Annotated in this window: 117 protein-coding genes and 1 tRNA gene (2 of these 118 only partly in view); 31 read left to right on the top strand and 87 right to left on the bottom strand. The window is 50.6% G+C overall.

What is annotated here, in order from left to right:
* Positions 1-330: the 5' end (the start) of an IMP dehydrogenase gene (gene guaB / locus EOE65_RS12120; protein ID WP_127694578.1), read on the bottom strand. 1,140 nt of this gene lie to the left of the window's left edge; the window shows 330 of its 1,470 coding nt (coding positions 1-330); it begins with the start codon at positions 328-330; its stop codon lies off the left edge, out of view.
* Positions 331-474: 144 nt separating this feature from the next.
* Here guaB and xseA point away from each other — a divergent pair, with 144 nt between their 5' ends.
* The 3 genes from xseA (at position 475) to EOE65_RS12105 (ending at position 3,332) form a co-directional block, all read left to right on the top strand.
* Positions 475-1,812 (top strand): exodeoxyribonuclease VII large subunit, encoded by a 1,338-nt coding sequence (gene xseA, locus EOE65_RS12115; RefSeq protein WP_206052678.1) that lies wholly within the window; start codon positions 475-477, stop codon positions 1,810-1,812.
* A gap of 64 nt (positions 1,813-1,876) precedes the next feature.
* Entirely contained in the window at positions 1,877-2,503 is a 627-nt protein-coding gene (locus EOE65_RS12110; RefSeq protein ID WP_127694576.1) for a BamJ family beta-barrel-assembly machinery protein, read from the top strand.
* Positions 2,504-2,570: 67 nt separating this feature from the next.
* Positions 2,571-3,332, top strand: coding sequence for an alpha/beta fold hydrolase (locus EOE65_RS12105; RefSeq protein ID WP_127694575.1), 762 nt, complete (start codon positions 2,571-2,573; stop codon positions 3,330-3,332).
* On the opposite strand, the gene EOE65_RS12100 is transcribed toward EOE65_RS12105, so the two are convergent.
* The gene (locus EOE65_RS12100; RefSeq protein WP_127694574.1) at positions 3,329-4,234 is read right to left on the bottom strand and encodes a DMT family transporter; all 906 of its coding nucleotides are present in this window, start codon (positions 4,232-4,234) and stop codon (positions 3,329-3,331) included. The genes EOE65_RS12105 and EOE65_RS12100 overlap by 4 nt on opposite strands.
* Positions 4,235-4,398: 164 nt before the next feature.
* Between EOE65_RS12100 and EOE65_RS12095 the strand changes: the two genes are divergently transcribed.
* Positions 4,399-5,295, top strand: coding sequence for a helix-turn-helix domain-containing protein (locus EOE65_RS12095; RefSeq protein ID WP_164847100.1), 897 nt, complete (start codon positions 4,399-4,401; stop codon positions 5,293-5,295).
* Here the strand turns inward: EOE65_RS12095 and EOE65_RS12090 are convergent.
* The 7 genes from EOE65_RS12090 to bioB all read right to left on the bottom strand — a co-directional run bounded on the left by EOE65_RS12090 (position 5,276) and on the right by bioB (position 10,967).
* Positions 5,276-6,115 carry a putative metalloprotease CJM1_0395 family protein gene (locus tag EOE65_RS12090; protein WP_127694572.1) on the bottom strand — a complete coding sequence of 280 codons (840 nt, stop codon included), beginning with the start codon at positions 6,113-6,115 and terminating at the stop codon, positions 5,276-5,278. The two genes, EOE65_RS12095 and EOE65_RS12090, sit on opposite strands and share 20 nt — an antisense overlap.
* A gap of 35 nt (positions 6,116-6,150) precedes the next feature.
* A complete protein-coding gene (locus tag EOE65_RS12085; RefSeq protein WP_127694571.1) occupies positions 6,151-6,396 on the bottom strand; it encodes a hypothetical protein in 246 nt (81 codons plus the stop codon).
* Between the two features lie 92 nt (positions 6,397-6,488).
* A complete protein-coding gene (gene bioD / locus EOE65_RS12080) occupies positions 6,489-7,181 on the bottom strand; it encodes a dethiobiotin synthase (RefSeq protein ID WP_127694570.1) in 693 nt (230 codons plus the stop codon).
* Positions 7,174-7,974, bottom strand: coding sequence for a malonyl-ACP O-methyltransferase BioC (gene bioC / locus EOE65_RS12075; protein ID WP_127694569.1), 801 nt, complete (start codon positions 7,972-7,974; stop codon positions 7,174-7,176). The genes bioD and bioC overlap by 8 nt, the downstream gene beginning before the upstream one ends.
* A complete protein-coding gene (gene bioH, locus EOE65_RS12070; protein WP_127694568.1) occupies positions 7,965-8,747 on the bottom strand; it encodes a pimeloyl-ACP methyl ester esterase BioH in 783 nt (260 codons plus the stop codon). Before bioH ends, bioC begins: the two co-directional genes overlap by 10 nt.
* Complete coding sequence (bioF, locus tag EOE65_RS12065; RefSeq protein ID WP_127694567.1) at positions 8,744-9,898, bottom strand: 8-amino-7-oxononanoate synthase; 1,155 nt, start codon at positions 9,896-9,898, stop codon at positions 8,744-8,746. The genes bioH and bioF overlap by 4 nt, the downstream gene beginning before the upstream one ends.
* 25 nt (positions 9,899-9,923) lie before the next feature.
* Complete coding sequence (bioB, locus tag EOE65_RS12060) at positions 9,924-10,967, bottom strand: biotin synthase BioB (RefSeq protein ID WP_127694566.1); 1,044 nt, start codon at positions 10,965-10,967, stop codon at positions 9,924-9,926.
* A gap of 90 nt (positions 10,968-11,057) precedes the next feature.
* Between bioB and EOE65_RS12055 the strand changes: the two genes are divergently transcribed.
* The 6 genes from EOE65_RS12055 (at position 11,058) to bioA (ending at position 17,308) form a co-directional block, all read left to right on the top strand.
* Complete coding sequence (locus EOE65_RS12055) at positions 11,058-11,762, top strand: ComF family protein (protein WP_127694565.1); 705 nt, start codon at positions 11,058-11,060, stop codon at positions 11,760-11,762.
* A 53-nt stretch (positions 11,763-11,815) separates the two neighbouring features.
* Positions 11,816-13,435 (top strand): Na/Pi cotransporter family protein, encoded by a 1,620-nt coding sequence (locus EOE65_RS12050; protein ID WP_127694564.1) that lies wholly within the window; start codon positions 11,816-11,818, stop codon positions 13,433-13,435.
* A gap of 14 nt (positions 13,436-13,449) precedes the next feature.
* Complete coding sequence (locus EOE65_RS12045) at positions 13,450-14,193, top strand: sulfite exporter TauE/SafE family protein (protein WP_127694563.1); 744 nt, start codon at positions 13,450-13,452, stop codon at positions 14,191-14,193.
* Between the two features lie 12 nt (positions 14,194-14,205).
* Positions 14,206-14,889, top strand: coding sequence for a tRNA (N6-threonylcarbamoyladenosine(37)-N6)-methyltransferase TrmO (tsaA, locus tag EOE65_RS12040; protein WP_127694562.1), 684 nt, complete (start codon positions 14,206-14,208; stop codon positions 14,887-14,889).
* Between the two features lie 69 nt (positions 14,890-14,958).
* Positions 14,959-15,942, top strand: coding sequence for an SLAC1 anion channel family protein (locus EOE65_RS12035; protein WP_127694561.1), 984 nt, complete (start codon positions 14,959-14,961; stop codon positions 15,940-15,942).
* Positions 15,943-16,006: 64 nt separating this feature from the next.
* A complete protein-coding gene (gene bioA, locus EOE65_RS12030; protein ID WP_127694560.1) occupies positions 16,007-17,308 on the top strand; it encodes an adenosylmethionine--8-amino-7-oxononanoate transaminase in 1,302 nt (433 codons plus the stop codon).
* On the opposite strand, the gene EOE65_RS12025 is transcribed toward bioA, so the two are convergent.
* The gene (locus EOE65_RS12025) at positions 17,305-17,937 is read right to left on the bottom strand and encodes a class I SAM-dependent methyltransferase (RefSeq protein WP_127694559.1); all 633 of its coding nucleotides are present in this window, start codon (positions 17,935-17,937) and stop codon (positions 17,305-17,307) included. The two genes, bioA and EOE65_RS12025, sit on opposite strands and share 4 nt — an antisense overlap.
* 51 nt (positions 17,938-17,988) lie before the next feature.
* Here EOE65_RS12025 and EOE65_RS12020 point away from each other — a divergent pair, with 51 nt between their 5' ends.
* Positions 17,989-18,420: an acyl-CoA thioesterase gene (locus EOE65_RS12020; RefSeq protein WP_127694558.1), complete on the top strand. Its 432-nt coding sequence runs from the start codon at positions 17,989-17,991 to the stop codon at positions 18,418-18,420.
* 43 nt (positions 18,421-18,463) lie between these two features.
* Here EOE65_RS12020 and dnaB read toward each other — a convergent pair whose 3' ends face one another.
* The 6 genes from dnaB to upp all read right to left on the bottom strand — a co-directional run bounded on the left by dnaB (position 18,464) and on the right by upp (position 23,283).
* Positions 18,464-19,846, bottom strand: a complete 1,383-nt coding sequence (dnaB, locus tag EOE65_RS12015) for a replicative DNA helicase (RefSeq protein ID WP_127694697.1) — start codon at positions 19,844-19,846, stop codon at positions 18,464-18,466.
* A gap of 108 nt (positions 19,847-19,954) precedes the next feature.
* Entirely contained in the window at positions 19,955-20,404 is a 450-nt protein-coding gene (rplI, locus tag EOE65_RS12010) for a 50S ribosomal protein L9 (protein ID WP_127694557.1), read from the bottom strand.
* A 117-nt stretch (positions 20,405-20,521) separates the two neighbouring features.
* A complete protein-coding gene (gene rpsR / locus EOE65_RS12005) occupies positions 20,522-20,749 on the bottom strand; it encodes a 30S ribosomal protein S18 (protein WP_127694556.1) in 228 nt (75 codons plus the stop codon).
* Positions 20,750-20,771: 22 nt separating this feature from the next.
* Positions 20,772-21,188: a 30S ribosomal protein S6 gene (rpsF, locus tag EOE65_RS12000; RefSeq protein WP_127694555.1), complete on the bottom strand. Its 417-nt coding sequence runs from the start codon at positions 21,186-21,188 to the stop codon at positions 20,772-20,774.
* 167 nt (positions 21,189-21,355) lie between these two features.
* A complete protein-coding gene (locus EOE65_RS11995) occupies positions 21,356-22,642 on the bottom strand; it encodes a uracil-xanthine permease family protein (protein ID WP_127694554.1) in 1,287 nt (428 codons plus the stop codon).
* A gap of 14 nt (positions 22,643-22,656) precedes the next feature.
* Positions 22,657-23,283, bottom strand: coding sequence for a uracil phosphoribosyltransferase (gene upp / locus EOE65_RS11990; protein WP_127694553.1), 627 nt, complete (start codon positions 23,281-23,283; stop codon positions 22,657-22,659).
* A 212-nt stretch (positions 23,284-23,495) separates the two neighbouring features.
* Here upp and EOE65_RS11985 point away from each other — a divergent pair, with 212 nt between their 5' ends.
* Entirely contained in the window at positions 23,496-24,056 is a 561-nt protein-coding gene (locus EOE65_RS11985) for a hypoxanthine-guanine phosphoribosyltransferase (protein ID WP_127694552.1), read from the top strand.
* A gap of 270 nt (positions 24,057-24,326) precedes the next feature.
* Here the strand turns inward: EOE65_RS11985 and EOE65_RS11980 are convergent, their stop codons facing one another.
* Positions 24,327-25,244, bottom strand: coding sequence for a DMT family transporter (locus EOE65_RS11980; protein WP_127694551.1), 918 nt, complete (start codon positions 25,242-25,244; stop codon positions 24,327-24,329).
* Positions 25,245-25,480: 236 nt separating this feature from the next.
* Here EOE65_RS11980 and EOE65_RS11975 point away from each other — a divergent pair, with 236 nt between their 5' ends.
* Entirely contained in the window at positions 25,481-26,524 is a 1,044-nt protein-coding gene (locus EOE65_RS11975) for a bifunctional transcriptional activator/DNA repair enzyme AdaA (RefSeq protein WP_240656983.1), read from the top strand.
* Positions 26,525-26,731: 207 nt separating this feature from the next.
* On the opposite strand, the gene EOE65_RS11970 is transcribed toward EOE65_RS11975, so the two are convergent.
* Both EOE65_RS11970 and rpe read right to left on the bottom strand, forming a co-directional pair.
* A complete protein-coding gene (locus EOE65_RS11970) occupies positions 26,732-27,394 on the bottom strand; it encodes a phosphoglycolate phosphatase (RefSeq protein ID WP_127694549.1) in 663 nt (220 codons plus the stop codon).
* Positions 27,391-28,065, bottom strand: a complete 675-nt coding sequence (gene rpe / locus EOE65_RS11965) for a ribulose-phosphate 3-epimerase (RefSeq protein WP_127694548.1) — start codon at positions 28,063-28,065, stop codon at positions 27,391-27,393. Before rpe ends, EOE65_RS11970 begins: the two co-directional genes overlap by 4 nt.
* Positions 28,066-28,175: 110 nt before the next feature.
* On the opposite strand from rpe, the gene EOE65_RS11960 reads away from it, so the two are divergent.
* On the top strand, positions 28,176-29,330 hold the full coding sequence (locus tag EOE65_RS11960) for a DUF3530 family protein (RefSeq protein ID WP_127694547.1): 1,155 nt from the start codon (positions 28,176-28,178) through the stop codon (positions 29,328-29,330).
* 24 nt (positions 29,331-29,354) lie between these two features.
* On the opposite strand, the gene djlA is transcribed toward EOE65_RS11960, so the two are convergent.
* From djlA to EOE65_RS11945, 3 genes are read right to left on the bottom strand one after another with little or no spacing between them, the layout of a single operon-like run.
* A complete protein-coding gene (gene djlA, locus EOE65_RS11955; protein WP_127694546.1) occupies positions 29,355-30,200 on the bottom strand; it encodes a co-chaperone DjlA in 846 nt (281 codons plus the stop codon).
* Positions 30,190-30,879, bottom strand: a complete 690-nt coding sequence (gene murU, locus EOE65_RS11950; RefSeq protein ID WP_127694545.1) for an N-acetylmuramate alpha-1-phosphate uridylyltransferase MurU — start codon at positions 30,877-30,879, stop codon at positions 30,190-30,192. Before murU ends, djlA begins: the two co-directional genes overlap by 11 nt.
* The gene (locus EOE65_RS11945; RefSeq protein ID WP_127694544.1) at positions 30,876-31,904 is read right to left on the bottom strand and encodes an aminoglycoside phosphotransferase family protein; all 1,029 of its coding nucleotides are present in this window, start codon (positions 31,902-31,904) and stop codon (positions 30,876-30,878) included. The genes murU and EOE65_RS11945 overlap by 4 nt, the downstream gene beginning before the upstream one ends.
* A 115-nt stretch (positions 31,905-32,019) precedes the next feature.
* On the opposite strand from EOE65_RS11945, the gene EOE65_RS11940 reads away from it, so the two are divergent.
* The 8 genes from EOE65_RS11940 to EOE65_RS11905 are packed head-to-tail and all read left to right on the top strand — an operon-like array spanning position 32,020 to position 40,316.
* Complete coding sequence (locus EOE65_RS11940; protein WP_164847099.1) at positions 32,020-34,533, top strand: LPS-assembly protein LptD; 2,514 nt, start codon at positions 32,020-32,022, stop codon at positions 34,531-34,533.
* Positions 34,520-35,815 (top strand): peptidylprolyl isomerase, encoded by a 1,296-nt coding sequence (locus EOE65_RS11935; protein WP_127694542.1) that lies wholly within the window; start codon positions 34,520-34,522, stop codon positions 35,813-35,815. The genes EOE65_RS11940 and EOE65_RS11935 overlap by 14 nt, the downstream gene beginning before the upstream one ends.
* On the top strand, positions 35,815-36,834 hold the full coding sequence (pdxA, locus tag EOE65_RS11930; protein WP_127694541.1) for a 4-hydroxythreonine-4-phosphate dehydrogenase PdxA: 1,020 nt from the start codon (positions 35,815-35,817) through the stop codon (positions 36,832-36,834). Before EOE65_RS11935 ends, pdxA begins: the two co-directional genes overlap by 1 nt.
* Entirely contained in the window at positions 36,812-37,621 is an 810-nt protein-coding gene (gene rsmA / locus EOE65_RS11925) for a 16S rRNA (adenine(1518)-N(6)/adenine(1519)-N(6))-dimethyltransferase RsmA (RefSeq protein WP_127694540.1), read from the top strand. The genes pdxA and rsmA overlap by 23 nt, the downstream gene beginning before the upstream one ends.
* Positions 37,622-37,630: 9 nt before the next feature.
* Complete coding sequence (gene apaG, locus EOE65_RS11920) at positions 37,631-38,017, top strand: Co2+/Mg2+ efflux protein ApaG (protein ID WP_127694539.1); 387 nt, start codon at positions 37,631-37,633, stop codon at positions 38,015-38,017.
* 25 nt (positions 38,018-38,042) lie between these two features.
* Positions 38,043-38,858 (top strand): symmetrical bis(5'-nucleosyl)-tetraphosphatase, encoded by an 816-nt coding sequence (locus tag EOE65_RS11915; RefSeq protein ID WP_127694538.1) that lies wholly within the window; start codon positions 38,043-38,045, stop codon positions 38,856-38,858.
* 29 nt (positions 38,859-38,887) lie between these two features.
* Entirely contained in the window at positions 38,888-39,205 is a 318-nt protein-coding gene (gene glpE, locus EOE65_RS11910) for a thiosulfate sulfurtransferase GlpE (RefSeq protein ID WP_127694537.1), read from the top strand.
* 4 nt (positions 39,206-39,209) lie between these two features.
* Positions 39,210-40,316 carry a tRNA nucleotidyltransferase/poly(A) polymerase-related protein gene (locus tag EOE65_RS11905; protein ID WP_127694536.1) on the top strand — a complete coding sequence of 369 codons (1,107 nt, stop codon included), beginning with the start codon at positions 39,210-39,212 and terminating at the stop codon, positions 40,314-40,316.
* Between the two features lie 9 nt (positions 40,317-40,325).
* On the opposite strand, the gene folK is transcribed toward EOE65_RS11905, so the two are convergent.
* The 3 genes from folK to tsaD are packed head-to-tail and all read right to left on the bottom strand — an operon-like array spanning position 40,326 to position 42,240.
* Positions 40,326-40,847, bottom strand: a complete 522-nt coding sequence (gene folK, locus EOE65_RS11900) for a 2-amino-4-hydroxy-6-hydroxymethyldihydropteridine diphosphokinase (protein ID WP_127694535.1) — start codon at positions 40,845-40,847, stop codon at positions 40,326-40,328.
* Positions 40,847-41,203 (bottom strand): dihydroneopterin aldolase, encoded by a 357-nt coding sequence (folB, locus tag EOE65_RS11895; protein ID WP_127694534.1) that lies wholly within the window; start codon positions 41,201-41,203, stop codon positions 40,847-40,849. The genes folK and folB overlap by 1 nt, the downstream gene beginning before the upstream one ends.
* On the bottom strand, positions 41,203-42,240 hold the full coding sequence (gene tsaD / locus EOE65_RS11890; RefSeq protein ID WP_127694533.1) for a tRNA (adenosine(37)-N6)-threonylcarbamoyltransferase complex transferase subunit TsaD: 1,038 nt from the start codon (positions 42,238-42,240) through the stop codon (positions 41,203-41,205). Before tsaD ends, folB begins: the two co-directional genes overlap by 1 nt.
* A gap of 179 nt (positions 42,241-42,419) precedes the next feature.
* Here tsaD and rpsU point away from each other — a divergent pair, with 179 nt between their 5' ends.
* The 5 genes from rpsU to EOE65_RS11865 all read left to right on the top strand — a co-directional run bounded on the left by rpsU (position 42,420) and on the right by EOE65_RS11865 (position 47,143).
* The gene (gene rpsU / locus EOE65_RS11885) at positions 42,420-42,635 is read left to right on the top strand and encodes a 30S ribosomal protein S21 (protein ID WP_127694532.1); all 216 of its coding nucleotides are present in this window, start codon (positions 42,420-42,422) and stop codon (positions 42,633-42,635) included.
* A gap of 74 nt (positions 42,636-42,709) precedes the next feature.
* Positions 42,710-43,159, top strand: coding sequence for a GatB/YqeY domain-containing protein (locus tag EOE65_RS11880; protein WP_127694531.1), 450 nt, complete (start codon positions 42,710-42,712; stop codon positions 43,157-43,159).
* Positions 43,160-43,189: 30 nt separating this feature from the next.
* The gene (gene dnaG / locus EOE65_RS11875) at positions 43,190-44,998 is read left to right on the top strand and encodes a DNA primase (protein ID WP_127694530.1); all 1,809 of its coding nucleotides are present in this window, start codon (positions 43,190-43,192) and stop codon (positions 44,996-44,998) included.
* 165 nt (positions 44,999-45,163) lie between these two features.
* Positions 45,164-46,999: an RNA polymerase sigma factor RpoD gene (gene rpoD / locus EOE65_RS11870; protein WP_127694529.1), complete on the top strand. Its 1,836-nt coding sequence runs from the start codon at positions 45,164-45,166 to the stop codon at positions 46,997-46,999.
* A gap of 67 nt (positions 47,000-47,066) precedes the next feature.
* Positions 47,067-47,143 (top strand) — tRNA-Ile (locus tag EOE65_RS11865).
* A gap of 68 nt (positions 47,144-47,211) precedes the next feature.
* Here the strand turns inward: EOE65_RS11865 and EOE65_RS11860 are convergent.
* The 9 genes from EOE65_RS11860 to EOE65_RS11820 all read right to left on the bottom strand — a co-directional run bounded on the left by EOE65_RS11860 (position 47,212) and on the right by EOE65_RS11820 (position 57,209).
* The gene (locus EOE65_RS11860; RefSeq protein ID WP_127694528.1) at positions 47,212-47,967 is read right to left on the bottom strand and encodes a substrate-binding periplasmic protein; all 756 of its coding nucleotides are present in this window, start codon (positions 47,965-47,967) and stop codon (positions 47,212-47,214) included.
* Between the two features lie 365 nt (positions 47,968-48,332).
* Positions 48,333-49,736: a mannose-1-phosphate guanylyltransferase/mannose-6-phosphate isomerase gene (locus EOE65_RS11855; protein ID WP_127694527.1), complete on the bottom strand. Its 1,404-nt coding sequence runs from the start codon at positions 49,734-49,736 to the stop codon at positions 48,333-48,335.
* Between the two features lie 146 nt (positions 49,737-49,882).
* Entirely contained in the window at positions 49,883-50,428 is a 546-nt protein-coding gene (rfbC, locus tag EOE65_RS11850; RefSeq protein WP_127694526.1) for a dTDP-4-dehydrorhamnose 3,5-epimerase, read from the bottom strand.
* A gap of 9 nt (positions 50,429-50,437) precedes the next feature.
* Positions 50,438-51,316: a glucose-1-phosphate thymidylyltransferase RfbA gene (gene rfbA / locus EOE65_RS11845; RefSeq protein ID WP_127694525.1), complete on the bottom strand. Its 879-nt coding sequence runs from the start codon at positions 51,314-51,316 to the stop codon at positions 50,438-50,440.
* 11 nt (positions 51,317-51,327) lie between these two features.
* A complete protein-coding gene (rfbD, locus tag EOE65_RS11840) occupies positions 51,328-52,221 on the bottom strand; it encodes a dTDP-4-dehydrorhamnose reductase (RefSeq protein WP_127694524.1) in 894 nt (297 codons plus the stop codon).
* Positions 52,218-53,309, bottom strand: coding sequence for a dTDP-glucose 4,6-dehydratase (rfbB, locus tag EOE65_RS11835; RefSeq protein ID WP_127694523.1), 1,092 nt, complete (start codon positions 53,307-53,309; stop codon positions 52,218-52,220). Before rfbB ends, rfbD begins: the two co-directional genes overlap by 4 nt.
* A 31-nt stretch (positions 53,310-53,340) precedes the next feature.
* Positions 53,341-55,233 carry a polysaccharide biosynthesis protein gene (locus EOE65_RS11830; protein WP_206052677.1) on the bottom strand — a complete coding sequence of 631 codons (1,893 nt, stop codon included), beginning with the start codon at positions 55,231-55,233 and terminating at the stop codon, positions 53,341-53,343.
* A complete protein-coding gene (locus EOE65_RS11825; RefSeq protein ID WP_240656986.1) occupies positions 55,227-56,243 on the bottom strand; it encodes an MraY family glycosyltransferase in 1,017 nt (338 codons plus the stop codon). Before EOE65_RS11825 ends, EOE65_RS11830 begins: the two co-directional genes overlap by 7 nt.
* 15 nt (positions 56,244-56,258) lie before the next feature.
* Positions 56,259-57,209, bottom strand: a complete 951-nt coding sequence (locus EOE65_RS11820; protein WP_164847098.1) for an NAD-dependent epimerase/dehydratase family protein — start codon at positions 57,207-57,209, stop codon at positions 56,259-56,261.
* Positions 57,210-57,284: 75 nt separating this feature from the next.
* Between EOE65_RS11820 and mnmC the strand changes: the two genes are divergently transcribed.
* A complete protein-coding gene (gene mnmC / locus EOE65_RS11815) occupies positions 57,285-59,240 on the top strand; it encodes a bifunctional tRNA (5-methylaminomethyl-2-thiouridine)(34)-methyltransferase MnmC2/FAD-dependent 5-carboxymethylaminomethyl-2-thiouridine(34) oxidoreductase MnmC1 (RefSeq protein ID WP_127694521.1) in 1,956 nt (651 codons plus the stop codon).
* A gap of 1 nt (position 59,241) precedes the next feature.
* On the opposite strand, the gene EOE65_RS11810 is transcribed toward mnmC, so the two are convergent.
* From EOE65_RS11810 to EOE65_RS11695, 24 genes are all read right to left on the bottom strand, one after another.
* Positions 59,242-60,165 (bottom strand): glycosyltransferase, encoded by a 924-nt coding sequence (locus EOE65_RS11810; protein ID WP_164847097.1) that lies wholly within the window; start codon positions 60,163-60,165, stop codon positions 59,242-59,244.
* Complete coding sequence (locus EOE65_RS11805) at positions 60,155-61,291, bottom strand: glycosyltransferase WbsX family protein (RefSeq protein WP_127694519.1); 1,137 nt, start codon at positions 61,289-61,291, stop codon at positions 60,155-60,157. Before EOE65_RS11805 ends, EOE65_RS11810 begins: the two co-directional genes overlap by 11 nt.
* Complete coding sequence (locus EOE65_RS11800) at positions 61,288-63,465, bottom strand: glycosyltransferase family 4 protein (RefSeq protein WP_127694518.1); 2,178 nt, start codon at positions 63,463-63,465, stop codon at positions 61,288-61,290. Before EOE65_RS11800 ends, EOE65_RS11805 begins: the two co-directional genes overlap by 4 nt.
* Positions 63,466-63,487: 22 nt before the next feature.
* Entirely contained in the window at positions 63,488-64,705 is a 1,218-nt protein-coding gene (locus EOE65_RS11795; protein WP_127694517.1) for a glycosyltransferase family protein, read from the bottom strand.
* A complete protein-coding gene (locus tag EOE65_RS11790) occupies positions 64,702-66,018 on the bottom strand; it encodes a glycosyltransferase family 2 protein (protein ID WP_164847096.1) in 1,317 nt (438 codons plus the stop codon). Before EOE65_RS11790 ends, EOE65_RS11795 begins: the two co-directional genes overlap by 4 nt.
* Positions 66,012-67,409 (bottom strand): class I SAM-dependent methyltransferase, encoded by a 1,398-nt coding sequence (locus tag EOE65_RS11785; RefSeq protein ID WP_127694515.1) that lies wholly within the window; start codon positions 67,407-67,409, stop codon positions 66,012-66,014. The genes EOE65_RS11790 and EOE65_RS11785 overlap by 7 nt, the downstream gene beginning before the upstream one ends.
* Complete coding sequence (locus EOE65_RS11780; RefSeq protein ID WP_127694514.1) at positions 67,399-68,205, bottom strand: ABC transporter permease; 807 nt, start codon at positions 68,203-68,205, stop codon at positions 67,399-67,401. Before EOE65_RS11780 ends, EOE65_RS11785 begins: the two co-directional genes overlap by 11 nt.
* Positions 68,206-68,233: 28 nt before the next feature.
* The gene (locus tag EOE65_RS11775) at positions 68,234-69,559 is read right to left on the bottom strand and encodes an ABC transporter ATP-binding protein (RefSeq protein WP_127694513.1); all 1,326 of its coding nucleotides are present in this window, start codon (positions 69,557-69,559) and stop codon (positions 68,234-68,236) included.
* 21 nt (positions 69,560-69,580) lie between these two features.
* The gene (locus tag EOE65_RS11770) at positions 69,581-70,489 is read right to left on the bottom strand and encodes a peptidylprolyl isomerase (protein WP_127694512.1); all 909 of its coding nucleotides are present in this window, start codon (positions 70,487-70,489) and stop codon (positions 69,581-69,583) included.
* 67 nt (positions 70,490-70,556) lie between these two features.
* On the bottom strand, positions 70,557-71,747 hold the full coding sequence (locus EOE65_RS11765) for an Ig-like domain-containing protein (protein WP_127694511.1): 1,191 nt from the start codon (positions 71,745-71,747) through the stop codon (positions 70,557-70,559).
* 180 nt (positions 71,748-71,927) lie between these two features.
* Positions 71,928-73,367, bottom strand: coding sequence for a hypothetical protein (locus EOE65_RS11760; protein ID WP_127694510.1), 1,440 nt, complete (start codon positions 73,365-73,367; stop codon positions 71,928-71,930).
* A gap of 266 nt (positions 73,368-73,633) precedes the next feature.
* Positions 73,634-74,068: a hypothetical protein gene (locus EOE65_RS11755; protein WP_127694509.1), complete on the bottom strand. Its 435-nt coding sequence runs from the start codon at positions 74,066-74,068 to the stop codon at positions 73,634-73,636.
* A 50-nt stretch (positions 74,069-74,118) separates the two neighbouring features.
* The gene (gspD, locus tag EOE65_RS11750) at positions 74,119-76,227 is read right to left on the bottom strand and encodes a type II secretion system secretin GspD (RefSeq protein WP_164847095.1); all 2,109 of its coding nucleotides are present in this window, start codon (positions 76,225-76,227) and stop codon (positions 74,119-74,121) included.
* Positions 76,228-76,289: 62 nt separating this feature from the next.
* Entirely contained in the window at positions 76,290-76,859 is a 570-nt protein-coding gene (locus EOE65_RS11745) for a hypothetical protein (RefSeq protein WP_127694507.1), read from the bottom strand.
* A 2-nt stretch (positions 76,860-76,861) separates the two neighbouring features.
* Positions 76,862-77,419, bottom strand: coding sequence for a type II secretion system protein GspM (gspM, locus tag EOE65_RS11740; RefSeq protein WP_127694506.1), 558 nt, complete (start codon positions 77,417-77,419; stop codon positions 76,862-76,864).
* Positions 77,419-78,438, bottom strand: a complete 1,020-nt coding sequence (locus EOE65_RS11735) for a PilN domain-containing protein (protein WP_127694505.1) — start codon at positions 78,436-78,438, stop codon at positions 77,419-77,421. Before EOE65_RS11735 ends, gspM begins: the two co-directional genes overlap by 1 nt.
* The gene (locus EOE65_RS11730; RefSeq protein WP_127694504.1) at positions 78,438-79,316 is read right to left on the bottom strand and encodes a type II secretion system minor pseudopilin; all 879 of its coding nucleotides are present in this window, start codon (positions 79,314-79,316) and stop codon (positions 78,438-78,440) included. Before EOE65_RS11730 ends, EOE65_RS11735 begins: the two co-directional genes overlap by 1 nt.
* The gene (locus EOE65_RS11725; protein WP_127694503.1) at positions 79,313-79,912 is read right to left on the bottom strand and encodes a prepilin-type N-terminal cleavage/methylation domain-containing protein; all 600 of its coding nucleotides are present in this window, start codon (positions 79,910-79,912) and stop codon (positions 79,313-79,315) included. The genes EOE65_RS11730 and EOE65_RS11725 overlap by 4 nt, the downstream gene beginning before the upstream one ends.
* Positions 79,909-80,307 carry a type IV pilus modification PilV family protein gene (locus EOE65_RS11720; RefSeq protein WP_127694502.1) on the bottom strand — a complete coding sequence of 133 codons (399 nt, stop codon included), beginning with the start codon at positions 80,305-80,307 and terminating at the stop codon, positions 79,909-79,911. The genes EOE65_RS11725 and EOE65_RS11720 overlap by 4 nt, the downstream gene beginning before the upstream one ends.
* Positions 80,304-80,762 (bottom strand): pilus assembly FimT family protein, encoded by a 459-nt coding sequence (locus EOE65_RS11715; RefSeq protein ID WP_127694501.1) that lies wholly within the window; start codon positions 80,760-80,762, stop codon positions 80,304-80,306. The genes EOE65_RS11720 and EOE65_RS11715 overlap by 4 nt, the downstream gene beginning before the upstream one ends.
* Positions 80,763-80,770: 8 nt before the next feature.
* A complete protein-coding gene (gene gspG / locus EOE65_RS11710) occupies positions 80,771-81,199 on the bottom strand; it encodes a type II secretion system major pseudopilin GspG (protein WP_240656980.1) in 429 nt (142 codons plus the stop codon).
* Between the two features lie 59 nt (positions 81,200-81,258).
* The gene (locus EOE65_RS11705) at positions 81,259-82,467 is read right to left on the bottom strand and encodes a type II secretion system F family protein (RefSeq protein ID WP_127694500.1); all 1,209 of its coding nucleotides are present in this window, start codon (positions 82,465-82,467) and stop codon (positions 81,259-81,261) included.
* A gap of 6 nt (positions 82,468-82,473) precedes the next feature.
* The gene (locus tag EOE65_RS11700) at positions 82,474-84,174 is read right to left on the bottom strand and encodes a GspE/PulE family protein (protein WP_127694499.1); all 1,701 of its coding nucleotides are present in this window, start codon (positions 84,172-84,174) and stop codon (positions 82,474-82,476) included.
* 4 nt (positions 84,175-84,178) lie between these two features.
* Positions 84,179-84,817 (bottom strand): CmcI family methyltransferase, encoded by a 639-nt coding sequence (locus EOE65_RS11695; protein WP_127694498.1) that lies wholly within the window; start codon positions 84,815-84,817, stop codon positions 84,179-84,181.
* A gap of 144 nt (positions 84,818-84,961) precedes the next feature.
* Between EOE65_RS11695 and EOE65_RS11690 the strand changes: the two genes are divergently transcribed.
* Positions 84,962-85,573 carry a CBS domain-containing protein gene (locus EOE65_RS11690; RefSeq protein ID WP_127694497.1) on the top strand — a complete coding sequence of 204 codons (612 nt, stop codon included), beginning with the start codon at positions 84,962-84,964 and terminating at the stop codon, positions 85,571-85,573.
* 6 nt (positions 85,574-85,579) lie between these two features.
* Here the strand turns inward: EOE65_RS11690 and EOE65_RS11685 are convergent, their stop codons facing one another.
* The 14 genes from EOE65_RS11685 to EOE65_RS18230 all read right to left on the bottom strand — a co-directional run bounded on the left by EOE65_RS11685 (position 85,580) and on the right by EOE65_RS18230 (position 97,777).
* Entirely contained in the window at positions 85,580-85,792 is a 213-nt protein-coding gene (locus tag EOE65_RS11685) for a YheU family protein (protein WP_127694496.1), read from the bottom strand.
* Complete coding sequence (gene ligA, locus EOE65_RS11680) at positions 85,789-88,125, bottom strand: NAD-dependent DNA ligase LigA (RefSeq protein WP_127694495.1); 2,337 nt, start codon at positions 88,123-88,125, stop codon at positions 85,789-85,791. The genes EOE65_RS11685 and ligA overlap by 4 nt, the downstream gene beginning before the upstream one ends.
* Positions 88,126-88,155: 30 nt before the next feature.
* Positions 88,156-89,637, bottom strand: coding sequence for a cell division protein ZipA (gene zipA / locus EOE65_RS18145; protein ID WP_206052676.1), 1,482 nt, complete (start codon positions 89,635-89,637; stop codon positions 88,156-88,158).
* A gap of 72 nt (positions 89,638-89,709) precedes the next feature.
* Positions 89,710-90,945, bottom strand: a complete 1,236-nt coding sequence (gene ccmI / locus EOE65_RS11665) for a c-type cytochrome biogenesis protein CcmI (protein ID WP_127694492.1) — start codon at positions 90,943-90,945, stop codon at positions 89,710-89,712.
* Positions 90,942-91,421 (bottom strand): cytochrome c-type biogenesis protein, encoded by a 480-nt coding sequence (locus EOE65_RS11660; RefSeq protein WP_127694491.1) that lies wholly within the window; start codon positions 91,419-91,421, stop codon positions 90,942-90,944. Before EOE65_RS11660 ends, ccmI begins: the two co-directional genes overlap by 4 nt.
* Entirely contained in the window at positions 91,418-91,945 is a 528-nt protein-coding gene (locus tag EOE65_RS11655; RefSeq protein ID WP_127694490.1) for a DsbE family thiol:disulfide interchange protein, read from the bottom strand. Before EOE65_RS11655 ends, EOE65_RS11660 begins: the two co-directional genes overlap by 4 nt.
* Positions 91,946-91,957: 12 nt before the next feature.
* On the bottom strand, positions 91,958-93,925 hold the full coding sequence (locus tag EOE65_RS11650; protein WP_127694489.1) for a heme lyase CcmF/NrfE family subunit: 1,968 nt from the start codon (positions 93,923-93,925) through the stop codon (positions 91,958-91,960).
* A complete protein-coding gene (gene ccmE, locus EOE65_RS11645; protein ID WP_127694488.1) occupies positions 93,922-94,383 on the bottom strand; it encodes a cytochrome c maturation protein CcmE in 462 nt (153 codons plus the stop codon). The genes EOE65_RS11650 and ccmE overlap by 4 nt, the downstream gene beginning before the upstream one ends.
* Entirely contained in the window at positions 94,380-94,526 is a 147-nt protein-coding gene (gene ccmD / locus EOE65_RS18400; RefSeq protein WP_420846529.1) for a heme exporter protein CcmD, read from the bottom strand. Before ccmD ends, ccmE begins: the two co-directional genes overlap by 4 nt.
* 40 nt (positions 94,527-94,566) lie before the next feature.
* Positions 94,567-95,322 carry a heme ABC transporter permease gene (locus tag EOE65_RS11635; RefSeq protein ID WP_127694486.1) on the bottom strand — a complete coding sequence of 252 codons (756 nt, stop codon included), beginning with the start codon at positions 95,320-95,322 and terminating at the stop codon, positions 94,567-94,569.
* Positions 95,323-95,336: 14 nt separating this feature from the next.
* The gene (gene ccmB / locus EOE65_RS11630) at positions 95,337-96,008 is read right to left on the bottom strand and encodes a heme exporter protein CcmB (protein ID WP_127694693.1); all 672 of its coding nucleotides are present in this window, start codon (positions 96,006-96,008) and stop codon (positions 95,337-95,339) included.
* Positions 96,009-96,052: 44 nt separating this feature from the next.
* Positions 96,053-96,679: a cytochrome c biogenesis heme-transporting ATPase CcmA gene (ccmA, locus tag EOE65_RS11625; protein WP_127694485.1), complete on the bottom strand. Its 627-nt coding sequence runs from the start codon at positions 96,677-96,679 to the stop codon at positions 96,053-96,055.
* A 199-nt stretch (positions 96,680-96,878) separates the two neighbouring features.
* Positions 96,879-97,214, bottom strand: a complete 336-nt coding sequence (locus tag EOE65_RS11620; protein WP_127694484.1) for a hypothetical protein — start codon at positions 97,212-97,214, stop codon at positions 96,879-96,881.
* Positions 97,215-97,366: 152 nt separating this feature from the next.
* Positions 97,367-97,777, bottom strand: a complete 411-nt coding sequence (locus EOE65_RS18230) for a hypothetical protein (protein WP_240656979.1) — start codon at positions 97,775-97,777, stop codon at positions 97,367-97,369.
* Positions 97,778-97,941: 164 nt separating this feature from the next.
* Here EOE65_RS18230 and EOE65_RS11615 point away from each other — a divergent pair, with 164 nt between their 5' ends.
* Both EOE65_RS11615 and EOE65_RS11610 read left to right on the top strand, forming a co-directional pair.
* The gene (locus EOE65_RS11615; RefSeq protein ID WP_164847094.1) at positions 97,942-98,736 is read left to right on the top strand and encodes a flagellar hook-length control protein FliK; all 795 of its coding nucleotides are present in this window, start codon (positions 97,942-97,944) and stop codon (positions 98,734-98,736) included.
* Positions 98,733-99,002: an EscU/YscU/HrcU family type III secretion system export apparatus switch protein gene (locus EOE65_RS11610; protein ID WP_127694482.1), complete on the top strand. Its 270-nt coding sequence runs from the start codon at positions 98,733-98,735 to the stop codon at positions 99,000-99,002. Before EOE65_RS11615 ends, EOE65_RS11610 begins: the two co-directional genes overlap by 4 nt.
* Here EOE65_RS11610 and EOE65_RS11605 read toward each other — a convergent pair whose 3' ends face one another.
* The 15 genes from EOE65_RS11605 to fliP all read right to left on the bottom strand — a co-directional run.
* Positions 99,003-99,419: a DUF2802 domain-containing protein gene (locus EOE65_RS11605; protein WP_240656978.1), complete on the bottom strand. Its 417-nt coding sequence runs from the start codon at positions 99,417-99,419 to the stop codon at positions 99,003-99,005.
* A 23-nt stretch (positions 99,420-99,442) separates the two neighbouring features.
* Positions 99,443-100,246 carry a chemotaxis protein CheW gene (locus EOE65_RS18135; protein WP_206052675.1) on the bottom strand — a complete coding sequence of 268 codons (804 nt, stop codon included), beginning with the start codon at positions 100,244-100,246 and terminating at the stop codon, positions 99,443-99,445.
* Positions 100,247-100,250: 4 nt separating this feature from the next.
* Positions 100,251-101,024 carry a ParA family protein gene (locus tag EOE65_RS11590; protein ID WP_127694480.1) on the bottom strand — a complete coding sequence of 258 codons (774 nt, stop codon included), beginning with the start codon at positions 101,022-101,024 and terminating at the stop codon, positions 100,251-100,253.
* 83 nt (positions 101,025-101,107) lie between these two features.
* Positions 101,108-102,268, bottom strand: a complete 1,161-nt coding sequence (locus tag EOE65_RS11585; protein WP_127694479.1) for a protein-glutamate methylesterase/protein-glutamine glutaminase — start codon at positions 102,266-102,268, stop codon at positions 101,108-101,110.
* Between the two features lie 23 nt (positions 102,269-102,291).
* Complete coding sequence (locus EOE65_RS11580) at positions 102,292-104,364, bottom strand: chemotaxis protein CheA (protein ID WP_127694478.1); 2,073 nt, start codon at positions 104,362-104,364, stop codon at positions 102,292-102,294.
* A 12-nt stretch (positions 104,365-104,376) separates the two neighbouring features.
* Positions 104,377-105,198 carry a protein phosphatase CheZ gene (locus tag EOE65_RS11575; RefSeq protein ID WP_127694477.1) on the bottom strand — a complete coding sequence of 274 codons (822 nt, stop codon included), beginning with the start codon at positions 105,196-105,198 and terminating at the stop codon, positions 104,377-104,379.
* 23 nt (positions 105,199-105,221) lie between these two features.
* A complete protein-coding gene (cheY, locus tag EOE65_RS11570) occupies positions 105,222-105,608 on the bottom strand; it encodes a chemotaxis response regulator CheY (RefSeq protein ID WP_206052674.1) in 387 nt (128 codons plus the stop codon).
* Between the two features lie 111 nt (positions 105,609-105,719).
* Positions 105,720-106,430 carry an RNA polymerase sigma factor FliA gene (locus EOE65_RS11565; RefSeq protein ID WP_127694476.1) on the bottom strand — a complete coding sequence of 237 codons (711 nt, stop codon included), beginning with the start codon at positions 106,428-106,430 and terminating at the stop codon, positions 105,720-105,722.
* Between the two features lie 24 nt (positions 106,431-106,454).
* A complete protein-coding gene (locus EOE65_RS11560; protein WP_127694475.1) occupies positions 106,455-107,270 on the bottom strand; it encodes a MinD/ParA family protein in 816 nt (271 codons plus the stop codon).
* A gap of 14 nt (positions 107,271-107,284) precedes the next feature.
* Positions 107,285-108,778: a flagellar biosynthesis GTPase FlhF gene (gene flhF, locus EOE65_RS11555; protein ID WP_127694474.1), complete on the bottom strand. Its 1,494-nt coding sequence runs from the start codon at positions 108,776-108,778 to the stop codon at positions 107,285-107,287.
* A gap of 36 nt (positions 108,779-108,814) precedes the next feature.
* The gene (gene flhA, locus EOE65_RS11550) at positions 108,815-110,929 is read right to left on the bottom strand and encodes a flagellar biosynthesis protein FlhA (RefSeq protein WP_127694473.1); all 2,115 of its coding nucleotides are present in this window, start codon (positions 110,927-110,929) and stop codon (positions 108,815-108,817) included.
* 120 nt (positions 110,930-111,049) lie between these two features.
* Entirely contained in the window at positions 111,050-112,195 is a 1,146-nt protein-coding gene (gene flhB / locus EOE65_RS11545; RefSeq protein WP_127694472.1) for a flagellar biosynthesis protein FlhB, read from the bottom strand.
* Positions 112,196-112,975 (bottom strand): flagellar biosynthetic protein FliR, encoded by a 780-nt coding sequence (gene fliR / locus EOE65_RS11540; RefSeq protein ID WP_127694471.1) that lies wholly within the window; start codon positions 112,973-112,975, stop codon positions 112,196-112,198.
* Positions 112,976-112,978: 3 nt separating this feature from the next.
* Positions 112,979-113,248 carry a flagellar biosynthesis protein FliQ gene (gene fliQ / locus EOE65_RS11535; protein ID WP_127694470.1) on the bottom strand — a complete coding sequence of 90 codons (270 nt, stop codon included), beginning with the start codon at positions 113,246-113,248 and terminating at the stop codon, positions 112,979-112,981.
* 8 nt (positions 113,249-113,256) lie between these two features.
* A protein-coding gene (gene fliP, locus EOE65_RS11530) for a flagellar type III secretion system pore protein FliP (RefSeq protein ID WP_127694469.1) crosses the window boundary here: on the bottom strand, positions 113,257-113,820 show its 3' portion. 171 nt of this gene lie beyond the right edge of the window; the window shows 564 of its 735 coding nt (coding positions 172-735); its start codon lies off the right edge, out of view — the gene reads right to left on this strand; its stop codon occupies positions 113,257-113,259.

Here is a 113,820-nt window from a genome sequence, read left to right as displayed (position 1 = left end):
ACGAAGCTCACCCACCGTCATATCTGAAGAACAGGTGATAGGATCGCTCACAACGCCAGCTTCGTATTTTTTAACTTTACGAACCTCTTCAGCTTGCTCTTCGACCGTCAGGTTTTTGTGTACGATACCGATGCCACCTTCCTGAGCCATCGCGATAGCAAGGCGCGACTCGGTAACGGTGTCCATTGCGGCAGACACGAGAGGGATGTTAAGTTGGATGCCTTTCGTCAGGCGGGTCTGCAGAGACACCTCTTTTGGAAGCACTTCTGAATAGCCTGGAACCAGCAACACGTCGTCGAAAGTCAATGCTTCTTCAGCGATTCGCAACATTGTTTAATAGCCCGTGATTGGTGGAAAAATTAAACACCCCATTATACAGATGACGCTTTAGTCTAACAATGCGTTTACGCCGCAAAGCCCCCTATTTTCTATAGCTACTGCCCATCCGAATCGAGTTTAGATAGTATGGCGGTTATGCAAAATTTATCAGTTTCCAAACACCATGCGCTCTCGGTGAGTGAACTTAACCGTCAGGTCAAAAATTTACTCGAAGCATCCTTTATCGAAATTCGTGTTAGCGGCGAGATATCGAATTTCGCGCGACCAAGCTCAGGCCACTGGTACTTCACGCTAAAAGACCACAAAGCCCAAGTACGCTGTGCTATGTTCCGCAACGCCAATCAGCGGGTCGGCTTCACCCCCAAAGAGGGAGACCAAGTGGTGTTAAGTGCCAACGTCAGCCTCTATGAAGGACGCGGGGACTTCCAGCTCATCGGGCGCATGCTCGAAAAAGATGGCGTTGGCCAACTGCAACAAGCCTTCGAGCGATTAAAAGCGCAACTTTCTCAGGAAGGCTTATTCGATGCGCATCACAAACAGGCTATACCCACGCTGCCTGCACATCTTGGTGTCATTACATCACCCAGCGGCGCAGCCATTCACGATATTCTCTCGGTGCTAAAGCGCCGTTATCCGGGGCTGCCTGTCACAATCTACCCCGCAGCAGTACAAGGAGAAGATGCTCCGGCACAACTGCGCAGAGCATTGCGCCAAGCGCAGCAGCACGCTGTGGCAGACTTGTTGATTATCGGGCGCGGCGGCGGCTCACTGGAAGATCTGTGGGCATTCAATGATGAAGCACTGGCACGCGATATTTTTAACTGCCAACTCCCTATCATTAGCGCTGTGGGGCACGAGGTGGACTTCTCCATCTCTGACTGGGTTGCAGACGTGCGCGCACCCACACCTTCAGCAGCAGCTGAGCTGATCAGCCCCGATCAAGACGCGTTACGAATGCAGCTTGACCGCCATGAGATGGCATTGAAACGTCTCCTGCGCCAGCAGTTACAGCAGCAGCGCGAGCGGATCTTGCAGTTAAAACGACGGCTGCGCCATCCAGGCGAGCGCCTGCGGGAGCAACGCCGACATCTCACCAGCTTAGAATCGCGCTTAAAACGTAGTATGGAGCACCGTTTACTCGCGGCGCGCAGCCGTGTAGATAGAACACAAGGGCGCTTAATCACGCCTAAAGCTAGGCTAACCATGGCCCAAGCCCAGCTCACCGCATTGGATCAACGGCTACAGCGCGGCATGCGAGCGAAACAAGAGCAGCACCACTACCAGCTCGCCAACCTGGCGGCACGCCTGAACAGCATCAGCCCACTCGCAACACTCGAACGGGGCTACGCTATTGTCAAAAACGCACAAGGAGAAGTGGTCACAGACGCTGCCCAATTACACAGCGGCGATCAGATCAGCGCAACGCTAAACCGAGGGACTGTAACGGCCCGTGTCGAGTCGGTCGAGAACTAGCGTACACCGCGCATCTACAGGGAAAATATGCTAGCCTTGCGGCTCAATTTACAAGGTGAAAGACATGTCTGAACAGAAGTACACAACGCTAGAACAGCACGCAAGTTACGGTATTGGCCGTCAAATGGGCGACCAATTGGCACAAAACGGTTTTGAGGGTATCGACCTTGATGCTGTTGCTCAGGGCCTAAAAGACTCTTACGAAGGCAAAGAGTTAGCGGTACCGGTAGCTGATATCCAAACAGCATTTAACGAAATCAACCGCCGCATCCAAGAGGCACGCGAAGCCGCAGCAAAAGAAGCTGCAGCAGCGGGTGAAGCTTACCTTGCTGAAAACGCGAAAAAAGATGGCGTTGTGGTTTTGGATTCAGGACTACAATACGAAGTTGTGGAAGCGGGTGATAGCAGTGCTGCAAAACCAAGCGCTGACTCAACCGTTCGTGTTCACTACCATGGCACATTCACAGACGGTAATGTCTTCGATAGCTCTTACAACCGCGGCGAACCGGCTGAGTTCCCAGTCGGTGGCGTTATTGCAGGCTGGACAGAGGCCCTGCAACTGATGAACCCAGGTGCAAAATGGCGCCTAACGATTCCGTACCAGCTGGCGTACGGTGCACAAGGCTCACCAGGCGGAATTCCTCCGTATGCCACACTGGTGTTTGATGTAGAGCTGCTCGACATCGTATAAAACGCAGCGGCCTGCAGAGTTTCAACTGGCAGGCCGTTTCTTTCTTTTGAGCCAACAGATCCACACTATGCAACTGCACTACTCCATCCAAGGCCAAGGTGAGCCGCTCGTTATTCTGCACGGGCTTTTCGGTACGCTCGAAAACTGGGGCGCACAAATCAAAACGCTAGCTGAGCAATTCACCGTGATCGCGGTTGATATGCGTAATCATGGTCGTAGTCCTCACGATAGCGAGATGACCTACCCCTTGATGGCTGATGATGTGATCGAACTGCTCGACCACTTAGGGCTCGATACGGTCAATTTAATGGGCCATTCAATGGGCGGTAAAGCAGCGATGCAGTTGGTACTTAATTGCCCAGAGCGTGTAAAACGCTTAATCGTTGTGGATATTGCACCCGTTGAATACGAGCATCACCATGTGGATGTTTTCAAAGGGCTTCGCGCCGTTGATACCAAACAGCTCACCTCGCGTGGTAGCGCTGATCAGCAGCTGCAGGCATACGTCCCTGAGCTCAGTGTGCGCGCATTTTTATTGAAGAACCTCTACCGCAATGCGGAAAAGCGCTTTGCTTGGCGCATGAACCTTGATGCACTCGAGCACCAATATCAGCACATTAGCCAAGCGCCTACAGGCACCCCTTTTGACCAACCCACGCTCTTTATCAAAGGTGCTAACTCCAACTATTTGCTGCCGGAGCACCGCGACACCATTCTGAGCCTATTTCCACAGGCCACCTATAAACTAATCCAAGGCGCAGGCCACTGGCCTCATGCCGAGAAGCCGGCACTTTTCAGCAAGATAGTGCAAACATTCCTGAGCGCTTAGACGCGCCTTAACTGCCAGCGGCTAAGTGAATGCCATACCGCTGGCGGCGTAAAGATCACAGCATTACCTAACAGCACCAAACCCAACCCGGCAAACGCCTCAAGCGACCACTGGTATCCCTCATAAAAGGTTGAAAGCGACAGCGCCACCACGGGGAATAGCACTGTTGCATAGGCTGCTTTCTCAGAGCCTATGCGGCCCACCAGCATTAAATACACGGTAAATCCGATAACGGTTCCCGGAACAGCCAGATATAGTAAGGCAGCCCAATATATCCAGTCATCGGTCAACTGATAGGTGACATCATTGAATTCAACCAGCATCAGCAACAATAAAACACCATAAAACATCGCCCATGCATTAGACGAAGCCGGGCGTATCTGCTGCGCTTGCAACATCTTGGATAGCATATTGCCACAAGAAAAAAACGCGACACCCAGCAAACACCACGCCACACCAACCAGCATCATACTGCCGCCTGTGGATATTTCGGGCAGAAACAGCAGCGCCACACCTAAAGCACCGATCACAGCACCGAGCAAGACCACCGCCGATGGCCGCTGTTTAAACCATAACCAGCTATTAAATGCGTTAAAGACCGTTGCCAACGAGAAGATCACCGACACCAAGCCGCTCGTCACAAAACCGGTTGCGGTGTAAAACGCATAGAAGTTGAAGCAGAACAAACAACTTCCTTGCACAAAGCAAAGTACATGTTGGCGCCTCGTCAGCACCTGCAATCGGCGACTGATGAGCAACATCGCGAACATAATCATGCCCGCCAGCACGAAGCGATAAAGTATCGATAACTCCACCGGCACATCCCCTACTTGCAGCTTTATCGCTAGCCACGTAGAGCCCCAAACCAACACAACAACGACATACAACAGCACATTGACCATAACAACCTCGCATTTTGCCAATGCAGCTATTATTCCAATGCGGATAACACAGAGCTGGCAAAAAGATGCGGCTTTGGTAAAAACTTGCGCTTTTTTGTCACTTGATAGAGTTTTTTAGCGACAACTTTCATATTATGAGACGGAGTCACGTACAGAACACAACCATGAACGGTATCGATCAGCTCCTAGTCTACAAACGCTTAGCGGAATCCAATGCCCAGTTGCACAAGCATCAGCAGCTGGGGGATAACTATGGCTTGGCGATCTGGAGTAACCACCATGACCACACCAGCTATCAGGCGCCCGGCCACCACACCTTGAGTTGCTATATCGAAGGAGGCTTCGATACTGTACGCCGCTCAGGGCGGCAACGCTTAACCGGTGGAGCACCCGGCAAGATCTGCTTGATGCCTGCCGATCATCAATCTGATTGGGAGATAGAGGGCCATCTGAGCTTTGTCCACCTCTACTTCAACGATGCCAAAATCGACGAGCTGGCCGAGCAAGTTCACGACAGCAGCTTTAGCGGCGGCTTACCCGATCTGACATGGGTTGATAACAGCTGGATCATGACCTTTTGCCAGCAGATACTTCTCAATATCCCTTGGCACGAACAGAGCCAACAAACAGCCCTCTCACAAGCAGGGAACATGCTCATTTTGCACCTACTCAGTGAATATGGAGGTGCTAAAAAGCTCCCTGCTGTAAAGGGTGGTTTGGCTCCCGCAACCCAGCGGTTTTTAATCGATTATATCGAAGCGAATTTAGGCAGTGCGCTAACCATCGAGCAGCTTGCGGCGCAAGTGCAGCTGAGCCCTTATCATTTCGCACGCATGTTCAAACAAAGCTTTGCACAGACGCCCCACCACTACATTACCGAGCGGCGTTTGCAGGCGGCATATCAGGCAATACGCCAAGAAGATGTGTCATTGAGTGATTTGGCAGCAGGGTTTGGCTTCTCTGATCAAAGCCATTTTGGTAAGGCGTTTAAAAAGCGTTTCAAGCAAACACCGAATCAATATCGGCGCGCTTGCTCAAGCGCTATACATTCCTATCGATAACCGACCCTTCAGGGAACAACTTTTCGGCAACGCCCGCATCAATAAGGCGCTGATTGACTTGGCGCATCGTCTCGTTGATCGCGTTTAAACGCTCATTAAACGCCTCAAGGGACTCCTGAGTACGGCGCTTATTCTCTTGACGCAGCTGATCTGACTGCTGAGTATTCTCTTTCGCTTGCTCCGTTTGGTCGGTGGAGCTTTGCTCATCCTCACGCGCTTGGGTCGCCTCTTCTGCACGCGCAAGCTCCGCCTCTTGGTTCGCTTTAGCGATCTCGGCTCGCGCCTCGGCAGCCATAGATCTAGCTTCAGCAGCTACCCGCCGGTCAGCATCGGATGGTTCCGACACTGATAGCGCCGCTCGCATGATCGTTTCTGCTTTTTCCAACGTGGCTTGGGGATCATTTGCGACCGGCGATGTATCAATTCGGACCTCACCATCGACCGCATATAAACGCCCATCGGGGCCTTTTTGATAGGTGTAACTGGGCGCAGAGGTATGTTCGCCACCAATCGCAGCGTGCGCTCTTTCGTGGGCTTTTACCTCACGGTCGCGCTGGGCGAGCTCTCGTACTTGGACAAGCTCAGCCTGCTCTTGAGCACGCTCAGAAGCTAGATTCGTGGTAGCTTCGCTACCCGCTACTCTCTGGTCGGCTGTTGTGACATCACCGCTGCGCTCTTGCCCAACTGGCGCGTTCGTAGACGCTACCGAGGTGGTTGCAGTTGTCGCACGCTCGCTGTCAGGACGAGCGCTCCCCGAGCTAGTCAGTCCTAACTCTTGCCCTGCAGAGCGGGGAAGCTGTGATGAGAGCTGATTGATCATAGCTCGGCCACTAAACGGTGGGGAAGGTTACGCGCTTACGCCCGCACGTCGATATTGGTGCCAAGCACTTCGCTGGCATCCGAGACAACCTTCGTTGTTGGCGCTTGCGCATTTGGGTCCACAGTTGTTTGTTGGACCGCATTATCGATAGGCCGACCCGAAGCGATCTCTGCTACTTCCGGTTTACCTGTACCGTTATTGTCGCCCGCCACTTTGGGTGTGTTATCTGCGACACGGTTGGTGCTGTAAGCACCTGAGTACAACGCACCTGTAATATTCATGGTTTCACCTAGAGCCTTAGTTGATAGATTTCCGTACTCCAAGTATAGACCAGAGAAAGATTGCTGTTCAATTTTTAGCCACTAAAATTTCTTCAGTGATCGTTGATCAACGGAGCTAACGATAGGTGCTCAGCAACCTGTTCGATGGTAAGCGCTTCAAGCCACGGCACCACCCCCAAACAAGGCGCAGGGATCATGCGCTGCAGTGTAGCTAAGTTCTCATCCGGGCAGCTCATATCGGGATCAATCGAGTTAGCCACCCAACCGGCAAGCGCCAAGCCATCACGCTGTATCGCCTCCACTGTCAGTAACGCATGACTCAAGCAACCAAGCTTCATGCCTACCACCAAAATAACCGGCAACGAGAGCTGCTTGGGAACCTCCGCTAAAGTTTCACGATGGTTGAGCGGCACACGCCACCCACCAGCGCCTTCAACAATAACAAAGTCAGCTGGGTTCATCATTGCACCGCGGCTGAAGGCGACAATGCGATCGGCACTGAGCTGGCGCTCTTGTTGTGCTGCGGCAATATGGGGGGCAATCGGAGGCTCAAACGCGATCGGGTTTACCTCGGCATAGCTGATCGAAACACTGGAATGCTCCATCAAGGTCAGGGCGTCTTCATTGCGCAGCTCTCCCTCTTCGATGTGGCAACCTGCTGCAACCGGTTTAAGGCCGAGCGAGCGCAGACCTTGCTGCTTAGCTAGTGCAAGCAGCGCTGCGGAGACACGCGTTTTACCCACATCAGTATCGGTACCTGCTACAAAGAAACGCTGTTTAGCCATGATGCTCTTTTCTCAGAATTAGATAGTAAACTTGGTAGGTGGCTGGCAGCTTGCCATCATCAGCTCGCAACGCCTCATACGCCGCTCGAAACTGTTTTACACGCTGAGGACCGGTTAAGCCCTTCGCCTCACCCGCGTTCATATTGTGCGCACCCAACTGCTTTAGCTCGGTTGTTAACTCCCGTAACTGAGCGTAACGTAGCGTGCGATTCTCTTGCTTGACCAGTAACGGCGTTAAACCGCTGGGAAGCTGCGCTGTCAGTGTATCCAAATCAACAAAGTGATTCACATGTTGATAGTTATCCACCTGAGCCCAAGCCTGTTTAAGCTCGTGCAGAGTGTTGGGCCCCAGCGTTGCAACGGCTGCAATACCGCCTGGCGCAAGCACACGGCTAATTTCAGCAAACACCCGTTGCGGTGACTCACACCACTGAATCGCCAAGCTGGTATAGAGTTGATCAACGGCACCGCTGCACAACGGCAGCGCTTCTGCATCACCTCCACAGAGCTGAATATCACTCGGGAGCTGTATTCTAGCCTGTTGCAACATTCCGTGAGCAAGATCGATCGCTATATGTTGCTGAGCATCAATGCGCTGATGCAACTGCCCTGACACAAAACCGGTACCACAGCCAAGATCTATCACACAGCGCGGCTCAGCACTCTGGTAGGGCTGGACACTATCGAGCAACGCCAGTGCCACATCACGCTGTAACCCTGCAACGCTGTCATAGGTGGCTGCTGCGCGACTGAAAGAGTCTGCTATACGCTTTTTATCAATGGCTAGCTGCATGATGTGTCCCCTTGCGGGCTCATTAGAGCGCGTACGGCGTTATAAAACGCCTCAGGTTGAGACAAAAACGGGACATGGCCAGCACCCTCTACACGCTGTGCTTGGTGCTCTGGCCAGCGCTCGGCATAATGCTCTGCCAGTGCAGCAGGCACCAGTTGATCCTCACCTCCTAATAGATGCAACACTGGCACTTGAACATCATCAAGCGCCTGACGGCCATCCTCCTCAAGCAACTGCAACGTAGCAGCCAGTTGCGGCGCAGTATTTTGTTCGATCACCTGCTGCAATGTGCGCAGCAGTGATTTACTCTGAGCCTCACCTTGCAGCTGTAACAAGCAGAAGCGCTTCAGCGTTTTATCGGGATAGGCGCTGATCGCTGTTTTGAACTGCTGATAGATCACCGCACGCATACCCGGCCAATCGGCACGTTCAACAAAACAGGGGTTCGACGCGACCAGCATCAGCGCTTGAGCCTGCACAGTAGCGCGGCGCGCTAGCTCAGTAGCGACAAGACCACCCAGAGACCAACCAACGATTAAGGCACCTTTGGGTACCAAAGGCTCAACCCTGTTAGCCATGGCAGCAATCGACTCTGGCACAGCCAGATCCGCAGACCGCCCAAGCCCCGGAAGGTCGACCAGTGTGACGCTACCGAGCGGCAGCAGCGCATCAACGACAGGATGCCAAACACTGGCGTTCATACCCCAGCCATGCAGCAGCACTATATGCTGCGTGCCCTGACCGACGTGAAACTCCTGATACAACTCACTCATCGCACCGACTCCAACGCCGCTAGTAAACGGTCAACCTGTGCCTCGGTGTGCGCGGCACTCAAGGTGACTCGCAATCGCGCACTCCCAGCAGGCACCGTGGGTGGCCGGATCGCACTGATATAGATACCTTGCGCTTTCAGTTGCTCGCTCATCTTCAAGGCCTTATCGGCATCTCCCACGACAATGGGCTGAATCGGCGTTTGTGAGTCCATCAAGGTAAAACCTAGCTGCTGCGCACCTGCACGAAAGCGCTCAATCAGCGCATTCAAATGCTCCCGGCGCCAGCTCTCTTTTTGCAGCAGCTCCAAACTTTTACAGGTAGCCGCAGCAACCGCAGGCGGCATACTGGTGGTGTAGATATAGGTACGTGCAAACTGGATGAGCGTCTCGATCAGTACTTCACTGCCAGCGACAAACGCACCTGCCGTGCCAAAACCTTTGCCTAGCGTTCCCACGAGTACCGGAACCTGCTCTTCGGTGAGTTGAAAGTGCTCGGCCACACCACCGCCGCTTTGTCCCAAACACCCAAAGCCATGGGCATCATCTACCATCACCCATGCTTGCGCCTCTTGAGCTGCATGGCATAGCGCTGGCAAGGGTGCTACATCACCATCCATGCTGAAAACACCGTCGGTCACGACCAGCTTGCGGCGGGCATCACTACGCGCCAAACGCGCGGCCAGTTGGGCAACATCGTTGTGTTGATAGCGTTGAAAACGTGCGCCACTAAGTAGCCCCGCATCGAGCAGCGAAGCGTGATTTAGACGATCTTGAAATACGGCATCGCGCTTATCCAACAGCGCATTCACCACACCCAAATTTGCCATATATCCGGTTGAAAATAGCAATACTCGGGGCCTACCGGTAAACTCAGCTAGCGCCTCTTCAAGCGCATGGTGATGGTGGCTATGGCCATTCACAAGGTGAGATGCACCACCGCCAACACCAAATTCGTTGGCCGCTCGTTGCAACGCATCGACCACATCAGGGTGGTTGGCAAGCCCTAGATAGTCGTTGGAGCAAAACGCTAAAAAGGGCTTACCGTCCAATACCACTTCTGGCTGCTGCGGCGATGCCAGCACGCTGCGTTGACGATACAGTGACTGCTGCTTACGCAACGTCAACTCTTGGGCTAGATCAGAAAAAGACATCAGTTCACCTGCACGCAAGCGCGAGTTAAGCTTCGTAGAAGTGCGCGTCGTCTTGCTGCTTCTGAATCTGGCCGCGAATCACCGCTTCTTGGGTCGCATCATTCTCTTCGATGCGCTGCTCCATATTGATACCTAAGCGCTTAAACAGCAGCAGATCACGGTGAGTTTCTGGGTTTGGTGTTGTCAGTAAGCACTCACCATAAAAGATCGAGTTGGCTCCAGCAAAGAAGGTCATCGCCTGCATCTCATCGCTCATGCTTTCACGGCCAGCGGATAAACGCACATGTGATGCTGGCATCATAATACGCGCTACTGCGATAGTGCGGATAAAATCTAGGTGATCTAGATCTTCGGCATTCTCCAAAGGAGTCCCTTTAACTTTTACCAGCATATTGATAGGCACGCTTTCTGGTTGCACTGGCATGTTGGCTAACTGGCGCAATAGGCCGATCCGGTCATTCGCCGTTTCACCCATCCCAAGGATACCGCCACTGCAGATCTTCATACCGGAGTTGCGCACGTGCTGAAGGGTATCCAAGCGATCTTGGAAACTACGCGTGGTGATAATTTTGTCGTAATACTCAGGGGAGGTATCGAGGTTATGGTTGTAGTAATCAAGACCTGCATCCGCAAGGCGGTCTGCTTTATCTTGATCTAACATGCCAAGCGTCATACAGGTTTCAAGACCCAGTTCTTTTACTTGGCGAACCATATCAACAACATACGGCATATCACGCTCATGCGGGTGTTTCCAAGCCGCACCCATACAGAAACGAGTCGAGCCAGTCGCTTTGGCTTGCTTGGCTTTCTCAACCACGCGTTCCACTTCCATCAGGCGCTCTTTCTCAAGACCTGTGCTGTAGTGCGCACTTTGTGGGCAGTATTTGCAGTCTTCTGGGCACGCACCAGTTTTGATAGACAACAACGTGCTGACCTGCACCTCGTTGGGGTCGAAGTTCTGACGATGCACGGTGTGCGCTTTAAACAGTAAGTCGTTAAAAGGCAGATCAAAAAGCGCTTGTACCTCTTTTACTGTCCAGTCGTGGCGAATGTTCGCGTTCTCGTGCATGGTGCTCTCCGGTGTTCAGCTACAGCTCTGTCAAAAAGGGTCATTGTTCTAATCAGGATATGATATGGCCAAGGACAGGACTGTCAACCAATGGAAAGCAAAAAGAAAAACAGATGGTTTATTTTTAACCAATCTTGCGTGATTTGCCAGCGCCACAGCCCAGATAGTGTGTGCCATCACTGCCAACAAGAGTTACCGTGGAGTGGACCTAGCTGTTACCGCTGTGCGATTGGGCTCGATATCACCGTACCACGGAGCCTGTGCCAAGATTGCCGTGCTCTGCCACCGCACTTTGATCACTGCCACGCCGCATTTGAGTACCGCTTCCCAGTGAACCAGCTATTAAAGCGTGCCAAACATCTTGCGGGCGCCAATGTGCTGCGCACGTTAGCCCGCTGTTTAGCGAGCAGCTTGTTAGAACAGCCACAAAACTGGCCGGACGCGCTGGTGCCTGTACCATTGCACCAAGCGAGGCAGCTAAAACGCGGTTTCAATCAAGCAGAATTGATTGCCAAACAGTTATCGACTCAACTTGGCATTCCACTCTTAGCGGAGCGTTTGGTACGCCAAACACCCACCTTTTCGCAAGCGAAGCTAAGTGCACGCGCCCGTCGCGCTAACTTACACAGTAGCTTTTCATTGCAGCGTGCCCTGCCACGCCATATCGCACTTATTGATGATGTGATGACAACCGGATCCACTGCTAACACCATCAGTGAGTATTTGAAATCAACCGGTGTCGAGCGGGTCGATGTGTGGGTCATTGCACGCACACCAACGCCACGCCAGATGTAGTAGACAAGCAACACCTCGCCTCCTACTCTTAGAAAGAACGAACAGGGGGCGGTATGGATATAGCAACGATCGGCAATGTAGCTGGCGGTATCGGATTGTTTTTGCTGGGGATGCACCTGATGACGCAGGGTTTACAGCAAGCCGCCGGACGTTCGTTAAAGTCTGCATTGAACTATGCAACGCAAAGCCGTTGGAAAGGCTTGCTATCGGGCAGCTTGATTACCGCACTCGTGCAATCCTCAAGTGCTGTCACCGTGGCGACCATCGGTTTTGTTAATGCTGGCCTTTTAAGCCTTGGCCAATCCGTTGCGGTGATCTACGGCTGTAATATCGGCACCACCATGACAGGCTGGCTCGTGGCCTTGATCGGCTTCAAAATTAAAATATCCGCATTTGCATTGCCACTCATCGCATTAGGGATGGGTTTATACACCGCCGCCCAACGAGACAAGCTCAAGCACCTCGGCTTAGCACTGGCAGGGTTTGGTATCTTCTTTGTCGGTTTAGACTTTCTCAAAGACAGCTTCACAGGCCTTGAAGATAGCTTGGATTTGGCCAGTTTCAGCGCGCTGCCATTAAGCTATCTTCTCTTTGTGCTAGCGGGGTTTGTGCTGACTTTTTTGATGCAATCGTCGTCCGCGGCCATTGCGATTACATTATCGCTTTCTGCTAGCGGTGCGATCGACCTCACCTCTGCCGCTGCACTGGTCATTGGTGCTAACCTTGGCACAACGTCGACTGCATTACTGGCCGTTATTGGCGCAACCGCCAACGCAAAACGTATTGCAGCCGCCCACGTTGCGTTTAATCTGATTACCGGAGCTGTGGGGCTTGTGCTGTTATCGATCTTTGCGCAGCAAATCAACCAGCTCAACTCTGTACTTGATAAAGTCACGCTACTGGCGCTGTTCCACACCGTGTTCAATCTGCTTGGCGTTGTGCTGATCTGGCCACTCACCGACCGACTTGTGAGGGTGCTTGGACGCATGTTTCGCAAACAATCGAGTGATACCGCACGGCCACGGTACCTAGATGATACCGTTCTAGAAACACCGCTGCTTGCCATCGAAGCGATGCGCCACGAACTAGCGCGCGTCAGCCGCCTGAGTACCATGATGGGACACGACGCACTCAATAGCGGTTCACATCCTACGATCGCCGCCGACCTAGCCTGCGTAAATGAGCTGGTCGATGCCATCGTACAGTTCAACCAAAAAGTCGCACAGCGCAATCTCGACCCCGAGATCGCCCTGCTCTTACCCAGTTCTTTGCGGATCGGGCGCTACCTAAGTGAGGTAGCAAAGCTTGCCGAGCGTCTCGCACAGCAACAGCAGCAGTTAACAGGGCTCCCACCGAAGCTGCAACACCAAGTAGATGAATTGAAATCGTCAGCAGCGCTACTGCTTATACAAAGCCGTGTCGATGAGATGAGTGAGCAGAGCAGCCAACCGGCGCGCGAAGAGATGAAACGTATTCAACATACATACCACGGCCTGAAAGCTGATATCCTTGCCGCAACAACAAGCGGCCAGATTTCGGCTCACGATAGCTCCGCCTTGTTGGATGTACTCAGCCAACTGCGACGCATGGCTGAGCAAGCGGAAAAAGCTGCGTCAAGCTGGAGCACTCTATCGCCTATTGAACACCGCGATGCCGTTGCAGCGAGCGCCTAATATTCGACGCATTCATGATTACTGATCCTCTTTTCTACGTTGCTGCCGTACCTGCCGTGCTGATCACCGCCATCTCAAAAGGTGGGTTTGGCGGCGGGCTGGGCATGTTAGGTGTACCGATGATGGCTTTGGTCATCGCACCGCAACAGGCGGCGGCCATTTTACTGCCCATTTTGTGTTTGATGGATGCCGTCGGACTATGGAAGTTTCGCGCCCGTGGTGACTTACACAGCCTAACAACCCTGCTACCCGCTGCTGCGGTGGGTATCGCACTCGGTGCTCTAACGTTCCAGTATTTTTCGGCCGACCATATTCGGATACTGGTTGGCACGATCGCGATCGTATTTTCAGTCAACTACTGGCTAAAGCCCGCCGACACAGCGCCGAAGCCCCGTAGTAGAGTGCGCGGCAGCTTTTGGGGAGCGCTGGCTGGATTCACCAGCTTTAGCGTACATGCTGGCGGCCCACCGCTAAGCGCCTATCTACTGCCATTAAAGCTGCCACGTTGGGACTTCGCTGCCACCAGCATCATCTTTTTCGCTGCCATCAACGCGATAAAAGTGGTCCCTTACGCGCTAATCGGCCAGTTTACATGGGATAACTTATCCACATCAGCAGCGCTCGCTATTCTCGCGCCGATCGGTGTGCTAATCGGCACCGCTCTGCACAACCGCATTAACGATATGTGGTTTTATCGGGTGAGCTACGCCATGCTTTTCATGATGGGGCTCAAGCTCCTTTACGATGCGTTTTTCTAACCGAGGTAGCCCATGCAGATATCACCGATTGCAACCATCCAATCCCCTTTTAAAGAGAAGTTTGGTATTCCACGCCAACCGGGGCTTGCTACTTCAGTCACAGCGACAGTGGAGCTTTTGCCTCCATTTAATACGCCAGAAGCGGTTAAGGGCTTAGAGAACTACAGCCATATTTGGCTACTGTTTATATTTAGCGAATGTGTCGATAAAGGCTGGAAGGCATCGGTTAGGCCACCACGGTTGGGCGGAAACGAGAAGATGGGCGTATTCGCGACCCGGTCGCCTTTTCGGCCGAATAACATCGGGATGTCTGTGGTCCGGCTCGACCAGATCAACACGCACGCTGGCACAGTATCACTCACTGTGAGTGGCGCTGATCTCCTTGATGGCACCCCGATCGTCGATATCAAACCCTATGTGCCCTATTCCGATGCTATAACCGATGCCAATACAACCGTCGCCACACCCGTTCAGTTGCTGGAACTGCCCGTAGTGTTCTCGGCACAAGCGCAGGCCGTGCTCGATAAACACGATGCAACGCTGCAGCGCACGCTGTGCGAGGTACTGCGGTGCGATCCACGCCCTGCGTATCAGCGCGACCCAAAACGAGAGTATGGACTACGCTATGATCACTACAATATCCGCTGGTCGATTCGTGAGGATTGCATTGAGGTTCTCGCGATAGACTCAATGTAGCGCTTGGCGCGCCGACGGAAAAAATATAATATTAGATACATCTAATTAATACATTATCATGAGGCTAGTATGACCACCTCGACTGACACTGGGTCAACTCAAACTGCACGTTTACAGCACTTTCCTGCCGCTTTCTTTGCGATGGTTATGGGCACACTGGGGCTCACACTTGCTTGGCAAAAGTCAGCTCATGTTCTCGGCTTGCCCATCGAAATTGCACAAGGCCTACTAATCATCTCTGCTTGTGTGTTTGTGACGATTGTCATCAGCTACCTGTTTAAAATATTCAAGTATCCACAGGCCGTGATTGCCGAGTTCAATCACCCTATCAAAATGAGTTTCTTCCCGGCGTTTTCCATCGGCATTATCTTAATGAGCGTGGCGACGTTAGAGGTCTCTCAAGAGCTATCCCGCTTTTTGTGGATCTTGGGAAGCTCCCTCCAACTGATCTTTACACTCAACGTGTTAACCCGCTGGATACACCACCCGCACTTTAAGATTGCACACAGCACACCCGCTTGGTTCATCCCGGTTGTGGGCAACATTCTGGTACCTATCGCAGGTGTCGAGCACGGTTTTTACGAGGTATCTTGGTTCTTCTTCAGTATCGGATTAATCTACTGGCTAGTGCTGAAAACACTGATCTTTAATCGCGTGATTTTCCATGACCCACTACCAGAGAAGCTACTACCCACGCTGTTTATCTTAATCGCGCCACCTGCGGTTGGATTTATCTCTTATATGAAGTTGAACAACGAGGTGCTCGACAGCTTCGCGCGCATCCTCTTCTATGCGGCTGCCTTCGTGGTGCTGCTGCTTATCACCCAGTTTGCTCGCTTCTCCCGTATCGGCTTCTTTATGTCGTGGTGGGCCTACTCGTTCCCGCTGGCGGCTTTCACTATCGCTACTCAGATCATGTATGTACGCACCGGTGCGCCAGTGTTCTCAGCGCTTAGCTACATCATGCTCGCGGTTGTGAGCGCTGTTGTGATTCTGCTGCTTGTTAAAACAGCACGCGCGGTACTTAGCGGTAACGTTTTTCAACCCGATTAGCGCGCTTGCGCGATACTAAAGAAAGGGCTCTAATGGGGGCCCTTTTCTGTTTCTGGGCAAAAGCATGACCGCACTAACCGATGACCAACTGCGCTTTGATCGCGAACATATCTGGCACCCCTACTCTTCGATGATCAGCCCACCACCGGTCTACCCGGTCACCTCGGCAGCGGGCGTGCGGCTAACCCTCGCTGATGGCCGAGAGCTGATCGACGGTATGGCATCTTGGTGGTCTGTTATCCACGGCTACAACCACCCTGAACTCAATGCCGCAGCACATGCCCAAATTGATCAGATGTCTCATGTGATGTTTGGCGGCCTAACCCATGAGCCCGCTATTGAGCTCAGCCGCAAGCTGGTTGAGATGACGCCCGGCTCGCTCGACAAAGTATTTATCGCCGACTCAGGCTCCGTTGCTGTTGAAGTGGCACTGAAGATGGCCATTCAGTACTGGCATGCAGCGGGTAAGCCCGAGAAACACAAGATGGTCACCATCCGCAACGGTTATCATGGCGATACCTTTGGTGCGATGGCTGTCTGTGATCCGGTGACCGGTATGCACGAAATATTCAGCCATGTACTCCCGCAACACCTGTTTGCGGAGCGCCCCAACACCCGCTTTGGTGACACATGGCAGACCGATGATATCGCCCCACTGCAAGCTATTATTGAGCAACAGCATGCCAACATCGCGGCTCTGATCTTAGAGCCCGTTGTGCAAGGCGCTGGGGGGATGTATTTCTATTCTCCAGAGTACCTACGCGCTGCTAAGGCGCTCTGCGAGCAGCATGATATCCTGCTAATCGCAGACGAAATTGCGACAGGCTTTGGTCGCACCGGCGAGCTTTTCGCGTGTAATCACGCTGGGGTGACACCCGATATACTGTGTGTCGGCAAAGCGTTAACTGGGGGGTATATGACCCTGGCTGCTACACTCACTACCACGCAGATCGCAGAAACAATCTCAGCAGGCGGTGCTGGCTGCTTTATGCATGGACCAACGTTCATGGGTAACCCGCTAGCTTGCGCTGTCGCTAACCGCTCCCTTGAACTGTTAATCAACAGTGATTGGCGCAGTAATATTCAACGTATCGAGACACAATTAGAGAGCGGCCTAGCGCCAGCTCGTGCGCTCGTAGGGGTGGCAAATGTGCGGGTGTTGGGTGCAATCGGTGTGATTGAGCTGGACAGTCCCGTGCAGAGTGCAGCAATCCAGAGCCTTTTTGTGGACGAAGGTATTTGGGTGCGGCCGTTTGGCAAGCTGGTATACATTATGCCGCCTTATGTCATCTCCTCTGAGGATCTTGCCACCTTGGCGCACAGCATGGTTAATGTGGTGGAGCGCTATTTGTCATTGGCTGACTAGGACTTCTCAGGCTTAATAGCCAGCCCCTCTAAAAAGGTGCCCACTAAGGCGGGATAGCTTGAATGCCGATAACGCTTCAGCTTATCGGTACAAAATCCCGCCTCACGAATACGCTGCTCGGTTTGACGCTCCAGCTGGCAACCACATGCAAGTGGACGCCAAAGCGGATTCAACCAACGCTGTGCTCGGTGGGTCAATTGATGGGCAGCGGCAACATGCTCAAACACCACCAGCGCACCGCCAGGCTTTAACACCCGATACGCTTCAGCTAAGACCTGAGCTGGATCGGCAACAGAGCACAATACTAAGCAGCAAAATACCTGATCAAACTGTGCATCTTTAAAGGGTAGCTGGTGACCATCACCTTGCAAAAGCAGACACTCATTCGCCAAATGAGCCGGCAGCCGCTGTGGCTGCTGATAACCCAACAGCTGATCGTCATATTCCAACGAAACCACACGCTTAACCGCAGCGGGATAGAAAGAGAAACTCTCGCCGGTACCCGACCCCAGCTCCAACACATCACCTTGCAATAGCGCAGCCAAGCGCTGTCTATCTTCAGTAAAGCGCTTAGACACATCGGCCAGTAGCCGAGGAAAAATATGTCGCTGGTAAAGGTTCATTATCATAATAGGGGTTTGCTACTATGGCTGAAACAGCTGTAAAAAGAAGGAATTACTATGGCACGCATTAAGATCGATATGCCCGACCATTACGCATTTAGTACCGAGATTCCCGTCCGCATTAGTGATGTTAACTACGGTGGGCACCTTGGTAACGATGCCGTCCTTTCAATGGTACATGAGGCGCGCATTCGATATCTAAGTTACTACCATTATACCGAGCTGGATGTCGAAGGCGCAGGCATCATTATGACTGACTCAGCAATCGTTTATCTCGCTGAAGGCTTCCATGGTGATATTGTGCAAATCGACATCGCACTGGGCGACTTCAACAAGTATGGCTGCGATATCTACTATCTGCTATCCAACAAAAAGACGGGAAAAGAGATCGCGCACGCGAAAACAGGGATCGTCTTCTTCAACTATGACGAGCGTAAGGTCATTCCAGTACCCGAAAAGTTCAAGGCTGTGATTCAAAAAGAGGCCTAAACAAAAGGGCTGCACCTAGGCAGCCCTTAACTCGCTCTTGCTATTACTCGTCAAACTCGTAGCTGCCACGTGCGAGTCCCTCGAAGCGCGTGTACTTGCCAAGAAATGCCAGCTTGATCGAACCAATTGGGCCGTTACGCTGCTTACCAATAATGATCTCTGCAATGCCTTTATCGCTCGAGTCTTCGTTATAGACCTCGTCACGATAGATAAACATGATAACGTCGGCATCCTGCTCAATCGCACCTGATTCACGCAAATCAGAGTTTACCGGGCGCTTATTGGGGCGGTTCTCCAAGCTCCGGTTAAGCTGTGATAGAGCAACCACGGGGCAGTTCATCTCCTTGGCTAACGCTTTAAGAGAGCGCGAGATTTCGGAAATTTCCTCGGCACGGCTACTCGCCTTACCTGTCTTTATCTGCATCAATTGCAGATAGTCGACCATAATCATCCCGATCTCACCATGCTCTCGCACAATCCGGCGGGCACGTGTCCGCATCTCATTCGGACTGATACCCGAGGTATCATCGATAAAGAGCGGCTTATCACGCAACATGTTCACCGCAGTGGTTAGCTTTGGCCAATCCTCCTCTTCGAGCTGACCGGTACGTACTTTCGTTTGATCGATTCGCCCAAGGGAGGAGAGCATCCGCGAAACTAGCTGATCGGCAGGCATCTCAAGGCTAAACACCAACACGGGTTTTTCATCCGCCATGAGTGCATTTTCCACCAAGTTCATCGCAAAGGTGGTTTTACCCATCGAGGGACGCGCCGCCACGATGATGAGATCAGATGGCTGCATTCCGGCGGTGCGGTCATCAAGATCATCAAACCCCGTCGTTACACCGGTCAATTCACTGCTGTTGTTAAACAGAAAGTCGATGCGCTCGACCGCTTTCTTCAGCAGTGGATTGACGGACTCGGGACCACCTTGGTTCGGACGGTTTTCAGCAATTTGGAAGATACGCTGTTCGGCATCGTTGAGAATCTCATCCGATGCACGCCCTTCTGGATAAAAGGCGTTTTCTGAGATCTCATGTGCCACAGAGATCATCTGGCGCAGCAATGCGCGGTCACGAACAATCTCGGCGTAGGCACGAATATTAGCAGCACTCGGTGTGTTTTTAGCGAGTTCAACGAGATAATCAAGGCCGCCAGCCCGGTCCAAATCACCGGTCCGATCCAGCTCCTCCGACAGTGTCACCACATCCAGCGGGCTCTGGTTGTTAACCAGCTTCTGCATAACACGGTAGATAAGGCGGTGATCGTGACGATAAAAGTGATCTTCAATCAGAATTTCAGCGGCAGTATCCCAGGCGTTGTTATCAAGCATCAGCCCCCCTAGGACCGACTGCTCCGCCTCAATGGAGTGAGGTACGGTTTTGACATCAGCAACTTCCTGATCATGTAACTCAGCTAACTCCATCACATCCTCTCGTATCATCTTTCAGGCAGGAAAATCATAACCTATAAAAACAAAAAAGCACCGCACAGATCGCTCCGTGCAGTGCTTTTTTAGTTGTTGAATCGGCTATTAAGCTTCGCCAACAACGTTTAGTGTAACGTTAACTGTTACTTCTGGGTGCAGTTGCAGTGCTACTTCGAACTCACCAGTGTGACGCAGTGCGCCTTCTGGCAAGCGAACTTCGCTCTTGCATACTTCTTGACCCGCTGCAGTGAATGCTTCAGCGATGTCACGTGTACCGATAGAACCGAACAGCTTACCTTCGTCGCCTGCTTTAGACGCGATAGTTACTGCTTGGCCTTCCAGTGCTTCACCACGTGCTTGAGCAGCTGTCAGCTTATCTGCTGCTGCTTTCTCAAGTTCAGCACGACGCTCTTCGAACTTAGCAACATTTGCTTCTGTCGCTGGTACAGCTTTGCCCTGAGGGATCAGGTAGTTACGACCGAAGCCAGCTTTAACTGAAACTTTATCGCCCAGTGCACCTAGCTTACCAATTTTCTCGAGTAGGATAACTTCCATCTCGTAAACCTCGTTATGTTCTGCGGCTCAAAGACCCCAGTACTTAATTTCCACTGATGTTAGTGCCATCAGTACCGTAATCACAGCTGGCGTCTATTTCGTACGCCAGCCTTCTAATCACTGATGGTTGTCAGTGTAAGGTAGTAGCGCGATGAAACGAGCGCGCTTAATAGCAGTTGCCAGCTGACGCTGGTAACGAGCTTTAGTACCTGTGATACGGCTTGGTACGATTTTACCAGTTTCAGTGATGTAACCTTTCAATGTGTCCAGATCTTTGTAATCGATCTCTTGAACACCTTCAGCCGTGAAACGGCAGAACTTACGACGACGGAAAAAACGAGCCATCTTAATATCTCCTCAAATTCTATTATTCAGCAGCTTCTTCAGAAGCGTTTTCTGCAGTTTCAGCTGCAGGTGCTGGTTTAGCTGCTTCTTCGTGACGACGAGGCTTACGCTCTTCGCGTGCTTCAGCCGCTTTGATTGGAGAAACTTCAGTGATAGCTTCTTTACGACGGATAGTCAGGTTACGCAGAACTGCATCGTTGTAGCGGAACATGTTTTCCAGCTCATCCAACGTCTCTTGGCCACATTCGATGTTCATAAGAATGTAGTGTGCTTTGTGAGCGTTGTTGATTGGGTAAGCCAGTTGGCGACGGCCCCAGTCTTCTAGACGGTGAACTGTACCTTCAGCGCTTTCGATAGCGTTAGTGTAACGCTCAACCATTGCTGGTACTTGTTCGCTCTGGTTCGGGTGAACCATGAATACGATTTCGTAATGACGCATTGTAGCTCCTTACGGTTTGTAGCCTTTGGACCTTAAAAAAGAGTACCAAAAGCAAGGAGGTTGATAGTATTTCTCAAAAAAGAGGCCGGGATTATACACAAACCCCGGCCTCTAAAACAAGTTAAGTCACACATTAGGGACCACTTATCGTCGTCCCAGCTATTTGCTTACTTACTGTGCTTCAAAATATCGTCTACTAAATCTTGCTCTTCATGCAGATCATCAGCTTCCGGTGCAGATACCGGTAGGATCAAATTCAATACAATCGCTACCAAACCACACAGGCTGATACCTTGCAGGCTGAAATCATTACCGCCCACAACCATGCCACCGATACCGAATACCAATACGGTCGCAACGATCACTAGATTACGCTGCTCGCCAAGGTCAACACGCGCTTTAATTAACGTGTTCAAACCCACGGCAGCAATTGATCCGAATAGCAAAATTAGGATGCCACCCATGACAGGCGTTGGAATCGTTTGCAGGAAGATGCCGAACTTCGCAACCAAAGCCATGATCACTGCAAACACAGCTGCCCAGATCATTACCTTTGGATTAAACGCTTTGGTCAGCATCACCGCACCGGTGACTTCGGAGTAAGTGGTATTTGGCGGACCACCTAGCAAAGCCGCTGCAGATGTCGCGACACCATCACCGAAGATCGTGCGATGCAGCCCCGGTTTTTTCACATAGTCTTTACCGGTCACATTGCTGATCGCCAAGATATCGCCGACATGCTCGATAGCCGGGGCAATCGCAACAGGTATCATGAAGAGTATTGCCTGCCAATTTAACGTTGGGAAGGTGAAGTTAGGCACAGCAAACAACGGCGCAGCTGCAACTTTATCAAAGCTCACCATTCCCATGCTCAGTGCAACGATGTAGCCAGCAGCCACACCGAACAAAATAGGCACTAGACGGAACATGCCTTTGGCATAGGACGCCACTAACAACGTTGTTACCAGCGATACCATCGAGACGATCATCGCATCTTGGTACGGAAACAGCTCAGCAGCGCCATCTCCTGTTTTACCCATCGCCATGTTAACGGCAACAGGTGCAAGACCAAGGCCGATCACCATAATAACCGGGCCGGTCACCACGGGAGGCATTAAGCGGTGCAGAAACCCGACACCTTTGAGCTTCACCAACGTACCTAACACCATGTAAACGATACCAGCGGCTAGCAAACCACCTAACGTATCGGATACACCCCATGTCTGTACGCTATAAAGGATAGGCGCGATAAATGCGAACGAGGATGCCAGGAAAATTGGCACCATACGTTTCGTGATAAATTGAAACAGCAGCGTACCAATACCTGCGGTAAAGAGCGCAACGCTTGGGTCAAGGCCAGTCAATAAAGGCATTAGCACGAGCGCCCCGAATGCTACAAAGAGCATTTGGGCACCGGCTAATGCCGTTTTAAATGTTGAGTCTTCCGTATTCATGATGTGGGGCTCTCTTACTTGGTGCCAAAGATTTTGTCGCCAGCATCCCCCAAACCAGGAATGATATAGCCCGCTTCGTTCAGATGGCTATCAATCGAGGCGGTGAACAACTCAACATCAGGATGTGCTTCTTGTACCTTTGCAATACCTTCAGGCGCTGCTACCAGCACCAGCGCACGGATACTCGTACAACCGGCATTTTTCAACATATCGATCGTTGATATCATAGAGCCACCCGTCGCAAGCATCGGGTCAACAATCAAAGCCATACGCTCTTCGATATCGTGCGCAAGCTTCTCAAAGTAAGGAACAGGCTCTAGCGTCTCTTCATCACGGTACAGACCCACCACACTGATCTTCGCACTTGGCACAAGATCAAGTACACCGTCTAGCATACCGATACCGGCACGCAGGATAGGCACTACAGTAAACTTCTTACCCTTAATGCGCTCCCCTTTGATAGGACCACACCAACCTTCGAGGTCATACTCTTCCAGTTCTAGGTCTTTGGTTGCTTCGTAAGTTAGCAGCGCACCCACCTCGGCTGCCAGTTGTCGGAAGCTACGTGTGCTTTTATCGCCTTCGCGCATTAAGCTCAGCTTGTGACGTACTAATGGGTGTTTAATTTCTTGGACGCTCATTCTCAATCTCTTTTGGCCTGCGATGCGATTCCCGGCACCATTTTTTCCAAACAATCCTCAGGGCGAAATAGTAAAGAAACCTGACTCAGATGTCATGATTCCTTGTTTAGATCTTGCCCTTTTTTCGCAGGATGAGTAGAGTTTCGCCGATTAAACCTCCTGTTTTAATCACATGGTTGCCTTGGTAGCCAAAACATAGCGGTACAGACACAATGCCGAAAACCGATATTGACCATATCAAACAAGTTTACTCAGACGCCGATTTGCTATTCAGCGAGGCGGAGATTGAAGCCTCAATTAACACAATGGCGGCTGAAATTACGGCATCATGGAAAGATAAAAACCCGGTTATTTTCAGCATCATGAACGGCGGCCTCGTAATCGGTGGCAAGCTCCTCACCAAATTGGATTTCCCACTAGAAGCGGGTTATATGCACGCCACGCGCTATCGCAACACTACGTCTGGGCATGAGCTAGAGTGGAAAGTTCCGCCGATGATCGACTTTACCGGACGCCCAGTGCTTATCGTTGACGATATTCTTGACGAAGGCCATACGCTGGTTGAGATCATCAACTACTGCCAAGCCAAAGGTGCGAGTGAGGTGAAAACTGCGGTACTCGTAGACAAACTACATGATCGTAAAGCGACTCCGGGCCTAAAGCCTGATTTTGCCGCACTTGAGGTCGAAGACCGTTACATCTTCGGCTACGGCATGGACTACCACGGGTACTGGCGTAACGCACCCGGCATTTATGCGGTTAAAGGGCTGTAATTCACACCTACCCCAAAAAGATACCACCTATGGTGCGCTCACAAGGCAGTGGTATCCGCTTGATCTGATGTATCCAGTGACTGAATAGATATTGCCTAAGGAGGTAGCTAAAACCTACCTCCTCAAAGCCGAAGCTTTTAGAACTGCTCACCCGATAGACTCTCATTTCAAGCCTCCGATATACCCTAACGAAATACACGTCTAGGAAAAGACGCACTAGCCGATACCGTGAAGCTGACCGTGCATCCCAGAGAGTACTAACAGACTTCGTTAAGCGTTAGTTTTTCGCATCCATATACGTCCATCAACTACTGATAGGCCAAGCGCGATCAAACCCATACCGAAAAAATGTTCCATCGCTAACGTTTCATCAAGAAACAACCAGCCGAGAAATATCGCAGACACTGGGATCAAAAGAGTAACAAGCAACAGATTTGTTGCTCCTGAGGACTCGAGTATCCTGAAGTACAACACATAGGCAATAGCCGTAGAGAATACAGCCAACCCAGCAATCGCCAACCATACTTCGGCGCTGATACGGTCAAACTCAGCCCCAGTTTCAACGAGCATACAGATGGGGAGAATCACGAAAAAAGATGCTGTTACTTGTCCTGCAGCCGTGATTATTGGGTGTATTGACATCGCTTTAAAGCGTCTTCCATAGACACCAGCAAAAGCATAGGATAACGCCGCGGCGATAATGGCTAGTTGCGCCAAAAAGCTATTTTCATCGTTAGCATTTGGTATACCCAAAACCATCACAACACCTAAAAAACCAATGATTACACCTAGAAGTTTTAAAAGCGTTGCCCTCTCGTCGCTTAGCACTACTCCAGCTACAACCACGGTAAATATTGGTGTTGAAGCATTGAGAATTGATGCCACCCCTGACGCAATTTGAGTCTGTCCCCATACAATGAGCGTGAAGGGAATAACATTATTCAGAATACCCATGCATAAGAACGCGCCGAGCAACTTTAGATCAACAACGGGAAATAACTTCATAAAAAAAACTATTGCCCACAGGACACTCGCTGCGATACCTAACCTTAATGCCACAATCGTCAACGGCTGAAGCTCTAGCACAGCGACACCGATAAAGAAAAACGACCCTCCCCAAAGTAGTGAAAGAGTCAAAAGCATTAACCACTCACGAACCCCCATGAGTGTATTAACCGGTGAAACCATGACTATCTCCTTTATCAATATTTCAGGTTTTAGCCAGACTATTACTCAACAATGCCGGATAACATCCGTTTCTTGCACTGTGCCACCATACGCCCTAGGCAATGACGAACAACCCCGCACAGAGCTTCGAGTTTTAGCGCAATAATCGGATATTCATTTCGTGTGATAAATGGTTACATGCCTGAATACTGAGGAACTACGAAGGTCACATCATGACATTGCCACCGGATCGCGTTATGAAAGAAGCGATATCATCTAAGGACCCATCCCGCGATGGCCAGTTTTTTTATGGGATGGTCGGTACAGGTATTTTTTGCAAGCCGTCATGCACATCAAACCAAATCGATTTAGAGAAGCTTGAGTTTTTTCGGACGATTAAAGACGCCACACAAGCCGGCTACCAGCCTTGCAAGGCTTGTCTGCTCAACCCTGACTGGGCAGGAAGCATAAGCTTGATCAAAATCGCCCGCTATATCGAAGACCATGCCGATGAAAAACTGACGCTATCGAGCCTGTCAGGTATGGCAGGAGTGTCACCATCAAGATTGCAACGTGCCTTCAAGAAGGCGTTTGGTGTTTCACCAAAGTCCTACCAAGATGCCATTCGTATTCAGATGTTTAAGTACTTTCTAAGAAAAAAGAGCGGCAGTATAACCGAGGCCATTTATGATTCTGGCTTTGGTTCCATCAGCCGTGTATACGGTGAAGAGTCGCGCAGCCTTGGTATGCAACCAAAATCATACAAAGCGGGGGGAGCGGGAGAGGTTATCTTCTACGCCTGTCGTGACACCACATACGGTTTGGTTCTTATGGCTGCAACCGGTAAAGGGGTATGTTTCCTTCAATTTGGACAGCAAAAGCAATCTTTGCTCACTGCACTTTCAACAGAATTTCCCAAAGCTGAGTTGATCTGCTCGCCCGCTCAAGAAGCACCGGAGCTAGACAATTGGATAGATGCTGTGAACTTACATTTGAGCAATGGTGCGCCAAAGCCCGACCTACCACTTGATATGCAAGGTACAGCCTTCCAAATCAAAGTTTGGAAGTTCCTTTTGAGCATCAAAGAGGGGGATACACTAAGCTATGGTGAGGTAGCTAATCAAATCGGTAGGCCCACGGCCTTCCGCTCCGTCGCTACTGCTTGCGCGAAAAATCGTATCGCGGTTTTAATTCCTTGCCACAGAGTATTGAGAGGTGACGGCAGCCTTGGAGGTTATAGATGGGGCTCCGAACGTAAACAAGCACTATTGGATATGGAAAAACAACGTCAGAGAGACTAACAACCTTATCCTCATACCATGAAGACCTATCTCGTAACGTTATGCCAATAGAATTTAGACAGTACCTTTGCGCTAGGGTCTTCATCCGGCTTAATTCACCCCATTAAAGCCACCTATATGGTTTCCTAATAAAAAATACCTAACACATGGCTAGGTATTTTTTAAGAGATGATAGAAGACGAGAGCTTTAGCAATAAGCGCCCTTATTCAAAGTAACTCATCAAGGCGATCAACGATTTTATCAGGCCCTGTCGCTTCTATCGGCTCCCCATGGTTATAACCATAGGTAACCGCCACAACCTTACAACCCGCTGCGCGAGCAGCTGCAACATCATTAATCGAATCCCCCACCATGAGGGTTCTGTCCGCAGAGACTTGATGAGTTTCCATCACATTGAGTAATGGCATCGGCGCCGGCTTTTTCTGAGCAAAACTATCGCCGCCAACAACAGCACTGAAGTAATGATCGATCTTAAGCGCAGCCAACAAAGGGTGAGTCAGAGCAATCGGTTTATTAGTGACCACAGCCATCGGTACTCCTAGCTGCTTAAGCCCCGATAACAATGGCTCCACCCCCTTATAAAGGTAACTCGCGCCAGCTAAATTCCCCTCATAATGATGCAGAAAGCACGCCAGCGCATCAGCCACGCTAACTTCGCTTAAATCCGCCCAGCTCAGAGCACGCTCGACTAGCGTTTGCGCGCCATTCCCGACCCATGTCTCGACACGCTGCTGACCCGCCACATCACTACCGAACTGCGCCAGCATCGCATCCACAGCAGCGGCAAGATCCGGAACGCTATCTACCAAGGTGCCATCTAAATCAAACAGCACTAGATCCGGCCACTGGCCATCAAACAGTGTTTTCATCGTGTGACTTTGGCAAGCTCGGCGCGCATCGCATCGATCGTGCTTTGATAGTCATCGGTATTAAAAATGGCAGATCCAGCAACAAAAGTATCTGCGCCGGCTTGTGCGATCTCAGCAATATTGCCAACACCCACGCCACCATCAACTTCCAAGCGAATATCATACCCACTAGCGTCGATTAGCTCACGCGCTTGGCGCAGCTTGTCTAGTGTTCCTGGGATAAACTTCTGCCCCCCAAACCCTGGGTTAACGGACATCAGCAAGATCATGTCGACCTTATCCATAACATGGTCAAGGTAATGCAGTGGCGTTGCGGGGTTGAATACCAAACCCGACTTACATCCGCCATCACGGATCATCTGCAAGGAGCGATCAATATGCTCAGACGCTTCTGGGTGGAAGGTGATGTAACTTGCACCCGCTTCAATAAAGTCGCCAATCATGCGATCAACCGGTTTTACCATCAGATGTACATCAATCGGCGCTGTCACGCCATGATTGCGCAACGCCTTACACACCATCGGCCCAATCGTTAAGTTAGGCACATAGTGATTATCCATCACATCAAAGTGCACAATATCCGCGCCTGCAGCGAGAACGTTATCAACTTCTTCCCCTAATCGAGCGAAGTCCGCAGAAAGGATAGAGGGTGCGATCAGAAAATCGGTCATAATAGAGCGAGCCTTGAGAGTCTGTGGATTTAAGGCCACTATTGTACCCAAGCTCGCTCAGTTGAGGGAGTCATTTGCCCATAGATTTAAGAGATTAACGACACACGATCATGAAACAACGCGGCGTTCTGACCTCATCTTTTCTGTTTCTATTATGCTCGCTCGCAAGCGTCGTATCGTTCGCAGAGACTCCCGTCGCAGATGATGACGCCACTGCAGAGGTCACAGAGGAAGCCAGCACGCCCGCGACACCGCCGCCACCCAGAACAGAACCAACCCCTTTCACCTCGCTTCAAGCTGACTTAGAGCGGCAACTGGCCGACCCACTCAGCGAAGTCATTGTGATTGAGCAGAATGACGAGCGCTTTCCAGCCTTCTACCGAGACCGTGAAACAACCGAGGCCAAAGGTGCTCTACTTATCATGGCGGATGACACTCAGCACCAGCGCTGGCCCTTGATTGCTGAGGCGCTACGTTCACAACTACCGGCATATGGCTGGGCGACGCTAGCACTACCGCTGCCCCGCCCAATAGAACCCGCTATCCCCGAGCGCACGTTACCGGTTCTCAAGCTTATCAAACGTCAACCCGCAGACGCGCCCAGCGAAGAAGCAGAAGCAACAGAAGAGCCGACACCTAGCACCGACGAAGCGCCGAGTGCGCCTAACGCAGCGACCACATCAGAACCTAACGAGAGTGAAGAGAAACCAGCACAAACATCAGATCGCGCTGAAAAAATTCTCGCTTTAACCAATAGTGCCTTGGATGAACTCTTTAAGCGCGAGGCTCAACGCGTGGTAATTGTAGGTATCGGTTCGGGGGCTACATGGGCGGCAGGTATTGCAGAGGCCATTCAAGGTGAGAAAAATATCCGTTTAATGCTGATCAACCCGATGGCGTCAGCTGATATCAGCGCTCCCAACTTACAAGCAGTCATTCCAAAGTTAAAGCTCACCACCATTGAGCTCTACAGCGCAACACCACCAAGCAATCGACTCGCGCCTAATACATTCGACGCAAAGCAGCGTTTAATTGCAGCAAAGCGTAACGAGCTCAACAACTACCACCAGATACGGCTACCTAAAGTGACGACAACCTCACAAGGTGAAGCATGGCTGGTACGCTACACCCGTGGTGTTTTAGAGAAACATATCGTTGCCGCTGAGCGCGACAAAAAGAAAGTGACCCGCAAAGCCGATCCAGCACCAACAACGGAGCTACGCCCTGGCAGCGCGGCTCCGCCAACTAAAGACGACGCCATTTAACATCATCTTCAGTGGCTCAAAACATCAAGCGGCTTTGCGTGCCGTTTTAATACGATCGTATGCGGCTTGGATCTCTTGCGTTTTTTCCTTGGCAAGATCCATCATTTCCGGCGGCAGCCCCTTGGCAACCAACTTATCCGGATGGTGCTGGCTCATCAGCTTACGATACGCTTGTTTCACCTCTTTATCGCTGGCAGCTTCCGCTACTCCGAGCACCCCATAGGCCTCTTTCAGCAGTTCAGCGGGTGAAACACCGGGCTGATAGTGGCCATGGTAACTTTGCTGATGAAATGCTTGCTGCGCCTGCATACGCGCGAGCAGTGCCGCCATCTCAGGACCAGACATCTTCAACAAAGCACAGACCTGTTGCAGTACTGCTTGTTCGGCTTGGGAGATCTCACCATCAGCCATAGCTGCCTGTAGTTGGATCTCTAGGAACATGATTTTGATCTCAGGGCGTGCCTGCACTAAACGCGAAAGCGGCGTGAGCACCTGGGCAATATCAAACTGCTCATCCTTACCTTCGGTGAAGCAGTCGATGGCTTCTTTCCGCTTTTCGGGGCTGAGATTCATCCGCGCCATCACATCTTTCGCGTATTGGATCTCTGTTTCGCTGACCCGACCATCCGCCTTAGCGATCTTTCCCATCACGCAGAAGGTTGCTTTAAAGAAGATCGCCTGCGGAGAATAGCCGCCTGTCAAAAAGCTCACTAACGCTTTCGCCAGCAATGCAGCCACGGCTGCGCCGATAAAGAGGCCGGGCAAACCACCCGAAATAAGACCGATGAGGCCACCAACGATCAGGCTCCCTCGGTACTTACGCACCACCTCGCCCGCTTGCTGGCCCAGTGCTTGTGGATCAAAACTCATACTTTTCCTCATTTACCATCATCGTTGCCTGAGATAACCGCTCAGGTGTACCGACATCTATCCACGCTCCTTTATGATGCTCACCGCTTACCTCACCCCGTGTAATCGCCGCCCGCAGTAGCGGACCTAACGGAAATGCTCCGCCTTGTTGACCGGAAAAAAGCGTGGGATTTAGTACGCTCACACCCGAGAATGTTAGCAAAGGCTCACGATCCATGACTCGACCGACCGAGCTCAACCCAAAATCGCCGCCTAGATGATGCTCAGGGTTATCGACCAACACCAAATGAGCAGACGCATCATAACGCGTTGCGTGCTCGCACACTGCGTTAAAATCGATATCCGTCAGTACATCACCATTGATCACAAGAAAGGACTCGCCGCTTGGTGACAGCCAACTCAGCGCTTTAAAGATACCGCCACCTGTTTCTAAGGGCTCACCTTCTCTTGAGTAAGTAATATTGAGCTCCCAGCGGCTACCATCACCCAACGCGCTTTCAAGCTTGTCGCCAAGCCACGCGTGATTGATCAAGACCTCACAAAAGCCCGCTTTCGCGAGCTTTTCTAAGTGATACTCGATAAGCGGCTTATCAGCGACAGGAACAAGAGGCTTTGGTGTGTGCAGAGTGAACGGACGCAGCCGAGTACCTAATCCGGCAGCGAGGATCATTGCTCTCATAGATAGGGATCCACCGACAGGTCTTTGTCCGACATCGCGGGTAGAATACGGGTAGTCAGAAGCTCGGCAAACGGATGCAGCGTTTCGTAGCGTTTGACTACTTTAACCACATATCCCATCGTGCGCGGAATATCTTGCAAATAGCCGTGTTTGTTATCACGGATGCTTAAGCGTGCAAAGATGCCAATCGCTTTCAGGTGGCGCTGTGTACCCATCAAATCAAACCACTGAGCAAACACCCCCGCCGGTACATCTTTGATCAAAGCTGCACTCTGCGCCTGCAGGCGGTAACTTTCCACCCAACTGTAAACATATTCATCCGGCCAGCAAACGTAGCAGTCACGTAGTAAAGAAACGAGATCGTAGGTGATCGGGCCATACACGGCATCTTGGAAATCGATCACACCAAAACTGTCATCTTCTTTCAGCATGAGATTGCGCGAATGATAATCCCGGTGTACCACTACAGCCGGTTGCTCTAACGCACTTTCCTGCAAGGCGTGGAAAGCCGCTGCAATGCAGTCATGTTCAGCTTGAGTCAGATTTAACGCGAGGAACTCCTCAACAAACCATGTGCTAAACAGCAGCATTTCCCGCTGCAATAGAACGGCATCATAAGGAGGAAGATCACCTCGCTCGAGTGTCTGAATCTTTAATAGTTCTGCCATTGCTGAGCGATAGAGGGCATCAACCGAATCGTTCGTGAGCGCTGGCAGCAGCAGACGATCACCGAAATCTTCCAACAGCATATAACCCTGTTCAAGGTCAGCCGCGATCACCTCCGGCACTGATATGCCCGCCTCACGCCAGCTATTGGCGATCTGTACAAAAATATCACTCGCCTCTTTTTCTGGCGGTGCGTCAACAGCAATCCAATTACCAGAGCCACTGCTTACACGAAAGTAACGTCTAAAACTCGCATCACCAGATACAGGCTTAACATCCCAGCCGCCTTGAATCGGCAGACGGTTCTCTGCTTCTAACTTTTCAACCCATGCTAACAAGCCTGATAAACGCTGCCCCATCCTGTGGTTTCCTCTAGCACAACTAACTATGAATGTTTATTATTCCAGACTCTATAACTTACTCAACCGAAGAATAAAGAGTTTCCTGCTCTTTACCCAGCTATTGGAACATTGGATGCCGTTTCAGAAAGTCCGCGCTCATAAGCTAACGCTCGCGATTACTGCTGCTCTTTTATCTCAATCAGAACTTGCTACCGCAGCCAACGCTGGTTGGGACTGCGAGGCGGTCGATGGTAGCTGGAGTTGCGCTGAAAAGTCCTCCCAAGCACTGGGTGCTCCCAGACAAACCACAGCGGCACCGGCTCAAGCACCGGCGAACCCCACCAGCACTAACGGCCAATCAGCGGTTGCAGCACCAGCTGTATCAAGCGCCGCTAAACCAACGGTACAGCCAGCAGCAACACAGACAGCGCCAGCAACATCGCGCCAAGGCCGCTATTCGTATCTCGATTGGTACCCACAGCGCCGCGGAGATGGCCAACTCTGTGCAGGTCAATATATTCAGCCCGATCTACCTGAGGGCGATGGTACGCCGTTCTCCGAGCAACCCGTTGTTATTGATGCAGATAAAGGCATCGCTCAGCTAGGATTGGGTACAGAGTTGACCGGAAGTGTAAAAATCGTCCAAGGTCAGCGTAGCCTTTATAGCTCGTCAGCACTGATCGATCAGGAAACGGGGCAAATCACGTTGAGTGGCGGAGCAACCTATCGAGAACCCGGTATGCTCCTAACGGGTAAGCGTGCAGAGTCTAATACCAACACCGCGACCACCACGTTATACGATGCCGAGTACGTTCTACATGAGCAACGCATCCGCGGCTCCGTTGCGAAGGTATCTCGCAACGAAGACCGCACCATCACGATCACCGACGGCACCTATACACAGTGCCCGCCGGGGGTTGAATCATGGCAGGTAGCGGCGTCTGAAATTCAACTCGATCAAGCAAGTGGCTTTGGTCGTGCCGAGAACGCAACACTGCGCCTTGGTAATGTGCCGGTGCTTTATGTGCCGATATTTTATTTCCCGATCGATGATAAACGCCTATCAGGCTTTTTATACCCTTCGATCCGCTACACCAGTAGCGAGGGTTTGGAGCTATCCACCCCTTACTACTTCAATATCGCCCCTCATATGGACGATACCCTGACACCACGTTACTTCGAGAAGCGCGGCTTGATGCTTGAAAACGAGTTCCGTTACATGAACGAGTACTCACTCAACACTTTAAGCACCGCCGTTTTGCCGGATGATCGACGCTACGGAGATACACGGTGGCTGCTAGGCCTTGAACATGATGGCAAGCAAGGCGCGCACTGGCGTAGCAAAATCGACTACCTCGCGGTTAGCGACAACGACTATTTCGATGATGTGGGGTCCGGCCTAGACATCACCGAGCAAAGCCACCTGAATCGTTATGCGCGACTCTCCTATATAGAAAGCCAATGGCAAGCGCATATTGCATTGCAAAGCTACCAAACCATTGATGACACCTTGGCGCCCTATCGCCGTTTGCCCCAAATCAGCTTTATCGGCACACCCAATACAGGTAAATCTTGGCTGGATGCGCGCTACCTGATCGACTTCAACCGCTTTGATCGTGATCTCGATGGCTTAACCGGCGCAGACCGCATTATCGGCGACCGAATCCATTTCGAGCCTACGCTGACCGCCAGCTTCCGAAACCAATGGGGCTATGTGAAACCTTCGGCTAAGTTCTGGTATACACAGTACTCACTCGATAACCAACTAGCCGGTCTTGATGATACGCCATCCGTTGCAGTGCCTGTGCTGAGTATTGACTCCGGTGTTGTATTCGAGCGCGATACGCATATTATCGGTAACGATTATATGCAAACGCTCGAGCCACGCTTATTTGGCTTATACGTCCCAGAGAAAGACCAGTCACACATTCCTGACTTTGACTCAGCCGCCTACGACTTTAGCTACCGTTCGCTGTTTCGCTACAACCGTTTTAGTGGACAAGACCGCATTGGTGATGCTCAGCAGATATCCATGGGGGTTACCACTCGCTTAATTGATGACCAAGGCCGCGAAGCCGTCAGCGCGAGTGTTGGCCAAGCGTACTTCTTCGAGAAGCCGAGCGTAAAACTCAACGAAGAGGATGCGCACCTTATCGATGATAAGTTCAGCGATATCGCCACAACCGTCAACTGGCGACCAAACCAACGCGTCATTGCAACTTTTGATGCAAACTTCGATCACACCCAATTCCAGAACACGGAAAATAACTTTTCGGTGCGTTACGAAGAAGATATCAACCGTATCGCGAGCTTTAGCTACCGCTTTAAAGAGGATGTGCGTGAACAGAGTACCGCCTCTTTCATCTGGCCAGTTAATAACCGCTGGTCAACATTGGGCGTCTGGCAGTATGACTGGTTGAACGAAGACGATATCGACACAGCTTTCGGGGTTGAATATGAAAGCTGCTGCTGGCGTACACGCGTTATCGCGCGCCGCTGGTTGAAGGACAATGACGAGAAAGACAACTCTATCTACATCCAGTTTATGCTGAAGGGATTGGGCAACTTCGGAACCAGTGGTGGGTCCACCTTCTTAGAGAAGATCACAGGATTTGAACAGCGTGAAGAGAACAATGAGTATTATTAAGCAACTGCGCCGCTACAGCCTTGTCGCGATCACGTCGGCATTCATCGCCAGCCCTGCGGCCTATGCCGAGCGGATCGCCCTCGATGGCGTTGCTGCGATCGTAAATAACGACATCATCCTTGAGTCTGAGTTTACACAGCGCCTCGCTTTGGTGACTCAGCGCGTACAAGCGCGAGGGCAGCTTGTCCCCAATCCGCAAGTACTGCGCTCACAGGTGATGGATCGTCTCGTGCTTGATAGCTTGCTGAAACAGCTTGCAGAGCGCCAAGGTATCCGTATCTCGGATCGTCAGCTCAACCAAGCCGTTGAGTCGATCGCTTCACGCAACGGCATGACCGTGCCGCAGTTTCGCCAAGCACTCATTGCTGAAGGGCAGAATTACGAAGCCGCACGCGAACAGATCCGCAACGAAATGCTTGTGACCCAAGTCCAGCAAAGTAACGTCAACCGCCGTATTCGTGTTTCTGACCAAGAGATCCGCAACTATCTCAAGCAGAACTCGAATGCCAACCAACAGGTTGAAGTTCTATTGAGCATCATCCTTGCGGCTCTGCCGCAAGAGGCATCGCCGCAAGCGATTCAAGACGCGAAAACTCGCATTGACGAGATCGCTACAGAGTTACGTGCAGGCGCCGATTTTGCGGATGTTGCGATTGCATCCTCCGATGCCCCGAACGCACTCAACGGCGGTGATATGGGCTGGAGACGCCTGAATGAACTCCCAGAGCCCTTGGCTGAAGCGGTGGCCGACCTGAATAGCGGTGAGATCAGCACCCCGATTCGTGCGCCAAGCGGATTTTATATCGCACAAGTACGCGACACGCGCGGTGGCGCGGTAGAACTAGTTAATCAAACCAAAGTGCGCCACATTTTGATTAAGCCGAGCGAAATCCGCTCACCTGCGCAGGCTAAGCGCTTGATCGACCGTATCTACAACCGTCTACAACAAGGTGAGCCGTTTGATGAAATTGCCCGCGAACTGAGCGATGACAAAGGTAGCGGCTCTGAAGGCGGTGCGTTGGGCTGGGCGTCTCCAGGCCAAATGGTACCGGAGTTTGAACAGGTTATGACACGCTCTGAACCCGGCCAAATTAGTGAACCTTTCCAATCGCGTTTCGGTTGGCACATCCTCGAAGTTGAAGACCGCCGTACCAAAAACATGGGCGATGAGATGCAAGAGTCACAGGCCAAAGCCGCCATCAGTAAGCGTAAGTTTGATGAAGAACTTGCGAACTGGCTGCGCGAGCTGCGCTCACAAGCCTATGTTGAGATTAAGAACTGATGAGTCAATGTAAACGCATCGCTATTACCGTCGGAGAGCCGGCGGGCATCGGTCCAGACTTGGTTATCATGATTGCGCAACAGGCATATTCAGATGAGCTGATCGCCATTTGTGACCCAGAACTGCTGATCACAAGAGCACGCCAGCTCAACTTACCGATTGCGATAGAGCGCTGCACATTTGATACCGAACCGACGCCGCATATCCCTCGCACTATCAAGGTTTATCCGGTTGAACTGAAACGCCCTGCCGTTGCCGGTGAGCTTAACCCTGATAATGCAGCCTACGTCGTCGAGACATTGCGCATCGCGGCTGAAGAGAGCCTAGCTGGGCGCTTCGATGCCATCGTTACAGCACCGGTACACAAGGGTGTTATCAACGAGGGCGGTATTGCATTTACCGGGCATACTGAGTACTTCGAGGCGATCACACAAACACCTCAGGTTGTTATGATGCTGGCTACAGAGGGGCTTCGCGTGGCGCTTGTCACGACTCATCTGCCGCTATCGGCTGTATCTGCGGCGATCACACCTGAGCGTTTAACAGACGTAGTAACGGTGCTTCACACCTCGCTAAAGCAAGATTTTGGCATCGCTGATCCACATATTTTGGTGGCGGGCTTAAACCCCCACGCTGGCGAGAGTGGACACCTTGGGCACGAAGAGCAAACAACGATCGAGCCAACATTGGCAACGTTGCGGGCACAAGGCCTGAAACTGACTGGCCCATTGCCAGCCGATACCCTTTTTACACCCAAATACCTAGAAACCTGCGACGCTGCGCTTACGATGTATCACGACCAGGGCTTGCCCGTATTGAAGTACAAAGGTTTCGGAAACGCCGTAAACATCACCTTAGGTATGCCGATTATTCGAACCTCCGTTGATCATGGCACAGCCCTAGATTTGGCCGGAACCGGCCGAGCGGATGCAGGTAGCCTGCGTCTTGCTATCCAATATGCCAGCGATATGGCACGTAACAAAGCAAAGAGTATTCATGAGCGCCAAGAAACCCATTAAACACAAAGCGCGTAAACGCTTTGGCCAGAATTTCCTGCAAGACCAGGGCATTATTCGCCAGATCATTCGCTCAATTGCACCGCACCCGAGCGATCACATGGTGGAGATTGGCCCCGGCCTTGGCGCACTCACTGAAGAGATTTTGAGCGAAGCCGGCGCACTTGATGCGATTGAGCTAGACCGTGACCTGCCGCCCATCTTACGTACTAAATTTTTCCGCTACGAAGATAAGTTTCGCATCTTTGAAGCCGACGCCATGAAGTTTGACTTCAATGAACTGCGCCAAGATGATGATCGCCCACTGCGAATTGTTGGTAACTTGCCCTACAACATCTCGACTCAGCTCATTTTTCACTTGCTAAGTCACGCGGGTGATATTCTCGATATGCACTTCATGCTGCAAAAAGAGGTGGTTGACCGCCTCGCGGCGAAGCCCGGCGATAACAACTACGGCCGCCTAGGCATCATGGCGCAGTATTACTGTGACGTTGAGCCGCTGTTTATTGTACCGCCGGAAGCGTTCGACCCTATTCCGAAAGTGGATTCTGCCATTGTGCGCCTAACACCGCATAAAACGCTGCCTCATGTTGCACAGGATCTCACCATGTTGAAGCGAGTGGTCACCACCGCGTTCACCCAGCGCCGTAAAACTTTGCGCAACAATTTGAAAGAGCTGATCAGTGCAGATAAGCTTGAAGAGATCGGCATTGATCCGACATTACGTCCGGAACGCCTAACGATCGCCGACTTTATTGTGATCGCAGATCAACTTAGTTCAACGCAATAAGAGCACCCCATGGACCAACTTGACCCTAGCAACCTGATCAAAATAGATGTCGCGACTCGCTTTCTGCCTGAGCAATCTGATCCTGAAGCGCACCGTTTTGTATTCTCTTATGAGATTACGATCACCAACGACCACACCCAGCCCGTGCAGCTATTGAGCCGCCGTTGGGTTGTGACCGATGGCAATGAGCATGTGCAAGAGATCGAGGGCGAAGGCGTGGTTGGAGAACAGCCCGTTATCCAACCTAACCACAGCTACCAATACACCAGCGGAACCGTTCTAGCGACACATGTTGGCAGCATGTTCGGTCACTACAATATGGAAACAGCAGACGGGGATGCTTTCCAAGCGCCTATCCCGCCGTTTACATTGGCCCGACCTAACGCACTACATTAATCGCGCTTTCACATTGAGCTAACAGATGGCTACTTACGCTATTGGTGACGTACAAGGCTGCTATGACGAGCTACAAGCGCTCGTTAGCAGTCTAGATCTCCAACCTGAAGATACCCTTTGGTTTTGTGGTGACCTAGTTAACCGCGGCCCCAAATCCCTCGAGACCTTACGTTATGTTCGCTCGCTCGGCACTCAAGCAGTGACCGTGCTCGGCAATCATGACTTGCACCTGCTCGCTGTGCATCATGGCCTAGCGCGCACCAAACGCAGCGACACATTAGACGCCATTCTGGACGCACCTGACCGTAACGACTTGATGCAGTGGCTGCAGCAGCAACCGTTGCTGCACTACGATCCAGACCTCAACTGCGTGATGACGCACGCGGGCGTTCCGCCAAAGTGGAGCGTCGAGAAAGCTAGCCTGTTAGCCAACGAAGTGGAAAACACCCTTCGCTCGCCTCGCGCTACCGACTTCTTCAAGCATATGTACGGAAATCAACCCACGCGCTGGTCGAGCAAGCTGGAAAGCTGGGAGCGCTTTCGAGTTATTACTAACTATTTCACCCGCATGCGCTTTTGTACCGCAGAAGGCGATCTTGAGTTTGCCTCTAAAGGGGGGTTGGAAACCCAACCGGACGGCTTCTTGCCTTGGTTTAAGCAACCTAACCGCAAAGCGGCTGAACAAAACATTGTATTTGGTCACTGGGCAGCCCTTGAAGGCAAAGCCGACGCCCCCCATGTATATGCTTTAGATACAGGGTGTGTTTGGGGCGAACGTCTCACTGCCATGCGCCTTGAAGATAAGCAGCGCTTCTCTGTTCCCAGCGCGCAATCTAAGTAACCGATCACTGCTGAATATCGAGGTTCCCCATGGATAACTACACGTGCATTACCGTTGAACAAGCTCAGGAGATCATCGATAACGGCGCGGCTATCGCAGATATACGTGACCCGCAAAGTTTTGCAGCTGGGCGTATCCCGGGGTCAGTTAACCTCAACAACGACAACTTGCATGCTTATATCAGCCAAGCGGACTTAGACAAACCCCTCATCGTATGCTGCTACCATGGCATCAGTAGCATGTCCGCCGCACAATACTTAAACCATCAAGGCTTTGAGACTGTTTATAGTCTTGATGGCGGTTTTGAAGCATGGTCGCTACGCTGCGCTGATCGTATTGAGCGCTAAGTCGATGCAGATTTACCTTGTCGGCGGTGCGGTCCGCGATCAACTGCTCGGCTATCCCGTATACGATCGCGATTGGGTTGTCGTCGGTGCGACACCAGAAGAGATGCTCAACCAAGGCTTTAAGCCGGTTGGCGCTGACTTTCCCGTCTTTTTACATCCCGATACTAGCGAAGAGTATGCGCTAGCGCGGACCGAGCGAAAGAGCGGTAAAGGCTACAAAGGCTTTAAGTATCATGCTTCGCCTGATGTCACCCTCGAGGAAGATCTATCTCGCCGAGACTTGACCATCAATGCGATGGCACAAGACAGCGCAGGCGTGATCATCGATCCCTTTAAGGGCCAACAAGACTTAGCAAACCGCACCTTGCGACATGTTTCACCAGCATTTGAAGAAGACCCTTTACGGGTACTGCGCGTGGCACGTTTCGCAGCTCGTTATGCTCATCTTGGTTTTCAGGTGGCGCCTGAGACTATTCAGCTGATGCAAAGAATTGCTTCTGGGGACGAACTAGAGCATTTAACCAAAGAGCGCGTTTGGCAAGAGCTAGAGCGAGCCATTATGGAGCGCTCACCCCTAACCTTTTTCACGGTACTGGCAGATAGCCACGCGGCAGAGAAGCTGTTTGGATGTCTTGGGCAGGTAGCTGAGCATCAAGCGGCACACGCATTAGCCGCAACCTTTTCTGAGCAAACCGGAGGCCCAGTCCGCTTTGCTAGTTTCGCCTATTTGGCGCAGCTGCATACCCGTACCTCTTTCGAGACTCTGTACGAAAAGCTGCGTATGCCCAATGCCTACCGCGACTTAACACAACAGGTAGCAACTGCTTACCCGGCACTGACACAATGGGAAAGTCTTTCACCAGAGCAGCGGCTAGAAACAATCCAAGCACTGGACCTGATCAGACGCCCAGAGCGGCTCAACGCTATTTTAGCAGCCTGCCGTAACCTAGCCACAGCCCTGAATAGCCCGCTAAACGCGGTGAATACTATCGAGCCTCTACTACAAAAAATCGCCGAAATTGACCCAAAGAGTTTGATCCAGCAGGGCTTTAAAGGCGCGCAGCTAGGGCAAGAGATTCGCAAGCAACAACTGATGCTGTGCCATAGCTGACTTGGTCTATTAAATACGAGCACGCTCGTTTGAAATGGAACGGGCACGCCACGTAAAAGCGACGGGTTTCAGCTTTTGCTGCTTATCATAGGCTTGCCAGAGCGCGCTGTAGGTCTGCTGTTCAATAGGATGATAATCGCGCGGCGCAATCTCAGCTAATGGCCAAAGTACAAACGCGTTGTAAAGTATTTCGTCACGCGGCAGTTGCACACCATCAATATCGCCCACTCGCTCATCGTAAGTTAGGATATCGATATCAAGTGTTCGCGGGGCAAACTTAGCGCCCCCTCGGGTACGTCCATTATTGTCTTCAATCGCCTTAAGCACACTCAACAACTCCCCGACCGAAAGATCGGTTGTTACACCTACCGCTAGGTTCAAGAAGGGGTTGCCATTAAAACCGACGGCTTCACTTTCAAAAACCGAAGATATATCTAGCTCACCAAACAGCTCAGCGAGCGCATCAAGCGCAGCGCTTATGTGTTTATAACGATCAATATTAGAGCCCAAACTCAAATAGACTTGCGCCATTAGCCACGATTCCCACGTTCAATAATAACGCCAACACTTTGAGCTTGGGGTATCGCCCCAGGCTTACCAAGCTTCAACCTTAACCAGCTCACACCAAACTCTTGCATAACCAGCGAGGCAATCTCTTCGGCCATCGTCTCGACCAGCAGGAACTCACTCGCTTCGATAAACTCCAGCAACCGATCAGAGACCGCTTTGTAGTTCAGGGTGTTATCGATATCCTCTGTGTTTGCCGCAGCCCGGATATCCGTACCCATCTCCAAATCGAGTGTCACCTGCTGGCGAATCTCACGCTCCCAATCGTAGATGCCGATCACCGTCTCTGCGGTCAGCCCCGCTATGTAAACAATATCCATCACGCGCCTTGTTCTACTTTTGCTAGTATATCCATCGGCCAACGAGGCTTGGCCTCAATCACCAAATCACTTTCCTGACCTGCGAGTAATCGCTGACACCCCGCGAAGGCGATCATCGCACCATTATCGGTACAAAACCGCGGCCGAGCATAAAAGAGCGCTGAACGTTCTTTTTTGACAACCTCAGCCAGCCGCTCCCGCAGCCGCTGGTTGGCACTCACACCCCCAGCAATAATAAGCTGTTTAAGCCCCGTTGCTTGTAATGCGCGGCGACATTTAATGGCCAACGTTTCAACAACGGCTTCCTCAAAAGCCGCTGCAATATCGGCCTGCGTTTGAGCATCAACAACACCATCAACGCGATGTGCAGTGATCGTATTCAAGGTGAATGTTTTTAAGCCAGAAAAGCTGAAGTCCAAACCGGGGCGGTCGGTCATTGGGCGTGGAAAGCGAAAACGACTGCGATCACCTTGCTCAGCGAGCTTCGCAATCAACGGCCCTCCCGGGTAGTCCATACCTAACATTTTAGCGGCTTTATCAAAGGCCTCGCCAGCTGCATCATCTAGGGACTCACCCAACAACTCATACGCACCAATACCGGTGACTTTAACCAACTGAGTGTGGCCACCGCTCACTAGCAGAGCGACAAACGGAAAAGCGGGCGGCTCATCTTCTAGCATCGGCGCCAACAGGTGCCCTTCCATATGATGAACACCAATTGCGGGTATATCCCACGCCATTGCCAATGAACGACCAGTTGATGCTCCTACCATCAGCGCGCCAACCAACCCAGGGCCTGCCGTGTAGGCTACAGCATCCAAATCGCTACCTTGTAGATCAGCTTGGGCCAGCGTTTCACGGATCAATGGCAGTAGCTTACGTACGTGATCACGGGACGCCAGCTCTGGCACCACGCCGCCATACTCAGCGTGCATTTTTACTTGGCTATACAGCGTATCCGCAAGTAGCCCATGCTCACTGTCGTAAATCGCCACGCCCGTTTCATCACAAGAGGTTTCAATGCCCAGCACCTTCATGTCGCGTTATCTAACCTAGTTGTTCATAAGTGGAGCGTTATTATCCATCAAATCTGGGCAGAATTCACGAATATAACTTTGACAAACAGACTATCTGCACTTAAAATTTTGCGCTTCGTTCTGGGTACCTGCCCAAACGAGTATCGAAAATTAGTTAAATTCAATTAGGTGGAAAACAGATGCCTGCAGTTAAAGTAAAAGAAAACGAGCCATTTGATGTAGCTCTTCGTCGTTTCAAGCGTTCTTGCGAAAAAGCAGGTGTTCTTGCTGAAGTACGTAAGCGTGAATTTTACGAGAAGCCAACATCGGTTCGTAAGCGTAAAGCTGCTGCTGCTGTTAAACGCCACGCTAAGAAAGTTCAGCGTGACGCAGCACGTCGTGTTCGCCTTTACTAAGCAACCCGCTTAGCTAGGCCACAGGTACTATATTTTCGAGATTTAGCATCATTTAAATAACAGGTCAGGTCAAAATGTCAGCGCTGAAAAAACAGATTAGCGATGCAATGAAAGCAGCTATGCGTGCCAAAGATAAGCAAACGCTAGGTGTTGTTCGACTCATTTTGGCCGAGCTCAAACGCATCGAAGTGGATGAGCGTATAGAATTAGATGATGCCCGAGTATTAGCGACGCTAGACAAAATGTCGAAACAGCGTCGCGACTCAATCTCACAATTTGAAGAAGCGGGCCGCAATGACTTGGCGGACTCTGAGCGACAAGAGCTGGAGGTGATTAAAACTTTCTTGCCGCAACCGCTAACAGACGAAGAAATCACTGCCATCATCGATGCTGCCGTAGCATCAACTGGCGCATCAGGTATGCAGGATATGGGTAAGCTTATGGCTGAGATCAAACCCCAACTGCAAGGCCGTGCTGATATGGGAACCGTTTCCAAGCTGGTGAAAAGCCGACTGGCCGGTTAAACTCGCCTCAATCATTTGATTGAGAGCGTTATGGCTGGACGAATCCCCCAAAACTTCATTGATGACCTGCTCGCACGCGTTAATATCGTCGATATCATCGATGGGCGTGTGAAACTCAAAAAAGCTGGCAAAAACTATTCTGGTTTATGCCCTTTCCACCAAGAAAAGTCACCATCATTCTCTGTCAGCCCAGATAAGCAGTTCTATTATTGTTTTGGCTGTGGCGCAGGTGGTAATGCAATCGGCTTTCTCATGGAATATGAGCGCCTTGATTTCCCCCAAGCTGTTGAAGAGGTCGCGAAACTCGTTGGTGTTGATGTGCCACGCGAAGCACAAATCGATTCCAAAACACCTTCCCAGCGCGCGCAACTCGATATTCTGGATCAAGTCTCCGCCTATTACGAGGAGATGCTGAAAGGCCATAGCGACAACCAACGCGCAATTAGCTATTTAACCCATCGTGGACTCAGCGGAAAAGTCGCAAAATTCTTCTCGCTTGGTTACGCCCCTCCAGGGTGGAGCAACCTGTTACAGCGCTTTGCCGACTCCAACCAGAAGAAAGCTCTACTGGAAGAGAGCGGTATGTTGATCCACAACGAAGAAAAGCAATCCCACTACGACCGCTTCAGAGATCGAATCATGTTCCCAATACGTGATGTACGAGGCCGCGTGGTGGCATTCGGGGGACGTGTATTAGGGGATGAAAAGCCTAAGTACCTGAACTCGCCAGAAACCGACACCTTTCATAAAAGCCGCGAACTTTACGGCCTTTACGAGGCGAGAAAGCTAACACAAAAACTCACGCGCATTGTTATCGTAGAAGGCTATATGGATGTCATTAGCCTGACCCAATTCGGCATCACCTATGCCGTCGCAACACTCGGCACCGCCGCTACCGCGCAACATCTTGAGCGGCTTTTCAAAACCGTCTCGGAGGTCATCTTTTGTTTCGATGGCGACGCAGCCGGTCGCAAAGCAGCACAACGTGCGCTAGAAACAACGCTGCCCGTTATCAGAGATGGCCTACAGGCACGCTTTATGTTTCTGCCAGAAGGGGAAGACCCAGATAGCCTTGTGCGTAGCGAAGGTAAAGAAGGTTTTGAAGCACGGTTGGATGAGGCACTTCCATTTAGCGAATTCTTTTTCAAGAGCTTAGGGGACGGCGTCGATATGTCTACCCTAGATGGCCGCGCCCTTATGAGCGCTGCAGCTCTACCGAAAATCCAGCAAATGCAGAACGGCCTGCTACAGCAGATGATGCTCGACAAGGTATGTGAAATCACTGGCCTAGAGCCTGAAAGCATTAGTATCCACGCTAATCTTGCACCGCAAACCAGCGCGACACCTGATCAGCCCAAGCAGCTAGCGCCCAAAACTCAACCGCCGTCGCGCGCGCTCTCTTACCCAAGCAAGAGCAAGCCACAGAGCACGGTTAGCCTTTGCAGCCACCCCATATCCTTGCTGCTCCACCACCCAGAGCTGGTGAGCAAAGTGGAGAGTTCAGAACCGTTACGCGTACTAAACCATACACATATTGATACACTGATTGCCTTGATTGATTATCTCAAAGCAACACCAGAAGCATCGCTTGGTTCTCTGCTTATCGATTGGAGCGATGATCCAGCTTTGAGCCCTCTACTGTTGCAACTGAGTGAGATTTCGCGCCTCGACCCGATTCTCAGCGAGGATGCCAACCGCTTGTTTGATGACGCGTGGGAGCGCCTGCAACGCGATGCCAGTATTCAAAGCATTGCAGCGTTACAGAAGAAGCCATTCTCAACCCTTTCTGACGCCGAAAAGCAGCAGTTAAGGGAGTTATCAAAGTTGCGCACTCACTAATCAAAAAACCTTGAATTATTCCATGCCCATCCCCAAAAACAGGGATTATGGTCTAATGTTAACAGTGCCTGTACGAATTTTTTTATACTGGCTTTGGTAAGTGGTCGACGTTATAATATCGCGCTCACTTTTTTGTTGTCACAATCGCATCTTCGTAGGACGTCCATGTCAGATACCTCTCAGCAGCAATCCCGTCTTAAAGAACTGATCGCCCGCGGTAAGGAACAAGGTTATCTCACTTACGCTGAAGTGAACGATCACCTTCCAGAGGATATCGCCGATCCAGATCAGGTCGAAGATATCATTCGCATGATCAACGACATGGGCATCAACGTATCTGAAGAAGCACCTGATGCCGAAACACTGCTAATGACAGAGGGCGACTCTGCGGATGAAGCAGACGATGAAGCCGTTGCAGCACTAGCTGCCGTTGAATCAGATGCTGGCCGAACAACAGATCCTGTGCGTATGTACATGCGCGAAATGGGTACAGTTGAGCTACTCACGCGCGAAGGCGAAATCGAGATCGCTAAGCGTATCGAAGAAGGCATCCGTGAAGTTATGGCTGCCTTGGCTAACTTCCCAGGATCCGTCGAGATCATCCTCGAAGCCTATGCCGCTACGTTGCAAGAAGAGGGCCGTTTAAGCGACATCTTCAGTGGCTATATCGATCCCGATGAAGCGGTTGTGCCAGCGCCAGCTGTCGAAGAAAAGATCGAAGAAGAGCTGGACGACGAAGACTCTGATGATGAAAGCGATGAAGATGACGACTCTGAAGACGGCGAACGCGGTCCTGATCCAGAGGAAGCACGCCTACGCTTTACCGAAATTCGTACTCACCTACTCGCTGTTTACGAAGCGACTGAAAAGCATGGTCGTGCAAGCAAAGAATTTGATAGCGCAATGCAAGATCTTGCAACAGCTTTTGCGCCGATTAAGCTATCGCCTCGTTTTTACGATACTCTCGTTGAGCGCGTACGCGACTTTATCGCACGTGCACGCCAGCAAGAACGTACGATCATGCGTATCTGCGTACAACGCGCTAAAGTACCGCGCGGTATGTTCATCAAAGAGTTCCCAGGCAACGAGACAAATCCTGACTGGTTCAAAACGCTAGCGAACTCTGATCAAAGCTATGCGAGTGCGATTAAACGCAACCTTCCTGATCTAGAGCGTGCGCAGCGTAAACTCTTAGCATTGGAAGAAGAGGCTCAAATTGAGCTGTCCGATATCAAAGAAGTTAATCGCCGCCTATCTATCGGTGAAGCTCGTGCTCGTCGTGCGAAGAAAGAGATGGTTGAAGCCAACTTGCGTTTGGTAATCTCTATCGCGAAAAAGTATACCAACCGAGGCTTACAGTTCTTGGATCTTATCCAAGAGGGTAACATCGGTCTGATGAAAGCCGTTGATAAGTTCGAGTACCGCCGCGGTTACAAATTCTCCACCTATGCCACATGGTGGATTCGTCAGGCTATTACTCGCTCAATTGCTGACCAAGCACGCACGATCCGTATCCCGGTACACATGATCGAAACGATCAATAAGCTCAACCGTATTTCACGCCAAATGCTTCAGGAAATGGGTCGTGAGCCGCTGCCAGAAGAGCTGGCAGAGCGCATGGATATGCCTGAGGACAAGATCCGCAAGGTGCTGAAGATAGCAAAAGAGCCGATCTCGATGGAAACGCCGATTGGTGATGATGAAGATTCGAGCCTAGGTGACTTTATCGAAGACGTTAACCACACGTCACCGGTAGATTCAGCCACCGGTGAAGGCTTGTGTGAAGCAACACGTGAAGTCCTTGCGGGCCTAACAGCGCGTGAAGCGAAAGTACTACGTATGCGCTTTGGTATCGACATGAACACTGACCACACGCTTGAAGAGGTGGGTAAACAGTTTGACGTTACACGTGAGCGTATTCGTCAGATCGAAGCAAAAGCGTTACGTAAGCTGCGCCACCCAAGCCGTTCAGACCATCTACGCAGTTTCTTGGACGAGTAGAAATCTCCATTGATATCAAAGTATTGCGCCAATAATTGATTCTCTGTATTATTGGCGCCTCTTTATCGGGCCTATAGCTCAGTTGGTCAGAGCAGCGGACTCATAATCCGTTGGTCCCAGGTTCAAGTCCTGGTGGGCCCACCAATCTCATTATCTGTCACTCGCTACACCCAAATTACTTCTCACACCAAGATATTTGTTGTTACAAGCCGTTACTCAAAATACTGCTTTACGATCTTTTCGATAACACCTTCATCTTTAAGTGACTTAATTGCCGCGTTTAAGCGATGCTGTTCAGCAACAATTGCTGAACGCTTAGATAGACCAAAATAAAGATCCACATTATTTTTTGGCCCCCAGTTCGCTTCCTCTACCTGATCAAGTGCTCCTTTGATCTTTATGTGGTATTGGATCTGACAGTTAGTACCGATAATCGTATCGATTCGGCCATGTATGAGCATATCCAGTAGCTGATCTTCATCGCTCACACTGTGTTTACGCAGCTTATCGTCTTTATCAAACCGTTCAAAATACGCTGAGTTCAAAACATAGCCAACTTTATAACGGTACAGATCTTCGTAACTTGAAACCTGAATGCCACTCTCTTTACGAACGTAAAACACGCTTGAGCACTCAGAGTAATAAGGAGGGCTGGTATATCGGATGTATTCTGCGCGCTCGTCAGTCTTCGCCAGTCCTGTAATCGCATCTATTTTGCCTTGCTCCATATAGCGCAAAGCACGCACCCAGGGGATGCGTTGAAAGCGGAAGGAGATATCAGGTAGACGACGCTGAAGCTCATTAGCAATATCAACATCAATACCACGGTATTCACCCTCGTCCATTATGGTAAAGGGCGGCCAAGGGTCTGTGCCAATGACATATTCGACAGCTTTGACGTGAGCAGCAGAGGTAAATAACGCTAATCCAGTAGCAAGATTCCCTAAATATCTGAAGTTTGCTTTCATTTGCGGAACCTCGAGCTAGGAGAATATGCTCAGTGTAGCAAAAGATTCACAGGACCAACGGAGAAAGCAAAGAGTAGCGCCATCACGGAGTCACGTTTAGCACCTTAAAATTGTACTCTCTGGGTTTTCGAACACTCTATCTAGCAACACAGCAGTAAACCAGAGCTCGGAAGTAACACCTCTGCGTGGCAGCCCCCAAATAAGATTTGGCCAAATGCTATGTGGAGACAGGAATGAGGCTTTAAAGACCTCAGCTTATCTGTGGCGTGCTAACAAATTGCCACTACATCTCGCTGAGATACTCTATGGTGGGGTATTAAAGGACAGCCTAGAATTAGCTGCCCAGTTTTCGAAAAGCGACTTCCCTATTCCGCTCTACCGTACTTGTCATCAAAGCGAACGATGTCATCCTCACCCAGATAAGTACCAGACTGAACTTCGATCATCTCAAGTGGGATCTTGCCAGGGTTTTCCAAGCGGTGTTTTTCACCTGCTGGAATATAGGTTGATTCGTTCTCTTGCAGCAAGAACTCACGCTCGCCATTGGTCACCTTTGCGGTTCCAGAAACAACAATCCAATGTTCCGCTCGGTGGTGATGCATCTGTAGCGATAACCGCCCACCCGGGTTCACAGTAATACGCTTTACTTGGTAACGTTCGCCAAGGTCGATCGTATCGTAACAGCCCCAAGGACGATAAACCTCTCGGTGTTGTTGATGCTCATTGCGCCCAGCCGTTTTGATCTGAGCAACCAGTTTCTTCACATCTTGGATACGGTCTTTATGGGCAACAAGAACGGCATCCTTGGTATCAACAATAATCAAGTCTTCAATACCCAGTGTCGTCACAAGACGCTCCTGAGAGACCACCAAGGTATTGTTGGTGGATTCAGTTAGCACGTCGCCTGTCAGCACGTTACCGTTAGCATCTTTCTCTTTTAGATCCCAAAGCGCAGACCAACTGCCTACATCGCTCCAACCTGCATCGAGTGGAATCACGGCAGCAGCATCTGTTTTTTCCATAACGGCATAATCGATGGAGTCGTCCGGGCAGCTTTGGAAGCTTGCTGTATCAACCCGGATAAAATCAAGATCTGCTTGTGTTGCCTGCATCGCCTCACGACAGCTCGCTAAGATTTGCGGCGAATGCTTCGCTAACTCCTCTAGGTAGCGGTCTACACGGAAGAGAAACATGCCGCTATTCCAGTAGTACTCACCCGAGTCTACATAAGCTTGCGCCGTTGCGAGCTCAGGCTTCTCAACAAACTGGGCGACTTTATAAACACTGTCAGCGTCCAGCTCACCGCCTCGTTTGATGTAACCAAATCCTGTTTCTGGGTAATGCGGCACAATACCAAAAGTGACGAGCTGGCCATCATTCGCTACAGGCGCCGCCAATTGAACGACTCGGTTAAGCTCATGGGTATTTTGAAAAACATGATCTGCCGGTAAAACGAGCATGAGCTCCGATGCACGGCCAGCCGCCTCGAGTTGAAGTGCGGCTAACGCAATTGCCGGAGCCGTGTTACGCCCCACAGGCTCAAGCAAAATATCCGCTTGGATAGCAGTATGGCGTAACTGCTCTGCGACTAAAAAGCGATGCTCTTCATTACAGATCACCAGCCCTTCCTGCATCCCCTCAAGACGATCAATGGTTTCTTGCAGCATTGTTTTATCTGAATTCAACGACAAAAACTGCTTAGGATATTGTGCACGCGACATTGGCCATAGACGCGTTCCAGACCCACCGCAGAGAACCACCGGAATCATATTTCTCATCCTCTAAGTTATTTGATGACCTCTAGCCATCGTCCAGAAACCATTTCTGCGCTCTATTGTAGCGCGTGATAGCCGTTATACCCTGCTAGGACACAACTGTAGCTGAACTAAAGAAAGAAAAAGCGGCACTAAGCCGCTTAATCAAACAGTTCCGCTTCTGCGAGCGGTATGCCGTCGGCATCTTTCGCTGACACTAACGGCGCGCCCTCTAGCTGCCAGTCGATACCGAGTTCTGGATCATCCCAGCGAATCGAGCGCTCGTGCTCCGGCGCGTAGTAGTCAGTTGTTTTGTATAGAAATTCCGCACTTTCAGATAAGACCACAAAGCCGTGCGCGAAGCCCTCTGGCACCCAGAGTTGGCGTTTGTTATCCGCTGATAAGCGCACCCCCACCCATTGGCCAAAGGTTTCCGATGAGCGGCGAATATCAACAGCGACATCTAATACTTCGCCAGCGGTCACACGCACCAGCTTACCTTGCGGCTGCTTAATCTGATAATGAAGGCCACGCAATACGCCATGGGCCGATTTAGAGTGGTTATCCTGAACAAAGTCCCGCTCAAGCCCCGTTAACTCTTTGAAGCGCTGCTGGTTAAAACTCTCCATAAAGAAGCCACGCTCATCACCGAAAACGGTCGGCTCAAGAATCAGAACATCAGGCAGCGTTGTTTCAATAACTTTCATATTGTTGTGCTATTTTCCATGTTGTACGCATTGCAAAAGATAAGTGCCGTAGCTGGTTTTTTTCAACCGTTCGCCGCTGGCGATAAGCTCCTCATCTGAGATCCATCCCTGCTTCCAAGCGATCTCTTCAAGGCATGCGACTTTAAGTCCTTGGCGGTGTTCAATGGTTTGCACGTACTGAGACGCTTCTAGCAAACTATCGTGAGTGCCGGTATCCAGCCATGCAAAGCCTCGCCCTAGGCGCTCAACGCGCAAGTCGCCACGCTCTAGGTAAGCATTGTTGACGCTGGTGATTTCAAGCTCACCACGCCATGAAGGCTTGACCGCTTTGGCAATATCCACCACATCGTTATCGTAGAAATAGAGGCCTGTTACGGCGTAGTTCGATTTAGGCTGCTCAGGCTTCTCTTCAATGGATACTGCTCGGCCTTGTCCATCAAATTCAACAACACCGAAGCGCTCTGGATCATGCACAAGGTAACCGAAAACCGTCGCTCCAGACTCGTTTTCACCTGCTCGCTTGAGCTGCTCAGAAAAACCTTGCCCATGATAGATATTGTCGCCAAGCACAAGGCATACCGGATCATTACCGATAAAAGACTCACCGATGATAAACGCCTGTGCGAGCCCATCTGGAGATGGTTGCTCTGCATAAGTAAAACTGACACCAAACTCGCTACCATCACCCAACAGGCGTCGATACTGAGGTAGGTCTTCTGGTGTGGAGATGATCAAAATTTCTCGAATCCCAGCCAACATCAACACGGAAATCGGATAGAAGATCATCGGTTTGTCATAGATCGGTAGCAGCTGCTTTGAAACACCCCGTGTAATCGGGTGCAAACGTGTACCAGAGCCTCCTGCGAGGACAATGCCTTTACGTGCCATAGTGGATATCTCTATTGTGTAGACTGCAAAAATTCTTCTAGTGTTGTACTAAGCTCATCCTGCCAATCAGGCAGCTCAACCCCTAATGTTGCCTCAATTAACTGCAAGGATAAACGTGAGTTAAGTGGGCGCTGTGCTGGCGTTGGATACTCTGCCGTCGGAATTGATAGAACCCGTTCGGGTGTAATTGCTAAGCGGTGTCCAAGCGCCACCGCTTGAGTAAAAATCGCTTGAGCAAAGCCTTGCCAACTGGTCTCGCCACGGGGGCAAAGATGATAAACACCATCGGCTATATCGTCTGCCTGTAAGCGCCGATACGCAGCTAATGTCGCGACGTTTGCAATCAGCCGCGCTGATGTAGGCGCGCCAATCTGATCAGCAACAACGCGTAGTTCATCACGCTCGCCACCCAAACGCAGCATCGTCTTCATAAAGTTGTTGCCACGCGCACTGTAAACCCAACTCGTGCGGAAGATTAAGTGCTTTGCGCCGCTCTCCAAGATAGCGAGATCACCTGCCAGCTTCGTTTGCCCATATACAGACAAAGGCTTCGGTTGGCTGGACTCTTGCCATGCGATGCTTCCGTCACCCGGATAAACATAGTCACTGGAGAAATGCACCAGCAGAGCATCATGGCGTGCCGCCCAGCTCGCAAGCTGAGCAGGTAGCTCTGCGTTGAGTCGCCGTGCAGCGGCCTCTTCAGATTCAGCCAGATCAACCGCCGTCCACGCCGCGGCGTTAACAATTAACTGCGGCTGTTCGCGCTCAAGCCATTGCTCCACCGCTTGTGCATCAGCTAGATCTAAAGCGGCGCGAGTCGGCGCGATCACCTTACCTAGCGGAGCAAGCGTCCGTTGCAGCTCGAACCCGACTTGACCGCGGCTCCCGGTGAGTAGTATCTTCATCGACCCAGCCCCAAACGCTCGCCTTGATAGCTACCATCTTGGACATTTCGCCACCAGCTTTCGTTATCTAGGTACCATTGCACCGTTTTGCGAATGCCAGACTCGAACGTTTCCTCAGGCTGCCAACCCAGATCCGCTTGGATCTTGCTCGCATCGATCGCGTAACGCTGATCATGTCCCGGTCGGTCTGATACGTAGGTGATCAGATCACGATAGCTTGCACTATTGAGTGAAGCGTTGTGTTCTGTCGGGCGTAGCTCATCCAGAATATCGCAAATCTGCTGTACCACTTCGATATTCTGCTTTTCATTGTGGCCGCCGATATTATAGGTCTCACCAACGTTGCCATTTTGGGCAACCAAAATCAGCGCACGCGCATGGTCTTCGACGTAGAGCCAATCCCGTACTTGCGTACCGTTGCCGTAGATAGGCAAAGGCTTACCAGCCAAACAGTTCAGAATGACCAGCGGAATCAGTTTCTCTGGGAAGTGATAGGGGCCGTAGTTGTTCGAGCAGTTTGTGACTAGCGTCGGTAGCCCAAATGTTCTTAGCCACGCTCGCACCAGATGGTCGGATCCCGCTTTACTCGCAGAATAGGGTGAACTTGGCTCATAAGGTGTCATCTCGGTGAACAGGCTGCCATCATCCGGCAAGTCACCATACACCTCATCTGTGGATATATGGTGGAAACGGAAAGCTGCAGCCTTTTCGGCGTGCTCCGTTTGCAGGGTGCTCCAGTAATTACGCGCAACATCAAGCAGCGTATAAGTACCTACAATATTAGTTTGGATAAAAGCACCTGGACCATCAATCGAGCGATCTACGTGGCTCTCCGCCGCCAAATGCATAACAATATCCGGCTGATGCTTCGCAAAAACTTCCGCCATCGCTTGAGCATCGCAAATATCGTGGTGTTCAAAGCTATAGCGCTCATTGCTGCTAATCGATTGCAGTGACTCTAGATTGCCGGCATAGGTTAACTTGTCGACATTCACAACCCGGTGCTGCGTATTGTTAATCAGCTCACGTACCACCGCTGAGCCAATAAACCCCGCCCCTCCTGTTACCAGGAACGTTTTCGTTTCCATATTATTCTCTTCAAAACAGCGACCCAAGGCGTTAAGCGCCAAGGGTATGTAACTGCCCAGTTACTTGGTGCGCCTTGTTAGAAGGCGTAAAACTGAGTGCAGATTGTAAAAAAAGTTTCATGATAGCGTCTTGATCTGCGTCTTCGCAGGCGCTCTCTAAGCGCTCCAGCAGCACGGACAACTGCGGCCACTCTAAGTAGTGCTCATCAGCCGACATAATACGTGCATGCTCGGTGCCTGATAGCCGCTCACCTAACCAAAGCTCTTCGTATAGCTTTTCACCCGGACGCAGCCCAATCACCTCAATGGCAATATCCCCGTCTGGGTTGTCGTTATCCCGCACAGTCAGGCCGCTGAGGCGAATCATACGATGAGCGAGCTCCATGATACGCACCGGCTTGCCCATATCGAGTACGAAGACATCGCCACCTTTACCCATTGCTCCGGCTTGCAGCACAAGCTGCGATGCCTCGGGAATCGTCATAAAGTATCGCACAACCTCTTCGTGGGTAACGGTTACAGGCCCGCCTGCATTGATCTGCTGACGAAACAGCGGCACCACCGACCCGGAAGAGCCCAACACGTTACCAAAGCGCACCATCACAAAACGCGTTTGCGTTTGCTTACGCGCTAGCGCTTGTAAGATTAGCTCAGCGAACCGCTTGCTAGCCCCCATCACATTCGTGGGGCGCACCGCTTTATCAGTGGAGATCAGTACAAAGTTGTCCACTCCACTTTCGATCGCCGCCTCGGCACAGCGCAGTGTACCCAGTACATTGTTTTTAACGCCAACAACGACGTTGCTCTCAACCAGCGGTACGTGTTTGTAGGCAGCGGCATGATAGACCGTCTCGACACCATGCTGCTTCATCAAGCGGGCCAAATGTTTACGCGATAAAACCGAGCCAAGTACCGGCTCGATTTCAACCAGACTGTGGCGCTGCTCCGCTAATCCGCGTAGCTCTTTATCAACCTGGTAAAGCGCGTACTCCGATAGATCAAATAACAGCAACCGCTTAGGTCCAAGGCGGACGATCTGGCGGCACAACTCCGACCCAATCGAGCCGCCAGCGCCTGTCACCAATACCGTTTTACCGGTGATGTTAGCGCGCATCAAACGATCAACCGGCGCAACAGGATCTCGGCCCAGCAGATCCTCCACTGACACCTCTTTCAGCTCGTCAATTTTTGCACGGCCATTGATCAACTCTCCCATATCAGGGATTGATAAAACTTCGCACGAGAGCGTTTCTAGGTTGCGCAAAATAGCATGACGCTCACTCTTTTTGATGCGTGGCAGCGCCAGTAGCACCTTTTTCACATGATGGCGCTCCACCAGCTCAGCCATACGTTGCGGCGCAAACACTTCCAAGCCTTGAATAAATGACTTTACTAGTCGCGAGTCATCATCCACATACCCAACGGGAAAGTACTCCGCTCCCTGATTGATCGCTAAGTGCAACTGCCGCCCCGAAGCGCCCGCACCGTAGATCAGCACCGGTATGCGATCACCTTTGGTGTTCTGGTAGATCATGCGGAAGAATAAGCGCACGCCGCCAATTAAAATCAACGCAAACGCGAAATAGATAATAGGGATCGAGCGCGGCATCGGTACAGCAAAGTAGAGGCTGGCGGTCATCAGGAAGAAGGTTGATAGAAAAACCCCTAGCCCTACCGTCCAGAGCACACGAAAGCTCACAAACCTCAGCACCGCGCGATAAAGACCGATGCGAATAAATACCATTAAACTCAGCGGGATGAGAAAGGCGAGTAACAACCAATGCCCAGTACTCGTTGTTGGCGTGTCCGCATCCAAGCGCACCCAATAAGCCCCCCAAAAGGCTATCGACAGCAGCCCCATATCAGCAACCAATGAAACAAAACGCTTAGCGGGCCGGGATAACCCCAAAATAAAAGCTAACACGTAACGGCCTCCTTGGGTGGCACACCGGCTCGCAACCCAATGGCGAGCGCACAAAAAGGTGCGTAAGCGATCAATAGACCGAACAATGGCTGCAGATAAGAGAACGCGACGGTATATGCCAATGGCAATAACCAGCAGGTATTGACCACTAACAACGCCACACTCACTCGTGTATGCGAGCGCCAACGATCACTGAGCTTTTGATAAACGTGCGTACGATGTGGTGCCATAAAGCGCTGCCCAGTTAACATACGGGTGATTAATGTCCATGTTGCATCCACCACGAAAGCACCCATCAAAATAACACCAGCTGCCGCAAGCATGGCGCTGTGCTGCCAAGCAAGCAGGAGTAGCACGCCAAACAAGATACCCAAGTATCCGCTTCCCACATCGCCCATAAAAATCTTCGCAGACGGCCAGTTCCAACATAAAAAACCACCCGCTGCCATGGCAAGGATAAGGGCTAACCACATCAGCTCATTAAAGCCGACTAACGCAGCTAACAGAGCAAACCCCAACGCTACCGATAACGCCTGCCCACCGGCAAGTCCATCAATACCATCCATAAAATTGTATAGATTTAGCAACCAAACAAGCGCTACCACCAACAACACACTCACAGCGGTGTTTACCGCTAAGGGCGTTATGTTCAGGGGCAGAAGCCAAACCACGACCGCTGCACAGATAAAGTGCACTATCAGACGGATACGCGCAGACAGGCTGCGATAATCATCCCAAAGACCGATCGCCGCAACGCCCAGAGCAGCAAGCCCCGCTCCAGCCAGATCGTCCCCTACGACACCCAACCACCATAAGACGCCAAGTGCTAAGCTCCAGCTCACCACAATCGCTATGCCGCCACCGCGTGGCGTAGGCACTGCATGGGAGCTGCGCTGATTGGGGATATCCATCAACCGACCTTGCAAAGCGTAGCGGCGCACCCATGCGGTTAACCCCCATGACGTCACAAAAACCGCACATACCACGATGTAATGCCAGCTCGCTTCCACAGCCAATTGATGCCTCTATGATTGGATAAATTGTTCGGCTGCTCGATGCAGCGCTTGTTGAGGATCCACTTCCATGTGCCAACCTAACTGCTGTTTCGCTTTGTGATTCGAAACAACAAATGATCCATATAACTGGTTGTAGAGGCGTATTCTACCGCTAACGCGCGCGAGGACATAGGGTATCGCATCTGGAATCGCGAAAAGGCGACACCTTTTGCCCATCCCCTCACTCAAAATGGTGAGTAACGCCGGCAATGTGAGCGGCTTGTCATCACACAGATGATAGATCTCGTTGGCAGCAGCAGGGTGCTGTAACAACAGCTCGAGAAATTGGCACACATTGTCGAGCGCAACAAATGAGCGCTGACCAGATAATCCTTTAAAAGGTAGCGGCCAACCGCGCGCTACAATACCTAGCAAACGTCGGAAGTTACCGGGGGCCGCCGCGCTATAGACCAGTGTGGGGCGGACGATGACATACTCGATGCTGTGTTCGGTACAGAACGCCTGCACCGCTTGTTCAGCACGTAGCTTGCTGCGCCCATATGCTTGGGTCGGCGCAGGTGCTGCACTCTCGGTCACCGGAACGGCGTGTCGCTCACCCAAAACACCGATAGAGCTTAAGAAGATAAAACGCTTTACTCCCGCGCTTGCTGCCGCCTTTAGCAATGACTGGGTTGCTCCCACATTGATGCGATCAAACTGATCTTCGGTTTCGCCTGCCAATAACTTATGTGCTCGACCCGCCGTGTGAACAACGACATCAACGCCCTGCAATGCGCGGCTCCAATCCACCTCTCCTGCTAAATCACCCGTAACAAAGTACTCGACGTTGTCTAGTGGTGCCTCAAGCGCCTTACGCACACTGCCGACCACCTGCCAAGCCGCCTGTTTAGACGCTAAGCGATCAACGAGCGCACCGCCGATATAACCGCTAGCGCCGGTGATCAATACTTTGTATTTCACAAAACCTCCCCGTTTAATTCGCACCAACAAATCGCTTAATTTACAATGCGCCTTTGACTTAACTACCGAACGACTATGAAGCTGCAAAACGCCAACCTAAGCTGGAAAGAGAACCAACCGCACTCGGATCTGTTTGATGATATCTACTTCAACCCAGCCGATGGCGCAGCCGAAACACGCCACGTCTTTATCGATGGTAATCAACTGCTCACCCGTTTAACGAGCTGGCAGCGCCCTGTTTTCACCATTGCAGAAACCGGCTTTGGTACCGGAGCCAATTTTTTGCACACCCTAGCTTTCATAGAGCAGCATTCACTCCAGATCGAGCGGCTTCATTTTATCTCAACCGAGCTATTTCCTCTGCACAAAAAGGATCTGGCACGGGCGTTGGAACAAAGCTTTCCTGAAAACCCCTATGCCAAGCAGCTCATTGCGCAATTTCCGCCGCTGCAACCGGGTATGCACCGTATCAATTTTAGCGACCGTTACACTCTGACCCTCTGCATTGGCGATGCAGCCACCGCGTTTGCGAAACTAGATACAGAGGTCAACGCATGGTTCTTAGATGGTTTTGCGCCCGCTAAAAACCCGGATATGTGGCGTGACGAACTCTTTGCAGAGATGGCCCGTTTAAGCCCGCCAGACACCAGCGTGGCAACCTTTACGGCAGCAGGTTTTGTAAGGCGCGGGTTAGAGGCCGCTGGCTTTCGTATGCGTAAACAAGCAGGCTTTGGCCACAAACGGGAGATGCTGACCGGCATAAAAACCGCCTGCCCACTGCAACAACGTGAGAAACCTTGGTTTGCAGCCCCAAAAACGGATAAGCCCAAGCACGCTGCTGTTATTGGTGCCGGACTTGCCGGTATCACAACCGCCTACGCGCTAGCGCGCCGCGGTATCAGCGTTGCTATTTACGATCAAGCCAGCGATATCTGCACGCAGGCCTCGGGCAACCGCCAAGGCGCACTCTACGCAAAACCGCCCGTTGCTCCAACGGTCGCTGGACAGTTTCACCTCTGCGGCCTAGCTGAGAGCATCCGCTGGTTAAACACGTTAAACCTATTCGATAACGTGCAAGGAGCACAATGTGGCGTGCTGCAGCTCGCCACCCATGAAAAAGAGCAACAGCGCCAGCAGCAATTGATCGATGCCGACCATTACAGCCCAGAGATCCTCATAGGCGTGGACGCACAGCAAGCAAGTCAGCTAGCGAATACCAAGATCAACTACCCAGGGATCTTCTTTCCCAATGCGGGCTGGGTTTATCCACAGGCCCTCGGCAAAGCACTGGTCAGGCATCCCAATATTCAAGTGTACCTAGAGGCTAAGGTCGATAACATCGAGCCATGTGATCAACAGTGGCAGCTCGGCTATCAACAGGCGGGCGATACCAAAGCTGCGACGGCTGATATGGTTATTATCGCCAACGCCAAAGATGCCCAGAACTTTACGCAAACATCTCACCTCCCGGTTAAAGCGATACGCGGGCAGGTGACGCACGCTAAAGGCAGCGCAACACTGACGACAGTGATCTGTGCAGAGGGCTATGTTTCGCCACCTGTAGATGGCGAATATTGCTTCGGCGCAACGTTCGATCTAAAAGATCCCTGCGAATCGCTCCGCGGCATCGATCACGATAAAAACCATGCACAGCTGCAAAAAGCCGCGCCTAACATCGCTGCGCAACTAGAAGCTAAAGCTAGCTGGGACGGCAAAGTCGGCTTTCGCTGCGCAACGCCAGACTACCTACCGATCGCAGGCCCTGCACCGGACCTAAACGCCTACCTTGAGCAATACCAAGCGCTGCGGAAAGACCGCAAGGCCAACGTGCCATCCGGCACACCACCCTACTGGACAGGCTTGTTTGTCAATATTGGGCATGGTTCAAAGGGCTTAATTACAGCACCACTGCTGGCAGAGCACATTGCAAGTATCGCCTGCCAAGAGCCATCGCCCTTGCCGCGCGATATCGCTGATGCGACACATCCCGCCCGTTTTATTATCAAAGATATGATTCGTAAGAAGCTTTAAATCAGCTGCGTGGAGGGCCTAAAAGCACCGTCAGCAAGCAAGCGAAGGCCCACACCCATTGCTCAAATTTTGCACGGCGCAGCTTGGGTGCCCAACAAAATAAGGTCCAGTAACCCATGCGGCCACGAGCAAAGGCATCAGCAACCTGCTGCGCAGCCGGATCGCGATCTGCCAGCAGTTTTGCCAGTAGTTGCATCTGCCCAAACCAACGACCGCCCAGCAAAGCTTTGAAGCGTTTTAGTTTGTGTAGCACACCCACATTTGCGCCTTGCTCATTGTTGGCGTGTTGGCGATACGCCATGTAACTCTCGCTATCGATCACCCACTGATAACCCGAAGCTCGCGCAAAGGCGTAGATTAACCAATCATGGAAATGCAGTGTATTGAGTGCTGACTGATGCTGCGCCACAAACCCTTGCAGTGCCGTGTATAACGCTTTGGTCAGAACGAAGGTACACCCAGGCCCGGGGGACTCACAGAGGTAATCATACTCGCGTTGAGGCTGGGACTTCACGATACGCTGCTGACGACCATCCGGCCAAAACGCATCCACATCGCTGGAATAACCACTCGCATTAGATATCTGCAGCAACTTAATACCAGCGATTAACTTATCGGGCCGCCAAATATCATCTTGATCTGCAAAGCTCACATAGTCTGCCGTTTCAGCCGGAACATCGCGTATTAAACGCAGGAAGTTTGCAGCGGCGGAACCAGCGCGTTGCTGCGGGAGCAGTGTCACCCGTGAGTCGCGCTCAGCTAGCTGTTGGCACCAACTGAGTGTCCCGTCTTGGCCGGGATCTACGCTAATGTACAGCGCCACTTGGACATCTTGCTGGTCAAGAATGGAACTGACTTGCTCTGCGATCCATACCTCGCCTTCAAAGGCGGCAAGTAACACCGCGACGGTTGGATTAGCCGACATTCGCAGCATCCTTATCAAGCTGCTGGCGCACTTGTTTCACCGCATCAAGGTAGCGGTAGCCAAACCGCTCATCTGGCTCCAAGTAAGCGCCCTCAGACCACTCATTCCACGCGTTAATAAACAGCCACTCTTTGCCACGACGCTGCTCAGCACCCGCTAATTTCGCCAGATGATGACCAAACGTTTCTGGCGTCGCACCGTTAAAAAAACGAGCTCGCTTGCCGTAGCGCGCGGTATTGTCCCAATCCACAACGACTGACTGATACGCCTGTGGTGCGTCCTGTTCAGCCAATTGATGTATATGCTGCCATAACGCCTCGTAAGAAAACGCATGATAACGCTGATGAGCAGCTTTCATGCGCCCAAGGTACAGCTGCATCGTTTCTGGTAGCAAACGCAGTATCGGCTCAACATAGCGCATCAGTGCACTACTCTCGGCCCGCTGCGCTGTAAAAAAGATACGTGGCTGAAAACGGATAACGCTTGCAAAGTGCTGCTGTGCAGTTTCTGCCTGTGATAGCTGATAAGCACTGATGGCCACAAAATGGACGCCGTTAAAACCTGCCTCTTGAGCCCATTGATCGAATGCCGAGAGGTAAGCCTCTAAATGGCTATGCAGCTCAGGTCGATAGATACACAGGACCGGACAACCCCCACGCTTGAGGTAGCGCTCATCTTGGAAGAACGTTAGCAGGTAATCAAAATGAGCACGCCACACGGCGCGATCATCCGAATAGCTCTGCTTAATAAGCACCTCCGGATTGCCAACCCACTGCCGGGTCCAAGTTTCATTGGCCCAAGTAATACAGTACTCAAGCTGATGGTCTGGATTATCGCGAAACAGCTCCATCGGCTTTTCAAGCATCAGCTTGCCATCGAACCAGTAGTGGTAAAAATTAAAACCTGATAAACCATGGTTTTGGGCAAGCTCGGCCTGCCAAGCAACAGTGTCCGCGTCCGCTTGGTCATAATAACGCCCATCACAGGGTATGCGTGGCTGATAATGCTCCGCCTCTAACGGTACTGCCTGCTTTACTAAATTCCAGTCAGTAAAGCCCTCTCCCCACCAGCGGCTATTCTCTGGTGTTTGATGGAACTGTGGAAAGTAAAATGCAAATAGCTTCATAGGCGGCGCAGTAGTTTCAAGGAGAGCTTAATAGCGCTGGCAATGATCCGTTTAACGATGTTTGGCAAACGCGGTGATGCGATCACTTTTTTCTGCGTGTAGCGCAGAAACTCGCTCACAATCTGCTTAAACGGTTGCTGCTCATCAATATAGAGCGCCTGTGTTTGCTGAACGGTCACGCCTTTATAGGGGTTCATATAAGAGCGCTTGGCCACCCGATAACGCGGTAAATTTTCAGGCAGGTCGATCAGTGCCGCATACTCATCACACATCTGGCCCGCAGTGCGCTGTGCATACGTTTTAACGTTAACTCGCTTCTGTTCGATCAGCTCAGGCGCTTGATGCAAGAGGTGTAACTGCTCAACAAGTGCATCGGCATCGATTGGAATCAACCAGCCGGCATCGGGAGTCACACGCTCAGAAAATGCGCCAATATCCGTGGCAACCACAGGTAAGCCGATCGCATAGAGCTCCGACAACGTATAACTGAACGTCTCGGGTACATTAGACAGTAGCAAGCCCACATGCGGATTAAAGCTAGCTAAATGGCCTGCAAGCTCACCTTTGGTGAAACTTTCTACACGCGTCACATGGGCATGTTTCTCAAGCCCTTTAGAGTCAGTGCCGCAACCTAGCAACAGTAACTCACAGAACGGTGCCAACCTATCTAGCGCAGCTTTGAGCAGGGTCAGACCCTTTTGCGGCGCCAGTGAACCGAGCACCACAACCTTTAACGTTTCTGGGTTCGCAGGCTGCAACGGCTTCATCGTTAAGCTCTCTAGCAGAGTGCTAGAAAGTCCATGGGGGATAACCGTGATCGGCTTTTGTCGAAGCACTGGCGCGAGAGTTTGATAGCGCGCCACAACTGAATGTGATGGCGCAATCAAGCTAACATGCCGCTGTTGTATCGCCTCCAGAAAGGCTTGGCGTAATGCGCAGAAGTAATCATTGCTTTCATCCGTAAAGAAGCGATGATATTCGTTGTCTTGCTTACACCCATCCATCCGCGCTCGATCACACTGCTGGCAAGCACTGTTGTAGGTTGCCACAATAGCCGGACAAAATGGATAAAAGTCATGCAGTACCACGCGAGTTGGTAAACCGAGCGCAAAAATATCGAGTGACTGACCAATGACCGACGACACCATAACCGCCTCAACCTGATAATCAGCAACGATTTCAGTCAGGAGCTGCGCATATTCCGCATGGTGGATTGCCGTTGAGGCTATCGATTGAGACAGTTGCCACGTCTGTAACGGCACATCCATCTGCGCACTACGATATAGCGCGATTGTTTGACCAAAACGCCCCCAAGTCCCTAACGGGCGTAACACTAAATTGTTATGGTGCTGATCGGCCTCTATGTAGTCCTCAACCCAGCGGCCCAAGCCGCCACCCCAGCTATGTGCTAGATGCAGCTGCACCGGCCGGACAGGGACGATCTTCGCAGGTGCCTCAGCTCGCTGCGCAAGCTCCGACAGGGCATGACGCAAAGGTAACAACGGATGATAGTCCTGCGCATTTGCAACACAGTTATCGCTGAGGCTGTCCAATGCAAAATATGCGGAATCGAGCGAACTATCATCGATGTAAACGTGGTTAGCCGCCAGAAACACGGCACCTTGGCACTTAAGTTGTGCATAAAGTGCCTTGTCAGTATCAGCAGAGATAGACCATAGAGGGCTGCTCGCGGGTAGCAAGGCACAACTTGGCAATAACCGCGCAGTTTCCCAAGCTCGTCCCTCGGCATAATCAACCACCCACTGGTCAACTGCATCAACGTCAAGATTGTTCGCTAAACTGGGCTGATCAAACACACTCAGCAGCGGATCTTGCGCGCTTAATGGCGAGATCCCCACAAGTTGAGAATCGTCGTTATCGCACAGTTCGCTCAATAAACGCAGACTCAGTGCTTCAGGCAGCAAAGCACCTGCTCGAATCACCAGCCGCGGCTTATCACAGGTGCCAAGTAGGTAACTCAGTGCGCTCCAAAAGGTCGCTGCCGACTGAATCTCTTGGGAAACAAGCACTTGGTCGACTTGTAAAACGTGCTGAGGTGCTTTGGATAGCACCACCACTAGATCATTGTGGTGGCCTAGTCGTGTTAAGTAATCGGTGAGCTGGTTGTCGGCCTCATCGGCAACAACAACCAGCTGATAGGAAAAGTCTCTCATACAGGGCTATGCGGCTCCGGCTCTACTTGAAAACCACATTACCTGTAACACGCAGCGCACGCGCAAAGTTACGCAACAAGAAGCGCTTCACGCAAGAGTTAGCACGCTCTGTATAGGAGACGGTATAAAAGTAGTTTGCCATGCTCTGCACAACATCTCGAACACCCGCAGTCGGTGAGATAGCGACTTTGTCGGCAGGCACCACTTGTTCAGCAGCCCCCTCAGCCAGCCATTTTTGAAAGCTGTTTTCATCACTGGAGAAGGGGTTTGCAAACCGCTCATGCAACTCGAGCTGATCACGGTAGATCACCCGTTCATGATTTGCGATCTTGGTGCCATCGGCGTAAAAACCGTATTTGCATGGCACCTTACCGAGCGTTTCCTGCCCGTTTTTATCGCACTCTTGGATATACCACTCGCGCAGATCAAAAAGGATCGGGCTGTGCTTACCATACTTGTTCAGCATGTACTCTTGGCCACCGCTATCAAAACCTGAGAAGTGATAGAAACAGAGCGGCTCGCCATTAATGTGAACATCTTCAATGGAACTACCGGTAGCATGGCGATGCGTCAAATTCCAAGTCGCAACGTTATACACAGGCGCACGCAGCACTTTTAGGTTATCGAAGTAACAAGGTGCCAAGTTGACCCACTTCTGATCAGTAAAGAGACCACGCGGGATATTGTCTTGGCAGTATTTCAATAGACGGTCACGCCACCAACCCGAGAATCGACGCCCATCAGCATCGTTTTTAACCCCAACGAACCCTAAATTGAATACGCCGTAGCGCAAACTGCACAGCTCGTTATCCACAATCGCTTGGTCTGTTTGCTCAGGCTCAGTTTGATGAGGCGTTAATAGAATGCTGTTGTCTTGCAGTTCATTCACCAGACGATCAAGCGGTGAAAAAATCGCCATATCAGGATCAAAATAGAACACAATATCGGCCTTATGCTGCTCGAAAATATGCTCTAGCGCCATGCCTTTAACAGCAGTACACAGCTCAACAACTGAGTGCACAAAAAAGAACTTATCGGGGTCTTCAATCGGCAACGACTCAGCCAAAATCACAGACTCGAAGGGCTCATTCGCTAAATCAAACCCTTCGGGTAGATCGTCTGAAAGCACTAAGTGGAACTTAACATCCGGATGGTGTTTTTGAATTGACTGGCCCAACACTCGCGCTTTTGGCAAGTAGTTAGTGGTAATACTGGTATACGCATGAATAGCTGGGCTCATGACGATTTAACTAACCTCGTTATCATTCGTTTAATTTTGCTGCCGATCCGGCGCGCTAACACAATGGGGTACTTACCCTCTAACACCGCATTGCGTTTGATATAATGATCCATCTGCTGGCTCATCACCTCGATTGCACGATCCCGTTGCTCCAATGCTTCGGCATATTCACGCACAATACGCTGTGCCTCGAATAACCCCTCATCGGTGCGCTTAAATTCAACCCGCGCCTCTTCAAGCAAGTGATTTAGTTTTGCAATCTCTCGGTCTTTAGCCTCTATTGCCAAGACATACTTATCAACAATCGCTTGCGCCTGTGCGAGCCCCTCATCCGTACGCTTAAACTCGCTCCGTGCCTCTGCAAGCATCGTCTGATACTGTTCACGCTCGACATCGATAAAGTCTTTATATTCTAAGATCGACTGAATAATCGAATCTCGATAGGTGCGTAGCTGGGAAATCACAACATTAGCGTCATCATTCAGACGAGCAATACGCAAGTCGTCGACCGCATCTCTGTATCGGCGCAACGGATCTTCACTAACAAAGCGCGCCACTTCAAATCGATACTCAGGGTGCAGGCGATTCATCACCTCCTCAGCATGAATAATGCGCTCACGGGTTTCGTCACTGAAGCTGACACCGCCTTCATGGAAGACAAAAACATCGGCGCAGATCACATTGCGCCAGCCAGCTTTGGCTGCACGCATACAGAAATCCGACTCTTCGCCATAACCTCTGCCGAAGTTTTCAACATCAAACAGCCCTACTTGCTGCAAGCAATCGCGGCGGATGTACATACAAAAGCCCACGGCGGTTGGAATATCTGCGTATTGGGCTTTATTGGCTTGTGCAAACGCACTCGCTAGAGCCTCTAGCGTCCACCCCTCTGGGAGCGAATTAGAGCGATTAAATTGTGGATAAGAGCACACCGTGGCATTGTTTGAGAAAGGCGTCACCGTGCCAATGTTTTCCTCACGATAGGCACATGCCTGCATGCGTGACAACCACCCGCAGGTGACCTCGGTATCACTGTTAAGTAATACGACATCAGCGTTGCCAGTATGGACCATACCGCGATTGACGGTTGCCACAAAGCCTAAGTTCTGTTCGTTGACGAGTAGCTCCACACCATCTTGCTTAGCCACCTGCTCAAGATACGCAGACACTTCAGGCTCAGGCGACGCATCATCAATAATGATAAGTTGAGCACGCTCCGAACTATTGTGACGCAGCACCGCTTCAATACAGCGGCGTGTTTCCTCTAATCCACGGTAAACCGGGATAATAACGGCTACATTATGTGCTAACACTGCAACTCCTTGTTTGTTTGTGGGCCTTTTACCAAACGAATCGCCGCGTTGTCTTCCCATCCCCACGTTCGATTCACATCCCACAAGATATCCGTACGCACCTTTAGCTGACTGATCACAGCCTGCTGTGCTCGATTCTGTTCATTCAGCTGCGCAACGAGCAACTGTTTTTCTTCCAATAGTTCCCAAAGCCGTCTGCGGCTACAAATACCCAAGCGATCAAGCAAACGTTCCCATAAAGTTGGTTGAGCTTTAGGCTGTGCAATTGGCTCCATACTCGGCCATTGCGCAACGGTAGGAGCCGTTTCAGAGAACGACACAACGGTATGCGGTGCTGCTTCATGGCTGTGCCATTCACACCGCAGGCCCTGAGCTTCCCCTACCGCTTTTATGAGATCAGGATGATAGTAGCGCACGTGTTCAGGGTCACGCCAAAAGCCCAATAGTTGGGAGCGAATTGACTCGGGATCAGGAAACACCAACAGCAATTTACCACCTTCAACAAGCCGCTGTTGCAGCAGAGAGATCAACCGACACACCAACTCAAAGGGCAAGTGCTCAACAAAATGGGAGCAGTAAATCCCGTCAAAGGTCTCTGTCGAGTTCTCTAGAAATTCGAGTGCATCCTCTGTGCGGATATCTAAACCTAACCCTCGGCCATACTCAGCGATCTCTGGGTTGCGCTCTACACCCACGGCGTCGATACCATGATCCTGCAAAAGCTGCAAAAACACACCACTGCCGCAACCCAAGTCCAGCACCTTGCGACAACCTGCGAAATGATCGACATAAGGGCGCTGCATGGCTAGTAACAGTGGGTGGTCTCGCTGGGCAAACTCATAAATTGAGTAGTCAAAACCTGCTGAGGCTTTTGGCTGCTTTGCCGCTGTCACACAACGATAGCAAACCTCCTCAAAAGAAGAGATACCACCATCAATATTATAACCTTCAGCCCAATCGCCCAAATACCAGCCACTTGCATCAGCAAGGCTCGCTTCGACATCTTGCCGCGCCTGAACATTTAATTCCCCAACGGGAGCAGCAATAAAGCAAGGTATGCCCATAAGCTTGAGCATCCGCGGTAGGTCTAATGTGGCGCCGTTTAAACCCTCAATCAAAACTGCACTGGCTTGATGCTGAATTGCAAACTGCGCAACGGTGCAGTTAAGCGCTTGATAGGCGAAGCCTGCCCGTGTTTCACGACAATGCTCAGATACATTCAGTGTAGCGCTGACATCTGAGCGATCTAATACAGAGATAGGCTGATGTAGATTTTCAACCACACCGAAGCTGTATTCTATCGCTACCGTACGTACCCCATTAAGCGGCTCGGCAATCGTTGCAGGAGAGGGAGATACAACCAAAATACAGCCATAGCTATTAAAGGACATCGGCAAAACCTCTTCTTACGCGCTGGAAGAACCCGTAACCTAAAAAGAAAGTACCTAGGGCAACAACCGCTGCAATTGCAAACGAGGTAGGGTCTGGAAACTCGTTTAGTACCAGAACTTTACGGTAATTCTCGATATAGAAGGTGAGTGGGTTAATATCCATGACGAGTGCAAACTTTTCAGGCACGATCGACTTTGGATAAAACACGGGGCTTAAAAAAGTGAGCGCCGTGGTAAGAAACCCTACCACATAGGTTACATCACGAATATAAACCCCTAATGCGCTCACCAACCAAGATATACCCGCTAAAAAAAGCACAAACATCAACGTGAGCACAGGGAACATCAAAATGCTTAAACCAACACCCTTCCCGGAAAACAGCACAAAAGCGAGCAGCACTACCGTAGAGATAAAGAAATGAAACAGTGAATTACCGATAGCCACCCAGCCTAATACATCTACGGGGAACACCACGCGCTTAACATAATTGACATTATCTACAATTAAACGAGGTGATCGCCCCAGGATCTCAGAGAACATCAAGTAAACGATGATTCCGCAAAATAGAAGTGACGCAAAACCTTCATCAACACCGTTTGACTGAGGCCAGCGCGCTTTGAAAATAAAGCCGAACACGAACATATAAACAACGAGCAATAGAATCGGTGTGACTAAAGACCAGAAAAGCCCTAGCCAACTACCTTTGTAACGGCCCAAAACTTCACGCTCAGCCATGCTGTAGATAAGACGACGAAAGCCCCAAGCGGAGCTAAAGGGCTTTAAAAAACGCTGCATAAACAATTACTCTAAGGAGAGGCGGTCATTAATCGATTGGTGTTGTCTCACAAGCAGCCACAGGGACACCAAACAGCCCGTGTACAACATGACTACCGGTCACAGAGAATACCAGTGCATCATGCCTCCAGCAATGTTGCACATGCTCTAACTGTGTTCCTGATGCCACTCCAACCGAGATCACATAATCGCCTTCAGGCAAATAGGGCATCATAAATGTGAAGCGTGTTCGGTAGTGCTTGCCAGCTTTAACACAAAGCGGCGTGTCTTGATCAAAAACACAATTGTTTTCACCAAACAGCACCTGCCCTTGACGGTTCTTGACTAGAAAGCCAACGATCAAGTTATCAATATCGGTTTCCGGGTGAACTACGACCTCCAAGCAAACTTGTGAGCCGCCTACAACCCAAGACACCGCTTGGCCCGCAGTATTACGAAACAGCACATCAGCTATCGTAGCAGCACCAGAACCAAACGCTTTTCCATTCTCATCAAAGCGGAGGATATCGATATCGTTGCGCAACGTTGATTGCTGAAAAAGCTCATCACGCGCATCCACCCAGCTATGCTCTGCGGAATACTCTCCACGGGTTTCTAGCTTTTTAGCAGGACTAACCTGCTCCACATCCTGTTGCTGTGAGTACAGGTACTCTAAATACGCCTCTGACACTTCACTCGCATCGCCAATCATCCGCATATGGCCTTTCTCGAGCCATATCGCCCGATCACACAAACGCGTAATCGCACCCGAATCATGGCTAACAAAGAGAATCGAGCCTTTTTTCTTGAACTCTTCCAAGAAACGGATGCATTTTTGAGCAAACAGCGCATCACCCACAGCCAGCGCTTCATCAATAATCAAGATATCAGCATCGACATGAGCGATCACAGAGAAGGCCAAGCGAACAAACATGCCGCTTGAATAATGCTGAACCGGCTGATCAACAAAGTCTCCGATACCGGAAAACTCAATGATAGCATCCAGCTTCTCATCAATTTCCGAACGCGTCAGTCCATAAATTGCGGCATTGAGGTAGATGTTTTCTCGGCCAGTAAACTCGGGATTAAAACCAGCACCAAGCTCTAGCAACGCGGCAACACGGCCCTCTACCGATATCGATCCCGAGCTAGGCGAAAGCGTGCCACAGATGATCTGCAGTAGCGTTGACTTCCCTGCTCCATTACGACCGATAATGCCAACAGTTTCGCCCTTCTCCAGTGAAAAAGTAATATTTGTAAGCGCAGTATATGACGACTCTGGGAACGAGTTGCTATTAGTTAATACACTCAGAAGCCGCTCGTGCGGCTTCTGGGATTGACTGAATTGCTTTGATAAAGATATAGCTGACAGCACAAAGCATGCCTCATTTAAAAATCATTCTTCAGGTTTCAGCTTGTACCGCTCTCGTAAAGACTGATGAATATCTTCCATAAGCTCGGTGTTCAACTTCAAATCTGAAGTTGAACGGATAGCAATCAACTTTTCTTCACGAGCCTTTTTCGCTATTTCAGTCTTGAGGTTATCGATAATTTCATCTTTTACATCTTCAAAGCTTCGCTCTTTAGCGACTTGGAAGTCATCTACTCGAATAACATGATAACCAAAATCTGTTTTTACCGGGCTAGAGAGTAAACCGGGCTGAGCAGCCGAGAACACCGCATCCTCGAAAGGCTTGACCATGCGACCTCTACTAAACCACCCAAGATTACCAAAATTTTTTGCTACCGAAGGATCGTCCGAATAGTCAACAGCTATAGCCTTAAAGCTCTTACCCTCTTTTAACAAGTTTAAAGCTTCTTCTGCACGAGCCAAGGCCTGCTCTTCAGAGCGCCCATCCAATGACACTAGAATATGCGAAGCATTCACGGCCTCAGGAACTACAAAGCTACTCTTTTCCGCTCTGTATACATCTCTAGCAGTCTCATCCCAATTCACTTTAGATAGCCTCTGTTCAGCTATATAGTCAAGGTAATAAGCCATCGTTAAGCGGTCTTTGTGAACAGCCGCCTGCCATTCAACCAAGTCATGTTTCAACTCAGCAACTTTGCGACCTTCCAAGGCGGCACTTCTAACTACGAATAGGCTTTCGACTAACTCTTTCATGGACTTAGGTGATGCGAAATAACCAGCACGTTTATCAAGAGGTACCCGATCTTCTACGTAATTCTCGATATCTTTTTCTGTTATCGTAACCCCATTTGGAGCAGTAAGAACGACGTCATTCGCAGAAACACTATGTGAAATTAATACAAAAAGGAAACCCCAAAGAGTTGTTTTTTTCATTTACGACTCCGATAAAACAAAAAAAGGGCACGCTCATTAAGCGTACCCCACATTAACAGCTCTAAAACTAGTTCGGCTTTTTATTTGTCAAGATACTTCTGTACCCAGTACACGTAGACTGACCTGAACAATTAGCCGTATTTTGCATATTAAGATAGTAGTCAGTATTTTTGTCGAGTTCACAATAGCGATATCCAGCTACTTGCCCCCAACGAATTGTACGGCTACTTACACCTTCAGTTTCACACTTAGCCGAAATAGCGGGACCACCTGGGCATTCAGAAATCCATACCTTACGTACAACATTCTCAAAGGTAGCGCCTTCAGCAATATTAATGGTGCCGCCATAAGAACCACCGCTAGTTGTTGTAAACGGACGAGAAAACACCTCTGTAGTACCTTGAGTTTTGATAGTCTCCTGACCACCAGGGCTTGCCCAGTTAATAGACTGGCCAATATCGATGTAAGATGGCAAGTTACCACAAGCAGAAACACTATTTATCACAATGTTCACCGTCGCTTGCGGGGAGGTATTTCCATCACCATCGTTTACCGTGTACGTGAAACTATCGTTACCAGTATATCCTGCGGTCGGCGTATAGGTGACTACACCAGTGGTAGAGTTGACGCTTGTTGTACCATGGCTGACATCGTTAACAATAGCAACGGAGCTATTCACCAAACCAACATTATCAGTATCGTTAGCGAGTATATCTATATCAACGGCTACATCTTGGTCAGTGGTTGCTGAATCACCATTGGCTACAGGCAAAGAAGATACGTCACCCACTTCGAGCGTGACTGTTGCTTGATTTGAAACAACGCCTTGGTTGTCTTTGATGGTATACCGGAACTGATCGTAGCCTATATAACCACCGTTTGGTGTGTACTCGACTTGGCCAGAAGCATTTACAGCACCTAAACTACCATTATTGGGAGCACTAACAATAGTGATTGTTGTGGGATCCAGCCCCGAATCATCAGAATCATTAGAGTCTAAATCAATAATCACTTCCGTATCCACAGCCGTTGCCGCGCTATCGTTTACAGCAACCGGCGCTTGGTTACCACCGCCGCCATTACCCGAGCTAAATTCAACTTGAGGATCTGTAGTAATGACAACACCTGAGCTCGATTGTTGAATACTAACGGTGTTAACCGTCTTTTGTACACCATTGACCGTTACGCTTAAAGCGTATGCTCCTAATGGCAAAAGCAAGGTTGAAAGCCCCATTGCAGCAACTAAGCGTTTACGCATATACACCTCTAAATAAATCGTTTTTCTATGGCAGCGCGCCCGCGACTGCTCTGGTATGTTAAGTCTAGTTAAGAGTTAACGACATCTCAAATTTATTGCCTGTTTTGGAACAAGTATTCTTTTGTAAGTTCAAAAAAAAACGCGGCAATCGCCGCGTTTTTTAAAAGATAAGGTTAAAAATTAACGCTTAACTTTGTGAGTTACTGTACCAGCGTAGTTAGCTAGTGCAGCAGCGTTGCTACCAGCACCAGTATTAACGTACTTCTGTACAGCGAAACCAACTACTGGCAGACCTTCTAGAGTAACTGGTGCCGCAGTAGTAGAGTCTTCCATCGCCAATTCACGCTCACCAGCTGTAGCTGTAACGAAGTTAACTTCCATCCAACCATTGTTGTGCTGAACGTTCAAGTTTGTAGCGATACGATCAGATGCTGATAGCGCATCACCACCGTTAAAGCTGATTACGTTAGCTTCGTGGCAAAGCGCAATGCCTTGACCTGGCTCTTGTGGAGAGAAGTCTAGTGGATCAGCTTCTGTACCACGCTCTTCACGGTCGTAGTATGTGATAGCGATAGATTCACAAGCTTCAGCTTCAGCAGCATCCCAAACGTTTGTAAACGGAGGCGTTGCTGTTGTAGTGCCGTTGTTAACGTAAACTTTCTTCGTTGGGAAAGTAACAACCCAATCAGTAGAAGCATTCAGGATTGGCTCAAGAACGAAATCGTTCATGATAGAGTTAGCCATCAGGACAGCACTTACAGCGTCGATATCTTGACCACCAGCAACCGGTACAACCTCTTGCACTGCCGTGCCAGATGCATTAACTAGCTGAGCAACCGGCGTTGCTTGAGTCAAAGCAGGCAAAACAGAACCAGGTGCCGCGTGAATAGGAGCAGCCAAGCCATCGAATACTCCGTCTACGAAGTTAGCCAGAGCAACTGCATCGTAAGTCGCGTCAGTACCTTCAGATGGGTTGATCAGTACACCGTAACCGTAAAGACCACCAGTAGGCAGGGAAACGTCAGCTGTTTCATCAGCATTCCACTTTCCGCCATTCCAGTTAGATGCTACAACACCACAGTCAGCCGGAACACCAGCGCTGCTGTGCTTGACAGCTGCTTCATCATCAGCATCTGTTAGAACGCCCATTTCGATTACTTCGATATAACCTTCACGAGTACGATCTAGACCACGGAAGTCTTCACCGTCTGTTTTGTACGTGATGTTACGGAAAGGAACCGCTGGACCAGCTGTGCTAGTATCTGTAGCAGCCAACAGGTTTGGAACAGTACAAGAAGTATCAGCTGTCTTGATTACTGCACCTTCACCATTTGGATCAGCGTAGATTACAGCAGACCAGTGATCCTGTGGAGACAGGTATAGGTTAAAGTCAAGAACCTCTTGAGAGTTCATTGCCTCAAGGATACGAACCTTAACAGCTTTTGTTTCGTCCGTAGTGTTAACCAGGTTGACGTACGTCTCATTACCACCTTCAACAGTGTAGTAAGGGTACAGCAGAACCTGACCGTGGCCTTCTGGGTTTACAAACACCGCTTGCGCAGTGCTAGCTACCAAACCAGTCGCTGCAGCCAGCGCTAAAGGTAGGATTTTTTTCTTCATTTGTATTGCTCCTAGGTTTACAACAATCCAATTGTCCAATTGTTTTCTTTCATAACAGTTGCGCAAAAGTACTTTCGCCCAAACTGCATATTGTCTTCAATCTACAGCTGACTGGGCTCGCAATGCAACATAATAGTTACAAATACAATCACAGCGTAATCTATCATACGTATACAGGCCCTACAACCAAGTTTCCAAATAAAAATAGGGTTTTAGCTCTACTGCCTGCACCTCCTAAAAACATAGCGGTTTTTTCAAAAAAGACACTATTTAATCTTATGATAAATTCTCCAGCCTTCGGCTGTTTTAATCCAACGCTCATCCAAGCGTCGCGTTTGTGTCATCATTGTTCTCACTTGGAAATAGCTAAATGAGAATTTAACATCACAAACGTTTTCTTCTTCGCATACAACGTCAACAACCTTGCCATCGGTCCAGCGCGGAGCGCCTGCGTATCGCGAAATATAAAGCTTTGGTGTTACAGCTAACTTAAACGCCGGCGTCGTGTACTTATACGCGTTTTCGAAGTCCGCCTGCATAATACTCGCGAGCCAGTCTTCAGAATATGACTTAACAATTTCACTGTCTGACTTGCCAACATTCTTTAATGTCTCGCAACCGCTCATTAAAAGTGTAGTGGAGGCTAACACCATTGTAGCTAACGGTTTTAAGTAACTCTGGTTATTCCTATTATAAAGCATGTTCTATTAAAACCTTATGACATCACTCAAACAGAACGAAAGATAACAAACTAGAGCTCTGATTCTATCAGCTCAAAACCACGCATACGAGACCTCAGCTCCTGACTCAGATCACGCAAGTCTTGCTCATTAGATAACACTCGCGGCGTAATAATAACCAGCAACTCTGTCCTGGTGCCGTTCTCAGTTGTGTTACCAAACAGATGCCCCAAAACCGGCACCGTGTGCAGCCCTGGCAAGCCGATCTTTGAGTCCGTCTGATTCTCTCGAATCAAACCGCCTAACACTATAGACTCTCCGCTTCGAACTGCAACTCTACTTTTAATTTCTCGCGTATTAAAAGCACGCTGCCCTGTCGCTTCATCGATCGTACCGATATCCGTAACAGACTGTTCGATATCCATTGATACCAACCCACCAGCATTGACCGAAGGCGTGACAGATAGTTTCACCCCCGTGTCCTTAAATTCAACGCTCGAGGTAAGCACATCGCCATCGGCATTTGTAGACGACCCTGTTCGTACTGGTTGCTGATCCCCCACCTGAATAGACGCTTGGTGATTATCCAGTGCCATAATAGAGGGCGTGGATATCACGTTGAGCAGCGACTGCTCCGAAAGCGCATTCAGTACAGCTCGGATATTGCCTGCACTGTCGGCTACCGTGTATGAAAAGCCCGGTAGCTGCGCGGCGATCGCATTTTTTGTGTTTCCTAACAAGCCTGTGCCGGTTTTGCCGCCACTCAGGTTGTCTTTGAAGCTCCACTCCACACCAAACTTGAAGTTATCCGTCAGCGTCACTTCGAGAATACTTGCCTCTATAAGCACCTGTGTCGGCACCACATCCAATTGCTTTAGCGACGCTTCAATACGTTCGTACTCAGACGTAGAGGAGTAGATCAGTAGCGCATTATTCTCCTCGTCTGCTACAACATTCACATCGCCAAAAGAGACACTGGTTGCGCTCGAATCACCGCTGCTTGAGCTATTGCTATCCGTGCTCTTCGTGCTACTGCCTCCAGATGTAACCTTTTCTTGCGAAAGACCGGGTGCAACAGAACGCTTTGAACCGCTGCTACTTCCGCTCCCCGAGTAGACCTTGCTTAGCAAGTCTGCAAGATGCTCTGCGGTGGCGTTTTGCACAGGATACACATGTAAGCGTTTTTCTGAGCCCGAGCTTGGTGCTCGATCAAGGCGTTTCACCCACATCTCTATTTGTGATAAGTAACGCGGTTGTGGCGTAATAACGAGCACGCTATTGAGACGCTCTAACGGCAAAACACGAAACGCCTGGCCAGCCAGCGCATTTTCACCCGCCGCACCAACCAGCTCGGTCAGTGCAGACTCAACATCCGCGACTGTGGCATATTTCAGTGGGTAAATACCAACCGACATACCCTGTAATACATCAACATCAAATGTGTTGATGATATCCATCCACCCCTGCATCTGGGCTCGCGTACCGGCCAAAATTAACAGATTCCGCTTTGGGTCTACCCGCAAAAACGCAGAATCATCAGCAACGGGCTTCAGTATTTCAGCCATCTCGGCGGCGCCAATAAATTGCAAAGGAATGACCGTTGTAGAAAAACCCGCACCTTGCGAGCGAGCATTAGATAGCGCAGGTGCAATCTTACTTATATTTGGTGAGCTGCTAACAAAAAGACGATTATCTGCATCACGCACCAACAATGCACCGTTAGACTTGAGTAAAGACTCAAGAATGGTCAACAGCTGATCACGCTTCACTGGCGTCCGAGTACGCACCGTTACTTCACCCTGAATCGGATGTTCGACGATATAGTCGAGCTCCAAGATATCGCCAAGTACAGCATGCACGACTTCAATCAGCGGAGCTTGCTCAAAGTTGATGGAAACCGCTTCCCCATACAGCTTTATAGGTTCACGCACCTTGGGTGCTTTGATGAACTTTCCTGACCCTAAATAGGTTGCTGGCTGATCAGCTGCATTTTCCGCTTTAGCTTGCGCCGGCTGCTCCTGAGCTGGCGACTCTACTTTCGCCTGATATTCGCGAATTAAGACCGGCTCATTTCCTAGTGGCACTGCCAGCTGTTGCTCTCCTTGCTGGGGCTTATCATTTAGCCCACACCCAGCGATTAAGACCGCTAACCCAACAAGGGGGAGTTTATTACTCAACATTTTATAAACCATGTTTGTATAGCCTTTACTCAGGTGATCGATCACTCAAACGAGCAACACCTTTATTCTTTGTCTTGTTTAGCTGGGGCTGGTCGTTCTATCCCTAGCGGCGGCGGAGGCGGTATTCGCCGAGATGGAGCCTTGGGGGATTGGTGCTGCAAAACAACCGTTAGATCCTCACCTTTGTCGTTAACAAACACTGCTGCATCTGGCGCCATCAAGTCCAAGGTCCAACCTTGTAATGACTCACCCATTTTTAGCCGGATAGCATCGCCTTTGTAACGCCCAATTACACCGGAGTTTTCACGTTTGTTAGCATGAAAAACGCCTACCAACATAAAGTCATCAATGGACTGAGATGGCGCTGCCTGCTCTTCAACTACCGCGACCTCTACTTCCGCGACAGGACGCCTAGACTCCCAGAAAACGGGTCTATCTAAAAAGTTACTGGATGCCTGCTTAGCGTTACGTTCAGTCGAGAGTTCCACCGCCATCATCGAGTCGCTGGAGGGGCGTTTAAGACCCACCTGATCTTGGGCCCCTTCTTGTTGCACGAAGAAGAACCAAGCAACGGCAATCACAGACACACTCAGCGCCGCAGCAAGCATTCCTAAAACTCTAAAAAAATTCATGCTTATGCTCCACCTTTAAGAGCAAATACTCTCATACGCGCAGTCACGGCTTGCGCCTCTGGAGCACCTCGCCTGGTTCTTACCGGTTGCAGGGTAAGAGACTCTAAGAACACCGCGGGGTTTTGCCTTTTTAGCTGTTGCAGAAACTGCTCTAGCTCCGCTAAACCGCTAACGGCAGTCACATCGACTTTGATATGCACAAAGCTGCCATCCACTGTTGATGGCAGTGTTTGGCTGCCGGTAACACTTGCTCCAGATTGCTGCAGCACATCGCGAACAATGCGTTGAAGCTCAGCCGCAGCAGAAGCATCAGCGGTCGCCGCAGGGAAGATTGCTTGATTGACTGTCGCAGCAGAAGAACCGGCCGCTTGCTGTAGCTGCTCTTTAGAGACTACCAACCCTTTAAAGCGTTCAATTCTTGGGATCATGCGATCTATTTCAGACTGATAGCGATCATAACGGCTAAATAGATCTGCGCAGACTAACGCAAAAGCAATGAGTAAAAGCACACAAGTAAAAGATACCACTCGAAAAGAGCGTGACGCTAACATACTACGCATTACTCAGAACCCTCCTCGCTGAGAGGGGTAATCAACAGAGAAAAGCGCTCTTTCCCTGTTCGCCCTTCCTTACGAATGCCCGCTATCGACTCAACTTTTGCGAATGCCCCAGATCTATCCAACTGCTGTAGCAGCATGGCCGCATTGGAGGAGCGCCCATCTAAACGGATGCCACCATTTTTGTATTCGAGCAAAAGCAAATAAGTATCATCTGGCATTAGCGATGAGAGCGTATCCAGCAACTCAATCGCATCCACCTGCTGCGCGCCGATAAGGTTCAGTTCTGTCGCCATCTGATTATAAATTGCCAGATCGCCACGCACGGCTGCGACAGGGTTCGCTTGCTGTTCAAGACTATTATAAAGCTGGCGCACTTCGCGCATTTCAAGAAACTTCGCTGCCACCGGCACAGCAGCGATAGCAACCAACGCCAACATAACGTAGGCCATCGCAAGTACTAACCACTTCTGCTTACCTCGCTGCTTACTCAGCCGATCGCTATAAGCCTCACTTTGAAAGGCGATGAACTCTCCCGCCTCGGTCTTGGCCCAAATTTCAGACGACATAGCACGATTGCTTAGCGGTACCGTATCGATAAATTGCTGAGAGAGCCGTGCACTGCTGATGGCAAGAACCAAAGACAGCTGCCCATCAGACCGGTCAATAACTTTCCAGCCGAAAAGCGTATCAGATTGCGGAAACGGGCTTGAAGCCTCAACTTCCAAGCCAATAAAAGAGTCGATATCTGACTCGGCACTCACGGGTAACGACAGATGTTTGATCAGGCTAATAGAGGCCGGTAGCAATACCGCTTCGTACTTCGCAGAATCCCCCGCAACCTTTTTACCCGCCAACACAACATAACGCTCGGTCTCGCTCTCATGTACCAACACAGGCTCATGCAAGGATGAAGCAACGGGTGAGGCGTCCGACGAGAAAAAGTCGCTCCAGCCCGCCTTGATATAACGAAAACCGGCGCGGATATCGTAACCGAGAAACTGCCACTGGGCGTCCGACATCAGGCACTCTCCTCTACCGCAGAATCTTTGTTACGAGCACGGGAAACAGGCTCAACTCGGTAATACAGCCATGGTAGCCCATCCGGGCCAGCTCTCCCTATTCTCACCCAGCGGGTTCGCACTACGTAATCTCCATCAATCTGCATTTTTGCCCTTACTCTAAATTCCGTACCCGCCGAACCTGCAAGCGGCGTATTTTGAACATCTCGTTGGCGCTGAGCAAGTAGGTCCGCAAACTGTTCTTGATCATCGACAATAAATGCAAGCACCTCGGGTGGTGCCGCTGCTGTATTTACTTCGGCAACACCGGTTTTCGCGACGCTAATAACACTCTTAATACGGTCGTACAGCTCTCGAGATATGCCCGAAACGAGCATTAAGTCCTCTGGCGCCTCAAATAGCCCACCCCTTTTAAATTTGCCGGGCTGCTCACTGTAACTATCATCATCTTCAAGGTTACTGGAAGACCGCCATTGTTGAATATCGTCAGCAAGCTGGTCAGCTTGAGCCTCAGATAATCCTGCCCTTGCAACGAACAAGCGCACCAATGCCTCGCGGGACGCCCTATTAATATCGACTAAGCCAGCGGCAGGCACAAACTCAACTTGAGCAACATGCTCATCAAACTCGACATCGAACTCAGCATATCCACCACCAAGCAGCGACGGCTCACTGACAATTCTCGCCATCTGTAGTTGGATGACAGCATCACCCAACGCTTCAGCCTTAACCTGCGTGCGTTGCCACTGCGTCATTTTAGTGTCGACTTTAACCTGATACAGCACACCTGCCAGTAATATACTCAGCGCCGCAATAATCCATAGCAATAGCGCGAGAGCCACCCCCTGTTGAGATGAAACGCCTTTCATCTTACTCATAGCAGCTGTGTATCCTTAAGCGCCACCACAAGCTCGGGCCAAAACTTACCGTTCACTTTTAAGCTGAGCGCGACCCGTGACGGCAAAGTTAATTGATACTCCCACGTATCGAGCAACTCATCGGCATACGCAACACCGTAACTAATGGTAAAGGCATCTACCTTATCTAATAGCGTTTGCGCCTCTAGTGACTGCCAGTCAGGCTCAGTAATACCGTTTTCGTAGGGCGCAAACGCCAGCTTTAGCTCATCATCCTCATGAAAAAGCCGAAATACAAAGGTGCCGCCCAGCACACCCATCGTAGCTGGCGCTACCCAAATAACCTCTTTAGGGCTACCCGATAGATAAGTACCGTAACCCGACATTCCCTCTAAACTTGCTTGGATGGGCATTGCGTTACTCAGCGCTGTGCGTAAAAAACCCGAGACTTGGCGTATCTCGTTTAGCTGCACCAATCGCTGCTCAACCTTTTCTTGTGTGGTAGCTAAAGTGCGAATACTTGCAACGGCGGCGGCCATCATAAAAGAGAGAACCACTAGCGCGATCAACACCTCCACAAGGGTAAACCCACGCTCCCTCTTGGTCGGATGCTTCATGGCTCACGCCCTGCTACGATGGTCGATACAACAAACTCCCTTCCATTCGGAAAGCTATCCCAACGCACCGAAACACGCAGGGTTTGAAGTGTGCCTTGTGAAAATTGCGAGTTATCCAGTACTGTATCTTCTGATGTCACCGACCAACGAAAGCCGCCATCAGTCTCGCCACGTATCTCCGCATTTCTCTCGATCGTTTGGTAATTAGCCACCAGAGAGCGCACTAACTCAGTTGCGTATACATATTGCTCCTGCACAGCCACCGATCTTGTGGCCGTCCCCGCTGCCTGATAGAGCGCAGCCAAGGAGAAGCCTAAAATAGTGATCGCAACCAACATCTCCAATAGAGAAAAGCCACGCTGGCGATCTGAAGAAGCGGAGCAAAGACCCTTCATAAGGCTGCGTTCTCAGCCAGCTTCGCTTGCGACACACTACCCAGCAGCCAGTCGACGGTGAGCTGAACACCCGCTCCACTCTCACGCACTAGGGAGATAGAACCACCCGATGAGGAGCCATCTGCAAAAAAGCGAACGACCGCTAAATTGCCATCATAGAGGCGGTTGTACTCCCGCGCCGTGGCAGCAGATAGCTGTATATTCTCTGGTAACTGAATCTTTTTACTGCCGACGTTCACCGTGCGCGCTTGGGGATCAAAACGCACATCCACCGATTCAGAGTGCGATATCGCTTCGTAGCGCCCCGCAATGAGTGCAGTCATCACATCCTTGACTGCACCGTGATACTGCATGGTTTGATACATCTTCTGAGCATAGGGGCCAGACACGCCTAGCATAACTGCGGCGATGCCCAGAACAACAAGTATCTCAAGTAATGTAAAACCACGTTGCATGGTATAGGTTACTTCCAGTTACCAACGTCAGCATTTTCACCATCGCCACCCGGCGCACCGTCTTGACCGAGCGAGAAGATATCCATCTCACCTTTCTGTCCAGGGTAACGATATCCGTAGGCACGTTTCCACGGATCTTGCGGCACTCCAGACTTCAAATATGGGCCGTTCCACCCTGTTGCACTAGAAGGTTTGTTAACAAGCGCCTCTAGGCCTTCATCTGTTGTTGGGAAACGCCCAACATCCAGCTTAAACATCTCCAAGCTCTGCTCAAAATCCTTGATTTGAACCGCTGCTGTTTTCGACTTTGCACCGCCCAACTGATTCAACACAGCCGGCCCCACAAGGCCAGCCAATAGCCCGATGATAGCTAACACAACCAACATCTCGACCAATGTGATACCACTTTGTGCTCTATAAACCGTTTTCAAAGACACGAACCAACCTCTTTATCTATTCCTACTCCAAGCGCAACTAACATGCTGAGCTTGCAAACTTAAATTGCCAAATCATTGACCGATAGAATACCCATCAAGATCGCTATAATAATCACCGCAATAGAGCCCCCCATCAGCAAAATCAGCAAAGGCTCTAATAGTGTTAACCCTCTTTTGACGCCCGCTTGAACTTCAGTATCGTAGACCTTCGCAAGCTCGAGCATCATATCATCAAGGCGTCCAGACTCCTCCCCCACACGCACAATTTGGATTACCATCGGCGTGAAGAAATCACTAGCTTGCAGCGTTTGTGACATCCGATCACCACGCTTGACCGCAGGCTCTAGCTCAGCGAGCGCAGCACGCACTCGCTCGTTCTCCACCGTTTCGTTGGCGATCCCCAAGGCCTGCAACAGTGACACACCATTGCCTAGCAGAGTTCCCATCGTGCGGGAGAATTTTGCCATCTCATACTTAAACAACACACCACCAATGAGGGGGGCTTTGATAAGCTTTGCATCTTTCCAAGCTTTGCCGGTTGGTGTTCCAAGCCAACGCCTCACTAAAAAGCCAATAACAAATGCTCCTGCCATCAAGGCAAGACCATAGGCTTTAATAAAGTTGCCCGAGTCGATCACCCAACGCGTTAGCAAAGGCAATGCATCTCCCATGTCAGCAAACAGCGCTTCAAACTGAGGCACAACAAAACCCAACATCACCAAAATAGACAACGTTGCAACCACCAACAAGATAGCCGGGTAAATTAGCGCCGATACAACGCTGCTGCGCACAGCCTTAGCATTTTCTAGATATTCGACAAGCCGCTCAAGAACGGAAGATAGCTGACCGCTGGCTTCGCCGGAGCGCACCATATTGATATAAAAATGGCCAAAAACACTCTCGTATCGCGTTAACGCTTGGCTGAGACCCTTACCGCCTTTGACCGTTTCCAGCAGATCATTCAGCATCGCAGCTTGCTCGGGCTTAGCGCTCATTTCGATAAGCACCTTCATTGCGCGATCAATAGGCAGTCCAGCCCGCAATAAAACCGCAAGCTCACTAGTGAAAGACAAAACGTCGCTCGCACCCAAATTAGTACGAGCGGTGGATGCGCTTTTTACTTTGGCTTGCTGCCCTGCTGCCAATTTCACCGGAGATAACCCCTGTGCACGCAACTGACGTCCAGCGACTTCAGTCGATTCAGCAGCGATGGTTCCTTCGTGAATAGAGCCATCCCGCTTCACCGCTTTGTAGTAAAAATCTGGCATCTGCTGCTAGTCCTCTGCAGCCTGATCTTGGGTCACACGTAAAATCTCTTCTAACGAAGTGACACCTGCAGCCACCTTGCGTAGCCCATCCTCATAGAGCGTTATCATCCCTGTCTGACGGGCAACACGATGTAACTGAGTAGCATCAGCGCCTTCTGAAATAGCTCGATGCATTGCGCCATCCATAACAAACAACTCATGAATTGAGGTACGCCCCTGATAGCCTGAACCCTGACATGCAGTACATCCAGTGCTTTGATAAACCGTTCGTTGACCGTCTGGCATAAACTGGCCGAGACCACTCTCTCGCGCTTCAAAATCCGTGAGTTCAACCGGTGTTTTGCAATGATCGCACAACTTGCGAATCAAGCGTTGCGCCAACACACCATTCACTGACGAGGTGATTAAGTAACGCTCGACCCCCATATCCTCAAGACGTGTTATAGCACCCGCCGCAGTATTCGTGTGCAGCGTCGAAAGTACTAAGTGCCCCGTAAGCGCCGACTGAACACCAATCTGCGCAGTTTCTGTATCACGCATCTCACCAATCATGATGATATCAGGGTCTTGTCGCAAGATTGACCGCAGCGCAGCGGCAAATGTCAGATCGATTTTCGCCTGTACCTGAATTTGGTTCACACCGGTCAACTGGTACTCCACCGGATCTTCAACGGTCACAATTTTCGCTGCCTGAGCATCCATCGATGCCAAGGACGCATACAGGGTCGTTGTTTTACCGGAACCTGTGGGCCCTGTGACCAGTAATACACCGTGAGGCTTAGCCAATAGTTCTTGGTACTTGACCAACGTATCAGCGCTAAACCCCATATTCTCGAGGCTGAGCTGAATACTCTGGCGATCTAGCACCCGCATCACGATACTCTCACCGTGGACCGTGGGAATCGTAGACACACGCAGATCAAGCTCATGCCCCTTAACACGCGTCATAATGCGGCCATCCTGAGGTAAGCGGCGCTCTGCAATGTTGAGGTTGGCTAACAGTTTGATACGGGATGCAATCGCTGCGGCTTGGCTTAATGGCGGCGGGTCTGGCATCTCTTGAATCACACCGTCCACACGATAGCGCAAGTGCAAACCGTCATCGAAAGGTTCGATATGGATATCAGAGGCACCAATATCAAGCGCTTTGTGAATAATCTGGTTAACAACGCGGATAACCGGCGCTTCACTCGCGAGGTCACGCAGGTGTTCGATAAACTCATCATCCCCAGCGAACAGATCTTGCTCAGCGGCAGCTTCCACATCATCAGTGTTCGCCTCCAAGTACTTCTGCTGACCTTGCTTGATATCAGCTTCAAGCGCCAAGCACATGATCGCCATTTTACCTGTTGCCATCGATAACGCTTTCGCAACGTAAGCATCCTGAGGCAACGTCGTTGCGACACGCACGCTGGCTTCATCAACCGATAGCGGCACCAGATTATTACTCAGCAAAAACTCTTCCGACAACCCTTCGATGCGCACCGCCTGCTCTGGAAAGTGCTCGGCTGCGACCAACTCAACGTCCAATACCTCGCTCAATGCGCGGCAAACATCTTGCTCTGAAACTAAGCCAAGCTTAACAAGCACCTGGCCTAGCAGATCTCCCATCTCTTGCTGAGCTACCAGTGCACGCTCAAAGTCGCGACTGGTGATTTTTTCCTGCTCGATGAGCAGTTCGCCAAGCTGGTCATTAATATCGGACATACTGTTATCTTTTTATCAGGAAACCGGAGGGGGCAAAGGTGAAGCCAAACTTTTGCTCTCTTGCGCTATCGGTGACGTAATCATCTGGGTACTGCGCCATGTATTCTTGGATCGCTTCATATGGCCCTTCACCCCAGCCTGGCAACACAGGATGGCCGTTGATATTGCTATCTTCAACAACCACATAATCGCCAGACTTAGTGACACGACGCAGCAACTCAAGTTCAGCTAAAACATGTGATTTACTATGATCACTGTCCAAGATAAAGAACACAGGCCCCGGATAGAGAGCACGCATCTTTTCAATGCGCAACGCAATCTGCGGATCGGAAGAAGACCCTGTTACCAATTGAATGGCGCTATCCAATAGCACTTCAGGGAAAACGTCTTCATGGGAGATATCAACACTGACGACCTTCAAGTCTGGATTGATAGCTCGCCCCGTCACACTAAAAAATAGCGCAGACCCACCAAACCTTGTACCAAACTCAACGATCAAAGCAGGTTTTAATTCTGCCAAAACTTCTTGGTAATTCCACATATCCGCTACCGACTTGTAGCAAGGAACACCCATATACTTCACATCGTGCCAAACTTCACTGTTGTAGTACCACTGATGATACGCTTCGGCTTCTTTGTTCATCTACCCACCAACTAAAACACATTCTAACGCAGCTGAGGTTTACCTTACTTCTTGAGCAATCGGTTTTCGGCGCGCAAAAAAACAATTTCTGTAACTCTGTCTACAATTAGACTACACATTGCAGATGCGAGTCACTCTCATATCATGAGCATCCTACAAATTATTCCGGCGTTTAATCCTGATATACCTAAAACTCAGCCTGCTGTTGCCCCCATAGCAGCGAGCGGTGCTACTGAGCACATCACTCAAGGCAGCACTTCCAATGGCATAGCATCAACAAAACCACAGGGTAAGGCTAACCCAAATTTGCTGAAACGCCAGTCTGAGGGGAGCAAGCTATACGGCGAAGAGGCACACTATACGCCGATTCTCACTGCCGAAAAAATAATGTCGCAACCACTTATCACTATTGATCGCGATGACTCCTTCGCCCATGCTGCTACTGTGATGAAACAACAGCAAATCAGCCACCTGATTGTCGCCAGTTCGAATGGCGATCTGCTCGGCCTAGTGCATCATGAGGACACCATTCAGCACGGTGTAGACTCCCCCGTTGCCGTGGCAAACTTTCTGCCTGAGTCACTGCTTGCCGCCAAGCCGGAAACCCCCGTCGCGGAGATAGCTCGCCACTTTATTCACCACAACTGTAACGCGATTCCCGTTGTCAACGCAGCTCTCAAGCCCATCGGTATTGTTTGCCGCACGGACTTGCTCGAAATCATCAGTTACGGCGAGCACGTCGAGCGCTGGGCTTAAACCGCGTTATAAGCTGTGCCGCGGTACAATGTTAACATCACCCCGAGCTTCACTATAAAGTATGACCACCTCGCCCGTGTGCAACTGCTGTTTCACTTGCTGAACGCGCGCCTCCAATGAGGTCTCCATCGCCCCGTAATCGGTGCCATCTCGCGTTACGAACTCTTCAATAACACCACGAAGTGCATCAGCAGAAAGCGACTCATAAGGCACGATCATCGACTAACCCCATACTCATCGAGAAGTGCCAGCAAGCCCTCTTCGTCTAAGACAGGGATACCCAAATCTTGCGCTTTGGTAAGCTTACTACCGGCTGCCTCACCTGCGACAACACAGTCAGTCTTCTTCGATACACTACCCGATACTTTTGCACCTAACTGTTGCAACGCGGCTTTTGCCTCGCTACGAGTGAGCTGGCTGAGCGTACCAGTTAACACATAGGTTTTGTTTTCCAGAGGCAAAGCCGCTTCAGCACGGCTTTCAGCTAATGTCCAATGGAACCCATAGTCGAGTAGCAATGCCTCTGTTCTGCGCAAACTTTCAACCCAAGACTCATCAGCAAGCACATCCAACATGCTCGCTATCGCACGCTTACTCAGCTTATCCACCGTGCTGAGTTCAGCTTCCGTTGCCTTCACGAGTGCATCCACAGTTTGAAAGTGCGCTGCCAACTGTTTGGCGCTACCCCCTCCGACATACGGTATTTTGGCGCGCGTAATCAGCTCTTCAAGAGAGAGGGTCAAGGTTTTAGAACCGCTATTATCAAGCGTGAATCCCACAGCCAATAAGCGGTCGACCTCTTGATTGTTATGCTCATCCGCAAAGAAATGGGCAATTTCCGCAGCGACTTCATCACCAATATCGGGCAATAGTGTTAGAATCTGTGGGGTAGCCGCACGGATTTTATCGAAGCTGCCAAAATACTCAGCCAGCGTTCGCGCGGTTTCTTCGCCCACATCAGGGATACCCAAAGCATAGATAACACGCGCCAGCGTCGCCCCGCGGCAGCCTTGTATCGCTTTAAAGAGATTCAACGCAGACTGATGCGCGAACCCTTCAAGCGCTTCTAGCTGCTCAACTTCCAGCTCAAAGAGGTCTGCTGGGGACTTAACTAATCCGACATCGCTCAGCTGGATTGCGACTTTCTCGCCAAGGCCTTCGATATCTAACGCTTTTCGGGAACCAAAGTGGATCAACGCTTGCTGGCGTTGTGCTGAGCAGGTTAGCCGGCCAACACAACGATACGCAGCACCATCAGCCGCAGCGCCTTTTGCGGAACGCTGCTGCAACTGCACACGTTCAACATCAGAACCACATACAGGACAAGCACTCGGCGCTGCGATGGGTTTCGTATGCTCAGGGCGCCTATCCACAACGACTTGCACCACCTGAGGGATGACATCCCCCGCACGGCGCACAATAACGGTATCTCCAACACGCGCATCTAAGCGTGCGATCTCCCCCATGTTATGGAGCGTTGCATTAGATACGGTTACTCCACCAACAAACACTGGAGTCAGGCGGGCAACCGGCGTAATGACACCGGTTCGCCCAACTTGAAAATCAACACTCTCAAGTACAGTCAACTCCTCTTGTGCAGGGAATTTATGCGCGATAGCCCAACGCGGTGCCCGCGAGACAAAACCCAAATTTTCCTGCAGCGCATAGCGGTTGACCTTATACACCAAACCATCAATTTCAAAAGGTAGATCGTTGCGCTGCGCTGATAGCCTCTCGTAGTAGTCGAGCACTTGTTCTGGGCCACTCAGCCTCTCAAGATAGCCACTAATACGAAAACCCCACTGAGCCAGCGCATGCATCGTATCAAAGTGGTTGTCAGGCAGTTCGCCCTCCTCAACAACGCCAATCCCGTAACAGCACATCTCTAGCGGGCGCTGTGCCGTGACACGCGAATCCAGTTGTCGCAAACTACCAGCAGCTGCATTGCGCGGATTAACAAACGTTTTCTCTCCTGCACTGGCCAGCCTGTCGTTCATCGCGGCAAAACCCGCCTTTGGCATATAGATTTCACCCCGCACTTCAAGGCGCTGTGGCCACCCACTTCCTGACAAGCTCAGGGGAATTGAGCGAATGGTTCGCACATTATGGGTGATATCTTCGCCCGTCGAGCCGTCACCGCGAGTCGCGCCTCGCACCAGCACGCCCTCCTCGTAAAGAAGGCTCACAGCAATGCCATCGAGCTTAGGCTCACAAGCGTATTCAACCACTTCTTGGCCCGCACGCTCACGAACGCGTCGGTCAAAGTCAATAAAGTCTTCGCCAGAAAAAGCATTGCCGAGCGATAGCATTGGGCGCTCGTGCGTGACCTCAGAAAAACCAGCCAGAGGGGCACCACCGACACGCTGCGTCGGAGAATCTGAAGCCACTAAATCAGGAAAGTCACTTTCCAGTGCTAGCAGGCGCTGAAACAGGCGGTCATACTCAGCATCTGGAATAGAGGGCTCATCTTTCACGTAGTAAAGGTGATTGTGATGATTTAACTGCTCGATTAGCTGAGCAATCTCTTCTGCAGGTGTTGTTTTGTCTGTCATATAAACCGGAGTATCAAATAAAAACGCAACCTAAGATTGGTTGCGTTTCGGTAACTGGTGCAGTTCGTAATCCCGAATGCGTTCTCGGTAATGCGCTTTTGTCTGCGTTCCCATCATCGAGCGGTTCTCATCAAGGAGATCACCACCCAGATGCTTCGCCACCGTCTCGGCGGTCGCTAACATACATTCGAGCGCATATTTTGGATCTTTCGGGTCTGCCATCGACATAAAGAAGGTGACCGCAGGTATATGTGCCGACTCCAGCTCATCAAGGTTGAATGTTCCCGGACTTACAGCACAAGCCATACTAAATTGGATAGCGCCACCATCAGTCGCTTCCTCAAAACGGTGGAACAGCTGGTAAAGACCATGCTCCATACCACAAGCTTCGACAATCTGGCGCAATGCACAACCGTCCATAATACCCTGCTTGGCCACAACAGTAATTTGCAGCATATGCTCTGGATCTGGGTCCGGCGCCGAGCGATTAGCGTTATCAACAAATAGAGAGCTTTGCTCAGGTTCAGCCTTCAATTCTGGCTCTGGCTCTGGCTCTGGCTCTGGCTCTGGCTGCGAGATTACCGAAGGAGGCTCTTCCATAGCTACCTCTTCTTTACTCGGCTCCGCAACCGGCTCTGCCCACGTATTAGCAGCAGCCACATCGTTTGCAGAGAACGTCTCATCAACCACCGGAACGTCGTTTTGCAACGCCGCAGATTCTGCTGAGTCAGCACTCACCATGTCCGGTTCGTAGTGCTCACCGTAGCGCAATGAATCATTCATAAGCACCGTGATAGGCTGCTCTAGATCTAACGCCTCTTGCTCTGTTAGCTCCACGTCGGGCTCGTGAACAAGCTTAGCTTCGTACTTCATCTCTTCTGGCAGTGACAGGTCGAGCTCGTCGTGCTCACTTTCTATTATGGCTGGTTGCTCAGCGCTCTCTGGCTGCGCCGGATGACCATGACCATACTGCGAAGCTTCTATTGTGCTCAGCGACTGCTCTTGTGGAGCCGTTTCAGGCAGCTCGGGCTCAACGCTATAACTCAGGTCAGGCTGTGGCTGTGGCTGTGGCTGTGGCTGTGGCTGTGGTTGTGGCTGTGGCTGTGGCTGTGGCTGTGGCTGTGGCTGTGGCTGTGGCTGTGGCTGTGGCTGTGGCTGCAAAGGCTGGTGATTTTCAGGTATCACATCAAACAGCGGATCCAGCTCTACACCTTGAGGCCCTTGTGAATCGTGAGCAACAGTATCGGCAGTATCACTAAGACGCTGTTCAGTAGGCGTTTCGTACGCAGTCAATCCCGCTAGCGAGGACGTTTCAATGCCTGTCTCAACGCCACCGAGTGGGCGAGCACCGCCATTAGGCAATTCAGGATTGTATCCATCATCTTCTGCATCGCTGAAAGATCGATCAATGTCCATCTTCAGCGTCTGTCGCTGACCGTTCATGCGGCGCCAACCATCAATAATTATCAGAGCGATAACTAAGATGCCGCCGATGATTAGCCACTCTTTCATGCCTATTTCCATGTATCAGGCTCTGCTGTTAAAACGTTTAAACTTCTGCACACAACTATAAAGCGTCGTTGCCTACTGAACAATCGTATTAATCTGAAGTTCCACAGGCGTTGTGGTACCTACCGCAACAAGGACAGCAGGAGACTCTAGATCTCCTGCACTAGCGACAGGTTCACCACTCAAGGATACTCGAGCGATCAGCTCCACGCGTGTATAACCCGATAGTTTCGCTTGCGGCATCATCGCCATTGAGTCATCAAGTACAACACGCGCAGGTAGATCTGCTACGGTAAGCTTAGCAGCCGCTAACGGCATACGCTGGCCAACCGCTCGCGCGAACACAAATACCGGCTGATCCGGTTTTAACTGAGTAAGTTGCTGCTCGTCGATATCCACAAGCGCCACGACTTGCGCGACATCGAGCTCAGGGATGTCAGGAACTGTCTGTCCAAGCTGCTGCATCTCCTGAGCCGCACGTTGGATACCACTTTTCAGTGAGCTGGCAGCTTCCGCATCAGCGTTTTGCAGAGCCTTACGCCAGTACGCGATAGCGTCGGCATACTCTTTTTGCTCGAATGCATCGATACCCAGCAGGCCTAGTGCAGTGACCTCAAGCGGTTCAATATCGAGTGTACGATTCACCTGTTGGCGCACTGCATCAGTCATTTTACCGTTTGCAAAGTAAAGAGACTGCGCATATTGCCCCATAACACCGGCGTATTGAGGCGCATCTGCTGGCATTTGCTCTAACAAACGTTCAAACGCAGCTTGGCCTTTTTGAAACTCCCCAAGATTCATATAAGTGGTGGCCAAAATGTACCAACCTTCAGGGTTCTCGGGATTCTCTGCCAACTCTTTTTCGAGCATCACGATCGCTTCTTCCACAGAAGGCATATCTTGAGATTGTGCCGGCTGTGTGCGCGGAACCTCTAAGAGTGCAGCGCTACCATAGTTTGCATAAAGGCCGAGTGATAACGCCGGCACTAACAAAGCCATAACGGCCAAGCCCAGTAGCTGTGGAGTACCCAGTACAGTCCGGTGCTTTACCGGTTCATCGGTGTCAGTATCTTCAAGAAGCGAGCGCTGTAGTTCTAAACGCAGCACTTCTAGTTCTTGCTCGGTGATCGTATTGGCGGCAAATTCGCGTTCAAGCTCAGCTAAACGCTCATTGTAGATATCGATATTTTGCTGCTTGCGGTCAACAGCAGCCTGATGGAATGCTCTTTTACGCGCCCGCGCAAACGGGATAAAAAGAAACGCTAACGCCCCGCAAAGCAGTACAGCAATTCCAAGCCACAGTTCGATCATTTACTCTCACCATTGTTATCTTTTAACAGCTCAGACAAGCGCGCTTGCTCATCATGACTTAAGTTTGCGCTATCGCTCGCTTTAGCTTCTTTGGAGCGTCGCGCTCGCGCCAACAAGACCACGACGACCATGCCGATGGCGAGCAGTACGAACGGGCCGTACCAAAGCACATAAGTTGCCTCATTTACCTTCGGGCGATATAAGACGAACTCGCCATAACGCGCCACCATGAAGTCAACAATCTGGTCATTGCTATCGCCGGACTCTACCATTCGATACACTTCGCGGCGCAGGTCTGAAGCGATTGGCGAGTTGGAATCTGCCAAATTCTGGTTCTGACATTTAGGGCAACGCAGCTCTTGTGTTAACTGTTGGAACTGCTCGCGTGCGTCATCATCATGAAACTCATACGTATCTATGGCCGCCCATACAGGCCCGGCTACCATTAGCGCAAGCGCAAAGAAAAACGCTCTCATAACGAGACCTCTGCAAGCACACCTTTTAACGTTTGCCATACCTTCTCATCAACCGCGCCAACATGCTTGTAGCGAATAACGCCATTCGCATCAATAACATAGGTTTCGGGTGCACCATAAACGCCTAAGTTAACGCCTAGCGCACCATCTGCATCAAAGATATTCAAAACATACGGATCACTGTAACGCCGCAGCCACTCTTTTGCCGCCGAGCGGTCATCTTTATAGTTAATACCATAAATAATGACTCCCTCTTCGCGCGCAATTCGATTCAACTGCGCGTGCTCTTGCTTACAAGTCGGGCACCATGTCGCCCACACATTGACTAGCGCAGGCTTTCCTTTTAAATCCTGCTCTGTGACTAACTGGTTTTCATCGCTCAAAGACGGTGCACTAAACGCAGGAAATGGCTTATCTAACAACGCCGACTCAAGCTCACTCGGGTCTAGCTGCAGCCCTTTGTAAAACAACACACCCAATGCCATAAAAACGACTAATGGGATAAAGAGTATTAAACGTCGCACTCGGTCTTCCTCTTAGCTAACGGCAGCCACATCGGCACTCTGTTGTATGCGTTTACGGCGATAACGCGGATCCGATGCAGCCAACAGTCCTCCTGCTGTCATCATCAGTCCACCCAGCCAAATCCAGCGCACAAAAGGCTTGTATTGAACACGTATTGCCCACGCATCCCCCTCAAGAGGTTCTCCCATGGCCACGTATAAATCACCCCAGAACCCTGGATCGATATCAGCTTCTGTCATCACATTGCCACGCGCGAGGTACTGACGCTTTTCTGGCTGCAATAAACCATATTCTTCGCCGTTTTTATACACCACCAGCTCCCCCATATCAGAGACGTAGTTTGGTCCCTCTACTCGGCGTGAGCCTTTGAACTCAAAGCTATAATCTTCGAAATTGAGTTTATCACCCGGCGCCATGCGCAGATCGCGCTCTTCGCTGTAGTTAGACACCATAGCAACGCCCACTATCGAAACCGCCAAACCAAGGTGTGCCAGCAACATCGCATAGTAACTACGAGAGAGCTTGCGCATTCCCTCACCCAACGAGCGACGATGCTTCACTTTGTTGTAGATATCTTTGACCGCAGCCGCCGTTATCCACATGGCCATGATGCCACCCAAAACAGGCTGCAAGTGCAGCTCACCCGCGTACATCAGCGGGAAGATAACACCACAAACCAGTGCTACAACCGCAGGGATTCCCAGCTGTTTAAGCAGGAAGTTGGAATCTGTTTTACGCCAGCGAGCAATCGATCCAACTGATAGGAAAACCACCAAGAAAATAGTTAGCGGTACAAACAGAGAGTTAAAGTACGGCGGGCCTACCGAGATTTTCCCCATCGACAACGCATCCATCACGAGTGGATACAAGGTTCCAAGCAAGACCATCAAACACGCCACAACTAAAACGACATTATTGACCAACAGCATGCTCTCACGGGAGAGAAGCTCGAATGTTGATTCACTTTTAACATGCGCCGCCTTGACTGCGTACAGCAGGAAAGAGCCGCCGATAGTAATCGCCAACAAGACAAGGACGAAGTAGCCCCGCTCAGGATCTGTGGCAAAGGCGTGTACCGACGTTAACACACCAGAACGTACTAAGAATGTGCCCAACAAACTTAAAGAAAACGCGAAGATCGCTAATAGCACCGTCCAGCTTTTAAAGACACCACGCTTCTCCGTAACGGCCAGACTGTGAACAAGAGCCGTACCCACTAACCATGGCATAAAAGAAGCATTCTCAACAGGGTCCCAGAACCACCAGCCACCCCAGCCGAGCTCGTAATATGCCCACCAACTACCTAACGCTATACCTAACGTCAAAAATGCCCAAGCCACATTGGTCCACGGACGTGACCAACGAGCCCACGCAGCGTCAAGACGACCACTTAGCAGCGCAGCAATGGCAAAAGCAAATGCTACCGAGAAGCCCACATATCCCATGTAAAGCATCGGCGGATGGATAATCAAGCCAATATCCTGCAGCAGTGGATTCAGGTCTCCCCCCTCTGCTGGGACGTTCGGTAACAGACGTTCAAACGGGCTTGAGGTCATCAGAGTGAAAAGGATAAAGCCCACACAAACCATACCCATAACCGATAGAACTCGCGCCACGATATCCAGTGGTAGCTCATCACTTTTTACCGCAACCGCATAGGTCCAGCCGCCCAAAATGAGCACCCAAAGCAGTAATGAGCCTTCGTGGCCACCCCAAATAGCACTGACTTTGTAGTAGTAAGGCAAGGCAGTATTTGAGTTCCCAGCTACATATGCCACTGAGAAATCATCCGTTAGGAACGCATAACCCAAACAAAGCATGCTAATGAAAAGAAAAAGGAAAACCGCCGTCGATAGTGGCCGCGCGTACTCCATCCAGAGTACGTTGCGACTGTAAGTTCCTACCAACGGAACAACAGATAAGAGAATCGACAAAACCAGCGAAATGATGAGTGCAAACTGCCCCAGCTCAGGAATCATTTATTAAATACCTCCTCAGCAGGTTTAGGCATCTTACCAGCCGCTTCTAGTGCTTCCGCGACTTCAGGAGGCATATAGTTTTCATCATGCTTTGCTAAAACCTCAACCGCCTGAAACACGCCGTTTCCATCGATTGCACCTTGCGCCACAATCCCTTGCCCCTCTCGGAAAAGGTCTGGGAGTATTCCTGTGTACTCAACAAGCACCTCTTCTGCGTAATCGGTCATCGCGAACTGAACACGTAAACTTTCTTGGTCGCGTTTTACGCTCCCCTCAACGACCATGCCACCGGCGCGGATGCGAGTATCTTTTGGTGCTTCACCGCCCACAATTTGAGTAGGCGAGTAGAATAGATTGATATTCTGATTCAGAGCATAAAGCGCTAAACCAACAGCAACGGATACACCCACAACCAGCAATAAAACCAGAGCCAGGCGCTGTTTACGTTTCGGATTCATTTAGTGTCGTTCTCTCTTCTAATTCTGCGCGCAAGTGTTTTCAGCAAGTCTTTGCGGGCCTTAGCAGGCAAAAGCAGGTTCCCCGCAAAAAGAAGTAAACCGAGGGCATAAGACAACCAAACATAAATTCCGTGCCCTCCCATATTAAAAAAATCTGCAAGTGTTTCGAACTGCACATTCACCTCACTGGGATACAATCAACTCACGCACCCAACTGGCACGTTTCTCGCGGCGGAGAATTTCGTTGCGAAGCCGCATCATCAAAGACACAGCGAAGAAACAGTAGAAGCCAATCACCATGATCAGCAGCGGCAGCCACATTTCAACCGGCATGGCAGGCTTCTCAGTCAGTTTGAAGGTTGCTGGCTGATGGAGCGTGTTCCACCACTCAACTGAATATTTGATAATAGGGATATTGACTAGCCCCACTAGGGAAAGGATGGACGCCGCTTTCGCTGCAGTGTTTGGATTTTCCATCGCTGCATACAGTGCCATAACACCAAGATAAAGAAACAACAGGATCAACATGGAGGTCAATCGCGCATCCCAAACCCACCAAGAGCCCCAAGTCGGCTTACCCCAAATAGCTCCCGTAGCGAGCGCCAAGACCGCCATAGAGGCCCCAATTGGAGCCGCTGCGAATGCAGCCATATCAGCCACTTTCATTTTCCAAATCAGACCGATAGCACCGGCGATAGCCATCAGCATATAGCAAGATTGCGCCAAAATAGCCGCCGGCACATGCAGATACATGATACGAAAACTATTACCCTGCTGATAATCCGGCGGCGCGAACGCCAGCGCCCAAACGATCCCTACACCCAAACAGAGTAGAGCCAGCCAAGCAAATATAGGCAGCAACTTACCCGTGATCTGATAACACCATTTTGGTGAAGCCAACTGGTAAAACCAGCGAGGCATCCATTTTTTCTCTGGCATTGTTACGTTATACCTCAACCACTAACTGAAACTCGCACTGCAGCGCTGGTCGCTAAAGGCGCAAGTACAAAACCAAGCGCCAAGCCAGCACCGAGAAGAGCCAGGTAACCACCGATAGGTAGCCCAGCTACAGCAGCTTGCACCGCCCCTGACCCAAAAATAAGTACTGGTATATAGAGAGGTAAAACCAACAACGATATCAAAATTCCCCCCTTTTTAAGCCCAACCGTCAGTGCCGCACCAATCGCGCCAATAAAACTCAGCGTCGGCGTACCGATCAATAGACTCAATACCAAGCCCAGCATCGCGTCACTGGGCAAAAATAGCATCACACCTAATAGTGGCGACATCAGCGTCAACGGCAAACCGGTTGTCATCCAATGCGCGAGTGTTTTGGCCAAGCAGACAATCATCAAAGGCTGCGGACTCAATAACATCTGCTCTAAAGTGCCATCATCGTAGTCGGAGCGAAACATCCCATCTAACGACAGCAACGTGGCAAGGAGCGCCGCTACCCATACCACACCCGGTGCAACGTCGGCCAAAAATGTCGGCTCTGGACTAACGCCTAACGGGAACAGCGTCGCGACCATCAAAAAAAAGATTAATGGATTGAACAGATCACTTTTACGTCGAAATGATAACAACAGGTCACGCTTTAAGGCGGCACTAAACTGCTGACTCATCGAAATTGTTGCGATATTAGTTTCCTCTACCACTACGGAGTTCCCTAAAAGCTATCCAGATTGACTTTGACAACGCCTTGCTGTGCTGCAAGGTCGTGGTGCGTCGTCAATATCACACTACCGCCGCGCTGTGCATGGTCTAGTAGCAACTGCTCCATCGCTGCAACACCCTTTTTATCGATGGCAGTAAAGGGCTCATCAAGAATCCACAACGGCGCTTGGTTCATATAGAGGCGAGCTAAACTAACACGCCGGTTCTGTCCAGCCGAGAGCGAGTGACATGGCACATCTTCATAGCCCGTCAACCCAACAACGCCCAGCGCTTCATCTATTTTGCTACGCTGGAGTGCAGGATGCAGTGCACAATACCAGCGTAAATTTTCTTGCGGCGTTAACATGCCTTTGACACCGGGTTGGTGCCCGAAGTAAAGCAAATCAGCAAGAAACTCATCGCGTACATTGTCAACGGATTCACCGCGCCACTCGATACTTCCTTCGTATTGGGCAGATAGACCACTAAGGATCCGCAACAAGGTCGTTTTGCCACTGCCGTTACGGCCTTCAATCTGCATCACTTCGCCCTGCTTCAGGGAAAATGCTAAACCATCGAACAGAATGCGCTCTTCGCGTTCGCAAAAAAGATCGGTGACAGCCAAGAGCGGTTTTGACAAAGGAGCAACCTCATTCCACGTAAAACATCCACAGCGCGCTACAATTAATACTGTAACCGCCGATAAATTTGGTGGGCATTATATACAATTCTGACCAAGTATTGGCATTGTTCTTAGTCACACGTACGGGAAACTGTTATCGCATGCAATCGTTTGGGCCGCTAAACATTAGCGTTAAAGCAGCAACATCGAGCACAACTCACTCGATTGGGAACGCTTTACCCAAAGATGGCACGCCAGTTACCGCGACGGTGCGCGACACCGCAAACACACCGTCAAGTGATGGACTATTCAAGATAAGAGTTGAACTAAATTCGCGCTTATTAAGTATCTCGGTACCTACTCCCATCGCGTCAGGTACAACCGTACAACTTAGCCAATCACCCAACGGTGATGTGTCGTTACAAGTTGCTGCGAACCAAGCCAGGGAGGCTAGTACAGCGCCCCAGACACGTCCCCAAGCGGAAAACCAACCTCTTCTGCGGGCCCCCGTGACACCAACGGCTGCAACACTGAACCAGTTACAAACCCTCATCGCACCAAATACTCAGACGCCGGGCAGTGTGATCGCTCAGAGTGCTATCACACAGACACAGACACAGACACAGACACAGACACAGACACAGACACAGACACAGACACAGACACAGACAATAGCATCTCAGCAAACAAGCCAAGGCAACGCCACTACACCACAGAGCAGTGCAAACTCTTTACCTCAACCTGCTTCTGCTTCTGCTTCTGCTTCTGCTTCTGCTTCTGCTTCTGCTTCTGCTTCTGCTTCTGGGCAAAGTTTCGCACCTGCAAACCAGCAAAGCTCAATAGCAAGCTCACAAACACCAGTTGCCCCACAAAACTCAACACAACAGGCAACGCAGGCAACGCAGGCAACGCAGGCAACGCAGGCAACGCAGGCAACGCAGGCAACGCAGGCAACGCAGGCAACGCAGGCAACGCAGGCAACGCAGGCAACGCAGGCAACGCAGGCAACGCAGGCAACCAGCGGAGCACAACACCCCGGTACAGCACAAGGGCTTGATCGCCATTCATCACCAACATTGCCGACCAATGCAGCGTATCAGCCTCGACCGGCAGCAACCGCACTAACCGTCGATATCAAAGGGATTGCGATTTCACTCACTACCACAGCAAATCTCCCCCAACTAAATCAGGTTGTGATTGCGCGCGATAGCACCAACAACTACTCGATTCAGTGGCAAACAAAGCCCCCGCAGACACAACCTTTACAACCCGCTCCACCAATGACACCTGCCCAAAACGCCACGGCAGAGCAAATATTGCGTGAAAGTTTACCTCTACAGATACCATTAGCAGATGGGCTACAGCAGCTAAGCAGGTCAGCCCAAAACACCCCTGTCGATAAGGTGGTTAACTCGTTGTTACAGCTCTTTGGCGTTCGACCCGGCAGCAACGAAGCCCCGCAAACGATTAAACAAAATGTCCAATCAGGTGGGCTTTTCACAGAACGCCAGCTAGCAACCCAAGCGCCACCGCAAAACGATTTAAAGCAGATCCTACTTCAGCTAAAACAGGGAGCGGAGCAACTTCCAGCCCAACAACGCGAGAGAATCAACACAGCTATCGACAAGGTCATGGCCCGCGTCACAACCCACCAACTCCACCATCTACAACACCAGACACAACGAAGCGATACAACAGAGCGCATCTTCCAGTTCGACCTACCTATCTACCAGAATGCTCAACTGGAACATGTCGACATGACAATCCGCAGCCGCAAACAGACCAGTAGCAGTGGCGAGTTACAAACCTTCTGGGGAGTCAAACTAAACTTCAACTTACAGGAACACGGCCAAGTGACGGCCGAGATATCCCTGAATGAGACGGAAGGAGAGCTTTCAGCAGGGTTTATTTGCGAGCAAACGAAAACAGTCCAGTTAGTAAGAAATCAACTCTCTGAATTTAATCATCAGTTGAGTGACTTGGGCTTTTCAGTGCAGCATTTAAGCGCACGAGAAGGGAAAATCAGCAGCGCAGCTGACGCGGTGCAACGAAAACTGGTTGATATCAAAACATGAGCAAAAACAAGACGTCGCAAGCGGTTGCGCTTAACTATAAGCCTGAACAAGGGGGTGTACCTAAAGTAGTTGCGAAGGGCAGTGGGGACATCGCTCAGCAAATCATCAAGCTGGCTAAGGAAAATGATGTCCATATACATGAAAGCCCTGAGCTACTCGAGATACTTATCCGGCTAGAACTTGGCGATGAGATCCCAGAAACGCTATATCGGGCTGTTGCGGAGGTTATTGCATTTGCATACAGCCTGAAAGATGACCCACGTTAACTAGGATTTACCCTCTAAACCTCGGCTACCGGCGGGGTGCATCTCTTTGTGCAGCAGCGCCATCAGCTCTGCCTCAGGACGTCCGATGCCACAGTTTTTCACCAGGTCATCTACCCCTGCCCCCATCTCCATAAGCTTCGCCGCCTGATTGTAAGCCAACTCGCCCGGATCACGATTCTCAAGCTCAAGTTGTTTCTCGACGGTAATATTGAGCCTTTGTTCAATATCAACCAACCGTTTTCCCATCCCTATAGAGCTACCAGTAATTGAGCGAATCTCATTACGCAACACAGTAATCAAAGCCTGATACTGGCGTTCGTGGCGACGTTGGCGAATCAACATAAATACGGTTAAACCCGCAAATATGAACACAACGAATAGCAGGAGTACTATTAACCACAAACCCGTATCAGACACGCTTACACCTTCACCGCAATATTCTAGAGATTTAACGCTTCTTCGAATTCACCAATCAGCGTTGGAATATCGAGTATCGCACATTTTTCTTTCATATAGGTGCCCATCAGCCAAGGACGATTCGTCTTGTCCGAGTTCCAATTGATCTCATGCATCGGAATATGCACCGACTGCAGCAACTCATCGCAAGATAAAGCCCAGCGACGCCCTTTCAAGATAACAACCTCTTTGTAAGAGGACCTTTCGGCATCGTATTTGTGCGGCATGATCCAGCCCGCCGTATCAACAATACGAGTGTAGGCTACTGAACTACCAAACGAGCCTAAAACCCATGCGTGCTCATTATCCAGCTGCATGGTTACGGAGTTCAGGGAGATAGCTCCCTCAATCGCTTCAAACGGCAACGCAACTCGCACTCCGAACACCTCGACCAAGATACAGTTCATCTGCGCCACGTTCTTGGCTGCTGGCTCTGGCTCTGGCTCTGGCTCTGGCTCTGGCTCTGGCTCTGGCTCTGGCTCTGGCTCTGGCTCTGGCTCTGGCTCGTTAGCAAGTGTATCTTCGCTCAAGCCTACTGCAACGCTTTCAGCAGCACCCTCTTCCGATTGATCCTCAGTAAGAGCTTCACTTTGCTCATGCGTAGCTTCGCTGGCCGCCACTTCCGCAACAGGAGTAGACGCGTGCTCGTCCTGCACCTCTGCTTCGCTTAATTGTTTCTCTTTTTCTGCCGATGCCTGAACATCTTCATCAGCAGGATCTAGCAAAAGCGCTTCTAAGTACTCAAGAACAACTTGCTGTTGACGTCCGCCATTTTCTTTTTCTGACATCTACTTAACCTCGTTGCTCTATCAAAGAACGTAACAGCCGCGCATAAGCGTGAACGCCGCGGCTGCCGGAATCTAGTTCAGAAGGCACAACGCCCTTCATGCTGGCATTTCTGAATTTGGTATCAACCGGAATAACTGCGCTCGCTAATTCGTCAGGGTAGCACTTATGTAGCTCTCGTAAGCAACGCACTGACGCCTGCGTGCGCCGATCATAAAATGTCGGGATAATCGTATAGGTTAACTTCTTCTTTCGCGCCCGATTGATCATGCTGATGGTGCGTATCATTCGCTCAAGGCCTTTGAGCGCTAAAAACTCAGTTTGTGCCGGCACAAGTAAGTGATGGCACGCTGCGAGCGCATTCACCATCAGTACACCCAAAACAGGTGGACTGTCGATCAATACGTAGTCATACCTATCCGTTAAATGGCGCAGCGCTTTCGCTACCTGTAAGCCCATCCCCTCGTGCTCCACCGCGCGCCGCTCAAGTGTTGCAAGCGCGGTAGAGGCGGGGAGTATCTGAATCTTTTCGACATTGGTTGGGCGAATGAGCGCGTTAACCTGACTTTCGGTCACATCTTTTGTCGCAACAAAAAGGTCGTAGACACTATGTTCAAGATCATCAGGTTCATAATGAAAGTAGCTCGTTAATGAACCGTGCGGATCTAGATCCACCAAAAGCACGTTGTAACCCACCTCAGCTAAGAGCCCAGCTAATGTCACAACGGTTGTGGTTTTTCCAACACCGCCTTTTTGATTTGCAATAGACCATACCTGCATATAACAGCTACCCGAATCTGAAACACATTCTAAAAGATGATTAAAAGTATAGTTAACTGTAGCAAGATTGGAGCGCGCAGCAGCTATCGTTTGCCGCGCGCTGATAGATGACGTCCGATATCATCTAGGTGCAATATACTATCAGCCAAACCAGCCTTAACGACGGCTTGAGGCATACCGTAGATAGTGCAGCTTTCTTCATTTTGCGCCCAAACAGTGCTACCAGACTGCTTCAGCAAGCGGGCTCCATCTGCGCCATCAGCTCCCATACCAGTGAGTGTTATGGCTAACACACGGTTACCGAAAGCTCGCGCCGCAGACGCATACGTAATATCAACACTCGGCCGATATGTTAAACGCTCATCGCCAGGCAGCACTTTCACTCGATCATGGAGACGAGGGTCCAAAATCAGTTGCTGCCCACCAGGTGCCAACAACGCTCTACCGGGCTTCAGCTGATCACCATCTTCCGCTTCTTTCACTTCGATCTTGCACTGCTGATTCAAACGCGCAGCAAACACCGACGTAAACGTCTTCGGCATATGCTGAATCAACAAAATCGGTAACGGAAAATTCGCAGGAAGCTCCATTAAAATCTTCTGCAGCGCAGCAGGACCACCCGTTGAAGAACCGATTAGCACAATCCGGCAACTATCAGGAAACTTCGCCCCACCGGCCGCCGGCGAACTGCGACGCGGTGCTGGAGCGGGTGCTGATCTGCTAGACGCCGGCGCCGTTGTACGTGCTGGCGCTTTAGTAGCGGCTTCGGGCTTAAAGGTGTGAATAGAAGAGGATTGCGCCGAAGCTCCACGCGACTGGCTGAATACAGAACTGCGGATAAAACGCTTACTGCCGCCTAACGCCACTACCCGCTCAACAAGCTCATTACGCATCGAGTTAGACTGATCAATCCACGCCCTGATATCTTTCGTTAGGTAGTCTGCAGCACCCGCATCCAGAGCTTGCAAGGTGACTTGCGCCCCTTCATGCGTCAACGATGAAAGCATCAATACATTAGTGGGGCTTTCTCGCATGATGATTTTGACCGCCTCGATACCATTAAGCTGCGGCATCTCGACATCCATAGTAATGATGTCTGGCTTGAGCTGGCGAGCCATATCAACCGCTTGACGGCCGTTGCTCGCCATTCCAACCACATCTAATCGTGAGTCTGCCGACAAAATATCGCTAATTCGTTGCCTAAAAAAGCCTGAATCATCCACGATAAGTACTTTGATGGGCATGAATACTCGCTTAGTTGATCAACTTAAGAAGCGTAATGCTTCAGTAAGTTTGGAATATCGATTATGAGCGCGATACGCCCATCACCTGTGATTGTAGCGCCCGATAGACCCGGGGTGCCGTGTAAGATTGTACCTAGCGGCTTAATCACGACTTCCTCTTGTCCAACCAACTGATCCACAACAAAGCCAACACGCAGTGTACCGACAGTCACGATAACCACATGCCCCTGCTCCGGAAGATCCGCGTACTCTTGCCCTTCAACAAGCCAGCGCTTCATATGGAACAGCGGTAATGCTTGGTCGCGGACAATAATGACTTGTTGACCATCAACCACGTTGGTTTGCGTCAGATCAAGATTGAAAATCTCGTTTACGTTAACCAGCGGCAACGCGAAGGCCTGACCTTCCAAGATGACCATCAACGTTGGCATGATTGCCAGCGTTAGCGGCACTTGTATAGCAATTCGGGTGCCCTGCCCCATCACAGAGTCGATGCTTAGCGTGCCATTAAGTTGAGTGATCTTGGTTTTAACAACATCCATCCCAACGCCACGCCCAGACACGTCAGACACTTCTGTCTTTGTCGAGAAACCAGCTTGGAAAATCAGGTTGAAACACTCTTGCTCAGATAAGCGGTTAGCAGCCTCCTGATCAAGCATACCTCGCTTAACAGCCAAGCTACGCAGCTTTTCAGGGTCCATACCGGCGCCATCATCCTGAATAACCAGCAGGATATGATCGCCTTCTTGCTCAGCAGAGAGCAGCACGTGCCCTTCTCTAGGCTTACCTAGACCTTCACGAATTTCCGGCGACTCGATACCGTGATCCACCGAGTTACGCACCAAGTGAATCAAGGGGTCAGCCAAAGCTTCAACTAAGTTTTTATCAAGATCTGTCTCTTCACCACGCAACTCCAGACGAATCTCTTTCTTCAAACTACGGGAAAGATCACGAATCAAACGAGGGAAGCGACCAAATACCTTTTTAACCGGCTGCATTCGCGTTTTCATAACTGACATTTGCAAGTCAGCAGTGACCATATCCAGCGTGCCAAGCGCTTTGGTCATCTCCTCATCTTCGCGCATCGCACCCAACCGCACTAAGCGGTTCCGAACAAGTACCAGCTCTCCGACCATATTCATGATCTTATCGAGCAAACGCGTATCAACACGGACATTACTCTCAGGAGTCGCAGCTTTGTTTGCGGCAGGCTTTGCAGCGCCAGTACTCGCCGCAGCGGCAGGTGCTGTAGGAGCAGCAGGTGCTGTAGGAGCAGCAGGCTCAACCTCTTTAGGAGGTTCCTCAACGACAGGTGCCGCAGCCGGTTCGGGCGACGCAGCAAACGCCCCTTTCCCTTGCGACTGGAGATCATCCAGTAGCTGCTCGAACTCGTCTTCGGTTATCAACTCACCACCGTCAGCGACGCCAGCAGGTTCAGCCGCTGGCTCGCCAGCCTCTTTGCCCGGCGCGCCATTTTTCCCATGCAAGTCATCTAACAGCGCTTCGAACTCATCTTCGGTAATCAGGTCGTCATCAGCCGCGCTAGACGCTTCAGGCTCTGAGCCAAGTAACATGTCGAACTCATCATTAGCAGAAGCGCTGCCAGCGGCCTCTTCAACCACAGGTGCTGGTACCTCTTCCACCGGTGGCGCAACAGGTGTAGGTTCCGGCGCAGAAACTGGAGCTGACGCCGCCGCGGGAGCGACCTCACCACGAGCATACGCAGCAAGCTGCTGAAGCAACTGAGGATCAGCAGGCTCAGGCTCTTCACCCGCGCGTACACAATCGAACATGACATTCAAAGCATCGAGTGACTGCAGCACGACATCCATAAGTTCAGACGTCACATGAAGCTCACCATTACGCAACAGATCAAACAAGTTCTCTGCGTTATGGCAACAATCCACCATGGCTTCTAGTTGCAAGAATCCCGCACCGCCTTTAACGGTATGGAACCCTCTAAAGATTGCGTTGAGAAGATCAGAATCCTGAGGACTTTTCTCCAGATCAACCAATTGCTCAGATAATTGCTCTAGAATCTCTCCTGCCTCAACAAGAAAGTCTTCAAGAATCTCGTTATCAACGTCCAAACTCATAGGAAACTCCTATTAAAAGCCTAAGCTCGAAAGTAGCTCATCCACGTCGTCCTGACTCTCAACCACGTCGCCTTTGTTTCTCTTCGATGCGATTTGCGGGCCTTCTGCCGCAATGGGGTCTTGCTGCGCTTTATCTTGGGCAGCAGCTTCCGACTCTTGGGTGTCATCTTCGATGCCGCGAATCAGATCAATTTTGGCAGCCATATCCATCAGCTGAACCAAGCTCGACTCCACCTGCGTGACCAACGTAATCACCCGACGGATTAACTGACCGGTGATGTCCTGATAGCTTTGCGCCACTAGGATGTCAGTCAGTTGAACTCGCATCTCCGCTACCGTTTGCTCAGATTCCTCTTTCAACTGACAAGTGCGATCATAAACGCCACGCAACCCCTCGAACTCGGCTTCAAGCTGTCCAACCAAAGAAAGTAGCTCTTGAAAGCGCGCAGCTTGGTCATCCATTTTGTCGACAAGCGCTAAAGACTTATCGACTCTATCCATCGTTTCGTGAGAAGTTTTTTCTGTCAGTTCAATCACATAAGACAGTCGCTCGGACGCATCGGCCATTCCCTGAATAGACTCGATCGCTTGCCCGCCACCTAAGTCATCAAAGTTAACGCCATCAGAAAACGATTTAATCGCCTCATGCAAGCCGCGTGTTAAATGCCCGACCTCGTTGTAGAACGCTTGATGCTTAACTTGCTGCAGGTCATTGATGATGTTGAAAGCAGAAGCCATGTCACCATTTTGTAATGACGACGTGAGCTCTTCAGCTTTGGCTTGCAATACTTCATCGATGCAATCCAAGCCAACTGTAATATCTGATTCTGGCATACAGAGATTTCCCTTGACGATAATCAGCCTTCGATGCGCTCGAAAATTTTATCAAGCTTTTCTTTTAGCACTGCGGCAGTAAAAGGCTTAACCACATACCCATTCACTCCAGCTTGAGCAGCAGCAATAATCTGTTCACGCTTCGCTTCTGCTGTCACCATCAGGATAGGCAAGCCTGCCATTTCGGGATCGGCGCGCACGGTACGCACCAAGTCGATTCCCGTCATTCCAGGCATGTTCCAATCTGTCACGAGAAACTGGATACCACCTTGCTTCAATATCGGCAGCGCAGTTTTACCGTCGTCAGCTTCAATCACATTATTGAAACCTAGGTCTCGCAATAAGTTTTTTATAATTCGTCTCATGGTAGAGAAGTCATCTACTACAAGAATCTTGATGTCTTTCTTCAAGACAGAATCCCCCAATTCGGAAACAAAAACAAAACGGGCTTGAATCCAAACCTTAATTTGTCTGTTTCAAATCTAGACCAAATTTCAGAGTTTTGTGGAACGGAAAGAAATTTATTGCCAATCTCTTAATCGACCACGGAGTCGATGTGCAGCTTGACTATGAATTTGACTGACGCGTGATTCGCTAACGCCTAGCACTTCGCCAATCTCTTTCAAGTTTAGCTCTTCGTCATAATATAGCGACAATACGAGTTTTTCACGCTCAGGAAGGGAATCAATCGCACCGACAAGTGCGCTCATGAAAGCATTTTTCTCAGCATGGATGCTTGGGCCAGGATCATCGCCCGAAAGCTGCTCTCCCGGCCCCTCTTCATCGTTTCCGGTGAGCGTTTCAAAACTGAACAGGCGACTCTCGACAGAGTCCTTCAGAAGATCATGGTACTCACCTACAGAGACACCCATCTCTTGAGCGATATCAGTATCAGACGCATCTCGCCCAGTGGCAGCCTCCACCTTTTGGATCGCTTCAGAGATACGGCGCCCATTACGATGCACAGAGCGCGGTGTCCAGTCACCCCGACGCACTTCATCAATAATTGAGCCACGAATGCGAATACCTGCATAAGTTTCAAAGCTCGCACCTTTGGAAGCATCATACTTCTTGGCAGCTTCCAATAAGCCGATCATGCCGGCTTGGATGAGGTCATCAACCACAACGCTCGCAGGCAAACGCGCCATGAGGTGGTGAGCAATACGCTTTACCAGCGGCGCATGCTGCTCGATTAAATCCTGGCTTGAAGTAGTTTCTAGTGGGTTGTACATGGAACCCCTTCCCAGCCCCAAAAATTAAACACCTTGAACTAAACGCTCAACAAAGAATTCCAAATGCCCCCGTGGCACATTTTGAATCGGCCACGCATCAACTTTTGTCGCTAATTGGCGATAGGCCAACGAGGCTTTTGACTTCGAAAAGGCTTTCAGAACAGGCACTTGCCGCTGAACAGACTTTCGAACATTCTCATCATAAGGTATTGAACCGACGTATTGAAGCGTAACATCAAGGAAGCGATCCGTCACAGTGAGCAGCTTATTGAACATATTTCGCCCCTCAGTGTCGGTGGCCACCATATTGGCAAGCACTCGGAAGCGCGTCATCCGGTAATCGCGATTGAGCAGCTTAATCAAACCATAGGCGTCCGTGATAGACGTAGGCTCATCGCATACAACCACCAGCACTTCCTGTGCTGCACGCACAAAGCTGACAACAGAGTCGGATATTCCAGCGGCCGTGTCGATCACCAAAACGTCGATTTCATCAGCCACTTCGTTGAAAGCATAGATCAATTCGGCATGTTCATGGGCACTCAGCGCTGTCATCTCTTGCGTTCCAGAGCACGCGGGAACAATTTTCATATTGTCAGAGACATCAATCATAACGTCACGCAAGGTGCACTCGCCGGCCAACACATCGCCAATGTTCTTTTTAGGACGCAGCCCCAACATAATATCAACGTTCGCCAATCCCAAATCAGCATCCATCAGCAGTGTTCTATGCCCCATCTGAGCCATAGCCATGGATAAGTTAACGGAAACATTGGTTTTACCCACCCCGCCCTTACCCCCGGTGACTGCGATAACTTTTACAGCGTGCTTACTATTCATGCGATATCTCTACGCTAGCCAGCCGATGGCAACGTAGAACCTCCTTCGGCAGCCAAACGAGCACGCTCCCGCTCGCGCTCTAACGTTTTTTGAGCCGTCACAACAGCGCGACTCACTAGTTCATTTCGTTGCGCGACCTCTATATCATCCGGCACTTTCTGGCCATCAGTCACGTAAGCGATTGGCAAACCACGCTCGATAGCAACGGTCAGCGCCTCACCCAAGCTTCCAGACTCGTCCATCTTGCTCAGGACGCAGCCATTGAGACCCACACTGTGATAGTTGTCATAGGCATCCTCTAACACCTGGCGCTGACTCGAGCAGGACAACACCAATAGCTTTTTCAAGCGTACCGAAACGTCGTTAAGCATCTCTTTTTGCGCTTCACTCGGACCTTCATGCTGGCTCATACCAGCGGTATCGATGAGCACAAGCCGTTTTCCTCGCAGCGACATTAACACCTCGTCCAAGGTGTGATTTTCATCCACAACACGCACCGGCACATCCAGAATACGCCCGAAGGTACGCAACTGCTCGTGAGCCGCGATGCGGTAGCAATCAGTTGTGACCAGCGCCAATCCGGCACTGCCATGCTGCAGCACATAACGTGCTGCTAACTTACCGATTGTCGTCGTTTTACCCACACCGGTTGGTCCAACAAACGCGATCATGCCGCCACGATCGATGTAATCTTCACTCATCGTAGGAATCGCTTCGGTTAACTTCGACAACGTCACCCGCCACGCTTTAGCCACATCAAGATCAGACTCTAAGCCACGCGTTAACTGCGTAATCACATGCTCACCTAAACCAATTTTTTCAAAACGGCGTGTCAGCTTTCCTACTAGCCCAGCAGCGGCCGTCTTTGCTGGCACGGACTCCTCCACCCAAACTTTACCTTGGGGCGAGCGCTCCTGCGCTTGCTGGGTTTCGAGCAACTGTTTGAGCTGGGCGATCTCTGCCTGCATAGAAACAATCGTTTCTTGACTTGCAGCATGATGATCAAGCGACTGAGCACTCAAGCCTGCGGCTGGTGTGACCTCATCAACTTCCGGTGCAGCCACAAAGGAATCATCTAGGCCGTAGCCCTCGTTAACATCCGCTTGAACCTGCTGCTTTTTCTGGCGCTCGCGCAGAGAAGAGAGAATGGTTTGCAAGTCCTCGTCATCTTCAGACTCAACCTGCATGTTGCGCGTCGGCTCCGGCTGATATAATCCACCTGCCATACGCTCATTAGCTTCAGCAATTTTAAGACGCGTGTTCTGCAGCTCCCGCGAAAGCGCTTCTTGCGATGAACCAGCGGTACTATCATTTCGTGCTTCCTGCCGTGCTTGATCGCGTTTAAACGCCGCCTGAGCCGCTTCAAACTCCTCCTCGTGAGCCGCAACAACCTCAACACCACCCGCCACACGATGGTTAGAAACGATCACTGCATCCGGACCGATCTCTTCACGAGCTCGCCGCATAGCCTGCCGCATATCCGGCGCAAAGATACGTTTCACCTTCATTTCGCTTCCCTCAAAAAGAGCACCTCAGCACCCCACCTATCCATTCTGACCACCGACTGTCGCTACGATGGTGATGCGCTTATTTTCTGGTATCTCTTGATACGACAACACATGAATAACCTGCTCGCCGTAACGAACAAACTTGGCCATCAACGGCCGAACGGGTGCAGCGACTAGCAGAACCGCCGCGTTTCCTAACATCTCTTGCTTCTTCGCAGCTTCAATCAAAGAGCTTTGCAGCCGCTCGGCCATACCCGGTTCTAATACCATGCCATCTTCGCCAGCCTGCTGGCTCTGCTGCACGGAGCCCAATAACAACTGCTCTAACTGCGGATCCATAGTGATGACCGGCAGCTCTGGCTCTGAGCCATTGATGGTTTGCACAATCAAGCGCGATATCGCCACCCGTACCGCAGCCGTCAACACAACTGGATCTTGAGTTCGCGTGACCGCATCGGATAGCGCTTCCGCGATACTCCTGAAGTCCTTCAGCGGAACATGTTCCATTAGCAAGCTTTGCAATACTTTCAGCAACGCACTAATCGACAACTTTCCGGGCACTAGCTCTTCTACGAGTTTAGGCGAACTTTTCGCCAGCATATCAAGAAGTTGCTGTACTTCCTCATGCCCCAGCAGTTCGTGTGCATGATTTTGTAATATCTGGTTTAAGTGCGTAGCAACCACCGTACTCGCATCAACCACGGTGTAGCCCAGTGTTTGCGCGTGCTCACGCTGCCCTGATTCAATCCAGGTAGCATCCAAACCAAAAGCGGGGTCTTTAACCTCCACACCTTTCAATGTGCCAAATACTTGACCTGGGTTAATCGCCAAATCTCGATCTGGGTAGATTTCAGCCTCGCCAGCCACTACCCCCATCAGCGTAATGCGGTAGGCCCCGGGCATGAGATCCAAGTTATCGCGAATATGCACAGAGGGCACAAGGAACCCCAAATCTTGAGATAACTTTTTGCGCACGCCCTTAATTCGGTTCAACAACTGCCCACCTTGCAACTTATCCACCATCGGAATCAGTCTATAACCGACCTCTAGGCCGATCATATCCACAGGCATTACATCATCCCAATCCAGCTCTTTAGCCTCTTCCGCCTGCTCAGCCGCCTGTTCTGTTTCGGCGGAAGCACGCTCCTCTTGAGCGGCTTGGCGCTCTAAGCTCCGCTTGTGGAATAACCATGCTGCACCACCTGCCAATGCCGCCAGCGATAAGAACGCGACATGTGGCATACCCGGTACAATACCCATGATAAACAGGATAACAGCCGCGACAGTAAGCGCTTTAGGCGAACCAAACATCTGCGAGAAGATCTGCTTACCCATATCCTGCGAGGAGTTCTGTCGCGTCACCATGATAGCGGCAGCAGTGGATAACAACAGGGATGGAATCTGTGCAACCAGACCATCACCAATCGTCAATAAAGAGTAGTATTCAGCGGCCAGATCAAACGACAAGTTATGCTGCACCATACCGATCATCAAACCACCTAAGATATTGATGACAAGAATCAGGATACCCGCAACAGCATCACCACGCACAAACTTGGAAGCACCATCCATCGCACCGTAAAAGTCTGCCTCTTGTGTAACGTCTTGACGGCGTTCCTTTGCTTCTTCTTGGTTAATCAACCCTGCGTTTAAATCGGCATCAATCGCCATCTGCTTACCGGGCATGGCATCTAGCGTAAAGCGAGCGCTCACTTCGGAGATACGTCCAGCACCTTTGGTAACGACCACAAAGTTGATGATCACAAGGATCAAGAAGACCACGATACCCACGACGTAGTTACCGCCGATAACAACCGAGCCAAACGCCTCGATCACCTTACCTGCAGCATCACCACCTTCGTGCCCATACAACAAGACAACCCGTGTTGAGGCAACGTTCAACGCCAAACGCATCAACGTAGCCACCAGCAAGATGGTCGGGAAAACAGCGAAATCCAACGGGCGCAACGAGTAAACACTCACAAGCAAAACCACGATAGAAAGCGCAATATTGAAGGTAAACAGAACGTCCAACAGAAATGGCGGAACGGGTAGCGTCACCATCGCCATAATGGCGAGCAGGAGCAGAGGCACACCCAAGTTTCCTTGGCTTAGCCCCTTCACATTCGAAATGAGTGCAGCTCTATCCAACACAACCCCAAAAGCCAAAATATTGACACTAAAAAACAAATGACATTTATTTGACGGAATGACCGTCCATCTGTGGCGATTTTACGACTCAGCAGCTAATCCATGCAATATGTACGCCATTCAAGGATCCACTCGATAGTCATCCGGTATCTCGTACTCACGCTCATTTGGCAAGCGAGGCTTATCAGCTTGCCCTTGCGCCTCTTGATAGCGCCGTAGCTGAAACACATACGCCAACACTTGAGCGACCGCCTTATAAAGCGCTGCTGGAATTTCCTGATCTATCTCGGAGTTGTGGTAAAGAGCACGCGCCAACGCCGGTGCTGATAAGATAACCACATTATGCTCCTGCGCGATTTCACGGATTTTTAGCGCGACAAAGTCAGCCCCTTTTGCCACCACAATAGGCGCTCCGTCACCATCAGCAACATACTTGATCGCAACCGCATAGTGAGTCGGGTTGGTAATAACGACGTCCGCCGTTGGCACTTCTTGCATCATTTGGCGCTGGGCTATTTCACGCTGTAACTGACGAATACGCCCTTTTACCTCAGGTTTACCTTCGGTATTTTTCATCTCATCTTTCACTTCCTGCAGCGTCATTTTCAACTTCTGCGTGTAATCATAGATCTGAAATGGCACATCAATTAAGGAGATCAGAATTAAGCTTGTGGAGATAATTAAAAATGCGATCCCCACAAGATGAAGCGACTCGGCAACCGCGCGGTTAACATCTTTGTTACCCAGCGAAAACAGATCAGGCTGCAAATAAAGCAATACGCCAATCGCAAATGCAGCAACCAGCAAGAACTTCGCAAACGCCTTAATCAACTCGATAAGGGACTTTAACGAGAACATCCGCTTGATACCGGCTAACGGATCCATCCGATTGAGCTTAGGCTGGATAGCTTGCGTACTAAAATTCCACCCCCCCAAACCGATGGGCCCAAGAAGTGCAGCAAGCAACACAACGGCAAAAAATCCCGCCATCGCTAGAAAGCCATCAATAAGAGCATTGGTGAAGTGAGAGATCATTAAGCGTGAGTCAAATAGCTCATCACGCCTGAGTGCAAGGTTATCCGCTACAAGCGCCATCGCCGTCGTCGCTATCTGCGAGCCAAACATGAGCAAGGCACCCGCTGCAACCAACAAAAGAACGGTAGCGTTTAACTCTTTCGAGCGCGGAATATCGCCCTTCTCACGAGCATCTTGCAAGCGCTTGGGGGTGGGGTCTTCGGTCTTCTCCTGGCCGCTTTCCTCTGCCACTTAAGCTCCTCCCATCAAGCCAGTTAAACGCTCCAGCGCATCTGCCGCCAAAATCTCAAACTGCCCCAGAAAACCGGATAAGCTCATCCATGTAAAGAAAAGACCTAGCATCATCGTGAATGGAAAACCAATGGCGAAGATATTCAACTGCGGCGCCGCCTTAACCATAATACCGAAGGATAGATTCACCACCAGAAGGGCCACCACAATCGGCAACGACATCAATAACGCACCCGCGAACATCCATGAGCCCGACAGCGCCAACTGGCTCATTTTCATGGCATCAAGGCGCAACTCGGTCACCGGCATGATATCAAAGCTCTCTGCAAGCACGGTGATCATCACCAAGTGCCCATCCATTGCCAAGAACATCAATGTCGCCATCATCAGGTAGAATTGGCCAAGCACGACCACTGATACGCCATTAGCAGGATCCGTCATCGAGGCAAAACCCAAACCCATCTGGTTCGATATTAACTGACCACCCACCGTAAAGATCTGGAAGAAAACCTGCATGGCAAAACCTAGCGCCGAACCGATAAGCACCTGTTGAGCCACCAGTAGCATGGTATTGAGCTCGATACCGACCAGCACGGGCGGCATCTGCAGTACAGGCAAAATCACTAGCGTAATAGCAACGGCAGCGCCAAGGCGAATCTTCATCGAGACGATGCGAGTGCCGATGACGGGCATCGCCATCAGGAATGAAGCAACTCTGAAAAACGGGAGCAGAAAAGCACCAACCCAGCGTTCAATTTCGATCAGGCTGATCTCATACATACGCTAGCCGATCATGATAGGGATGGCTTCGAAAATCTTGTTAAACTCATCCGTCAATTTATTGACCATCCACGGCCCCATCCCCATGACGATTAACAAGATAACAATCAAACGCGGCAGAAAGCTCAAGGTTTGCTCGTTGATTTGTGTGGCCGCCTGAAAAATCGCAACCAATAAACCCACCAACAAACTTGGCAACACAATAACAGACACCAGCAGCACCACTAACCATAGTGCTTCACCGAACAGATCAAGGATTAGCTGTGGTGTCATACCGTCTCCTATAGTCCGAAGCTCGCTGCCAGCGTACCGATAATCATCGCCCAACCATCCACCAGTACAAACAGCATGATTTTAAACGGCAATGAGATAATCACAGGCGACAGCATCATCATACCCATCGCCATTAAAACACTGGCGACCACTAAATCAATGACCAAGAACGGGATAAAGATCATAAAACCAATCTGGAAAGCTGTTTTTAACTCGCTGGTCACGAACGCTGGCACAAGCACAAAGAAAGGCACTTCACTGGCACTGGCAACCGGCGGCGAATCAGACAGACGCATAAATAGATTCAGGTCATTCTCACGCGTTTGGTGAATCATAAAATCATGCAGCGGTTCACTTGCGCGCTTCACCGCCTCGAGTGGCGCCAACTCTTCATTGATGTAAGGCTGCACTGCGCGCTGGTTAATCTCCTCAAGCACCGGACTCATAATAAAGAAGGTCAAGAATAGCGATAGCCCAACCAACACTTGATTCGATGGCGTTTGCTGCAAGCCCAGCGCTTGGCGCAAAATCGCAAAAACGACGATGATGCGTGTAAAGGAGGTCATCATCAT

This window comes from Neptunomonas marina, assembly GCF_004005935.1.
Classification (GTDB): Bacteria; Pseudomonadota; Gammaproteobacteria; order Pseudomonadales; family Balneatricaceae; genus Neptunomonas; species Neptunomonas marina.
The sequence above is the reverse complement of the archived record's forward strand: the minus strand, read 5'-3'. Positions and strand labels throughout refer to the sequence as shown.

What these genes read in the sequence shown, in the direction of transcription:
- xseA (WP_206052678.1), top strand. Translation starts at nt 475, where the DNA reads ATGCAAAATTTATCAGTTTCCAAACACCATGCGCTCTCGGTGAGTGAA.
- EOE65_RS12110 (WP_127694576.1), top strand. Translation starts at nt 1,877, where the DNA reads ATGTCTGAACAGAAGTACACAACGCTAGAACAGCACGCAAGTTACGGT.
- EOE65_RS12105 (WP_127694575.1), top strand. Translation starts at nt 2,571, where the DNA reads ATGCAACTGCACTACTCCATCCAAGGCCAAGGTGAGCCGCTCGTTATT.
- EOE65_RS12100 (WP_127694574.1), bottom strand. Translation starts at nt 4,234, where the DNA reads ATGGTCAATGTGCTGTTGTATGTCGTTGTTGTGTTGGTTTGGGGCTCT.
- EOE65_RS12095 (WP_164847100.1), top strand. Translation starts at nt 4,399, where the DNA reads ATGAACGGTATCGATCAGCTCCTAGTCTACAAACGCTTAGCGGAATCC.
- EOE65_RS12090 (WP_127694572.1), bottom strand. Translation starts at nt 6,115, where the DNA reads ATGATCAATCAGCTCTCATCACAGCTTCCCCGCTCTGCAGGGCAAGAG.
- EOE65_RS12085 (WP_127694571.1), bottom strand. Translation starts at nt 6,396, where the DNA reads ATGAATATTACAGGTGCGTTGTACTCAGGTGCTTACAGCACCAACCGT.
- bioD (WP_127694570.1), bottom strand. Translation starts at nt 7,181, where the DNA reads ATGGCTAAACAGCGTTTCTTTGTAGCAGGTACCGATACTGATGTGGGT.
- bioC (WP_127694569.1), bottom strand. Translation starts at nt 7,974, where the DNA reads ATGCAGCTAGCCATTGATAAAAAGCGTATAGCAGACTCTTTCAGTCGC.
- bioH (WP_127694568.1), bottom strand. Translation starts at nt 8,747, where the DNA reads ATGAGTGAGTTGTATCAGGAGTTTCACGTCGGTCAGGGCACGCAGCAT.
- bioF (WP_127694567.1), bottom strand. Translation starts at nt 9,898, where the DNA reads ATGTCTTTTTCTGATCTAGCCCAAGAGTTGACGTTGCGTAAGCAGCAG.
- bioB (WP_127694566.1), bottom strand. Translation starts at nt 10,967, where the DNA reads ATGCACGAGAACGCGAACATTCGCCACGACTGGACAGTAAAAGAGGTA.
- EOE65_RS12055 (WP_127694565.1), top strand. Translation starts at nt 11,058, where the DNA reads ATGGAAAGCAAAAAGAAAAACAGATGGTTTATTTTTAACCAATCTTGC.
- EOE65_RS12050 (WP_127694564.1), top strand. Translation starts at nt 11,816, where the DNA reads ATGGATATAGCAACGATCGGCAATGTAGCTGGCGGTATCGGATTGTTT.
- EOE65_RS12045 (WP_127694563.1), top strand. Translation starts at nt 13,450, where the DNA reads ATGATTACTGATCCTCTTTTCTACGTTGCTGCCGTACCTGCCGTGCTG.
- tsaA (WP_127694562.1), top strand. Translation starts at nt 14,206, where the DNA reads ATGCAGATATCACCGATTGCAACCATCCAATCCCCTTTTAAAGAGAAG.
- EOE65_RS12035 (WP_127694561.1), top strand. Translation starts at nt 14,959, where the DNA reads ATGACCACCTCGACTGACACTGGGTCAACTCAAACTGCACGTTTACAG.
- bioA (WP_127694560.1), top strand. Translation starts at nt 16,007, where the DNA reads ATGACCGCACTAACCGATGACCAACTGCGCTTTGATCGCGAACATATC.
- EOE65_RS12025 (WP_127694559.1), bottom strand. Translation starts at nt 17,937, where the DNA reads ATGATAATGAACCTTTACCAGCGACATATTTTTCCTCGGCTACTGGCC.
- EOE65_RS12020 (WP_127694558.1), top strand. Translation starts at nt 17,989, where the DNA reads ATGGCACGCATTAAGATCGATATGCCCGACCATTACGCATTTAGTACC.
- dnaB (WP_127694697.1), bottom strand. Translation starts at nt 19,846, where the DNA reads ATGGAGTTAGCTGAGTTACATGATCAGGAAGTTGCTGATGTCAAAACC.
- rplI (WP_127694557.1), bottom strand. Translation starts at nt 20,404, where the DNA reads ATGGAAGTTATCCTACTCGAGAAAATTGGTAAGCTAGGTGCACTGGGC.
- rpsR (WP_127694556.1), bottom strand. Translation starts at nt 20,749, where the DNA reads ATGGCTCGTTTTTTCCGTCGTCGTAAGTTCTGCCGTTTCACGGCTGAA.
- rpsF (WP_127694555.1), bottom strand. Translation starts at nt 21,188, where the DNA reads ATGCGTCATTACGAAATCGTATTCATGGTTCACCCGAACCAGAGCGAA.
- EOE65_RS11995 (WP_127694554.1), bottom strand. Translation starts at nt 22,642, where the DNA reads ATGAATACGGAAGACTCAACATTTAAAACGGCATTAGCCGGTGCCCAA.
- upp (WP_127694553.1), bottom strand. Translation starts at nt 23,283, where the DNA reads ATGAGCGTCCAAGAAATTAAACACCCATTAGTACGTCACAAGCTGAGC.
- EOE65_RS11985 (WP_127694552.1), top strand. Translation starts at nt 23,496, where the DNA reads ATGCCGAAAACCGATATTGACCATATCAAACAAGTTTACTCAGACGCC.
- EOE65_RS11980 (WP_127694551.1), bottom strand. Translation starts at nt 25,244, where the DNA reads ATGGTTTCACCGGTTAATACACTCATGGGGGTTCGTGAGTGGTTAATG.
- EOE65_RS11975 (WP_240656983.1), top strand. Translation starts at nt 25,481, where the DNA reads ATGAAAGAAGCGATATCATCTAAGGACCCATCCCGCGATGGCCAGTTT.
- EOE65_RS11970 (WP_127694549.1), bottom strand. Translation starts at nt 27,394, where the DNA reads ATGAAAACACTGTTTGATGGCCAGTGGCCGGATCTAGTGCTGTTTGAT.
- rpe (WP_127694548.1), bottom strand. Translation starts at nt 28,065, where the DNA reads ATGACCGATTTTCTGATCGCACCCTCTATCCTTTCTGCGGACTTCGCT.
- EOE65_RS11960 (WP_127694547.1), top strand. Translation starts at nt 28,176, where the DNA reads ATGAAACAACGCGGCGTTCTGACCTCATCTTTTCTGTTTCTATTATGC.
- djlA (WP_127694546.1), bottom strand. Translation starts at nt 30,200, where the DNA reads ATGAGTTTTGATCCACAAGCACTGGGCCAGCAAGCGGGCGAGGTGGTG.
- murU (WP_127694545.1), bottom strand. Translation starts at nt 30,879, where the DNA reads ATGAGAGCAATGATCCTCGCTGCCGGATTAGGTACTCGGCTGCGTCCG.
- EOE65_RS11945 (WP_127694544.1), bottom strand. Translation starts at nt 31,904, where the DNA reads ATGGGGCAGCGTTTATCAGGCTTGTTAGCATGGGTTGAAAAGTTAGAA.
- EOE65_RS11940 (WP_164847099.1), top strand. Translation starts at nt 32,020, where the DNA reads ATGCCGTTTCAGAAAGTCCGCGCTCATAAGCTAACGCTCGCGATTACT.
- EOE65_RS11935 (WP_127694542.1), top strand. Translation starts at nt 34,520, where the DNA reads ATGAGTATTATTAAGCAACTGCGCCGCTACAGCCTTGTCGCGATCACG.
- pdxA (WP_127694541.1), top strand. Translation starts at nt 35,815, where the DNA reads ATGAGTCAATGTAAACGCATCGCTATTACCGTCGGAGAGCCGGCGGGC.
- rsmA (WP_127694540.1), top strand. Translation starts at nt 36,812, where the DNA reads ATGAGCGCCAAGAAACCCATTAAACACAAAGCGCGTAAACGCTTTGGC.
- apaG (WP_127694539.1), top strand. Translation starts at nt 37,631, where the DNA reads ATGGACCAACTTGACCCTAGCAACCTGATCAAAATAGATGTCGCGACT.
- EOE65_RS11915 (WP_127694538.1), top strand. Translation starts at nt 38,043, where the DNA reads ATGGCTACTTACGCTATTGGTGACGTACAAGGCTGCTATGACGAGCTA.
- glpE (WP_127694537.1), top strand. Translation starts at nt 38,888, where the DNA reads ATGGATAACTACACGTGCATTACCGTTGAACAAGCTCAGGAGATCATC.
- EOE65_RS11905 (WP_127694536.1), top strand. Translation starts at nt 39,210, where the DNA reads ATGCAGATTTACCTTGTCGGCGGTGCGGTCCGCGATCAACTGCTCGGC.
- folK (WP_127694535.1), bottom strand. Translation starts at nt 40,847, where the DNA reads ATGGCGCAAGTCTATTTGAGTTTGGGCTCTAATATTGATCGTTATAAA.
- folB (WP_127694534.1), bottom strand. Translation starts at nt 41,203, where the DNA reads ATGGATATTGTTTACATAGCGGGGCTGACCGCAGAGACGGTGATCGGC.
- tsaD (WP_127694533.1), bottom strand. Translation starts at nt 42,240, where the DNA reads ATGAAGGTGCTGGGCATTGAAACCTCTTGTGATGAAACGGGCGTGGCG.
- rpsU (WP_127694532.1), top strand. Translation starts at nt 42,420, where the DNA reads ATGCCTGCAGTTAAAGTAAAAGAAAACGAGCCATTTGATGTAGCTCTT.
- EOE65_RS11880 (WP_127694531.1), top strand. Translation starts at nt 42,710, where the DNA reads ATGTCAGCGCTGAAAAAACAGATTAGCGATGCAATGAAAGCAGCTATG.
- dnaG (WP_127694530.1), top strand. Translation starts at nt 43,190, where the DNA reads ATGGCTGGACGAATCCCCCAAAACTTCATTGATGACCTGCTCGCACGC.
- rpoD (WP_127694529.1), top strand. Translation starts at nt 45,164, where the DNA reads ATGTCAGATACCTCTCAGCAGCAATCCCGTCTTAAAGAACTGATCGCC.
- EOE65_RS11860 (WP_127694528.1), bottom strand. Translation starts at nt 47,967, where the DNA reads ATGAAAGCAAACTTCAGATATTTAGGGAATCTTGCTACTGGATTAGCG.
- EOE65_RS11855 (WP_127694527.1), bottom strand. Translation starts at nt 49,736, where the DNA reads ATGATTCCGGTGGTTCTCTGCGGTGGGTCTGGAACGCGTCTATGGCCA.
- rfbC (WP_127694526.1), bottom strand. Translation starts at nt 50,428, where the DNA reads ATGAAAGTTATTGAAACAACGCTGCCTGATGTTCTGATTCTTGAGCCG.
- rfbA (WP_127694525.1), bottom strand. Translation starts at nt 51,316, where the DNA reads ATGGCACGTAAAGGCATTGTCCTCGCAGGAGGCTCTGGTACACGTTTG.
- rfbD (WP_127694524.1), bottom strand. Translation starts at nt 52,221, where the DNA reads ATGAAGATACTACTCACCGGGAGCCGCGGTCAAGTCGGGTTCGAGCTG.
- rfbB (WP_127694523.1), bottom strand. Translation starts at nt 53,309, where the DNA reads ATGGAAACGAAAACGTTCCTGGTAACAGGAGGGGCGGGGTTTATTGGC.
- mnmC (WP_127694521.1), top strand. Translation starts at nt 57,285, where the DNA reads ATGAAGCTGCAAAACGCCAACCTAAGCTGGAAAGAGAACCAACCGCAC.
- EOE65_RS11810 (WP_164847097.1), bottom strand. Translation starts at nt 60,165, where the DNA reads ATGTCGGCTAATCCAACCGTCGCGGTGTTACTTGCCGCCTTTGAAGGC.
- EOE65_RS11805 (WP_127694519.1), bottom strand. Translation starts at nt 61,291, where the DNA reads ATGAAGCTATTTGCATTTTACTTTCCACAGTTCCATCAAACACCAGAG.
- EOE65_RS11800 (WP_127694518.1), bottom strand. Translation starts at nt 63,465, where the DNA reads ATGAGAGACTTTTCCTATCAGCTGGTTGTTGTTGCCGATGAGGCCGAC.
- EOE65_RS11795 (WP_127694517.1), bottom strand. Translation starts at nt 64,705, where the DNA reads ATGAGCCCAGCTATTCATGCGTATACCAGTATTACCACTAACTACTTG.
- EOE65_RS11785 (WP_127694515.1), bottom strand. Translation starts at nt 67,409, where the DNA reads ATGTCCTTTAATAGCTATGGCTGTATTTTGGTTGTATCTCCCTCTCCT.
- EOE65_RS11780 (WP_127694514.1), bottom strand. Translation starts at nt 68,205, where the DNA reads ATGCAGCGTTTTTTAAAGCCCTTTAGCTCCGCTTGGGGCTTTCGTCGT.
- EOE65_RS11770 (WP_127694512.1), bottom strand. Translation starts at nt 70,489, where the DNA reads ATGAAAAAAACAACTCTTTGGGGTTTCCTTTTTGTATTAATTTCACAT.
- EOE65_RS11765 (WP_127694511.1), bottom strand. Translation starts at nt 71,747, where the DNA reads ATGCGTAAACGCTTAGTTGCTGCAATGGGGCTTTCAACCTTGCTTTTG.
- EOE65_RS11760 (WP_127694510.1), bottom strand. Translation starts at nt 73,367, where the DNA reads ATGAAGAAAAAAATCCTACCTTTAGCGCTGGCTGCAGCGACTGGTTTG.
- EOE65_RS11755 (WP_127694509.1), bottom strand. Translation starts at nt 74,068, where the DNA reads ATGCTTTATAATAGGAATAACCAGAGTTACTTAAAACCGTTAGCTACA.
- gspD (WP_164847095.1), bottom strand. Translation starts at nt 76,227, where the DNA reads ATGTTGAGTAATAAACTCCCCCTTGTTGGGTTAGCGGTCTTAATCGCT.
- EOE65_RS11745 (WP_127694507.1), bottom strand. Translation starts at nt 76,859, where the DNA reads ATGAATTTTTTTAGAGTTTTAGGAATGCTTGCTGCGGCGCTGAGTGTG.
- gspM (WP_127694506.1), bottom strand. Translation starts at nt 77,419, where the DNA reads ATGCGTAGTATGTTAGCGTCACGCTCTTTTCGAGTGGTATCTTTTACT.
- EOE65_RS11735 (WP_127694505.1), bottom strand. Translation starts at nt 78,438, where the DNA reads ATGTCGGACGCCCAGTGGCAGTTTCTCGGTTACGATATCCGCGCCGGT.
- EOE65_RS11730 (WP_127694504.1), bottom strand. Translation starts at nt 79,316, where the DNA reads ATGAGTAAGATGAAAGGCGTTTCATCTCAACAGGGGGTGGCTCTCGCG.
- EOE65_RS11725 (WP_127694503.1), bottom strand. Translation starts at nt 79,912, where the DNA reads ATGAAGCATCCGACCAAGAGGGAGCGTGGGTTTACCCTTGTGGAGGTG.
- EOE65_RS11720 (WP_127694502.1), bottom strand. Translation starts at nt 80,307, where the DNA reads ATGAAGGGTCTTTGCTCCGCTTCTTCAGATCGCCAGCGTGGCTTTTCT.
- EOE65_RS11715 (WP_127694501.1), bottom strand. Translation starts at nt 80,762, where the DNA reads ATGCAACGTGGTTTTACATTACTTGAGATACTTGTTGTTCTGGGCATC.
- EOE65_RS11705 (WP_127694500.1), bottom strand. Translation starts at nt 82,467, where the DNA reads ATGCCAGATTTTTACTACAAAGCGGTGAAGCGGGATGGCTCTATTCAC.
- EOE65_RS11700 (WP_127694499.1), bottom strand. Translation starts at nt 84,174, where the DNA reads ATGTCCGATATTAATGACCAGCTTGGCGAACTGCTCATCGAGCAGGAA.
- EOE65_RS11695 (WP_127694498.1), bottom strand. Translation starts at nt 84,817, where the DNA reads ATGAACAAAGAAGCCGAAGCGTATCATCAGTGGTACTACAACAGTGAA.
- EOE65_RS11690 (WP_127694497.1), top strand. Translation starts at nt 84,962, where the DNA reads ATGAGCATCCTACAAATTATTCCGGCGTTTAATCCTGATATACCTAAA.
- EOE65_RS11685 (WP_127694496.1), bottom strand. Translation starts at nt 85,792, where the DNA reads ATGATCGTGCCTTATGAGTCGCTTTCTGCTGATGCACTTCGTGGTGTT.
- ligA (WP_127694495.1), bottom strand. Translation starts at nt 88,125, where the DNA reads ATGACAGACAAAACAACACCTGCAGAAGAGATTGCTCAGCTAATCGAG.
- zipA (WP_206052676.1), bottom strand. Translation starts at nt 89,637, where the DNA reads ATGAAAGAGTGGCTAATCATCGGCGGCATCTTAGTTATCGCTCTGATA.
- ccmI (WP_127694492.1), bottom strand. Translation starts at nt 90,945, where the DNA reads ATGATCGAACTGTGGCTTGGAATTGCTGTACTGCTTTGCGGGGCGTTA.
- EOE65_RS11660 (WP_127694491.1), bottom strand. Translation starts at nt 91,421, where the DNA reads ATGAGAGCGTTTTTCTTTGCGCTTGCGCTAATGGTAGCCGGGCCTGTA.
- EOE65_RS11650 (WP_127694489.1), bottom strand. Translation starts at nt 93,925, where the DNA reads ATGATTCCTGAGCTGGGGCAGTTTGCACTCATCATTTCGCTGGTTTTG.
- ccmE (WP_127694488.1), bottom strand. Translation starts at nt 94,383, where the DNA reads ATGAATCCGAAACGTAAACAGCGCCTGGCTCTGGTTTTATTGCTGGTT.
- ccmD (WP_420846529.1), bottom strand. Translation starts at nt 94,526, where the DNA reads ATGGGAGGGCACGGAATTTATGTTTGGTTGTCTTATGCCCTCGGTTTA.
- EOE65_RS11635 (WP_127694486.1), bottom strand. Translation starts at nt 95,322, where the DNA reads ATGCCAGAGAAAAAATGGATGCCTCGCTGGTTTTACCAGTTGGCTTCA.
- ccmB (WP_127694693.1), bottom strand. Translation starts at nt 96,008, where the DNA reads ATGAGTCAGCAGTTTAGTGCCGCCTTAAAGCGTGACCTGTTGTTATCA.
- EOE65_RS11620 (WP_127694484.1), bottom strand. Translation starts at nt 97,214, where the DNA reads ATGAGGGTTTGTAACTGGTTCAGTGTTGCAGCCGTTGGTGTCACGGGG.
- EOE65_RS11615 (WP_164847094.1), top strand. Translation starts at nt 97,942, where the DNA reads ATGACACCTGCCCAAAACGCCACGGCAGAGCAAATATTGCGTGAAAGT.
- EOE65_RS11610 (WP_127694482.1), top strand. Translation starts at nt 98,733, where the DNA reads ATGAGCAAAAACAAGACGTCGCAAGCGGTTGCGCTTAACTATAAGCCT.
- EOE65_RS18135 (WP_206052675.1), bottom strand. Translation starts at nt 100,246, where the DNA reads ATGTCAGAAAAAGAAAATGGCGGACGTCAACAGCAAGTTGTTCTTGAG.
- EOE65_RS11590 (WP_127694480.1), bottom strand. Translation starts at nt 101,024, where the DNA reads ATGCAGGTATGGTCTATTGCAAATCAAAAAGGCGGTGTTGGAAAAACC.
- EOE65_RS11585 (WP_127694479.1), bottom strand. Translation starts at nt 102,268, where the DNA reads ATGCCCATCAAAGTACTTATCGTGGATGATTCAGGCTTTTTTAGGCAA.
- EOE65_RS11580 (WP_127694478.1), bottom strand. Translation starts at nt 104,364, where the DNA reads ATGAGTTTGGACGTTGATAACGAGATTCTTGAAGACTTTCTTGTTGAG.
- EOE65_RS11575 (WP_127694477.1), bottom strand. Translation starts at nt 105,198, where the DNA reads ATGCCAGAATCAGATATTACAGTTGGCTTGGATTGCATCGATGAAGTA.
- EOE65_RS11565 (WP_127694476.1), bottom strand. Translation starts at nt 106,430, where the DNA reads ATGTACAACCCACTAGAAACTACTTCAAGCCAGGATTTAATCGAGCAG.
- EOE65_RS11560 (WP_127694475.1), bottom strand. Translation starts at nt 107,270, where the DNA reads ATGAATAGTAAGCACGCTGTAAAAGTTATCGCAGTCACCGGGGGTAAG.
- flhF (WP_127694474.1), bottom strand. Translation starts at nt 108,778, where the DNA reads ATGAAGGTGAAACGTATCTTTGCGCCGGATATGCGGCAGGCTATGCGG.
- fliR (WP_127694471.1), bottom strand. Translation starts at nt 112,975, where the DNA reads ATGTATGAGATCAGCCTGATCGAAATTGAACGCTGGGTTGGTGCTTTT.
- fliQ (WP_127694470.1), bottom strand. Translation starts at nt 113,248, where the DNA reads ATGACACCACAGCTAATCCTTGATCTGTTCGGTGAAGCACTATGGTTA.